The following is a 114,723-nucleotide window of genomic DNA, read 5'->3' on the forward strand; positions in this document are numbered from 1 at the left end:
AAAGTGCAGGGAGGTGGGAGTCGAGGCCCGGGCGGCCTCGATCACCCGGGTAATGACCAGACCGCAGCAGCAGCCAGACCGTGGATAACGGCCGCCCGGGCCTCGACTCCCACCTCCCTGCACCGTCGACGGTGTAAGGAATGGATAACGGCCGCCCGGGCCTTGAGTCACGCCTCTCGGCACCGACAACGGGGACCGGGCAAAGGGGACCGGGCAACGGGAACCGGGGCACCCCTCAACAGGTCAGGCCGACAGCAACCCCGCCAGCGACACCAACGTCCGCACACCCGCACCCGTCCCGCCCTTCGGCACGTAGCCGTACGCCGCGTCCGGGTTCTCGGCCGGGCCTGCGATGTCCAGGTGGGCCCACGCCACGCCGTCGGGCACGAAGCGCTCGAGGAACGCCGCCGCGACCAGCGCGCCGCCCCAGCGGTGCCCGGCGCCCGACTTCATGTCCGCGACCGTGGACTTCAGCTGCTCCCGCGTGTGCTCCGTGATGGGCAGCTCCCAGAAATCCTCGCCGGCGGCCTCCGCCGCGTCCAGCAGCAGGTCCGAGGTGGCCTCCCCATTGGTGAGCAGCCCACCGGTGCGCATCCCGAGCGCGACCATGCAGGCGCCCGTGAGGGTGGCGACGTCGACGATGAGGTCGGGCTTGTCCAGGCCGGCGCGTGCGATGGCATCGGCCATCACGAGGCGGCCCTCGGCGTCGGTGTTGAAATTCTCCACCGTCTGGCCGTCGAACATGGTGAGCACGTCGCTCGAGCGGTACGCGCTGCCGGAGGGCATGTTCTCCGCCAGCGCGGCGTAGGCAGTCACCTTGATCTTGAGGCCCAGGGCGGCGATGGCGCGAGTCGCCGCGACAACCGCGCCCGCCCCGGACATGTCGAACTTCATGCCGGCCATCTGCCCGGCGGGCTTGATGTCCAGGCCGCCCGAGTCGAACGTGATGCCCTTGCCCACCAGTGCCAGGTGGGTCTCGGCGCCGCGCGGCGCGTAGCTCAACCGCACCAGCCTGGGCCCGCGCGCGGAGCCGCCGCCGACCGCCATGATGCCGCCGTAGCCGCCCCGCTCCAGGGCCTTGTCGTCGAGGATGTCGACGGTGATCCGCTCGTCGCGCACGTGGACCCGCGCGGCCTCGGCGAACGTCTCGGGGTAGAGCAGGTTGGGGGGAGTGTTGCCCCAGTCGCGTGCCTGGCAGACGGCGTCGGCGGTGGTCTTGGCGCGCGTGACGGCGTCCTTCTGTTCGGCGCCGAGCAGCGACGACACCAGCGACACCGAGCCCACCGCCGCGACCTTTGACGTGGCCGTGATCGGCTGGAACGCGTAGGCCCCCAGCAGCGCGCCTTCGCCGGCGGCGCGCAGCAGCTCGGGGTCGGTCAGCTCCAGCGACACCGCCACGTCCAGCCCCTGAGCCTCGGGGAGCTCGGCGATCTTCCGCAGGGCGGTGCCCACCGCCAGCCGCACCCCGGCGGGGGTGACGTCCGCGTCGCCGAGGCCGACCACCGCGAGGCGGGAGCCGTCGACGACGGGGAGGAAGGTGACCTCTTCACGCTTGGCGGAGGCGCCGAGCGCCGCGGCCAGATCGGCCACGCCGCGACCGTAGGTCTTCGAGCAGGTCTTGTCGAGGTCTCCGACGAGGCCGACGAGGGCCTGGCCGGCCTGGTTGATGGTCACCAGGCCGAGCACGACGACGTCGACGCCCTTCGGGAGGGACTTGGTCAGGGTCAGGTTTGGGTTCCGGCTCACCCGCGCAAGCCTACCGACATGGGAGTTGGGGCGGTCCGCATCCCGCGGGTACCTTTGCGCCCATGATCAAGCGGGTGGGCCTGTGGGCGTTCGTCGTGGCGGGCCTGGCCGTGGCCGCGTGGGGTGTGGTGTCGTGGGCGGCGCCGTCGACGTCCTGCCGCGGCATCGAGATGGGGCCCGGCGACGTCTGCGAGTACTCCAGCCTCACCAACGAGCGGGGCGGCAAGGTGCAGCGCTACGAGGACCGGATTGCGGTGGCCAGGCAGCAGGCCCCGTTCGCGGTCGCGGCGGGCCTGGGCATGGTGGCCTTCGGGGTGGTGGTGGCGCGTCAGCAGCGGGTCACGGATGCAGCGACATCGGACCGTAGATGAGGCGGTCCTCCTCGTAGAGGCTGACCTCCGCGACACCCTGCTCCAGCAGCTCGCCGTAGAAGACGCCGAGCCATTCCTCGGCTGCGGCCTGATCCTCGAAGCGGTGCAGCAGCCCGACAGCCTCCAAATCCGCGAGGGAGAAGGCGCCGGTCTCCGGCTTCCAGTGGTAGCTCATCAGATGGGGTCGCCACGGTTGATGCGGGGCGACGGCTGGCGGAAGCGCCGGATCATCAGCGAGCGGTTGAACATGTAGACCAGCAGGCCCCTGGTGGGGGCGTCGGGGTGGCGCTCGGCGAGCAGCTTCTTGAAGCCGCGCCACATGATTCCGACGTTGATGATGACGAGGCCGAGCAGCACCCACAGGCTCATCGAGATCCAGCTGGACAGCACGACGTTGTTCATGGTGACCATCACGGCGGCCATCACGAGGATCATGGCGGGCAGCATGAACTCCGCGACAGTCCAGCGGGTGTCGACGTAGTCGCGCACCAGTTGGCGCTCGGGGGACTTCTCCACACGCTCCCACGCCTCGTTGCGGGCGCGGGCCTTCGAGTTGGCGTCGGCCTTGCGCTGCTGCTTCGGGGTGAGAGTGGGGTGCAGGCGCTCCATCCGGGCAGCCTCGGCGGCGCGACGCGTGGGCGTGGCGCCTTCCTTCTTACGCACCGCCTGCTTCGGCGCGGCTGCCGGAGTGCCCTGCTCGACGGCGGGCGCGGGGGCGGCGCCGGAGGAATTCTTCGCGGCCGCCTTCTCCCCCTTGGGGGTCAGCGTCGAGATGTGATCTGCTGAGCTGGTCTTCTGCGAGCGCTCGTAGGGGCGGAACAGTGCCACGGTGCTGGTGTCCTTGCGCGAGGGGCGGGTACGGCTGCCCATTCTACCCGAGGCGCCTCAGGGTTGATTCAGGGGAGCGATCCACTCCAGGCGGACCGGCGCCGCGCTACCGTGGAGGCGCACATTGCACTTCCGTGGAAGGACACCCCGTGGCCAGCATTTTTGAGCGCATCGCTCTGGTCTTCAAGTCCAAGGCCAACAAGACCCTGGACAAGTACGAAGATCCCCGTGAAACCCTCGATTACTCGTACCAGAAGCAGTTGGAGCTGCTGCAGAACGTGCGCCGCGGCGTCGCGGATGTGGCCACCAGCCGCAAGCGCGTGGAGTTGCAGGCCACGAAGATGAGCCAGGAGGTGGCGCGGCTGCAGGCGGCGGCGGCGCGCGCCCTGGAGGCCAACCGTGAGGACCTTGCCCGCGAGGCGCTGACCCGCAAGGCCGGCCTGCAGACGCAGCTCGATGACCTGCAGACCCAGCACGCCCAGCTTCAGGGCGAGGAGGAGAAGCTGGTGCGCGCCAGCTCCCGCCTGCAGGCGAAGGTGGACGCGTTCCGCACCCGCAAGGAGACCATCAAGGCCACCTACTCGGCCGCGGAGGCGCAGACCCGCATCAACGAGGCGTTCACCGGCATCTCCGAGGAGATGAGCGACGTCGGCCTCGCGATTCAGCGGGCCGAGGACAAGACCCTGCAGCTGCAGGCGCGGGCCTCCGCCGTCGACGAGCTGCTCGCCTCCGGCGCGCTCGAGGACCCCAGCGGCATGTACAAGGACGACATCACCCGCGAGCTGGACGCGCTGGCCTCTGATTCCGTCGTCGAGGACGAGCTCGCCGCCTTGAAGGCTCAGCTCACCGGCGGGCCGGCGCCCCGCGCTGAGATCTCGGCGCCGGGCAACGGTACGACGGCCTCGCCCGCGACCCCTGTGGAGGCGCAGCAGCCCGCCGCGCAGCCTGCGCCCGGCCAGGAGTCGCAGGCATGATCGTGCGGATCATGGGCCAGGGCCAGTGGGTCCTGGAGCCTGAGCATCTGATGGAGCTCAACGAGCTGGACCGCGCGCTGGAGGATCGGGTGGCGGCGGGCGACGAGCCTGGCATGCTCGAGGCCTTGAAGGGCCTCGTCGAGGGTGTGCGCGCCCGGGGCATCGAGGTCCCCGAGGACGTCCTGGCGGAGTCGGATCTGGTGCTGCCGGACGTGGACGTCACCCTCGAGGAGATGCGCGAGCTGCTGGAGGAGATCAGCGAGTACTACGGGCTGATTCCGGACGCCGACGACGAGCTGAGCGAGTCGGATCCGGAGTCGACGGAGCTTTGAGAGTCGTTGTTGCCTCGGACGCCCTGGCCGGGCTCAGCGCGGCCGGGGCGTCCGAACTCATCGCCGGGGCGTTCGTGGAGCGTGGCGCTCAGGTGGTCGTCGTCCCACTGGGCGTGGAGGGCGAGGCGCTGGCCGCGGCGGTCGCGGTGGCGGCGCCCGCAGCCACCCTGGTGTCCCCCGTGGACGCCGTCGAGCTGGGTCGGTTCCTTGCCGAGGCCGACGGCGACCTGGTGGTGGATCTCACCGGCTGCCGGGTCGACGACCTGGCCCGGGAGGCGCTGGACGCGTTCGATGCGCAGCCTGTCGCGGCGTTGAAGGTCGCGGGGGAGGCGTGGGCGGGTCGTCGGCTCGTGGCGCTCGTCCCCGAGGGCCAGCCCGAGCGGCCGCTGACCGGTCTGACGGGGATGGCGGCGACGGAGGGGCGTGAGCGCGGCGCTGACCTCGAGGCGGTGCTCGCGGCGGATTCCGTGGCCGGGCGCTGGGCCGCTCACCTGGGGCTGGTCCCCGGGCCGGGGGCCGGGGCCGCCGGGGGAGCGGGGCTGTTGATCCAGGCCATGGGCGGGGTGGTGACGGACCCGCTCACGTTCCTCGAAGAGAGCTACGGGCTGGTGGGCACCCTGGGTCAGGCCGATGTGGTGGTGACGGGGGCCGAGTCCCTGGACTTCCACGCCGTCGGCGGGCCCGTGGTGAAGCGGGTGGTGTCGCTGGCGGGGGAGGCGTTGCGGCCGGTGATCGCGGTGGTGGGCCGCAACTTCGTCTCCGCCAGAGAGCTGCGCCTGGCGGGGCTGGAGTCCGCCTACCCCCTGCTTCCGGGCGCGGGCGACGAACCGTCGACCCCGGAGCAGTTGGCCGAGGTGGCCGCGAAGGTGGCCGCCACCTGGTCGTGGTGAGGGCTTTCTACGCCCTCCGCGGTTCGCTCCCGCTGGCTGAGGTGCCGCGCAGCGGCCTCGAAGCCTCAGAAACCTACGCCCTCCGCGATACGGGGATGGGGTTTCTTGCCGACGCGGCGTAGAATCGTCACACCACACGTACTTACAACATTTGGAGTCAAGCGTGACCGATACCCAGATCCAGACCGGCGTCGTCCTCACCGACGTGGCCGTGCAGAAGGTGCGCGCCCTGCTGGACGCCGAGGGCCGCGACGACCTGTCGCTGCGCATCGCGGTGCAGCCCGGAGGCTGCTCCGGCCTGCGCTACCAGCTCTACTTCGACGACCGTCAGCTCGACGGTGACGTCGCGACCAACTACGACGGCGTGGTCGTCGTCACGGACAAGATGAGCTCCCCTTACCTTGGCGGCGCCAGCATCGATTTCGTGGACACCATCGAGAAGCAGGGCTTCACCATCGACAACCCCAACGCGGGAGGGTCATGCGCCTGTGGAGACTCCTTCCACTGAGTTTCGCCTGAAACTTCCTATGCTAGGCCACCCCTGTGGAGACATCTCCGCGGGGGTGGCTTTTTGCGTTAAGGTGGGCCCCAGCAGTGGTGTCCTGTGAATCCAGCATGGTTTTTCGCAGGGCTGTTCGGTCTACGGAAGGGCAACTTGTGAGTGGCAATCCTGCTCCATCGCGTCGGCGGATGGTTCGTGCAGCCTTGCTTGTCGGAGTCCCGTTCTCCCTGATGGGCTTGACGGCGTGCTCCGAGCAGGCGGCGCGGTTCGGCCTCCCGGTCGCGGCCACCGAACAGGCGCCCGTGATGGGCGACGTCTGGGTGGGTGCCTGGATCGCGTCCCTGGTGATCGGCCTGCTGGTCTGGGGCCTGATCGGATGGGCGGTCATCCGCTACCGCCGCCGCGACGGCGATGCCCCAGCCCCGCGGCAGACCACCTACCACCTGCCGCTCGAACTGCTGTACACCCTGGTGCCGTTCCTCATCATCGGCGTGCTGTTCTTCTACACCGTCAAGGCCTCCGACGCCGTGCTGCAGACCTCCGAGGATCCGGATGTCACCATCAACGTGATCGGTCAGAAGTGGTCGTGGACGTTCAACTATCTGGAGGCGGACAACCCGGACATCGGTACTGATGCGTTCACCGTCGGAACGCTTGAGACCATTCCGGATCTGTACCTTCCCGTCGATCAGACTGTGCGGTTCAATCTGCAGTCGGCCGATGTGATCCATTCTTTCTGGGTGCCGTCGTTCTACTTCAAGATGGACGTCATTCCCGGGACCACCAACTCCTTTGAGGTGACGCCCAACCGTCTGGGTATCTACGACGGCAAGTGCGCGGAGTTGTGCGGCGAGTATCACGCGCTGATGCTGTTCAAGCTGCATGTGGTGACTCAGGAGGAGTACGCAGAGCACGTTCGGGAGCTCGCCGCCAACGGCAACGCGGGCGAGAGGGAGTTGCAGGAGGCCCTTCAGGCCGTTCTGCCGACGGAAGCACCGGAGGAGCAGCAGTGAGCAGCGCAACCATCACAGAGCGCACGGCGATCCAGCAGGAGACCCGCACCGAGCCGCACCGGCTCGGCGAGACCGTGATGAAGTACCTGACGACGACGGACCACAAGGTCATCGGCAACATGTACTTCGTCACCGCGTTCGGCTTCTTCATGTTCGGCGGCATCCTGGCGCTGTACATCCGCGCTGAGCTGGCCGCCCCGGGCATGCAGTTCGTCAACTACGAGACGTTCAACCAGTTCTTCACCATGCACGGCACCATCATGTTGCTGATGTTCGCCACGCCGATGTTCGCGGGCTTCGCCAACGCCATCCTGCCGCTTCAGCTCGGCGCCCCGGATGTGGCGTTCCCGCGCATGAACGGGTTCTCTTTCTGGCTGTACCTGTTCGGCTCGCTCATGGCGTGCGCCGGCTTCCTCAGCCCCGACGGCGCCGCCAGCTTCGGCTGGTTCGCCTACGCGCCGCTCTCGAACGCCATCCACTCGCCCGGTATCGGGCACGACCTGTGGCTGATGGGCCTCTACCTGCTGGGCCTGTCGACCATTCTCGGCTCGGTGAACTTCATCACCACGATCATCACCATGCGCGCCCCCGGGCTCACGATGTTCCGGATGCCGATCTTCGCGTGGAACATCCTGGTCACCTCGCTGATGGTCCTCATCGCCTTCCCCGTGCTGGCGGCCGGCCTGCTGGTGCTCGAGGCGGATCGCGTCCTGGGTTCGCACGTGTTCGACCCCGCGTCGGGCGGTCCCATCCTCTGGCAGCACCTGTTCTGGTTCTTCGGTCACCCCGAGGTCTACATCATCGCGCTGCCGTTCTTCGGCATCATCACCGAAGTCCTGAGCGCGTTCAGCCGCAAGCCGGTGTTCGGCTACTACGGCCTGGTGTTCGCGACGCTGTCCATCGGGGCGCTGTCGGTGTCGGTGTGGGCGCACCACATGTTCGTCACCGGCTCGGTCAACCTGCCGTTCTTCTCATTCATGACGTTCATGATCGCGGTGCCCACCGGAGTGAAGTTCTTCAACTGGATCGGCACCATCTGGCGGGGGTCGTTGACGTTGAACACGTCGATGACGTTCGCCATCGGGTTCCTCACCACGTTCCTGTTCGGCGGCCTGACGGGCATCATCCTGGCGGCGCCGGCGCTGGACTTCCAGGTCTCCGACACCTACTTCGTGGTCGCGCACTTCCACTACGTGCTGTTCGGCACGGTGGTGTTCGCGATGTTCGCTGGCTTCTACTACTGGTGGCCGAAGTTCACCGGCAAGATGCTGAACGAGACGTGGGGCCAGGTGCATTTCTGGCTCCTGTTCGTCGGCTTCCACACCACCTTCCTCGTGCAGCACTGGCTGGGCGTTGAGGGCATGCAGCGACGCATCGCCGATTACGGCGCCTGGGAGGGCTTCACGTTCCTCAACCAGCTGTCCACGTTCGGCGCGTTCCTGCTCGGTGTGTCCATGCTGCCGTTCCTGTGGAACGTGTGGATCACCCGGAAGTCGCCCATGGTGGGCGTCAACGACCCGTGGGGATGGGGCCGCTCGCTGGAGTGGGCCACGTCCTGCCCGCCGCCGCGGCACAACTTCGATTCGCTGCCGCGCATCCGCTCCCTCAGCCCCGCGCTGGACATGCACCGGCCTGAGCTGGTCGAGGCTGCGAACCTGCACGCGGAAGACCCCGGTGAATTGCTGGACCGCGTCAACCCCATCGTCGAGCCGGAAGGTAAGAAGCTGTGAGGCCCGAGAAGTACGTCTTCTGGTTCATCTTCGTGTTCTTCGCGGTGGTGACACCCATCTACTGGTTCATGGCGCAGGAGATCGCCGGCACGTTCGTGTTGGGCTTCAGCGGCCTGCTGGGCCTGATGATCGCGGGCTACCTGACCCTGACGGCGCGGAGTTTCGACCCGCGGCCTGAGGATCGCGAGGATGCTGAGGTGATCGAGGGGGCCGGCACCATCGGCTTCTTCGCGCCGAAGAGCATCTGGCCCTTCTTCGCGGCCCTGACCGTCATGGTCATCTTCCTCGGTCCTGCGCTGTCGCAGCCGTGGATCAGCCTTGTGGGCTTCGGCATCGGCATCTGGTCGGCCAGCGGTTGGGTCCTCGAGTTCTACCGGGGCGACTACAAACATTGAGATGAAAAACCGTGGGGGCGAATCTCGGCTGGGACTAGCCCCCACGCATTTGGTGTGGGTGGGACAAACCGGCCCTTTGGGGTGCGGTGACGGCGATAATCATCTCTCTGGGACGGGCTCTCTCACCCTGGATCAGCTTCCTGGGCTTGGGCGTCTCGTCAGCCAGCGGTTGGATCCTGGAGTCCTACCGAGCGACTATAAGCACTGATTCGTACTGTCCGTCTGGTCAGGATCGCGTGAGATTGATGTGCGCAATTGGCACTCCTCCAGTCGATCAACAGGCACGTACCTGGCTCTGATGCCGCTTCCTATCTTCCCAGCACATCAGGCCATGGCGCAGTGGAGCGAGCGCGCCCCACCCTGAACAAGCGTCAGACGCGAGTCCCCAAGTGGGAGTAGCTCGGGGGTCTCGACGTGCCCGGTGAGTCGACAGTTGTCGCATTAGAGAGCAGGGCTGACCCATGGGGGTCAGCCCTGCTCTCTAATGCGGTTGGCTGAATTGAGGGTCTCAGCAGAAACCCGAGTCTTCGCAGCCGTTGTTGCTGTTGAACTGCGGCGTCTTCACGGGCTCGTCGAATTCAATAGTCGTGGTTCCACAGACGATCGTGGCCTTAACCACCAAGTACGCTGCGCTGTCGCCCGTCTCTTCACCGCAGATCACAATCGGGGTGGCGCCATCGGCCGGCGAGCCCACTGCGCTTTCCCAGAGAATTTTGGCGTTGGGGCCGCCGGTATTCTCAGAGATCTCATAGATCGTGCCTGAGCATGCCCCAGGATCGCAATTGTCCCCGCTGACCTTGAAGACGAGCTTGTAGGAACCAAACCCGGACTTCTTGCAGGACAAGTCGCCATCGATCACCAGAATCGGCTCACAATGGCTGGTGGCGAATGCGGGTGCGGCGCCGGCGACGGCGACGGCGGGCACCGACCAGGCGATGCCCTTGGTCACGGTGCGGCGATTGATAGGTGCGGCTGAGTCAAAAGCCATGGTGGGTTCCCCCTATTTAATCGGCACCTGAGCGCCGGTCTGATGGTCTAGCACACCTTAACACCTGAGAGGGGCTTGAGAGAATACAGGTCCACGAGGGACAGCACGTGTCGCCGGGAGCACAGCTGGCCGATGGTTAGGGCCCGCTGGGCTGGCGTTGCGCCCCGCGGGGTGCACTCACCAACTCTGATCGAGCGGGCGACCCTCCTCGTACCCCGACCCGGACTGGACCCCGACAACCGCCCGCTCGGCGAACTCGTCGAGGCTCCTAGCACCCGCATACGTGCACGACGACCGCACGCCGGAGGTGATCCAGTCGATCAGGTCCTCCACCCCGGGGCGCCTAGGATCAAGGTACATCCGCGACGACGAGATCCCCTCCTCGAACATCGCGGCACGCGCCCGGTCGAACGCCGACTGCTCGCGCGTGCGCTGCCGCACCGCCCGCGACGACGCCATCCCGAACGACTCCTTGTACACCCGCCCCTGGTTGTCCATCAGCTGATCGCCCGTCGACTCGTGCGTTCCCGCGAACCAGGACCCGATCATCACCGAGCCGGCACCGGCGGCGAGCGCCAGGGCGACGTCGCGGGGGTGGCGGACCCCGCCGTCGGCCCAGACCGACTTCCCGCGCTCCTTCGCCGCCTCGGCGCACTCCAGCACGGCGGAGAACTGCGGCCGCCCGACCCCAGTCTGCATCCGCGTGGTGCACATTGCGCCCGGGCCTACGCCCACCTTGAGGATGTCGGCGCCGGCGTCGATGAGGTCGTCGCAGCCGTCGGTGGTCACCACGTTGCCGGCGACAATGAGGACCCGTCGGCCGGTCTCTGCCTCGAATGCGTCGCGTGCGTCGCGGGCGAGGCTCAGCGCGGAGATCATCTTCTCCTGGTGCCCGTGGGCGGTGTCCATCACGATCACATCTGCGCGACCCTCCAACGCGGCCCGCACCTTGGCCGAGATGTCGCCGTTGATGCCCACCGCGACACCCGCCCGCAGGCGGCCCTCGTGGTCGACGGCTGGGGAGTAGATCGCGGATCGCAGGGCACCCTTGGGGGTCATCAGGCCGACGAGGCGGTCGTCGGCGTCGACGGCCAGCGCCACCTTCTGGTGCTGCTCGCTGAGCGTCGCGAAGACCCCGGCGGGGCTGGTGTCCGCAGCAACGCGCGTGACGTCGCTGGTCATCACGTCCTTGGCCTGCGCGAAGCGGTCCGAGTCCGACGCGTCCTGCGGCGTGACGAGGCCGACGATGCGACGCTCCTTGTCCACCACGACGGCGACGCCGTGGGCCCGCTTGCCGATCAGGCTGAGGGTTTCCCCGACGGTGGTGGTGGGGGAGACGGTGACGGCGGTGTCGAAGACGGGGTGCGCGGCCTTGACCTTGTCGATGGATCGGGCCACGACGTCGCTGGGGATGTCCTGCGGGAAGATCGCAAGGCCGCCGCGGCGGGCCATGGTCTCGGCCATGCGGCGGCCGGAGACGGCCGTCATGTTGGCGGCGACGAGGGGAGTGGGGGTGGCGAGGCCGTCGGTGGAGGTCAGATCCACGTCCAGCCGGGAGCTGATGCTCGATCGGCTCGGGACCATGAAGACGTCGCTGTAGGTCAGGTCGTAGCTGGGGTCACCGTGAAGGAATCGCACGTCGGGTGAGTCTACCTGAGTCCCGCTGGGTGAGCCGGTCGGGCGCGGAGCGCCGCCGACCGCGTCGAAGCCCCCCGGCAGGCGGTGCGGGAAGCACCCGACGGGTAGCGTGGAGGCATCCGCGCAAGGAGTGCCATGAGCAACACCGAGTCCTCGCCCCAGTTCGTCGACTGCGAGCACCACAACCACCCGCCTACGGAAGTCCAGCGGCTCGCGCCCAAGCTCGTGAGCCTCGGCGAGGGCCCCGACGCGATGACCGTGCGACGCACCCTCCCGCAGCTCGAGCGGTCCTTCGTCGGCGCCTGGTGCTTCGCCGACCACTACGGCCCGAACCTCGTCGAGGCCACCGGCGGAATGGACGTGGCACCGCACCCCCACACCTCGCTCCAGACGGTCAGCTGGCTGTTCGACGGCGAGATCGAACACCGCGACTCCGGCGGCGTCCACGACCTCGTCCGCCCTGGCGAGGTCAACCTCATGACATCCGGCTTCGGCATCTCGCACTCCGAGGTGACCACCGCCCAGACCGAGTACCTCCACGGCGTTCAGCTGTGGGTGGTGTTGCCCGAGCACGCCAAGGACATGCAGCGCGGCTTCCAGCATCACCGCCCCGACGTCATCGACATCCCGGGCGGCAGCGCGCGAGTGATGGTGGGGGAGCTGGCGGGCGTCTCGTCGCCGATCACCACGGAGACCGGCCTGCTGGGCGCCGAGGTGATCCTGCGGCCCGGGGCGGAGTGGGAGTTCGAGGTGAAGCCCGGCTACGAACACGGCGTGCTGGTGGACGTCGGCGCCGTCGAGGTGGACGGCGTGCTGATCGACAAGGACGCCATGGGCGTCCGCGACGCCGGCCTCAACCATCTCCGCCTCCGGAACCCCACAGACCGCGACGCCCGCCTCATGCTGCTCGGCGGTGAGCCGTTCGAAGAGGGCATCGTGATGTGGTGGAACTTCATCGGACGCATCCACGAGGAGATCGTCGAGCTGCGTGAGGCGTGGCAGGCGGGCGACGACAGGTTCGGCGGAGTCCGCGGCTACAAGGGCGCCACGCAGCGCCTCGACGCCCCACCGCTTCCGACGACGAGGCTCAAGCCGCGCTTCCGCCGCCGTCGCGCCTAACCTGCCGCCTGCCCTCCCAGGCGGTTGGGGCAGACCCGCGCGGCTGACGTTCCTCCAGATCGGCCCTCGGCCCCCTGGGGTCTCGACATGCGATCTGGAGGAACAACAGCCGCGCGGCCCCGACGTGGCCCAAGGCCGCGACCCCAAACGCGACGGAGGGCGCCGTCCTCAGACGACGCCCTCCGGCCAACTCTTCAACCCACCTAGTGGTGCAGACCCGCCTTGTCCGCCCCTGTCGCGTGGCGCGGATCGTCCAGCTCGCGACCCTCCACCGCGACACCGTCGACGGCGTGGCCATCCGGACCGACCCCATTGAGCGACCCATGGCCCCCTTGAGCCCCGTGGTGCGCCGCCGCCTCCAGTTCCTGGGCGGTCGGCTTGGCGATGTCGTGGCCGAGGTACCACCGCGACAGTCGAGCCCGCAACTTCGACACTCCACCCTTGCGGCGGACACCCGCGGCATCCGTCTCCGCCCCGGCGACGAGCACCTTGTGCTGCAGGTGCTGGGTCAGCACGAACTGCTCCCCGTGCGACACCGGCAGGTGGGACTCCGAGTATCCGCCCGACGGCGACCTCACGATCACGCCGTCCTCCGAGCCGTGCAGGGCCCGTTCGCGGTCAGCCCGCTGCAGGCTGAGGCAGATCCGCTTGGTGACGATGAACGCGATGATGGGGCCGACGAACACCGCGACCCTCGTGAACATCGTGATGGCGTTCAGGTCCAGGGCGAACCGGGTGGCGATGATGTCGTTGCCGCCGGCGATCCAGAACATGCCGTAGGACGTCATCCCCGCGACACCGAGCGCCGTGCGCACCGGCGCATTCCGCGGCCGGTCAAGCAGGTGGTGCTCGCGCTTGTCGCCGGTGATCCACGCCTCGATGAACGGCCACGCGCCGAGCGCGGTGAACAGCACGCCCATCAGGCCGACGCCGGGCAGGAACACGCTCCATGTCCAGGTGGTGCCCCAGAAGCTTGATTCGAGGGCGGGCATGATGCGGATGGCGCCTTCCACCCAGCCCATGTACCAGTCGGGCTGGGAGCCCGCGGTGACCTTTGACGGGTCGTAGGGCCCGTACAGCCACACCGGGTTGATCTGGAACAGGCCGCCCATGAGGACCAGGACGCCGAACACGATGAAGAAGAAGCCGCCCATGTGGGAGATGTAGACGGGGAACATCGGGTAGCCGACGACGTTGTTCTCGGTGCGGCCGGGGCCGGGAAACTGTCCGTGTTTGTGGTAGACCATGAGCGCCATGTGCGCGGAGATCAGGCCGAGCAGGATGCCGGGCACCAGCAGGATGTGCACCATGTAGAGCCGGGGGATGAGGATGTCGCCGGGGAATTCGCCGCCGAAGACGAAGAACTCGGCCCAGGTGCCGATGATCGGGATGGAGCGCACGAGCCCGTTGACGAACCGGAGGCCGGTGCCGGACAGCAGATCGTCAGGCAGGGAGTAACCGGCGAATCCGGCGATCAGCGACAGCGACAGCAGGCCGACGCCGATCAGCCAGTTGACCTCGCGCGGCTTGCGGAACGCGCCGGTGAAGAACACGCGCAGCATGTGCACCGTGGCCGCGGCGACGAACAGCAGCGCCGCCCAGTGGTGGATCTGGCGCACCAGCAGGCCGCCGCGCACGTCGAAGGAGATGTTGAGCGTGGAGGCGAACGCCTCGGAGACGGGCATGCCCTTGAGGAGCTGGTACGACCCGTCGTATTCGATCTCGGCCATCGAGGGCACGAACCAGATGGTGAGGAACACGCCGGTGAGGAGCAGGACGATGAACGAGAACAGCGCGATCTCGCCGAGCATGAAGGACCAGTGGTCGGGGAAGACCTTGCGCAGGAGGGGCTTGGTGAGCTTCGTGAGCCCGACCCGCTCGTCGGCCCACTTGACGAGGCCGGGTGCCTCCGGGTTGGTCACCGGCGCGACCTTCGGCTCAATCGTCGGCGACGACGGGGCGACTGTGGTGGGATCGGCCATTACTGGTCACCATCCTTGAAGTCGTTGCTCGAGTCGCGCTCGAAGAAGCTCGGGCCGACGGGGAGGGTGAAGTCTCCCTGGGCCACCAGGTAGCCGTCCGCGTTGACCTTGATGGCCAGCTGCGGCAGCGAGCGGGCCGCGGGCCCGAACACCACGACGCCGCTGTTGCCGAGGTCGAACGTCGACTGGTGGCATGGGCACAGCAGGTGGTGGGTCTGGCGTTCCCACAGCGAGATGGGGCAGCCCACGTGGGTGCAGATCTTGGAGTAGGCGAGGATGCCGGAGACGTGCCAGTCGCGGCGCGATTCCGGGATCTGGATCGAGTTGGGGTCCATCCGCACGAGGATGAGCGACGACTTGGCCTTGGCCTGGTGCGCCTCCACGCCGTGCAGGTCCCGCAGGGTCGCGGGCTGGGCGTTGACCAGCTGACCCACCTCCAGCATCTCGGGGCGGATCGGCAGCCAGTTCTCGTCGTTGAGGATGAGGACGTCCTCGGCCCAGATGGTCTGCTCGATGGTCTCGGCGCGGACGGCCTTGGTGGGATGCGGCCCCATGTCCGCCAGCAGGACCACGAGGGGAACCACCGACATGCCGACGGCGCCACCGAGGGCGCCGAGGATCAGCTTGCGACGGCGGACGCCGGACTGTTCGACGCCGTCGTCCCAGCCCTGCAGCATGGTGCGCATCTCCTCCGGGGTGGAGGAGGCGGAGTGGCGGGTCTCGACCATTTCGCGGTCGTCCATGATGACGCGCGCCCACTGGATCACCGCGACACCGATCAGCACGGCCGACAGGCCGCCGGTCAGGCCGAAGCCCACGTTCTGCGCGTTCGCCCGGAGGATGCCGAAGTCGATGACCATGTCGCGCGGGACGGCGAAGTAGATCACGATGAAGGCGATGGACAGGAGGGGGACGGCGCCGAGCATGAGGAGGATGGCGGTGTAGGCGCGGTTGCCCGCGCCCTTGTCCGCGTCGGCGTAACGCTCGACGTGTTCCTCGAGGCCGGGGTTGGCGACGCTGTGACCCAGTTCGGGGTCACGCACCGGCAGGTTGTCGTGGCTCATCGGGCCCGGGCCCCCTTCTTAGCGATCCAGGTGGCGACGATGGCGAGGCCGCCGATGCCGATCACGAAGGCCCAGAAGCCTTCGGAGACGGGCCCGGCGTCGCCCATGGTGAGGCCGCCGTAGTTGGGTTGCGAGTTGGCCTCGTCGAGGTAGCCGATGATCTCGCGGACGCTCTGGTCCGGCATGACGTCCTTGGAGAACGTGGGCATCTGCTGGGGTCCGGTGCGCATGGCCTCGTAGATGTGGACCGGTGCGGTCTCCACCAGGGAGGGGGCGTACTTGCCGTTGGGCATCGCGCCGCCGCCGCCGACGATGCCGTGGCAGGCGGAGCAGTTGGCGCGGAAGAGGGCACCGCCGCGAGCGATCTCCTCCTCGGTGAGGCCCTCGGGTGAGTACTGGTCTTCAGTCGGGATGGCGGGGCCGGCGCCGAGGGTGGCGACGTAGGCTGCCACGGCTTCGATCTGCTCCTGCGAGTAGTTGACCTGGCGGGCGGGCAGCTGGGCCTGCTCGCGGGCCGCCGGCATGCGGCCGGTGCCCATCTGGAAGTCCACGGACGCGGCGCCCACACCCACCAGGGACGGGCCCTGGGAGGTGCCTTCGCCGCCGAGGCCGTGGCAGGAGGAGCAGGTGAAGTCGAAGAGGGCCTTGCCCTCCTCGATCTGCTGGGTCATCTCGGTCTCGGCGGAGGACCGCTGGGGGCTGACGACGCTGTAGCCCAGGCCGACGACGAGGAGGGCCAAGATCAGCAGCAAGGGACGCGCCGCCGCATGCCGCCGGATGTTGGTCAGGAACTTCACGGTGTCTCCAGGTCTAGTGCGGTCAGCGGAGGAAGTAGAGGACGCCGAAGAGCAGGATCCAGATCACGTCGACGAAGTGCCAGTAGTAGGACACGACGTGGGCGCCGACGGTCTGCTCGTGGGTGTGGGTGCGCGTCATGTAGGAGCGCGCCAGGATGAACCAGAAGGCGACGATGCCGCCGATGACGTGGAGGCCGTGGAAGCCGGTGGCGAGGAAGAACACGGACCAGTACTGGTTGGTGGAGATGGTGAAGCCCTCGCCGAAGAGGGTGAAGTACTCCCACACCTGGCCGGCGACGAAGATGGAGCCCAGGGTGGCGGTGACGATGAAGCCCTGCCGCATGCCCCACTTGATGGGGTTGAGCCAGGAGCCCGACACCCGGCCGGCCTCGGCTGCGTTGGCGGCGAGCTGGCAGGTCACCGACGACAGCACCAGGATGGCGGTGTTGACGGCGGCGAAGGTGGTGTCCAGGTGCACCGTGTTGGCGTCCCACAGCGACGTCACCCCGGCGGCGGCCGCGGCGTCGTTGGTGATGCTGCGGATCCAGAAGTAGGCGGCGAACAGGGCTGCGAAGAACATCAGCTCGCTCGCGAGCCACACGATGGTGCCGACGGCGACCGTGTCCGGCCTGCCCATCGGCTTGTTCAGTCGTGCGGAGGGGACAGCGTGGAGTGCGCCCGTGGGCAGCTCCGTCGGTGCGATGAGGGTGTCATGATTGGTCGCCACGAGGTCATTATTGCGGTAAAACCCGTTGAGGTCACGCCAGCGGCCGGATTAGGGGTACCCCCCTGGTTTCGCGGCGGAGGGGCATGCGATAATCCGCGCATGTTTGTCCAGGCTTTGGCCGCTTTTCCGATGCACGCCAAGCCCGACGACGACATCATTCCGCTCGAAGGGATGCGGTACTTCACCGCCTGGGATTTTCCGCTCTACGCCGTGCTGGGCCTTCTCGTCGTGGGTGGCCTGTACCTGTGGGGCGTGTGGACGCTGCACCGTCGCGGGGACCGCTGGCCGCTGATGCGGACGGTGTCCTTCGTCGGCCTCGGCCTGGGCAGCATCGGCCTGGCGATCTTCAGCTTCGTGGGCGTCTACGACACCGTGCTGTTCTGGAGTCACATGATCCAGCACATGCTGCTCAACATGATCGCCCCGGTTTTCCTCGTGTTCGGGGCGCCGGTGACGCTGGCCCTCCGCACGCTGCCGAAGCGGCCGCGCGCCTGGCTGTTGGTGTTCCTGCACTCGACGGTGGCGAAGATCCTGCTGTTCCCCCCGCTCACCACGGGGCTTATGGTGGCCAGCCCGTTCCTGCTGTACATGTCGGGCTGGTATGAAATGACCTTGCGCAGCGACCTCTGGCACGATTCCCTGCACTTCTATCTGGTCACCCTGGGCTGCCTCTTCTTCTTCCCGCTGCTCGGCGTGGACCCGGTGCCGATCAAGATGCCCTACCCCATCCGCATCCTGCTGTTCCTGCTCACGATGCCGTTCCACGCTTTCCTGGGCGTGACGATCATGGGCTCGACGCGGCTGATCGCGGAGGAGTGGTACCTGGCCTTTGAGCGGTCGTGGGGTCTGTCGCCGATGGAGGATCAGTCCTGGGCGGGGGGACTGATGTGGGCCACGGGGGACATCACGATGTTCGCGGCCATGATCACGATCTTCATCCAATGGATCAAGGACTCCAACCGGGAGGCCAAACGGGTGGACAGGGCCCTGGACCGGGAGGAGGCCCAGCGCACCAGGCAGCCGGGTCTTGGCTACGATGACCCCCAGAAGGATCCTCGGCCGACGGTTGTCGGCGACAACGCGAAGGAAGACCCAAGATGAGCGAAGCCACCGCGAAGGTGCTGGTGTTCTCCGACGACCGAACGGTGCGCGAACAGGTCCGGCTGACCCTAGGCAGCAGCGTCGCCCGCGATCTGCCGCCGATCGAGATCTTCGAGGTCGCCACCCAGGGCGCGCTGCTGCGCACGCTGGACGCCGGCACGGACTACGCGGTGATGATCTTCGACGGCAACGCCCAGCCCTCGGGCGGGTTCGGTCTGGCGCACCAGGTGAAGGAGGAGTACGCCGACTGTCCTCCTGTGATGCTGCTCGTCTCCCGTGAGGCGGACGCCTGGCTGGCGTCCTGGGCGCGCGCCGAGGCCGTGGCCCCCTTCCCGATCGACCCGGTGACCATGCCCGTCCAGGCGGCCAACCTGATCCGCGCCCGGTTGGCGCAGGTCGGCTGATGTCGGGCTACACCTGGCCCGACATCCTGACCGGCCTGGTGCGCAGCGAGGGCCTTGAGTCCACCGCAGCCACCTGGGCTTTGAACGAGATCCTCGCGGGGCGCGCCTCAGACGTGCAGATCGCGGCGTTGCTGACGGCGCTGCGCGCGAAGGGCGAGTCCGAGGACGAGATCGCGGGGTTGGCGGACGCGATGCTCGCTAACGCGCTGCCGATCGCGCTGGACCCTGACGCGGTGGACATCGTGGGCACGGGCGGCGACCGCGCCAACACCGTCAACATCTCGACGATGGCCGCCATCGTCGCTGCGGGCGCGGGTGCGAAGGTGGTCAAGCACGGGTCGCGGGCGGCGTCGTCGATGGCGGGCACCGCTGACACGCTGGAGGCGCTGGGGGTGCGGATCGACGTCGAGCCCGCGAAACAGGCGGGGATCCTCGACGAGGTGGGCATCGTGTTCCTCTTCGCGCAGCTGTACCACCCGGCGATGAAGAACGTGGCGGGGGTGCGCAAGGCGCTGGGGATCCAGACCACCTTCAACTTCCTCGGCCCGCTGGCCAACCCGGCCCGGCCGCGCGCGATGGCGTTGGGTGTGGCCAACGACGACGTGGCCCCGGTGATCGCGCGGGTGCTCGCCGAACGCGGCACGCGGGGCATGGTGTTCCGAGGGTTCGACGGATTGGACGAGTTGACCACGACGTCGGAGTCTGACGTGTGGATGATCTCTGAGGGCCGCGTGCACCGCACGGTGCTGAACCCGGAGGACCTCGGCCTGGAGCCGGCGGCACCGCACGACCTTCACGGCGGTGACGCGCCGCACAACGCGCAGGTGGCCAGGGACATGCTGGCCGGCAAGCCGGGCCCGGTGCGCGACATCGTTGTGTTGAACGCGGCCGCGGCCTTGTTGGCGTACCGGGGGATCTCGACGGTGCTGCCGCTGGTGGACCAGATGCGCGAGCCTCTCAAGGCGGCCCAGGACGCCGTCGACTCCGGCGCCGCCGCCTCCACCCTCGACCGCTGGGTGGAAGCCACCAACCGCTGACGAGACCTTTCCCGCTGGCTGAGGTACAGCGGAGGGCCCCCTACCGCTGGCTGAGGTGCCGCGCAGCGGCCTCGAAGCCTCAGAGACGTGACCCCTCGGCCCTCGGCGACGTTTCGTTCCTGCTCTATCGGAATCCTACGGCCGACGGTGGACCTGGCCCGGCCGTCGATCACGACCGTGCAGATACAGCCGCATTCGTTTCGTCGGCGAGATCATCGGGTTGCGGGTGACCGGATCGAACGTGATGGTCCATTGGTCCGCCGCGTCGTTGAAGCGTTGTGGCTCCACGACGGCGTGGTGGTGGGCGCATAACAAGACCAGGTTTCCCATCGAGGTTGGCCCGCCGAGGTACCAGGGGATCACGTGATGGGCTTCGCAGGCTGTATCTGGTGCCGTGCAGTTGGGGAAGATGCAGCCACCGTCGCGGATGGTCAGCGCTTTGCGGAGGCCGCGGCTGACGAGGCGCTCAGTGAGGCCGAGGTCCAGCACCTCAGACCCGCCGCCGAGCACCACGGGCGTGAGGTCTGCGTCGCAGCACAGGCGACGCAGCTCCCCGGCGGAGATCCTCGTGCCCGAGGCCAGCACGCCGACGGCTTCGGCGCGACCGCGGAGGTCGGATTCCTGGATGGTGACCACGATCCGGGGCCGGTCTCCCGCGACAGTCGGGGCCCCGCGGTGCTCGCCCACCAGGGTGGTGAAAGCATCGGCGCGGCGCTGCTCCGGCGTGCGGCCCTGGTCTGCGGCCGCGTGATCGCGCAGTAGCTGCGGCCCGGGGCGCAGCGAACGGACACCGGTGAGCCGATCTCGCGCCGCTCGTCGATCCGCCTGGACGTAGGCCTCGACGGTGGCGATCAACGGTGCCGCGTCCACCGCGGGCAGCGACCCCCTGAACCACACCGAGCCGTCGCCGTCGTCCCCGTAGGAGAATGAGCGCTTCGCCTTCGCCCGCCGGGCCTGGGCCTCCATATCCGCGACCAGCTGTTCCCGGGTGGGCACCTGTTCCGGCGCAACCTCGGCCAGGACCAGCGGCGCCAGCTTCGACAACTCCCGCGGTGTGGTGGTGCCTGCCCGTCCGAGGAACGCCTCCTGCGCTCGCTCCAGCTGCTCCGCGGTCAGCGAGGCCGGAAGCTCTGCCATGCCCTTCGAGATGGCCACGGCATGCGCCGGAGACACCTCGCCGTCGAGCGCCGCCTGCTTCACATGGGAGTGGGCCGCGACATCCCGCGCCTGGAAGACCTGCGCTGCGGCTTCTTTCGTGTCACGCTGCTCCGACACCGCCAGAAACGACGTCAACGGCGTGCCGGCCGCCCGCATGGACGCCTGCGCCCGGTTGGCTTCGTCGGTCAGCACGAGGGCCAGCGTCCCCACTCGCTCCGACAGCCGCCGCGCACGCTGCATCAACCGCAGCCTCGCCGGGGCATCCAGCCCTGCGCGCTCGGCGTGATCCACCTGCGACAGCGTGGACTCCAGCGCATCGAGCGCCTGATCCGTGGTGAGCTGCCGTTGATGCATGCCCCCATTTTAATCGAACACAAGCGCCAACCCCAGCATCCGGAGCGACCGTTACCCAATCGTGATAATCGTACGCATGAACGAGCAGTGTGCCGTGTGAAGGCTCCCAGAAGCAGCGATGTCCTCGATCCTCTGGTTGGGATCCTGCTCTGGGGGCTGCCTTAAGAGCCCGCAGGTCAGCTGCGGCGTTGGCTGGCGCGACGCAGGAGTGCCCAGGCCACAGTGAAGATGCCGAGGGAGAGCAGGCCAGCGCCCGAGATCAGGGCCAGGGCGGTCGGGCTGATGAGCCATGCTCGCCAAGGTGCCAGCTCGGGCGGCGGCGCGGTCTCGGCCGGGCCCAGGTAGAGGGAGCGCCAGGTGCCGCTGGAGTCGAGCATGATGACGCTTCGCCAACCTTGGATCCCGGCGGTGGGCGTGCGGCCGAAGTCCAGCAGCGCTTCGCCGTCGGCGTCTGCCTTGACCGTCTCCCAGGCTTCGAACTCCCGCCGCATGCACACGGTGGAGCCCAGCTGCACGCCCGTGAGCAAGTATGTGGAAGTGGTCAGCGAAGCGTAGGACTGGGTCTTCGCCTGCGGGGCGCAGGGGTTGTCGCCGAGGTCGATCGGAAGTCCGGGGGGCACTATTCCGTCGGCGAGAATCGGTGGAAGGTCAGGCGGGGGGCCACTGGGCGGACCTTCGGGATCCATGGGCGTCGGGGGCTGACCGGCCATGTCCGCTGGACCGGGCGGGGGGCCGGCTGGGTCGTCCGGGATCGGTGGTGCGGGCGGCTCCTCGCCGCCAGGTGGCGGCTCGGGAACGCGTAGATCCTCCTGCAGCTGCGCGATCAGCTGTTGCGCCAGCAACGCATGGCCCGCCGGCGTCGGGTGGAAACTCCCTAGCACCACATGCATTGGATGCTGTGGAAAGGTCGGCGGCCACTGGAGGTGCCACTCGCGCAGGGCAGGCGCGGCTGTGTCGTCGCCACAGACCGCCCGCCGGGAGAACTCCTCTCCAGGGAGAACCACGGTGAACCCCTGCGTCTCTGCGGCGAGGAAGATCTCTCCGTTCAGACGATCAGTGAATCGGCGCAGGAACTGCACCTCGGAGGAAGTCAGGCCCACGCGCGGGCACTCCTGTAGCGAGGAGTCGAATGGCGTCGGGTAGCCCACTACGTAGACGATGGCAGAGGGGGCTGCTGCTCGGACCGCGGCGTACACGGAGCGGAGTCGTGGCTGCATGACCGCGGTCAGATTGTCGAACCAGTCCTGCGCCAGCGCCACGCAGGACTCGCCGATGCCCATGCAGTAGGCGATGATCTCAGCGAACAAGGCATCGTTTCCCCCAATGCTCAGCAGCACCACTCGGGCATCGGGATGCTCCTCGAGCACGCTGCGTTGAAGCGGCTCTCCGGGCCACTTGGTCGCCTCTGGGGTCTGTGGGACGTCAACTCCGAAGCCGACGTTGAACGTCTCGGCTCCCGAGCAGGCCGCGAACACCAGATTGAGGTCGAGTGCGTCGGCGACAGCCCGGGGGTAGGCCGTCGGCGCGCGCCGGCACTGATTCACTCCCGGCACATCGGTACCCACCTCGAATACCTCAGCGCCCTCACCGGAGATGTACGAGTCGCCGAGAGCCACCAGGGTGCCGCGATCACCAGTCCCCTCCTTCTCGGGCAATGGCGAGGCGCTGCCGTGGGAGATCCCAAACGCAAGGAATGCGCTGACCATGATCAGCCAGGCCAAGGCGGAGATGGCGAGGGCCTTGAGCACCGTCAGCATCTGATCGTCTCCCGTCGGTGAAGTGGGCCGTGAAGGCCGAATGGTCAGGATCGTCGCACTGTGGGGCCCGCGGGAGTGTGTATCGGGCGAAACAGCCGTAGTCACCGCCGGGCCAACAGGTGCGTGACAAGACGTATCGACGGCGACTCACGCCAGCCCCATCCACACCGCCGCGACAATCGGGCCCAACCACAACGCCGGTCCGTAAGGGAAGTACGCCGGCCGCCGCGAATCCCGCCGCGCCCACACCGCATGCCCGACGGCGTGCACGGCGCCCAGGGCGGTGCCGAAAAACAGCGACGCCGTCCACATCGACACCCCGCCCTGCCCGGCTACCGCCCCGATCAACAGCGCCAACCGCACATCCCCGAACCCCAGCCCGGGGGAGAGGTGCCACGCCAGATACAGCAACCCGAACGCCGCCAGCGCCCCGACGACGGCGCCCACCGCTGCCCAGATGTCGAGCACCGCGAGCGCGACCAGCCCGAGCACCATCGCCGCGACACCCACGTAGTGCAGTTGTCGTGGCAGGAACGTGGTCCGGAGGTCGATGTAGGCCAGGGGAGCGCCGATCCCGAGGTACGGCACCCACAGCCACCACAGCTCCGTCGGCAGCACCCACAGCACCGTCGCCGCCACGAACGCGGCCACGGAGACCCCCAGCACGCTCGACGGCGTGACCAGGAGGGCGAAGTCCGGCGCCTCGTCGTCGTCCAGGACGCGCACCCGCGGCACCGCGAACGCCATCACGACGGCGGCCACCACCGCGACCACCCCGGCAGCCACCCACACCATGCCCCGACCCTAGCCCCTGCCCAGTCCGCCCCCTGGTCAGTCCAAGCAGCCGCCCCGGCTGTCCCAGGGTCGGTGACCCAACGTCACCATCCGAGTGCGATTCCGGGGAGATGGCGCTGTATGCGGTCCATCTCCCCGGAATCTCACCGGGAATCAATGGCGGCCTCCGAACAATCCCTGCTCCGCGCCACCACTCGAAGTTTCAGCAGCATCGAAGTCGAAGTTTCAGCAGTCCGCGGGCCCTGCTTTCGAGGGCGCAAGGCATCCCGATTCAGCGGTCCAGCAGCGACCCCATCCGGTCAGAGATCAGCGCCATCGCCCGCTCCGGCGCCAACCGGGTGAACAGGTCCAGCATCTGCGCGTCCCGTCCCAGCGCGACACGGTAGCTCCCGCGCTCCATGCCCCGGATGATGAGCCGAGCCGCCTCCTCGGGGGAGGTGAGCTTCATCCGGCCCTGGCCCTCCGTTCCACCCGAGCCCCCGCCGGGCGTCGTCACCCCGCTGTTGGCCGTGATTCCCGTCCGCACCGCGCCGGGGAACACCACAGTCACCGCGACATTCGTCTCCCGCAACTCCGCATGCAACCCCTCGGTGAACATCTTCACAGCCGCTTTGCTCGCCCCGTACAGGGTCTGTCCGGGGATGGGGATGAATCCGCCCATGCTGGAGACGTTGACGACGGCGGCCTTCGGGCGCTTGAGTAGCTCGGGCAGGAACGCCTTCGTCATGGCGACGACACCCCAGAAGTTCACGTCGAGGACACGGTCGATGTCCTCGAACGAGAGGTCCACCACTTTCACGAACCGCTGGATGATCCCTGCAACGTTGAGCAGCCCGTCCACCTGCCCGTGCGCCTGGATGACGGCCCCGGGCAGCGCCGCGACGGCGGCCCGGTCGGTGACGTTGAGCGCGTGCAGCGTCAACCGGTGCCCCTCTCGCCCAGCGAGCTCGCGTGTCTCCTCCAGTTTGGCGGCGTTGAGGTCGACCGCGGCCACCTCGGCCCCCTTGCGCAGGAGTCCGAGTACCACCTGGCGCCCGATTCCCTGTCCGCCTCCCGTGACGACGAAAACCTTGCCGTTGATCTGCATGCCGGATCCTCCATCAGTTCTGCCGGATCGTCATCGACCCGGACTCTGCTCGTCGGCCCCCGGCCGAGTGTTAAAGCTTACCGGACAGAAGTGTCCGGTAGGAAGGTCGGGCCTGCAGCTCGTGAAGCCTTGGATCATCTCGCAGCAGGGCGGGACGGTGGTCAACATGCGCCCCGACGCCGAGGATCAGATATACCGTGACAAGGCCGTGAACTACGGCTGGCTGCTTGTCATCTCGGCCGACGGCAAGGTGGAGGTCAACGTCAAGGACGCGCCAAGGACTCCTCGGAGCGCCTGATCGAGCAGGTCAATTCCGGCGCCCTCAAGGGCGTCAAGGAGATTGCCGAGAAGGCCAAGGAGCTCCTGGGCGGCGCAAGGTGAAGCCGGAGACCGCTTAGCCCGGAGAGGTAACGTTTATGGCGGCGGAAAGGTAACGTTTGACACCCCGTATTGGTATCGACGCTGGTTGAGGTGCCGCGCAGCGGCCCCGCCAGCTCGGTCCCTGAGGAGGCGCGCCGCCGAAGGCGCGAGTGCCGTCTCGAAGGGTCGTAACTCGAACTTCCCTACCGCCGCGACACTAAGGTCTCCAACACCCCCACAACCACTGACAAGTGCCCGTCGATCTCACGAGCCGCGACACTCGCCGCCTCCTGCCCCCGACGGTACGGGTCGCGCACCTCGTCGCCCTCCTGCACCGTCCGGTTGCTCCACAGGTGCCCGGCCAAACCCTCCAGGGTGACATCCCCAGGAAGCTCAGCCAGCACCCGGGACGCATGCCCGATCACGTACGTCTTCCGCCCCGCCGCCGGCCACTCGTCGAGCAGGTAGCGCCTGTGCTCGCCCGCCATGGTGAGGATGAGGTCGGCGTCCTCCACGAGGTCGCGGGTGACCTGCCGCGCCCGGTGCGCCCCCGGCTCCCCGTCGACCTTCAGCTCCTGCGCCATGGGCGGGTCGATGCCCTCCCCGACGAGGGCACGCGTGCCCGCCGACGAGAATTGAACCCCGGCCGGCGCCACCGCGTTGGCCGCGACATCCGCGTACGCCGAGCGGCAGATGTTGGCCGTGCACACGAACAGCACCTTGTATGCCCGACGGCGGGGCGAGGAGGGCGCAGCGGGGGAGTCCGCCTCCTCCCGACGCGGGGCAGCGTCGGCCCACCGCCCGAAGCCGCGTTGCGCATCGCCCGACCCACTCGACCCGCCAGACCGACCGGACCCGCCAGACCCAAACGACCCGTCCGCGTCCCCGCCGTCGCCCACAGGACCAGGATCCGTCCCTCGAGCGCCCCGCTGAGCGTCGACGGCCGGCTGCTCCCTCCGGCCTGCCACGCGGAAGGGCACGGCGTCCGCGAGCATCGGGTTGGCGGCGTCGTCGGGGGAGACGGTGGCCCGGCGCTCGGGGATGGGCCAGGGGATGTCCAGGGCGGGGTCGAACAGATTGACGGTGGAGTACCGGGCCCGAGCCTCGGGGGTCCAGTGCTGGTCGAGGAGGGTGGTGAGGGTGGTGTCGTCCTCGAGGATCTGCACCGAGTTCGCCACGCCCCTGGGGACGAAGACGGCGGTGTCGGCGTCGAGCTCGGCCGTGACCACGGCGCCGTACGACTCCCCGGGGCGCAGGTCCACCCATGCGCCGAACGCCCGCCCCCGCACCACGGTGATCAGCCGGTCCCAGGGCTCGGCGTAGAGCCCGCGCGTGATGCCGCTGCGGTGGAAGTGGCGAACGTTGTGCTGCACAGGCCGGAAGTGACGCAGCCCGAGCACGCTCATCCTGGCCTCGTTCCAGGCCTCCGCGAACCAGCCGTCCTCGTCGCGTTGCACGGTCAGCGGCACGAAGGTCAGCCCCGGGATCTCCATCCCCTGACCCTACCCTTACTCGCTGGTTGGGCCTGGCGCGCGCGGAGCGCCGCGACCCGCGTCGAAACCGCCTGGCGCCCGGTGCAGCGACCCAACCACCAATACGCTGTCCCAATGCCGCGACACCTGAGTCTCCCCGAAGCCAGACGCGTCGCCATCACCGCCCAGGGCCTCGCCGCCCCGCGCCCAGCAACCCCCACCACAGCAGCCATCACCAGAGTGATCGCCAAAATGGGCGTCCTCCAGCTCGACACCGTCAACGTCTTCGAGCGCTCCCACTACCTCCCCCTCCTGGCGCGCCTGGGCCCGTACCCCAAGGCCACGCTCGACGCCCTCCTCCACCACGACACCCCGAAGCCCCGCCTCGGCCGCTACACCGAGTACCTGGCCCACGAGGCCACCATCATCCCCGTCACCGACTGGCCCCTGTGGCACTGGCACCGCACCGCCCCGAAGCGCCCCGGCTTCGAGAACTGGGCCACCGAACACCAGTCCCTGATCGCCGACGTCCTGGCCGAGTTCGCCGACCGCGGCCCGCTGCGCATCCGCGATCTGGACCATCCGGAGAACGTGTCGCTCGGCGGCGGCTGGTGGAACAAGAACGACGTCCACTGGGCCGCGCAGTACCTGTTCCACACCGGCGAGCTGGTCACCGTCGGCCGCCAACGCTTCGAGCGCTTCCTCGCCCCTGCGGCCACCACACTCCCACCCCAGGCCCTCGCCCCAATCCCGAAGCCAGACGCCGTCCGCGAGCTCATCCGCCGCGCCGCCGTCGCTCACGGGGTGGCCACCCTGGAGGATCTGGCCGACTACCCGCGGCTCAAGACCGCAACCGCCCGCCAGGCCGTCGACGACCTCACAGCCGTCGGCATCCTCGAGCCCGTCACCGTCGACGGCTGGGCGAAGCCCGCCTGGATGCCCGCCGGCCAGCGCGTCCCCCGGCGAGTGGAGGCGGCGGCGCTGCTCAGCCCGTTCGACCCGCTGGTCTGGTTCCGCCCCCGCGCGGAGCGGCTGTTCGACTTCCACTACCGCATCTCCATCTACACGCCCAAGGAGCAGCGCGAGCACGGCTACTACGTCCTACCGGTGCTGCTCGACGACCAGATCGTGGCCCGCGTGGACCTCAAGAGCGACCGCAAGGCGGGCGTCCTGCGCGTCCAGCACGCCCACATCGAGCCCGCCCAGCAGGGGAGGATCGACGAGGTGGCCAGCCGGGTCGCGCCCCTCCTGTCCGAGGCCGCCCAGTGGCAGGGGCTGTCGGACGTCGCGGTCACGGGCCCCGGCACCCTAGCCCCCGCCCTGGCAAGACTTACAGTTGGCTGAGGCGCCGCGCAGCGGCCTCGAAGCCTCGGAAACTCAGACGGACACGGTCACCCGTCCGAGGTTTCGAGGCCCGGGCCCGGCCTCCTGTCCGCGCCGAGGCGCGCGAGAACCTACGGGCGTCGCGGATCCCGGCCAGGTCGTCGGCCGTTGCCGCTCAAGTAGAGCTGCATCCGTTTCGTCGGTGCGATGACTGGTTTCCGCGTGACCGGGTCGAAGGTGATGGTCCATTGGTCCGCGGTGTCGTTGAAGCGCTGCGGTTCGACCACCGCGTGGTGGTGTGCGCAGAGGAGGACCATGTTCCCCAGCGACGTGGGCCCGCCGAGATACCAGGGGACCACGTGATGGGCTTCGCAGGCGACGGCCGGGGTGGTGCAGTTGGGGAAGATGCAGCCGCCGTCGCGAATGGTCAACGCCTTGCGGAGGCCGGGGGTGACGAGCCGCTCGGTGAGCCCGAGGTCCAGCACCTCGGACCTGCCGCCGAGCACCACGGGGGTGAGGTCTGCGTCGCAGCACAGCCTGCGCAGGTCCCCGGGCGCGACCACCGCGTCGGAGGCCAACACGCCGACGGCCTCGGCGCGCTCGCGTAGGTCTGACTCCTGGATGGTGACGACGATCCGGGGCCGGTCTCCGGCCACCGTCGGCGCCCCGCGATGCTGGGAGACCATCACCGTGAACGCGTCCGCCCGGCGCTGCTCGGGGGTGCGGCCCTGATCCGCCGCCGCGTGATCGCGCAGCACCTGCGGGCCGGGGCGCAGCGAACGGACACCAGTGAGCCGATCCCGCGCCGCCCGTCGATCGGCCTGCACGTAGGCCTCGACGGTGGCGATCAGCGGCGCCGCGTCCACGGCCGGCAGCGACCCGCGGAACCAGACAGAGCCGTCGCCGTCGTCGCCGTAGCTGAACGACCGCTTCGCCTTCGCTCGCCGCGCCTGCGCCTCCACGTCTGCCACGCGCTGCTCCGCTGTGGGCAGCTGCTCCGGCGCGACCTCCGCCAGCACCACCGGTGCCAGCTTCGACAACTCCCGCGGCGTGGTGCTCCCGGCCCTGCCGAGGAACACCTCCTCCGCCCGCTGCAGTTGCTCTGGGCTCAAGGTGGCCGGCAGCTGCGCCATGCCCTTCGTGATGGCCATGGCGTGGGCGGGGGAGACGTCGCCGTCGAGCGCGGCCTGCTTGACCTGGGGGTGGGCCGCCACATCGCTCGCCCGGAACACCTGCGCGGCCGCTTCTCTGGTATCGCGCTGCTCACTCACCGCGAGGAAGGACGTCAAGGGGGTGCCTGCCGCCCTCATGGACGCCTGCGCCCGGTTGGCCTCGTCTGTCAGCACGTGGGCCAGCGACTCAAGCCGCTCCGACAGCCTCCGTGCCCGCTGCATCAGCTGGAGCCTGGCTGGCGCATCAAGCGCCGCCCGCTCGGCGTGATCAACCAGCGACAGCGTGGATTCAAGCGCGGTGAGCGCCTGTTCCGTGGTGAGCCGCCGTTGGTGCATGGCCCCATTTTAATCGAACAAACGTGCCCGTCCAAGCCGCACGGGACGACTGTTACCCGATCGTGATAATCGCACAAGTGGGCTGCTGTTGGTCTGGACTCACCCGAGACAATCGGAGTGACAAGGACCTCTCTCCTTCCCGCACCCCTGCCCACGGTGTAACTCCTGCGTCCTGCACTCTGCAGACTGTCAACGATAAGTACTGCAAAGTGTCAACGTTGAGTTCTGCAAAGTGTAAACTCTCGTCATGCAACCCAGATCGGAGGCATTGTGGATTACCTCCCCCGAATCCTCGATGACCTTCTGAAGAAGCGGCTTCAATCCGCCGGCGCGGTCCTCATCGAGGGGCCGAAGGCCTGCGGCAAGACGCGCAGCGCCGAGCGGGCAGCCGCCAGTGCCGTCTACCTGGACCGCGATGAAGCAGCTATCCGTGCGCTGGACGTTGACCCGGGACTCGTACTGGGCGGACCTTCGCCGCGATTGGTCGACGAATGGCAGCTGGACGGCACCCGCTTGTGGAATCACGTGCGGGCTGAGGTGGACCGGCGAGGGAAGCCCGGGCAGTTCATCCTCACCGGGTCGGCTGTGCCGAATGACGACGTGCGCCGCCACTCCGGCGCGGGGCGTTTCGCGCGTCTCGTGATGCGTCCGCTCACCCTCTTCGAGTCGTCCGATTCCACGGGCGCCATGTCCCTCCGCGCGCTGCTGGCCGGCGAGCGACGCACGTCGCCTGCCGACACTGTCACCCCTGAGCACGCCGCAGAGCTCATCGTCCGGGGTGGGTGGCCCATCAACCTCGGCTTGTCGGTCCAGGATGCGTCTGCGGCCAACCGCGACTATCTGCGCACCGTCGCCGAAGTGGACCTTCGACGGATCGCGGGACCTCGGCGAGACCCGGCTCGAGTACTGCGGTTCATCCAGGCGCTCGCCCGGAACACTGCGATGGAACACGTGGTGACCAGGTTGTCGGCGGAGGCTGATGGCCCAGACATCTCGCTCTCGCGTCCCTCGGCGCACGAGTACCAGGATGCACTGGCCAGGCTCATGCTCCTGGAGGTCCAACCGGCCTGGTCCACGCACCTGCGATCGCGGGCGAGGCTGCGTGAAAGGGCACGCACGCATCTCGTCGACCCGTCTCTGGCTGCCGCCGCACTCGACGCCAGCCCCGCGAAGCTCCTCCGCGATCTCAACACTCTGGGCTTGCTGTTCGAGTCACTCGCGGTCCGCGATGTCCGCGTATACGCCGAGGCGGCGGACGCGTCCGTGTACCACTACAGAGACTCTGACGGGCTTGAGGTCGACATCATCGTCGAGTCCAGTGATGGGACCTGGGGCGCGTTCGAGGTGAAACTGGGTGCGGGGCAGGTGGACCGGGCGGCTGCATCGCTGTTGAGCTTCGCTGCGAAGGTCGACACGGTGAAGGTGGGGGAGCCGGCCGCGCTAGGGGTGATCACCGCTGGCGGCTACGGCTACACCAGGCCCGACGGGGTGGTCGCCATCCCGATCGGCGCGCTGGGGCCCTGATCGACCAGCAGCCAGCCCTCGCCACGCGGCATCCCCGCTCCCACCTCCTCTGACGGCGAACGTCTATTCCCTCTCCCACCCCGTCTGGGTTAGGGTGCTCGATGAGTCAAGAAGCTGGCTCACTGCCCCGCGGTTGGGGTGGCCGCTTCTGCGACCCTTCCTCCCCGCGACATGTCAGGGGAGCCGACGAGTGTCTCCCCTCCTGCTGGAAGGTGAGACCTGTGCGCATTCTTGGTTCAGACCGACGACAACCCGCGCCACACCCGGCGCCATGAGCGGCCTCGCGGGGGCCGTGACCCTCGGGCGCGGGGTTCGGCCGGACGTCGACACGGTCAGCCGGATGCTGGAGGCCCTGGAGGGCCGACGGTGGGGGCCGCGGCGGATCTGGGGCGACGGGCACGCGGTGCTCGCCTACCGCTACGCCGGAACCCCGGACTGCAGCGATCTGCAGCCCGTCGTCGACGTCGACTCCGGAATCGCGATCGTCGCGGACGCGCACCTCGGCAACCGCGACAGGCTCCGTCGGCAGCTGGGCGCCACCCGCGACGGCGACGCCCACCTGATCCTGGCCGCCTACGCCCGCTGGGGTGAGGCCTTCGTCGAGCACCTGGACGGCGAGTTCGCGGTGGTGCTGGTGGACCGGGCCAAGCGGAAGGTGCTGCTGGCCAGGGACGCCCTGGGGGTGAAGCCGCTGTATGTGGCCGACACCCCCGCCGGCCTGCTGTTCGCCTCCACCCTCCCGGCGGTGCTGGCGGCTGGGGGAGTGGACACCTCGATCGATCCGGAGGCGCTGCATCACTACCTGAGCCGGAGTTCGGTGGTGCCGGCGCCGCGGACCATCGTGAAGGGGGTCCGCAAGCTCCCTCCCGCGACGCTGCGGGTCATCGACGTCGACGGCACCCGCGACCGCGTCTACTGGCGGCCGGACTCCCAGGACGACGGCGACCTCGAGCGATGGTCGCAACACGAGTGGCATGAGGCCGCCCATGAGGCCCTGCTCTCGGCGGTCCGGAGCCGGCTGCCGGGGTCCGGGCCGGTGTCAGTGCTGCTGTCGGGAGGGCTGGACTCGAGCCTGCTGGTGGCCCTGCTCGCCGACTGCCATCGGGGCGAGGTCAACACGTTCAGCATCGGCTTCGACAGCTCGGAGGACGTTCCCGGCGACGAGTTCGAGTACTCCAGCGTGGTGGCCAGACGCTTCGGCACCACCCACCACTGCCTGCACATCCCCACCGCCGAGCTGGTGCCGGCGGTGGCCGCCGCGGTGGAGGACATGGCCGAGCCGATGGCCGCCCACGAGGCGCCCGCGTTCCACCTGCTGGCCCGTCACGCCTCGGAGCACACCGACACCGTGATGTCCGGGCAGGGCGCCGACGAGGTCCTCGGCGGCACCGTGGACCACCGCAATGGTTTCGGGCGGAGCTCGAGCCGCTCGGGGACGCTGTGCGGATGACCAGGGTGTGGGGGGTGGAGGCGACGATGCCGTTCCTTGACCGGCACCTGCTGGAGCTGGCGGCCCACCATCCCCAGGGGGAGCGGGGCGGGTCCGACGTGTTGGCGACTCTGGGCCGTCGCCTGCTGCCCGACGGCGTGGTGCACCGCCCGAAGGGGCACCTGCTGCTGCCGGCGTTGATGAACCTGGACGGCCCGGTGCTGGGCCTGGTGCGCGACACGCTCTCCTCGCAGGCGGCCCGGGGCCGGGAGATCCTGCAGCCTCAGGTGATGGAGACGCTGCTGGCGGCGCAGCGGGGGAGTTCGCTCCCGGCCGGCGTCAACGGCTTGTGGCAGCTGACCGTGTTGGAGATGTGGTTGCAGCGCCACCGCGTCTGACGCGGGCCATCGGCAGTTCGCCGGTGGTGATGATCTCGTCGGCGATGACGGACATCTTCAGGAAGGATGCACACCCACTCTCGGGCTACTCGAATCTACTCTAAACCGCTTAGAGTAGATTCGAGTGGCCTTGGCCTCCCGGGGCGCCTCAGGCGTCGCTGCGAGGGATTCCCCGCCGTCGGGTGGCTGCCGTCCTGGAGAGCCGCGAATTCGTCGTAGGCGGGGCGTAGCACCTCGGCCAGCGGGCGGCCGCGCACCGTGACCGGCACGCGGGGGAGCTGATCCAGCAGGTTCGGCCCGGTCACGGTAGGCGACCGGAGCGACGGCGCCGCGGCAACGTAGAACACCTCGAGCAGCTCCGTCAGCGGCGTTACCGCATCCGAACCCTCCGAGCCCTCCGAGCCCTCCGAGTCGTCGGAGACGACGGCGTCGAGGCGGGAGAGCAGATCCTCCCTGTCGCGGCCACGCCAGGCGAGGATCTCGAAGGGATCGGCATCGAATCGTTCGGCAAGCAGGTAGAACACCGCGGCCAGATGCTTGCAGGGCACGCTCCAGTCAGGGCACGAGCAATCCAGCGACAGGTCGTCGGCGCTCTGCGGGAACAGCGCCAGGCCGAGACACTCGAAGACCCCCTCAATGTCGGGCGGCATCTCACCTGCCAGGAGCTGTGCGACGAACCAGGCATCGGCGGCCAGCGCCTCCTCAACCCTTGCCCACTGGTCCTTCCCGTACGCCGTGACCCCGATGCGCACCCGGTACGGGCGGGCGCGTGAACCCTGGACGGCGGCGCTCACCTGCCCGGGGCTCAGCTCGAGTGAGATCACCTGGCCCCGACGGGCGTAGTTGCGGCCCCTGGACAGCCGACCCCCTATCCCGGTGTCCTCAAGCACCTGGATGAAGCGGGTGGACCACCAGGTGTTGGCGATCTTCCCCCGAGCACTCCTCGCCCGCAAGCCACCCTCGACGGCGCGAGGCGTCGACGGCGGGAAGAACCGTGGATCGAAGCCGCTACTCACCGACGGCGTCCTTCGACAGGGCGAACAGGTCGCGCAGCTGGGCGGAGGACAGCTCGGTCAGCCACGCTTCGCCGTCGCCGACGACCATGTTCGCCAGTTCCTTCTTCTCGTCGATCATCTGATCGATGCGCTCCTCCAGTGTGCCGGTGCCGATGAACTTGCGCACCTGGACGTTGCGTTTCTGACCGATCCGGAACGCCCGGTCCGTGGCCTGGTCCTCCACGGCGGGGTTCCACCACCGGTCGAGGTGGATGACGTGGTTCGCGGCCGTCAGGTTCAGCCCGGTTCCGCCGGCCTTCAGCGACAACACGAACAGGGGTGAACCCTCGCCTGATTGGAACCGCTCGACGAGTTCACTGCGCCGCTCGCGCGAGGTGCTGCCCGACAGGTAGGCGGGGTCGGTGTCGAAGCGCGCCGCGAGGTGCGGCACGAGCAGCTCGGCGAACTCGGTGTACTGCGTGAAACACAGGACGCGGTCGCCCTCGGCGAGGATCTCGTCGAGGATGTCCTCCAAGCGGATGATCTTGCCGGAGCGTCGGCCGATCGGGGAGCGGTCATGCAGCAGCTGCGCCGGGTGATTGCAGACCTGCTTGAGCTTGGTCATCGCCGCGAGCACGTTGCCGCGCCGCTCGATGCCCTCGGATCCCTCGATCCGCTGCATCATCTCGTCGACCACCGCCTGGTACAGGGAGGCCTGCTCGACCGTGAGTCTGTAGTGCTGTTTGATCTCGATCTTCTCGGGCAGGTCGTCGATGACGGCCGGATCGGTTTTGACCCTGCGCAGGATGTAGGGGCGGGTCACGCGTCGCAGCAGCTTGGCGGCGTCGTCGTCGCGGTGGCGCTCGATCGGGGTCGAGAAGCGGGCGCGGAACAGCTCGGGCGAGCCGAGGACGCCGGGGTTGAGGAAGTCCATGATGGACCACAGCTCGGTGAGCCGGTTCTCCACCGGTGTCCCGGTGAGGGCGATGCGCTGGCCGGCCTGCAGGCGGCGCACGGCCTTGGCGGTACGCGACAGCCGGTTCTTGATGGCCTGAGCCTCGTCGAGCACCACCCGCTCCCACTCGACCTCCGCGAGCTGGTCCATGTCGTTCAGGGCGGTGGCGTAGGTGGTCACGACGATGTCGGTGCCGGCCAGGGCGGCGGTGAGGTCCTCGTCCCGCAGCCGCTCCGGGCCGTGGTGCGCGTGCACCCTCAGCGCCGGCGCGAACCTGGCCGCCTCGGCCTCCCAGTTGCCGATGAGCGACATCGGGCACAGGAGCAGGGTGGGGGCCGTCGGGCTGTCTGCGCTGTCTGCGGCACGGTGGCGGGCCGTCGACTCGAGGGCGAGGAGCTGAATGGTCTTGCCGAGTCCCATGTCGTCGGCGAGGCAAGCGCCCAGCCCTAAACGGCCGAGGAAGGAGAGCCAGTCCAAGCCGCGGTGCTGGTACGGCCTCAGCGTGGCGGTGAAGCTGTCTGGCGGCTCGATGCCGGTCACTGTGTCGGGCACGGTGCCGACGAGCACGTCGCCCAGCCAACCTTCGGCAGCCACGTCCGTCAGAGGAAGGGGTAGCTCGAGGTCGTCGGGATGGCTGAGCGCGAGGGTGAGCAGTTCGGCGGCGGACCGGCGGCCGGTGCCTTCGCTGCGCAGGAACTCCAGGCCACGCGCCAGCTGGGCGGGATCGATGGCCACCCATTGGCCGCGGAGTTGCACGAGCGGGGACTTCGCGGCGGAGAGCACCGCGATCTCATCGTCACTCAGCCCGTGTTCCCCGACGGCAAGGTCCCAGCGGAACTCGCACAACTGATCGCGCCCGAACCCGAAGCCAGTCTCACCGTGGTCCGACGGTGTGGCGCTGAGGCGCAGCCCCACGCGGGCGGGCCGACGCCACCAGGCGGGGAGCAGAACTTCGAAGCCGGCTTCGTCGAGGGCGGTGGCGCCCTGGGTGAGGAAGTCGTAGGTGGCCTCGGCGTCGAGGCTGAGGCCGGATGGCTGGGCCTGTCGGAGCCCGGCCTCCAAGCGGGGGAACGCGCGCTGGGCACGGGCGAGCTCGGTCAGCAGTACCTCGCGTGGTCGTTCCAGCCAGCGGGCCAGGGAGCCGTCGCCGCCCCAGATGCGCGGGGCGTCGACCAGCAGGCTCGGATCAGTGCGCGAGCGCAGCAGGAACTCCAGTTCCCAGGTGGGTGCCGCTGCCGCGTCCGGGCCTGCGTCGGCCGCGGGCGGGGCGGTCGCCGGTTGAGCGTCGAGAAATGCGTCCTCCGGCGAAGCGTGCACGTTCGGGTCTCGCAGCCGCAGGACGAGCTGCGCCGGGCCGGGGGTTTCCACGCGGGCGTCGGCCCACGGTTGCAGTCGCTCGTCGAGCTCTCGTAGCTCGTCGGGGTCGGCGTCGAACCGTGCATCCGGCCCGGTGAGGGCCTCCACCCATGCCTCCGCGGCGGGCAGCCGAGCGGGGCGCCGGCCTCGTCGTGGCGGAAGGATCGATCCCACCAGCTGTGTGCGGGCGAGCGCGTCGGCGATGGTGTCCAGCGCCTCTGAGACGAGCGTGGCGGCACTGGAGGTTGGGCTCGCGGCGCGGACGGACGGGGGAGCGGCGGCGATGAGCGCTACCGCTGCCGCGGCGTCCTGCCCCGTCAGCACGGCTCTCCAGCGCGCCTCGGGACATGCCTGGGCGTTCGCGAGAGCGGGCAGCACCCGCCCACGTTCGACGAGCTCGGCGGCGTAGCGGGCCACGTCGAACAGGTGTCGCAGCGACGGGGCGGGGCGCACGTCGACGTCCTGCCACTGTCCGGGTGGGGTGTCAGCTGCGGCGGGGTCGACGAGGGGGGCGAGGCTGGTTTCGACCTTCGCCGGGTCCAGCATGAGCACCGGGACCCTCCACTCAAGCGCCGAGGGCCGGGTGGCGGGCTGCCGTCGCGGCGTGATGCGGAACAGGACAGGCGAATCCAAGGGCGCCTTCCGCAGTGATGGCAGGAGAACCGTCGCCGTCGAGGGAGTTCCGGGAACCAGGGCCTCGAGCGCCGCCGTGGTGGCGGCGAAGGGGTGCGGGCGGGCTTGCCGCAGGGCCTGGCTCGGGCTGGTGATCATCGCCTCCGAGTCTTCGGCCCACACTGCGGCGCTCCGTTTTCCGGGAATCCAGAGGGCGTGGAGAACGAGCACGCTGGTGGGCCTCCCTGATCGCGTCGGCAGTTGCGCGCCCCAGTTTAGGGCGCCCGCGTTCCATCTCCTGCAGCCTCAGGTGATGGAGGCGCTGCTGGCGGCGCAGCGGGGGAGCCTGCTTCCGGCCGGGGTCAATGGGTTGTGGCAGTTGACCGTGTTGGAGATGTGGTTGCAGCGCCACCGCGTCTGACGCGGGCCATCGGCAGTTCGCCGGTGGTGATGATCTCGTCGGCGATGACGGACATCTTCAGGTTGGAGTGTTGGCTCGCCAGCCGCATGAGGTTGAGGGCGGCGTCGCGGCTGATGGAGTGGCGGCCCATGAGGACGCCCATCGCCATGGCGATCTCCCGGTTGGTGCGCAGCGCGCTCTCCAACTGCTCGGCCTTGGACTGGCTCAGCGCGATCGAGGTGCCCATGGCGGCGAACGTCGACACCACCGCCGCCTCGCCCGAGTTCGCCCTGTCGCGGAAGGCGTCTTCGGTGTCCGCGTACAGGTTCAGGCTCGCGATGGTGCGGTCCTGATCCATGAGGTGGAGGGGTTGGGCGAAGATGCTGCGCACGCCCATCTTTCGGGCGCTTGCGGTGTATTCCGGCCAGCGGTTCTCGTGACGGAGGTCGGGCACCATGAAGGGGGTGTCGTGTTTGATGGCGTCCAGGCAGGGCCCTGAGCCGAAGGCGTACTGCAGGAGGTCCAGTTGGAGTGAGAAGTCGTCGCTGACCACCAGAGAACGGAACTCGTCTCCGTCCTGAAGCGTGATGGTGCCCCATTGCGCGCCCGCCATCTCGATTGCGGCCTCCACCAACGCGTTGGCCAGGGGCTTCTCCGTCGCCCGGAGGCGGTCCGACAACTGGTCGAACTGCGCCGCCACCTCGGCGAAGGTCAGGAACCCGTCGAACTCCGATCCGTCCAGGCCAGAGTGATCCGTCACCTGCTCAGCCATCCGATCACCACCCTCAGGGTGAAGTCCAGAGCCACGGCGGCCCGGGGGATCCCTCACTCTACCCCCGCGTCCGCCGGGACCCCCGCTACCGGGTTTCGGCCGATACCGACACGCCTGCCAGCACGCGCGCGGAGGCCGCCGCAGTTGCCCTCTCCGTCGCTCGACGAAGCGCCGCAGGTCTGCTCATGGCCTCGACGACATACGCCTGGTAGAACTCCAGCCCCATCGTGGCGGCGAAGGCGTCCCCGGCGCCCACCGAGGTGGACTCGTCGGTGACCGGCCGCGTCGGGATGGGGATCGCCCTGCCCTGGAAGCACAGGGTGGCGCCCCGCCGGCCTTGGGTCACCACGAAGCCGGTGCCGCCCGCCCCGCCATGGGCCGACCAGCGGATCGCCTTGGCGAGCGCGTCACTCTGGTCCTCGTCGGAGAAGACGACGATGTCGAAGCATGACCAGGTGGCTGCCTCGGCGTCGGTGATGTCGCGGCGCTCCACCCGCCTGTAGTGTTTGCCGCTCGGCTCGCCGCTGACCCGCATGAGGCCTTGCGCCACGAGGACGTGAACGGCATGGCCGTCCTGGCGCGCGGCGCGGAACTCCTTGATGTCCGCTGCCCGATCCTGATCCGGGACGAGGGGGCAGAAGTAGACGAGGTCGAAGGTGGCCCAGTTGGTGTGGGGGCTGATCGGCTGCAGTGGGCGGTCCGCGGGGCGCCAGTGCTGGACCCTGCCTGGGACCGCTGCCCCCTCCTCGCCCGACGGTGCGGGCTCGGCGACGTTCTTGTACGACAAGGAGCGCTGGCCCGAGGGCCAACGATCGCACGCGATTCCGCCAAGGAATGGCAGCAGGTCCTCGCCGTAGGGGCCGCTGACCAGGGCACGGAGACCGTATTCCTGCTGCAGCTGTCTGGCGATGAACAGCGCGGGCGACCCCCACGACGGCTCGAGCACGCGCCCGGCCACCTCGTTGTGGTCGAGGCAGAGATCGCCGATCACGATGACTGAAGGGCGTGCGCCGTTCAACGACACAGGTCCTCCTCATTGCTGGCCTGTCTTGGTTACTGGCATCGGATCATACGCGCCCGGCTCCTGGCGCGCCTCGCCGTACCCCAAGGCCGAGCCCCGACGCGCGTGGCCCGCTCCTCACGGCCGGAACCCCGCTGGTTGAGCCACACGCCCGCGAAGCGGCGCGAGTGCGTCGAAACCCCTGGAACCCGGTGCTGAAACCCTGCTGAGACCCGACCACACCGCGACACACCGTTTGAGTCCCCCCAAATGTGGGTATGAGATAGGTGACCATCTACCCCACAGGAGGAATCATGGGAGCCGACGACAAGATCCGCAACGCCGCTGAGGAAGCGGGAGGCAAGGTCAAGGAAGGCCTCGGCAAGGCCACCGACAACGAGCGCCTCGAAGCCGAGGGCAAGGCCGACCAGACCTCGGCCGACATCAAGCAGGCCGGCGAGAAGGTCAAGGACATCTTCAAGTAGCCGGTCCAGCAACGACGGCAGCGGCCGGTCACCATACGGTGGCCGGCCGCTGCACCGTTCGCTGAAACCTCACCCCGACGCATCCTCGGCGGTGTCTACTCGGTAATCCCCACAGTCACGAGCAACGCCCGATGGGCCTGCCCCGACACCGACTCCGTCCACGCCGACGACGCCACCAACCCCGGCGACACCATCACGTGGTCCAGCGCAACCACCGGCGGAACCATACCGTCTCCTGGAAACGTAGGCATCCACCCCAGCCCCGACCCGACGACGGCGTCACGCAACCCAGTCTCAGCCGTGAGGCGTCGCATCGGCTCGTGCTCAAGCACGGCGTTGAAGTCCCCGACGGCCACCACCGGACGGTCCGTCAAGCCGGCCACGTCCTCGATGAACTCGTCGAAGGACCCCACCCATGGCGTGATCCCGTCGGTGGGGGTGGGGATGTCGACGGCGACGAGCGCGAACTCGAAACCCGGCGCCCGCATGAGCGCTGTCGGCTGCTGCTGAGTGGCCACCCACCCGTCGAACGGCAGGTCGGTGAACACGACCGTGCCGCACACGGGGTTGCCCGGCATGGGGGAGAACGCGGCGGTGGTGTACTGGTCGGCAAGCGCCTCGATCAGCATGCTCCGCGACCTTCGCCCCAGCCCGTTGACCACGGCCACATCCGGGTTGGACTCGCGCAGGAGCCGCGCCAGCTCCTCATCGCCGGGGGTGTTGCACCGCATGTTCATCGTCATCACCGTGATGAGATCCGACGGTGGCGCGGGGACGTCTCCACGCCAGTACGGTCGAGCGATGAGCAGGTGCATCAGGAGTACCACACAGGCCAGCGCGAGTGCCGGCCGCCGGGAACCGACCAGGGCGAGCAGCGCGAGGGCGGCGGCGGCGAGAGGCAGACCGTAGGGGATCAACGACGCCGTGATGAGGACCGTCTCACCCAGGAGCTGCCATGGAGGTAGCAGATAGAGCACGCCCAGCCCGGCTGCGGCAAGGAGCGCGAGCCACGAGATCAGGCGCACAGCATGCCGCATGGTCACCCCCTCCCGCGTCCGCAAGAATAGAGCCATGGAGACCCCCGACGCGCCCCTCTACCGAGTGCCCGACGATATCGCCTGGATCGACGGCACGGAGATCGGGCTGGGGGAGGAGCTCTACCTCACACGGCTCCCGTCAGGGGAGACGATCCAGCTGAAGGGCCCCGGGCGCATGATCTGGCTGAGCGCAACTCACGACATCGACCCGATCGGGGCAGTGGCGGCGCTGGTGGGGAGGCCTCGGCAGGAACTGGTCCCACTCATTCGAGGCTTCATGTCGTCCCTAAAGCAGGACGCCTGGTTGGCGAATCGCTGAGCCGCAGCGCACATTCCGCCTGTGGCTACTGAGGATTGATCTCGAGGGGCACATTAGTCGAACCCGCCGCGATTCCTGTGTAAGCCTGCACGGTGAAGTTTCGGGTGGCCGTCTGGGGCGTCGGATTGCCGGGGACGGTGTAGGTGATCGCCGCCGAGATTGTGAACTCGAGGATATCGACCGCGTTGGAGGTGCTGCTCCTCGTAGGGCTTGTGAAGGTGACGATCGGGTTGGCGTGCGTGCCCCCGACCGCAGCTGCGGAAAAGGTGCTTCCGGTCCCGCTCGCCGACACAGAGATAGCAGTGATCGTTGCGTTCACCGCGCTGGTCGATGGCCTCCAGGTAAACGTGAGAGTGTCGCGCGTCTGGGGGGTTCCCCCTCGCGAAGCAGTGAGAGTCCCGGCGGAGATGCTGACGCTGCCAGAGGCAGCAAACGCAGGGGTCACGCCCACGGCCGCGAAGACCGGAACGCTCCACGCTGCGCTCTTTACAACGACGCGGCGGGGCATGCCCTTGGCTGCCACGTTGTCCTCGGTGTGCTCGACGCTCATCCATCCCCCTTGGGTAACCGCCGATGGTCACCATCGGACGCTGTCAGACCTAACTTTCGGTCAAGACCAGACAGTAGTGGAAGATGCGGCCGAAAGTGAACTCCGGTCCGCCGTGACGGCGCGTCGCGGCAGCTGACCTATACTCCGGGCAATGGACGCGCCTCACAACCGTTCCTCTCCAAGCTCTGGGCGTGCGGCTGAACCTCCAGATCGACAATCGGGTTCATCCCGGCTTCACCGAAGCAGTCACGAAGTCGTGGCACCGCTGCCTCGCGCCTCGAGCCGAATCGTCGCTTCGCGCATACCCGTTGCCGCTCGCGCCTCCGGCCATCGACGATCCAGAACTCATCCGGGCCGCGCTGAATCGACTCAGCCGCCGCGTCACCATCCGCCTGACCGTCGCACACACATAACGACGCGAGACCGCCGAGATCATGAGATCGACGTTTTCATCCGTGACCGTGAGCCTCTCGCGCTCCTCCCACCTGACGAGGTGGTGCTGCTCTCGCAATTTCCCACCTCCCCGGCAGAGCGGGCGGCCAGCGGCGCTTCCCTCGACGAACTCATGGACGCGGCCATGGTCCGGTTCGGCGCTCCCCGGCGTCAGGTGGCGGGGCAGCCCATGGCCGGAGCGCGGCTTCGCTGGGCCGTGCTGGAGTCCTCCTCGAGGTGTTGTGATGGGTGAGCCCCCCCTGATTCCTGTCGCGCTCAGGGTCCACCTGGCACACGCCGTCGTTCAGGCCGTCGCTGATGAAGCAGGCGTCGACATTCTGCATATCAAGGGTCCAGCTGCCACGTTCGACGTGCGCGGATACGAGCGGCACAGCAATGATGCCGACGTGATCGTTCGTCCAGACCAGGTCAAGGTGTTCCTGAGCGCCTTGGCTGGGAACGGCTGGACAGAGGTCATCGGCCTCATGAGTGGGGGTTTGTTGGAACACTCGGCCAACTGGTATCACGCGCAGCTCGGTCAGCTGGACGTTCACGTCCGCTTCCCCGGGATCCGAATCTCGTCCTCAGACGCGTTTGAGAGGCTGTGGCGAGAGAGGACGTCGGAGCAAGTCGCTCATGCGGCGTGCACGGTGCCTGCGCCCACTGCTCATCGGCTTCTCCTCCTCCTGCACGCCGCCAGGAACCCTAGGACCTACGATTCCGAGGCACAGCGGATCTGGGCGCTGGCCACCGCTGCCGATCGGGAGAACATCCGGGCCCTTGCGCACCAGCTTGATGCGGAAGTGGCCCTCGCGGTCTCGGTCGGGGGGATTCAGCAGTTCCAGGATCGTCCTGAATACACGTTCTGGGCCACGTCAGCAGGCCTGATGGACGCTCCCCGTGGGCCCTTGAGGCTTCTGGCGAGAGTTCGAGCAGCCCCACGGGGAAGCCGACGGCGCCTACTTGGAGTGTTTGGCTACGCGGGTCACGTCTTGAGGGCCAACTCCTCTGCAGAGGGCCAGCTCGGACTCGGCAAGAGAATTCGCCGACTGACGAGTTGGCTACGAAGGTGGCTGAAACCGCAGAGGCGCTCGGAGTGATGATGCCTCACCTCCACGTTCGGCTGAGATCTGTGGTAAACGGTCCGTGCTAGAGTCCAGGAAGCTTCAGGGCTTGATGACCGTGAGTGGGGGAGAGAGCAAGTGGGTTTGGCGCATTACTGGGCATTGATCCGACGAGGCTGGCCCATCATGGCCATGATCTTCGGCGGCGGAGTGCTGACCGGACTCCTGGTTTCCCTGCTGCAGCCCGTCCTCTACTCGGCCACCTCCACCGGCTACGTGGTAGCAGGCAACTCCGCCACGGTCGGCGATGCGTTCGCCGGCAGCAGCCTGGCTGCAGAGAAGGCGGAGACCTATCTTCCCCTGGTGAGGAGCCGCTCCGTTGCCGAGAGGGTAACCGCCGAACTGGAGCTCGCTACGTCGGAGCCGGTAGTCGGCAATCTCGAGGGCACCACAGAAGGCGTCATCTTCACCATCACGGCCACGGCAGACTCCCCGGATCTCGCGGCCTCCATGGCCGACGCGGCCATCCGGGCCACCTCCATCGAGGCGAACGCTCTTGAGACTCTGACCGTCTCCGGCGAGAGCTCGGGAGACACCGTGGTGCGGATCGTACCTGTGGAGCAGGCTGAGAAGCCCGTCAACCCGGTGTCACCCAACTACAAGGTCAACCTCGCCCTCGGCGCACTTCTTGGCCTGATGGCAGGCCTGGGGACCCTGATCGTTAGGGAGGGCCTCGACCACCGGATCCGCCACGCCAGCGACGCGGAGGAGATCGCCGAGTCCAGCGCGCTGGGCATCGTGCCCTCCAGCTCCGATTTCAGTGGGAAGACCGGACTGGTCTCTGGAACCGGAGCCGCCGCTGAGGCCATCCGCCAGATCCGAACCAACCTGCGCTTCGTGAGCGTCGACAACCCCCCGAAGAGCATCGTGATCACCTCCTCGACAGAGGGGGAGGGCAAGTCCACTCTCGCCGCGAACATCGCCGGAATGCTCGCCGACGCGGGGGAACCGACCATCCTCATCGACGCTGACCTGCGCCGCCCAGTGCAGGCTGAGCGCATGGGCCTCGACGGCGCAGTCGGTCTGAGCCAGGTGCTGGCCGGCACCGCGAAGCTCACCGACGCCATCCTGCCCACCCGCCACCACAACCTGACCGTGCTCCCGGCCGGACGAATCCCACCGAACCCGGCTGAGATGGTGGGGTCCAGCCGGATGAAGAGCCTGATCGCGCATCTCAGCAAGGCGCACACCGTGATCATCGACGCCCCGCCGCTCCTCCCGGTCACCGACGCGGCGCTCCTCACATCGTCCGCGGACGGTGCCGTGGTGGTGGTCCAGTCGGGGAAGACCAAGGCCGAGCAGCTCGGCGTCGCCGCCCGGAAGATCCGGCAGGTGGACGGCAGCCTCCTGGGCGTGGTGCTCAACAAAGTCGGCAAGAAGGATCTGGGTGAGGCCACCTTCGGATACGGCTACGGCAGCTACACCTCGAAGTACTACCGCGCTGAGCCGGATGTTCACACGAAGGGCCGCAGCGATCGGCCGAAGCGCGTCACTGATCCAGGCAGTGAGCAGTGGGCCGCGGAGCCAGCCGCAGCGGGGCCCCGCCGCCCTGTCTCGTAGTCGAACAGCCCAAAGACGGAGTGCCCTCAGCAGAATTGGTAGACGATCTCAGCCTGAGCCATGGAGAGCGTCTCACCGTCGCCTGTTGCGGGCTGGCCGACGCCTATGAACGGGCTCATCACAGATGAGGGTGTAGGAGACCGTTCAGCGCGTCGGGCCGGGTAGGGGTCGAGGTCTCCTGATGATGGAAGTTCTCACACTGCCCATCTGGAAGACCTCGACGTGTCTGATGCTACCCCTGGGGCGGGGGTTCGCCTGCCCTGACCTGACCTCGTTCTGTCGCCTCGACGAGCTCGGCCTGGAGGTCACCGGCCAACAGTTGGAGCCTGGCCGTGCTGTGCTCGCCTGCCGGGTCGTGGAGCCGGATCAGTGGTGCCGACGCTGCGGCTGCGAAGGCGTGGCGCGTGACACCGTGACGCGGCCGTTGGCGCACGAGCCGTTCGGCTGGCGGCCGACCACGTCGCTGGTCGCGATCCGTCGCTACCGCTGCACCGGCTGCGGGCATGTGTGGCGGCAAGACACCAGCCTCGCCGCGGAACCGCGGGCGAAGCTGTCACGCCGCGGGCTGCGGTGGGCGTTGGAGGGCCTGGTCGTTAGCACCTCACCGTCGCCCGGGTCGCCGAAGGGCTCGGGGTGTCGTGGAACACCGCCAACGCGGCGGTCCTGGCCGAGGGCAGGCGGGTCCTGATCGACGACCCGACCAGGTTCGACGGCGTGAAAGCCATCGGCGTAGATGAGCACGTGCAGCGCGGCGGCGAGGAACTCGCCCGTGTTGTCGCACCACACACCGATCGGGTGATACCCGAGAGTTCGTTTGAACGTCGGCGACGCGAGCTCTTTCTCCGAGTGGGTGACCACGATCGTGGCATCGACATCCAACACCACCGTGCTGCCAAGATCGGTCCCGGCGACCCGAGAGGCCGGAACCCCACCTGCGGCTGTCAGTTGGGCCCAGACGTGGCGCCGGACACGGGCCCGGGCCGTCTGGATCTTTCCACGCCTGGCGTCGGTGACCTCGTCGATGTCGGAGATCGCCTCGCCGCCGTCGGCGAGCAGTACCGCGACATCGGTGAGGACCTCGCCGCGATCATGCACAGAGGGGACGAACGAACGCCGGACCATCGCCGTCGACAGGGCCCCGGTCAGGCCGGTGTTCTCGGCCAGCATCCTGAGCCCGATGCTGCCGGCGCGGCCGATGATCGCGCCACCATCGCCGGTCACGGACATACCGGTGGACCACGACGTACGCTTCACCTACGGAGTGCCTTCCGCTTCAGGGGTCTTGAACAGTCGCAAGTCCAAGTATCCCGTAGTCAGAAGGCACTCCGGCCAATCTACCGCACGCGTCGCTCACTCCGCCATGAACGATCGAGGCTAGGTGCCGCAACGCCTTCATGGACCCTCTTCCGCCGATTTAGTCTGAGCCGCAAGTCATATTATTGTATGACTCAGCGTTGGGGGGAGACGCTTGTCTTCTCCTAGCCTGAGCACCCAGCAGTCCACCGCTTCTGATGGTGAGGTCAATCGAGGATGTCCATGGAGTTTGAGCAGTTCCTTCGGATTCTAAGGCGTTATTGGACAAGCACGTTGGCTGCCCTTCTTGTCTGCGTGATAGTAGCGGCCCTAGTTACCCTCTTGCAGAAACCCACGTACACGCCCATCTCTTCGGTGTTCATTTCTGTCGACAGCGGGGGCACTGCGGGTGAACTATCGCAAGGTGCTACCTATGCGGAGCGTCAGGTCAAGTCCTACGTTGAGGTGGCCACTTCTGCGATTGTCCTGGAACCAGTAATCGGCGAACTCAATCTCGCCACCTCGGCCGCGGCGCTCAAAGAAGCGCTGACCGTTAGTTCACCAACGGCCACATCTATCATCAGGATCGAGGCCCGAGACACAGATCCTAGTGTTGCCAACACGGGATCACGGGCGCTCTACACACACTTTTGGAGCAATGACCTCTTCGATCCTCTGCACCCCGATACTATTTCAGCGGTGGTCTAGCGTGAAACCGAACATGGATCCAATAAAAGCACTCGCCTTGGCCTCTGACGAACGGCTCCCGTGATCGTCGACGACCCGTCATCATCTTCCCAGGCACGCGAGACAACTTCCCCTGAAGCGGAGACGAGTGCTGGCGATAGGCCCGAGGAGCCTGGAATGGACAGAAGAATAGACCAATGCGCAAGACGTGAGGAGTATGGCGAGATCGGGCGATTCTCCGTTATTATCGTCGCGTACTACGGCGCTGACTTAGTGCAGGCCTGCATCGAATCGGTTCTTCAATACAGTCCGGCCCGCGACTTGCTGGAGATCGTGGTTGTCGACAACAGCCCGCGCGATGAGGTCATAACGGCACTCGGTGTGAAGTTCTTGGACACAAAGCCCGTGGTACGGTTCGTCTCCAATGAGAATCGTGGATTCGGGCATGGGAACAACGTGGGAGCAAGCGTTAGTGCGAGTGAATATCTTCTCTTTCTAAATCCCGATACAGAGCTCGTTGAGCCGGTCCTTGATTTCGCGTCGCACGCCTTTGATCAGGATCCCCGACTCGGGTGCTTCGGCATGCAGCTGGTCGACCGCGATGGGGGCAAGTTGATGTCATTTTTCTGGATTGACGCTAACGGATTCGCTGCAAACCTGCTGATTCGAATTGCTAACCGCTATGGCCTCTTCGCGGCGAATCGAATGTTCACCTCGGGAGCAAACCTATTCGTCCGTCGGTGCGTTTTTATGGAGGTAGGCGGCTTTGACGAGAACATTTTCATGTATAACGAGGAGCCGGATCTCTTTCGTCGGATTTCTGGACGCGGGCTTGCGACGAAATTCTTTCATGAACGTCGAATCGTGCATCTGGAAGGCGGCGGTGAGTCCGGTGAGTCCCTCACAAGACTCATCTGGAGACTTGAATCCAGGAAGTACTATTCGCTCAAACATAACGCCAGTTACAGTAGGTATCTTGTGTCAGAGCTGCGAAGGCATCAGCTTCGCCGGCTTGTGAACCGTTTGAGGGGGGTCAGTCGACCTACGGAGGAGGAGCCTAGAATAACTAGGTTGAAGCTAGAGGTGCAAATTGCTAAACTGCATCGGGGGAGATCTACGCAATGATTGCCACAGGGGTGTACTTCGGCATTGTAATTGGGTCATCAGTGCTAAGCTTGATAACGGTCATGTCCGGCCGTAAGGATCGGCTGCTATCCGCGATAGTCTTTCTCGTGATCGTGGTCGTGTTCGTTGGGAATAGTAGCAACCCGGACTACGACGCATATCTCCGGCGATATACGCTAGCGAAGAACTCCGCATCAGATGACAGGGTTTCAGTGTTCGAGTCCGGCTTCCAATTGATGTTCGAGCAATCGTCCAGCGCAGGGTTGAGCTATCAAGATTTCGTCGCATCAGTGGGTCTGATTGGCCTGCTTCTCATCAACCGAACAGTTCGGATGTTCCCTGGGGCGGGCAACTTCGTCTATCCTCTATATCTCCTCTACCCCCTCGTCTTTGATGCGGTACAATTGCGCAACTTCCTTGCCTTAGCCGTCGTAATTCATGCCAGTCGATACTTACTCCTTGGCGGCGTCAGAAATCGACTCTTCTTCTTCATTTCAGTAATTGTAGCCACAACCTTTCACCAGACCGCGATCGTGTATGCGCTCTTGGGCCTGGTCCCAATGGTTCGAATGAAGTCAAACTGGCCCATTTACGTGGGTTCTATTGCTCTCGCCTTTCTCCTGGCCTTCCCTGGGCTGTCTCTCAACGCGAGCCAGTTCGTGAGTATGCTGACGGGTAGTGACAGGTTCGATGCCTACCTTGAAACACGGGCTAGAACGGGCTTCCTCGTACTGGTTGCTGCCCAAGTATGGAGTTACTTTCTCCTGCGTCGCGCGTGGACTGTACTTCATGAAGATCACGAACGATTCGATCCTTCTGAGGCTCCCAGTCTAGAGTACCGGCTGTCTACAATGGCTCTGAATGCCAGCAAACTGGCTTTCCTAGCCATGCCGCTCTATGTCTTATCGTCGAACTTCTGGCGATTTCCGAGAAACATGCACATCCTCTATTACCTCGCATTCTTTGTTGCTCTTTCCGCGATGAGGTCCAGAGGGTCCCGTTATGCCGCCTTCGTGATCGCAATAATGGGCTATGTATCAGCGTTCTTCGCCGTTCAAGTCCTGTTTCCTCTGCAGGAGAGTCTTGCTGTTGAATTCTTTACTAACAATGTAGTCTTGAACGCGATGATAGTCGGAATATGGCCATAGAACGGAGCCCAATATGAATCAGGTCAAGGGGGCGGCATTCGTTGCTATCGTGCCCCGTCGCTGGAGCGTCTATACTAAGATTCGTGCCCAGGCGCGAGCATTCACGAGCTTGAAAGATAACGGAGAGCTGAGGGACTTGCTCGTGCTCGAGAGTCAATCCGAAGGTCTAGTGGATACGTACCTGTTCGGGGATTCACAGGTTAGGTTGAGATATGGTGGACGGGCAAATGCTCTTGCGAATCTCCTGTGGCGCTATCCGAGTCTCTACTGGATGATCTATCGAGAGCTCTCTCGGAAAGATATCGATGTGCTATATCTACGAAAGCCGCCCATTCTTGACCTCTTCACCATCCTGTGGCTCCTAGTATTGCGTTGGCGGGGCATCCGAGTGCTCTTCGAGGTGCCCACCTATCCGTATGATTCCGAGATGCGCTCGCGTGCGCTCGCGCTAATGGACCGAGTCAGCAGGGTATTCCTAAGGTTCGCGGTATACGCCATAGTGACTTCGTCAGGCGAAAGCATCATCTTTGGAGTTCGCTGCATTCCGATGTCGAACGGGGTGGATTTCGCCGAAATTCCCATGACAAGTCGCCGCACTGGCCCTTCCAAGATCGTGATCACGTGCGTGTCCTCTTTGGAGAGTTGGCATCAAGTCGAGCGCCTGCTCCTAGCCTTCAGCGACTATTTGTGCAATGGGGGCGATCGAATCTCCGCGGTTCATATTGTTGGAGATGGACCTGAGTTGGAGCACCTTCGGCGCCTTTCCTCGGGATCCGATCTTGTCAAGGCCTTGGTCGTTTTCCATGGAGCGCTGTATGGCGAAGAACTGACTGACGTGTTCGCGAATACGACACTAGCTGTCGGTAATCTCGAGGAATCAAGCACACGCGGGCTTTCTCAAGTTCAGCCCCTCAAGCATCGAGAGTATGCGGCGCGCGGAATCCCGTTCTTCTACGGGCTTCGTGACACTGACTTCACCGATGCTGTGTATGCGCTTCAGGTACCCGAAGGTCCGCTTGATCTTGGCGAGATTGTACAGTGGGCTGACGAGCTCGACATCGCGTCTGAGAGTATTCGTGGGAGTGTCGAGCACCTCGCATGGGAGGCGCAGCTTCGTTTCGTGCTTAATGCGTGAACTGGCAGGGTCTTCTTCCGGCAAGTGCGCAGCTAGCGCCTTCCCTTTCTGGGTTAATGGGTTCTTGGCTTTACGCAGATCGTGGGTTGGCACGGTTCAAATGCGAGATGAGGATTCGGCTCGCACTCCGAATGTCTGCTCGTCGAGTGCCTCGAAGCACGTGGTGTGGGGACGACTCGGCCGAGGGTAGCGCTTTCGGCTGGGTGGTCATGACATCGGCGGCCGGCTGGCCTTCCATACTGAGTGATTAAAGGAGGTATTCCGTCGTGAGAAGGGGTGTATTCGGAAATCTCGGTGCGCGCTACGTATCTCTCATGTTGACACTCGGGAGCACTATGCTTTTGGCTCGGCTTCTGTCGCCCGGTGACTTTGGCGTCGTCGCGTTGATACAGGCAGTCTCTGGGCTTTTCGCGATTATCGGAACAGCCGGGCTGAGCGCGGCTGTTGTCCAAAATAGGGCTCTAGGAGAGCGAGATATCGCAGCTCTATTCGGGCTTTCTGCAGTCATGGCCGGTGTCGTTTTTGTAGTTTTCTTGAGCGTAGCAGTGGTTGTGGCGATCGTGCTAAATGACTGGATCTACGCGTGCTTGGGCCTCATCTCCTCAACCACACTTGCGCTCACGGTACTGAATGCGGTCCCGAGCGGCGTACTTCTATCCGAAGGAAGGCTCGGTGCTGTTGGACTTCGCCAGCTCATCGGAACGGTCTTGGGGGTATCTGGGGCAATACTCGCAGCGTTTGTCGGACTGGGGCCAGCCTCTCTATTGCTGGTATCCTTTTGGGTTGCGCTATCCATGTTTGTTGGGAACTGGGCCGAGACTCGACTGCCGCTCAAGTTCCGCATTCCGCGCTCTGTGGTGGCGAAGATCGCCGGTTTCTCGATGTATGATTACGCTTCCAGCCTCACTCGCTATCTGGCTCGGAATGTCGACGGACTTCTTGTTGGGATGATCATGGGCCCGGCTTCGTTGGGTGTATATAGCCAAGCGCTTGTGCTAACGAACTATCCTGTGAGTAACGTGACTTTTGTAATCAACCCACTCCTGCTCCCGATTCTCTCGCGGAATCAGAGTCTGCCGAACGTTGTTTTTGCGCAGTATGTGCGCGTGTTTCGACTGCTCTCGCTGATAGGGATCGTCGTCGGTGCGATTGCGTTCGGAGCTGCCCATGACATTATCATTGTCGTGCTCGGAAGTCGCTGGATTGACGCTGTTGTGCCATTCCAGATTCTGTCTCTAGGGATTTGGTTTCAGATGTGTGTGGTCAGTGCCGGACCAGTTTTTCAGAGCATGGGTGCTACGAGGGCGATGTTCCGCAGCGGTCTCAGTGTGTCGCTCGTCGCGATATCGCTAGCGGTGCTAGGGGCGGTATCGGGCAGTTTGGCGGTGCTGTCGTCGGGGGTCCTGCTCGGGGTCATCGTGAAGTTCCTGATCGAGTATCGGTATCTGATGCGGGCATGTTTCTCCCGATCGATCGGGTCGATGCTAAGTCAAGTGCGGGCACACTCGATTGTGGCTGTCATGACGTTCGGTGTCTCTATACTCCTGCAGACAGGCGTAGACGTCCCAGAGGGCGTACCCGCCCTCACAGTCAAGCTCCTAGGCGTCGTCGTCGTCTTTGCCGTATGCGTCAAAGCGACCGGCGAATGGACCAGAGTTCGGAGAGACTTCGCGGCAGGAGCTGAATGAAGTGGATATTGCGCTCAGGTAGGGCCGGTGTTCCGCTGTGTGGTGAGCCAGTGTTCCGGGCGGCGGTGAGCCACTGCGGCGGGCAGGGGTGGACCGTGGGGCGTTGGGGGCCGACGGCTGGTCGGCCCCCAACGTTTGGTCACTCGAGCTGGGTGAAGTGTTTGCGCATGGAGTCGTCGCAGTTGAGGACGGTGGCGTGCGCGTTGGTGGTGATCCGGTCGACGATGGCGTCGGCGAGGATCTTCTCTTCCATCCGGTCGTGCCATTGACCGGGCGGCAGCTGGGTGCAGTAGATCGTTGAGGTGGTCTTGTGGCGCCGGTCGATCAGGGTGTGGAGTTGCTGGACCTGGGGCCGGCTCGGGGGTGTGAGGAACCAGTCGTCGATGATCAGCAGCTCGATCTTGACCAGGGTGTCGAGGCATCGTTTCTTGTCGCCGGTGCGCTCAGCGATGGTGATCCGGTCGAACAGTTCATCGGCGGACAGGTAGAGCACTCTGCGGTACTGCTGGCAGGCCTTGTTCCCCAGGGCGCAGGCGACGTAGGTTTTCCCGGCTCCGGTGGGTCCTTGCAGGATGACGTCTTGGTGTTTGACCAGGTAGGAGCCGATCGCCAGCCGGCTGATCAACTCGGCGTCGACGCTGCGTCCGGGCATGGCTTTGAGGTCGGCGATGTCGGCTCCGGGTTGCGCGAGGCCGGCTTGCCTGCGGAGTCGGTGCAGCTTGCTGTCACGGCGCCGTTCGTATTCCCAGTCGACGGCCTGTTTGACCAGCTCTGGGCCGTTCAGCGGGGCCGCGGTGGTGGTGTCGGCGAGGTTCTCGAAGTACTCGGCCATCCCCGAGAGCCGCATGGTCTTGAGCCGGGTGAGGGTTTCGATGTCGATCATGCCCGGCTCCCGTAGTAGTCAGCGCCGCGGACGAACCCTGCATCACCCAAGGATGGCGGCGGCGGTGTCGGGACCGGTGTCCATCCGGCCCACAGCTTCTTGATCAGCGTGTAGGACGGCGCCGGGGTGGCCGCCAAGGCCCTGCCGCAGGTGTCCTCGAGCCTCGCCATGCCGCCGGCTCTCTTGGCCAGGGACATCACGGCTCTTCTTACTTGAGCGTGGGGTGAGCGTGGATCCGATGGTGGGCGTGTCGGCGGGGTGAAGGGGGTCGAGGCCCTCAAGAATCGGGGTTACCACACCACCTGATCTTCAAGGACCTCGACGATGCCTGATTCTACTTCCTGCTGCCGTGCCTCCGGCGGCTACTGCCAGCGCTGCGACCTTCTGCTGGGCCTGCCCGGGCTCCACGTGATCGGCGTCCAGCGCGACGACGCTGGGCTCAGGGTTGAGGTCGAATCCGTCCGACCGGAGGTGATGGGCTGCCCCGCCTGCGGCGTGATCGCGCATGCCCATGGCAGGCAGAAGGTGAAGCTGATCGACGCGCCGTGCTTCACGGCACCGGTGCGGTTGTGGTGGCGGAAACGACGCTGGCTCTGTCCCGATCCGATGTGTCCGGTGAACTCATTCACGGAACAGAACCCCGACATCGCGCGACCCAGAGCGCTGCTCACCAGCCGCGCCACGTCGTGGGCGATCGGGCAGCTGCGACGGGAGAACGCCTCGGTCCAGGGGATGGCCCGGCAGCTCGGCTGCACCTGGAGGACGCTGTGGCGAGCCGTCAAGCCGATCCTTGAAGCCGCCGCCGACGACGAGGCCCGCTTCGCCGGCGTCACCTCGCTGGGCGTCGACGAACACATTTGGCATCACGTCTCCACCAAGCCCGTCGACCAGGGCGGGCGCGGGCCGAAGGAGTTCACCGGCATGGTCGATCTCACCCGCGACAAGGAGGGACGCGTCCGGGCCCGGCTCCTCGATCTGGTCCCGGGCCGCTCGGGTGAGGCCTACAAGACCGGCTCTTCTTACTTGAGCGTGGGGTGAGCGTGGATCCGATGGTGGGCGTGTCGGCGGGGTGAAGGGGGTCGAGGCCCTCAAGAATCGGGGTTACCACACCACCTGATCTTCAAGGACCTCGACGATGCCTGATTCTACTTCCTGCTGCCGTGCCTCCGGCGGCTACTGCCAGCGCTGCGACCTTCTGCTGGGCCTGCCCGGGCTCCACGTGATCGGCGTCCAGCGCGACGACGCTGGGCTCAGGGTTGAGGTCGAATCCGTCCGACCGGAGGTGATGGGCTGCCCCGCCTGCGGCGTGATCGCGCATGCCCATGGCAGGCAGAAGGTGAAGCTGATCGACGCGCCGTGCTTCACGGCACCGGTGCGGTTGTGGTGGCGGAAACGACGCTGGCTCTGTCCCGATCCGATGTGTCCGGTGAACTCATTCACGGAACAGAACCCCGACATCGCGCGACCCAGAGCGCTGCTCACCAGCCGCGCCACGTCGTGGGCGATCGGGCAGCTGCGACGGGAGAACGCCTCGGTCCAGGGGATGGCCCGGCAGCTCGGCTGCACCTGGAGGACGCTGTGGCGAGCCGTCAAGCCGATCCTTGAAGCCGCCGCCGACGACGAGGCCCGCTTCGCCGGCGTCACCTCGCTGGGCGTCGACGAACACATTTGGCATCACGTCTCCACCAAGCCCGTCGACCAGGGCGGGCGCGGGCCGAAGGAGTTCACCGGCATGGTCGATCTCACCCGCGACAAGGAGGGACGCGTCCGGGCCCGGCTCCTCGATCTGGTCCCGGGCCGCTCGGGTGAGGCCTACAAGACCTGGCTGCGTGACCGCGGGGACACGTTCCGGAAAGGGATCGCGATCGCCACCCTGGACCCGTTCCACGGCTACAAGAACGCCATCGACGACCAGTTGGAGGACGCCGTTGCGGTGCTCGATGCGTTCCACGTAGTCAAGCTCGGGACGGCCGCGGTCGATGAGGTCCGTCGCCGGGTCCAGCAGGACATCCACGGCCACCGCGGTCGCCGAGACGATCCGCTGTATCGGATCCGCAACCTGCTGCGCGCCGGGCAGGAACACCTCACCGACCGACAGAAGACCCGCCTCGAGACCGCGTTCACAGCCGACGACCGCCACGTCGAAGTCGAGGTCGCCTGGCACTGCGCCCAACAGCTCCGCTCGGTCTATCACCAGTCCTGTCACGCCGACGGGCGCAGGGTCGCGGAGAAGATCCTCGCCACGTTCCCGTCGTGTCCGATCCCGGAGATCGCCCGCCTCGGCCGGACGCTGAACCAGTGGCGCGACGCGTTCCTGGGCTACTTCACCACCGGCGGTGCCAACAATGGCGGAACCGAGAGCATCAACGGGTTGATCGAACTCGCCCGCCGCGTCGCCAGAGGGTTCCGCGACCCCGACAACTACCGCCTCAGAATGCTCCTCATCGGCGGCGGTCTAAGCATCTGACCCCACGCTCAGGTACGAAGAGCCACAAGACCTGGCTGCGTGACCGCGGGGACACGTTCCGGAAAGGGATCGCGATCGCCACCCTGGACCCGTTCCACGGCTACAAGAACGCCATCGACGACCAGTTGGAGGACGCCGTTGCGGTGCTCGATGCGTTCCACGTAGTCAAGCTCGGGACGGCCGCGGTCGATGAGGTCCGTCGCCGGGTCCAGCAGGACATCCACGGCCACCGCGGTCGCCGAGACGATCCGCTGTATCGGATCCGCAACCTGCTGCGCGCCGGGCAGGAACACCTCACCGACCGACAGAAGACCCGCCTCGAGACCGCGTTCACAGCCGACGACCGCCACGTCGAAGTCGAGGTCGCCTGGCACTGCGCCCAACAGCTCCGCTCGGTCTATCACCAGTCCTGTCACGCCGACGGGCGCAGGGTCGCGGAGAAGATCCTCGCCACGTTCCCGTCGTGTCCGATCCCGGAGATCGCCCGCCTCGGCCGGACGCTGAACCAGTGGCGCGACGCGTTCCTGGGCTACTTCACCACCGGCGGTGCCAACAATGGCGGAACCGAGAGCATCAACGGGTTGATCGAACTCGCCCGCCGCGTCGCCAGAGGGTTCCGCGACCCCGACAACTACCGCCTCAGAATGCTCCTCATCGGCGGCGGTCTAAGCATCTGACCCCACGCTCAGGTACGAAGAGCCGACATCACCCCCAGGCATGACCGGTAGGACTGCTCGACGATCTTGCGTGAGCCGAGGATCGCGCGGATCGCGGCCTGCGTGTTCGGTCCGACGGTCGCGGCCCACTGCTCGAAGCGTTCCGGTGACCAGTCCACCAGCCGGCTCGCGTGCGAGGCCGGCATGTGTGCGGGCAGGGTCGAGTAGCGGCCCCTGACCCCCTTGAACCGCGGATGGGACGCGACGCGTTCGACACCGTCGAAGGCCTCCACGATGCTGGAGGTGACCCGGACATCCAGCGATTCACCGATCAGCCTCGCGGGGACCGAGTAGAAGTTCCGGTCAACCTGGACGTGATAGTTCGGCCCCACTTTCGCCTTGCGGAGATCGGCCAGCTCGAATCCGATCGGCGGCAGCGGCATCAGGAGCGGCTTCTCGTCGCGTTCGAACACCACCACCCGGGAGTCCTCCCGTTTCTGGAACGGGCGGGCGTTGATCGCGGCGACCTGGTCGAAGATGGCCTCGTTCAGCTCCGCCAACCCGACGAACTGACGGTTGCGCAGTATCGCGGCGACCTGTCCTGCGACGAACCGGACGCTGCCTTCGACCACTGGCTTGTCGCGGGGACGTTTCACGCGGGCCGGGATGATCGCGGTGCCGTAATGCTCCGCCAACTGGGCGTAGGCCGGGTTCAACGCCGGCTCGTACCGGTCCGCCCGCGAGACCCCCGTGCGGAGGTTGTCAGGCACCAGCAGACGACCCGCGCCCCCGAACTGCTCGAACGCATGCACGTGGCCCTCGATCCACGACGACAGCGTCATGTCGGTGAATGCCTCCACATAGGTGTAGGCGCTGAACGACAACGCCGCCACGAACACCCACGCCTGGGTCGGGGTCCCGCTCAGCGGGTCCGCGAACCACATCGGGTCCCCGGCCCAGTCGACCTCGACCGACTCCCCGGGGCTGCGCTGGATCCGCATCGACGCCCCCGTCGACTTAATCCAGCGGCGGTACTGTTCGTTGAAGAACGAATACTGGTACGGCACCTCGCCCGTCGAGCGGCACTTCGCCACGTACTCGTTCCACAACACCAGCAATGTCACCGACGGCCGACCCAGCTCCCGGTGCACATACTCGAAATCTGGTGCAGCCCGCCCAGAGTCCGGCCTCACCGGCTCCGGCAGCAACAGGTGGCGGACCTCCTCAGCCCCGAGGTCCGCCACCTGCCCGAACCCGACACCAGCCGAGTCCGCCGCCGTGAACACCCCCGCCACCGTGTTACGTGAACACCCCAACGCGTCAGCGATCCCGCGCTGGCTCACCCCCTCAGCACGAAGCTGAAGAATCCTCTTGTAGTCGACCATCGAAGGCGACCCCTCTCGTCACGACCGTGCCCCAACGGCACGGACCCGACGAACGTCCCACACGCGAAACCGCGGCCGACCGCGGCGTCACCATGGCTCAGCCGTCAACGGAACACTGGCTCACCCCACAACGGAACACCGGCTCTCACCCAGCGCAATATGCAATGAAGCGACCGATGCGCGCCACCCGACTCGGGTCCACTTTCCTCTATGATCGCGGTTGATGACGTCGTCCCGCCGTGCCAGTTCGATCGGACGTTCATCGCAGGTGGCGTGCAGAGTCACTCGACAGCAGGGTAGCCTGGTTCCAACCTCAGGTCCTACCGGTTTCGGAGCTGGTCGCAATTGCGATTTCACACACGCGTTTCCAGCTTCCCTGACCTCCGGAGATCCTTTCGCTTGAGGCGACATAGCTGGTCGCGCCAGTTGCTATCGCGAACATGTGATCCGCTAGAACCACAGGATCACCCACGTCAAAGAAGCGTGCGTTCGGATACCCGCACAACACTTCGTTGGCGAAAGGGGTGTCTGCGGCAACGATGAAGGAGGAAGTGGAGGCAGCCTCAACCAACGGCAGACCGACCGTCTCGACGAACGACGGAAATACCAATACAGAGGTCGCATAGAGTCTGTGTAGTGCATCTCGGCTGACTCGGCCCAAGGGAATGACGTTCTTTATGGGGAGATCGCTCTCGAGTCTTCGCAGCTCTTCGCGAGTTAGGGTCAGCAGGACTTCAAAGTCACTGAATCCACGATTCAGAAGGATTGAACAGGCTTCGAGAAGTGTCTTATGGTCTTTATAGACTTCGGGGCTCGCGGGATACAGGAACCGCTTCCTGTTAGCGGCGGTGGGAACGTAGGGTGGAGTCTGGATGCTCCAGTCACTAGGGGGCGCTGCCACGCGAATCGTGGTATCCCCGTTGGTGATCCGCTGTAGGGCGGTACGCATCCACACTGTCTGAACAATCACAGTGTCTGCGCGCATCGCGCTCCGACGAATGAGCCAGCCGATCAGGTTCTGGTATGCCCATAGCCTCGGCGTCTCCAGGAGTCTGAATCTATGCTCGCTGAAGGGGATGGCCTGGTGGACGTAGACTGCGGAACTGCAATTGATCCTAGGCGGCAGGGTATTCTGAAGGGACAGGATCGCGTCGAAACCCCCATGTCGCAAGCGGCTGGGGGCGTCGACCCACTCAAACCACAGGCGGTGGAGCCAACTGCGCTTGACCCATGCTAGTCGTACAACGGTCACAGGCGGCGCTGTCGGTAGGCAGGGTTTACCTGTGAAGAAGGTCCACTCATGTTCAGGAAAAGCAGCAGCCGCTTGATGGATGCCCTCCAGAACGGTGAGGGCCCCCCCGACCTCCGCAGCAACAGCGATCACGGCTATCTTCATCGTACGCATCCTCGGTGCAGCAACTGTCGCAGTTCATGAACCGTCGCGTGAGCGAGAGGCTTAGCAGTCGAGCTGCATCGCCGCAGATTGTACTGAGAAGCGCTTGTGGTCATCGGCGAGCGGCACATAGGCGTCTCCCGGTATCGCTGCAGTGTGCCGGGTCGTTGACGGGGGCACGACCGGTCGCCTTCGGTCTTAGAATGGGCAAGCTGCGCAAGATGTCCCCGATGCAAAGGTGAGGAAGAAGGACCTCCACTTGCCGTAGTCGACCTGTGTTCCCCGGGATGGATCCCAAGCCCTCGGTCAAAGACGGTTGGCGATCGAGCCGGTGGCGATACCACGGGTGTCGAAGAATGCCTGAGAGGCGTCCACCAGTGCATCGACATCATAACCACGGTGCGCCTGTAATAGGCAAACCAATTCTGCCTCTTGGCAGGCGTCACTCAAGTCCCCAACCCTCTCAATCGGGCCGGATGGGAGCATCCACTGGGCCACTGCAGGGTCATGAAAAGTCACAATCGCACCTTTGTCCTGCAAGAGCAGCGCTATCGGAAGGGCAGGTGATTCGCGTTGATCCGCGATGTTCGCCTTGTAGGTAACTCCGAGCAGTAGAATCTGCGACCCCCTGAGTGCTTTCCCTCTCTCATTCAGGAGGTCGGCAATGCGCGAGACGACATAGGACGGCATAGAGTTGTTGATCTCTTGTGCCAACTCCACGAACCTGAAAGGATATCCGAGCTTGCGGCGGACCTCATAGCTCAGGTAATTGGGGTCGATTGGAATACAATGCCCACCAACTCCAGGGCCCGGATTGAATCGCATGAATCCAAAAGGCTTCGTGCTCGCGCCTTCAATGACGTTCCAAATATCCACACCGAGCTCATGACAGAATTTTGCCATTTCGTTGACCAGGGCAATGTTGACGTGACGGAAGGTGTTCTCTAGCAGCTTCGCCATCTCCGCTTCCTTCGAGCCCTTCATTTGAACGACCTCATCAACAAAGGTTGAGTAGAAGGCGATTGCCGCTCGAGTGCTGCGCTCATCCACCCCCCCCACCAATTTGGGAGTGTTCTGGATCCCGAACTCGGGGAATCCTGGGTTGACTCGTTCGGGCGAAAAGGCGAGGAGAAAATCGTCTCCGCATGTCAATCCACTCTCGTGCTCCAGTAGGGGTCGCAGTAGCTCCTCGGTGGTACCTGGGTACGTCGTAGACTCGAGGATCACTAGGCATCCGGGCGACATATTCGCGGCCACTATCCCGGCCGCCGACTCAACCATCCGCAGGTCAGGGCCTCCGTCGCCCATCGGCGTAGGAACACAGATGACATATATGTCTGCAGCATCCAGAGGCGCCTCGTCCGAAGTCGGAGTGTATCCTTTTGCCAGCATGAGACCGATGGCCTCGTCGTTGACGTCGTCTACGAGTGAGCGCGATCCCGCAAGTGCTCGGACTACCTCCGCATTGGTGTCGAAGCCAATCACTTCCCATCCGCTCCTGGTCGCTTCGAACGCGAGAGGCAACCCGACGTATCCTTGCCCTAGGATTGCGACCTTGCGTCGCTCTGGATACGTGTGAACTTCTTGCGTGCTCATTCTTCTGAATTCTCCTTGGAGCTGGCTTGCGTCAGCGATTGCGTCTGGATCGATGTGTCTGTGGTCTTGAGAGAAATGGGTCTACCGGTGAGTCGCGCCTGGAGTGTGCGCTTGCGAGATCAACGATCTTCGAGTGCAGCCGTGTGGGAGGGCAGGAAAGGACGCTTCAAGAGCGGAGTCCGGCCCATTGAGGATGAAGGCCGACAGTTGACGAGATGAATCGAACCACGCGCATGGAGGTATCGGTGACCTGGTACTCGGGCGGTATGGAATGCGACGGCCCGTCAGCCATGGCGATGTTGACGCCTCTGATTACACTCGCGGCAGTTAGGCCTGTCATGATGATGGATCCGGTGTCGAGGGCCTCCGGTCGTTCAATGGAGTCTCGAAGAGTAATGGCTGGAAAGCCAAGAATTGCGGACTCCTCGGCGATCGTCCCCGAATCCGACAGCACGCACCGCGCCATCAGCTGCAGCTTATTGTAGTCATGGAAGCCTAATGGCTTGTGGAACGTAACGCCATTGATGCTGCGGCCAGAGGCCTCCAGCCGCTTCCTCGTGCGCGGGTGGGTGGACATCAGCACTGGGAGCTGACACCCCGCGACAACGGCCTCGAGGCAGTCCAGTAGAGCCGAGAGTCGAGCGGGACTGTCGACGTTCTCCTCGCGGTGGGCGCTAACGAGGAAGTAGCCGTCCTCCACGAGGCCGAGACGCTCAAGGACGTCGGAGGCGTCGATCGTTGCGCGCTGAGCGTTGAGCACCTCGTTCATCGGCGATCCTGTCAGGAGGATGCGTCGCGGGTGCAGGCCCTCAGCGAGGAGGTTCCGTCGGGCGTGCTCCGTATAAACGAGATTGAAGTCGGCGACATGGTCGATCATGCGCCGGTTCGTCTCCTCCGGTACGTTCTCGTCGAAGCAACGGTTGCCGGCCTCCATGTGGTACACGGGAATGCGCATTCGCTTAGCCATCACGGCCGAAATGCAGCTGTTGGTGTCACCGAGCACTAGGAAGGCGTCCGGCCTCTCGGCCAACAGCACCTGCTCCATCTTGATCAGCACCTCGCCGAGAACGCGTCCGAGGCTGGACGTGTCAACTTCTAGGAAGTGGTCGGGCCTGCGCAGCCCCAGTTCCTCGAAGAAGATCTCGTTGAGCTCGTAGTCGTAGTTCTGGCCTGTGTGGACGAGCACGTGTTCGACCGTGGCGTCAAGGCGTTTGATGACCTCCGACAGGCGGATAATCTCGGGTCGGGTTCCGACCACAGTCAGCACCTTCATTTGTTATCAGATCTCCAGGATTGAGACGGGCTCCTGAATTGTGTCAGGTGCGTTCGGGTTGAACAGATCGTTGGTCCAGAAGGCCGTGTATAGCGGTTCCACGCCTGTGTTCGTGATCATGTGTGTCCACATGGTCGGCATGTCGACTGCTACGGGGTGGTCGCCGTCGACGTCGAGATCGAATACCTCGCTCGTGAAGACCCGCCGCAGGGAGATCCGCGCCTGGCCAGCAAGCACGGTGAACCGTTCGACCTTGCGGCGGTGGTAGTGATCACCACGAACGATGCCAGGTGCCGTGGTGGAGAAGGAAGACTGACCGGGCCCGCCGTGACTGCGGATCACTTCGAAGAAGGACCCTCGTTGGTCCGCATGCCTCGACAGGTGGATGGGGGCGTGTGGGTCGATCGCATAGGAGCGATACGTGTTGAACAAGTCGCGGTCAAAGGGGTCAGAGATGTCCGGTATCTCGCCCCGCTTGTAGACGCTTTCGTAGGAGAGCAACCGCCCTAGTAGGCCAGCGACCGTCTCGAACCGCTGCAGCGAGTCCTGCCGCGCCGCATCGGTTGTTCCCGTGAGCAGATCCGCTGCGTTCTGCACGTGCAGAAGGGTCAACTCCCTGTCCTGCTCGACTGTCGGCTCATTTCCCTGACTGATCAGGTGACAGAAGGTGGCGGTGACGGCGTTGTAGAAGGGTCTGCCGTGCTCACCGAAGAGGTTAGGGAGCTTGAGGTCGACGAACTCGGAGCCGGCTTCCAGCGCGGCCGCCGCCAGGACGCCTGCAGCACGTGCCTTTCCTTCTCCGTAGGCAGAGCCGTTGTCCGCCTGCGTCGAGTTGGCGAAGACGATCACTGGGGGCGGTGCCTCGGTACGACGCAGCGCAGCCGCCATCTGTTCCGCGAAACTGACGTTGCCCGCGAGGATCTCGTCTTCCGAGGCTCTATTGACCCCAGCGATATGGATGAGGCGTGGCGCCCCGTCGATGGCCTTGGTGGCCTTCGCTAGATCAAAGCCATCTCCAACGCGGACGGGAGCGACCTTGGTGCCCGTCTCAAGCAGGGCTGCGCGGGTGTGCCAACCAAGAAAGCCCCCGGCACCTGTCATCGCGACAGCTCCACCTGCTATCGGAGAGGGCGAGGTGCCGAGAACACTCACTGGTCCACCCCCAGGAGCGCCTTCATCTCGGGGAGTTGTAGTAGGAGTTCCTTCGTGTCTTCGACGGTCAGCTGTCTCGTGTTCGCGGACGTGTAATCATCGATGCGCGATGTCTCGGTCTCGCCTTCGTCGAAGTAGAGCTCGTACTGAAGAGTCCGGGCGTCCAAAGGCACACGGAAGTACGCGCCCTCGTCGGAAGCATTGACGATTTCCTCGCTGCTCAGCAGCGTCTCGTGCATCTTCTCGCCGTGACGGATGCCGATCACCCGTAGGTCCGGGTCATCATCACCGAGCAGGCTCGCAACAGCGCGGGCGAGGACCTCAACGGTAGACGCGGGCGCCTTCTTGATGAAGAGGTCGCCGGGCTGCGCTTGCGTGAAGGCGTGATCGACGAGATCCACGGAGTCTGCGAGGGACATGAGGAAGCGCGTCATCCTGGGTTCGGTGAGTGTGAGTGGCTGGCCGTCTCGGATCTGCTTGACGAACATCGGGATGACGGAGCCCCTGGAGTACATCACGTTGCCGTAGCGGGTGATGGAGACGGTCATCTCCGCCTCGGGATAGTTCCTGGCGAAGGCCTGTGCGGTCTTCTCCATGAGCGCCTTTGACATACCCATGGCATTGACGGGGTACACCGCCTTGTCGGTGCTCAGGCAAACCAGCGAGCGGACTCCCGCACGGGCTGCCTCCCTGATGACGTTGTCGCTGCCCGTGATGTTGGTCAGGACGGCCTGCTGGGGGAAGAACTCGCACGAGGGAACCTGCTTCAGCGCGGCCGCGTGGAAGACGTAGTCTGCACCGCGGACAGCCGGTGAGATGCTGCCCGCGTCACGAACGTCCCCCAGGAAGAAGCGCAGGCGCTCATCGGCAAAGCGGCGACGCATGTCGTCCTGCTTCGCCTCGTCGCGGCTGAAGATATTCACCTGACCCGCACCGCGGTCGAGCAGCTGTGAGGCCATGGTGGAGCCGAAGGAACCCGTTCCCCCAGTGATCGTGATGATCGACCCCTCGATTGAAGCCACTTACCCATCTCCTGTCTGTCTGGATGTGCTCGGCCGCGACGCGCATGCCAAGATGCGCTCAATGCTCCGGACGCCTGCAGAACGGGAGAACTGCGTCGCGTAGGCCTCCTGAGCGCGCTGGCCCATCAACACGCGGGTTGCGGAATCAGTTCTCGCGGCGTGCCGCATGGCTTGTTCCAAGGAATCCGCACTCTCCGCGTCGGCCACAACCCCGGCCTGCGACTCATGCACAATCCGGCGGACGTCCCCCTGCACAGTGGTGATGACCGGTACTCCGTGGGACAGGGCGGCCTGCAACTTGGAGGGGACGGTCCCGCGAAAGAGGGGGAGATCCTTGAGGGTGATGAGCGCGAAGTCCGCGGATTCGTAGAAGTTGGGCATGGCCTCCGCCGGTACCCTGCCCACGAACTCAACGTTGCTGCAGCCCAGTTCCTCTGCGAGCGCGCGGACCCTCGGCAGCGCCACCCCATCACCGACGACGGTCAGGTGCACATCACAGTCACGAACGCGGTGCACCGCCTCAATGACCGTCTCCAAGTCCTGCATGTCGCCGACGTTACCCGCGTACAGCAGCCTGGTTGTGCCAGTGGCCACGCTCCGCGGGGCAATCCCTGAGGCCTCGTCTGCCCAGTTGTAGACGATGTGAGTTCTGCTCGGCTGCGACCCGCGCTCCACCAGGGTCTCGACCATCGTGGGGGCGATTCCGACGACCCCAGCGGCGCGTTTGTACACGCTTCGCAGCCACGGGTTCAACACCGCGCTGGCCAATCGCGACACGAAACCTCCACCGGCGATGGACGAACCCCTGATGGAGTCCGGCCAGAGGTCCTGGACGTGGACCACATAAGGCTGGCTGCTCGGGGCGAAGCTCCACAGCCATGGGCCGAATGCCGCGGACATCTGAGTCGCGTAGACGTAGATGACGTCCGCCCCCTGTGCGAAGGAACGCGCGGATGCTGATGAGAACGCAAACGACGCGTAATTGAGCATCCTCCTGCCCGCGTTGACCGAGTGATCCGCAACCAGAGGCACGCGCAAGACCTGGACGAGGCCGTCGCGCTCCGACTTTCGCCACCGCTGCTCAAACCCGTCGTAGATCTCACCGGCAGGGTAATTCGGGAATCCAGTGAGGACCCGCACGTCGTGCCCGGCGGCGGCCAGATCCTGCGCAACAGCGCGTGGGATTGGGACGGGCTCAGGCGCGTAGTACTGAGTCAGCACAAGTACTTTCATGCGTAAAGCCCTCTCCCGGCGGCATCCTGCGGGCACGCGACGATGCTTCGGAGTTCAGTTCCAAGCACCGGGGACCCCCTTGACGATGACCGACGAGGGCACGTTCTTGGTCACCAGCGCCCCCGCGCCGATCAGCGCCCCCTCCGCGACGGTCAGCTGCTGCAAGACCGTTGCCGCTGCGCCGACCAGAACTCCTGAGGCGAGATGGACATCGCCTGAGACCACCGCGCCGGGATTCACCGAGACGAAGTCGTCGAGCTGCGAGTCGTGACCCACGGTCACGTTGGGGTTGAGGTGGACGTGCCGACCCATCCGCACGTTGGTAGAGATCACGGTGCCCGAGCAGACGACAGCGCCCTCACCGATGACGACCCGTGATCCGATGGACGCTGTCGGGTGGATCGCGGTGAACGGAGTCGCGCCGTCGTGTTCCAGTTTCTGGACCAGTATCCGCCTCACCTTCGGGCTGCCGATGCCCAGCACGAATACTTCCCCCGGCCCCCGCTGGCGAAGCCATTCGTCGACGGTTCCCAGGTACTCCACGGCCCTGTCTCGGAGACGTTGGAGGTTGATCTCCGACGGGGCGTCGTCGATCACACCGGCGATCTCGATGCAGGCTCCACCCGCCTTCATGGCCTCGAGCACGTCGAGGGACTCACGCCCGAACCCGGACGCCCCAACCACAACCACTCGCTCAGTCACTGATATCCACCACGCTTCCAATGAACTCGGGCATGGTGGCGTGACCCTCCTGGTTGATCCCTGACCTCCGGAAGACCGCCTGCACCGTCTTCAGCAGAATGCTGAGGTCCAGTGCCAGGCTCCGGTTGTCCACATACTCCACGTCGAGGCGGAACTTCTCCTCCCAGGTGAGCGCGTTTCTACCGCTGACCTGGGCCAGACCCGTGACGCCCGGGCGCACCTCGTGCCTCCGAGCTTGCCGTGGCGAATACAGCGGGAGATATCGAATGAGCAAGGGGCGTGGCCCCACCAGGCTCATGTCTCCTCTGAGAACGTTCCAGAGTGTTGGTAGCTCATCAAGGCTGGAGGCCCTCAGCACCCGACCTAGCTTGGTCAGCCGCTGTTCGTCTGTGACGTGCTCGGCGTCCTCGTGCCGCATCGTCCTGAACTTGACCAGCTCGAAGGTGACCCCATCGAGCCCGGGCCGGGTTTGTCGGAACAGCACCGGTTTGCCGTGCTTCCTCCTGACGAGGGCCGCTACCGCAAGCTGAATTGGCGACGTCAGCACCAGTGCGGCGGCGCTGAGAAGGATGTCGATGCCGCGCTTGAGAACATCATAGAAAGAGCGGTCACGAGGCAAGGCGGTCACCCGACAGGAACTTATTGACCGCGTCCGCGATACGGTCGATCTGCTCATGCCGAAGAGCAGAACCGCTGGGGAGCGAGAGGCCGGTTCGGAACATCGCCCCACTGGTCCCGTTACAAAAGGCCCGCGACACTGCGTAGACGGGTTGCAGGTGCATGGGCTTCCAAAGTGGGCGTGCCTCGATGTCCGCAACCGAGAGCGCGGCCCGGAGCTGATCGGACGTGAACCCGGCCGCATCGGGGTCGACGATCACCGACGTTAGCCAGAAGTTGTCTCGGGTGCTGCCACCATCAGCACCCGACGGTTCTCCGAACACGGTTACGCCGGGGACGTCAGCGAAAAGGTTGCGATAGCGAACGCGATGCTCTCGGCGACGATCGATCATGCCATCCAGCCTAGAGAGCTGGGCCCTGCCCAGAGCGGCGAGGATGTTCGAGAGTCGGTAGTTGTAGCCGACGTCGGTGTGCTCGTAGTGGACAAACGGCTGTCTCGCCTGGGTTGCCAGATACCGGATGTGCTTGGCCATCTCCTCGTCGTCGGTGAGCAGCGCTCCACCACCTGAGGTGGTCATGATCTTGTTGCCGTTGAAAGAAACTGCGGCAGCAACACCGAAGGATACGGACGAGCGGCCGCTCCGGGTTGCTCCGAGCGACTCGGCCGCGTCCGATAGGACTAACGCCCCGTGTCTGGCCGCGATCTCGTCGATGCGCTCGTGCTTGACGACCTTGCCGAGGAGGTCGACAGGAACGACGACCTTGACCCGTAGTCCTTCACGCTCCAGCGTGGCGAAGGCCTCTTCGAGCAGATCGGGATCCATGTTGCCCGTCTCGTCCGCGTCGACGAACACGGGCTCGGCACCCGTGTAGACGATCGCATTGGCCGTGGCCGCGAACGTGAGGCTCGAGGTTAGAACCAAGTCCCCGGGCCCGACGTCTAGCGTCAGCAGGGCGAGATGAAGCGCGGCCGTTCCAGATGACAGCGCGACAGCATGGGCCCGTCCGGTGTAGGCAGCGAGCTCATCCTCGAAGGCGTCCACTTCGGGGCCCAGGGGAGCGATCCAGCCGGAGCGCATCGCGCGCACAACGGCGTCTTCCTCCAACTGGGTCACGTCTGGGGAGGAAAGGTAGATGCGGCCTGTCATACGGACATCCTCTCGCTAGCCCCGGCTTGCGCTCTTTCGGTGTCCCGCTGTTGCCACGGACCACGACGGTCCGCGACTCCATCGTGCGGGGGTCGGGCCGTGGGGGCCTCCACGGGGCTCACCGGCTCCACCCTCACATGGCTGATGATTGGATGGGCGCTCTGGGCGCGGGCCTCTCGGTCGCTGAAGAGCACCTCGTGCATTTTCTCACCCTGGCGCAGGCCGGTGAAGTGGATCTCGATACCCTGGCCCGACACAGCAATGAGGCGCTCGGCCACATCCACGATCGTGATCGGTTGCCTGGCGCGCCGCCACACCGGCGGAAGTTTGAAGATCTGGTTCGTGAGTACCTGCGTGACGGCTAGTCGTGCAGGAATACCCCCCAGTTGTTCCCTGCTCACACCGGACAAACTACTAAACGTAGTCGCGAATCACCTATTCGGGATGGTGTGCTGAGACGCCGGTGGCGAGTTGATGAAACGGGAGGGGAGGGGAGACCGGGGCGGTTTCAGGGCTTGTCACGAATGGTTCGCGCCTTTCTGTCGATGGAGAGGTGGAGCCGCTAGAGGCTGTCAGCCGGTACGGACTCGTGCGGTTTCATGTATGACCGAAAGTTAAGGGTGGCGCCCCCCGAAATGGGAGCGCCACCCTTGTCAGCTGCGGTTATGGACTACCGCTGGGCCCTCGTGAAGCCCGCGGCCTTGGCCGCGTCCTCGGAGTTGAACCACACCTCGGCGATGGTGCGGTCGTAGCCACCGCTGCCTTCCATGTGGTACTTCTTCGAGCGCTCGTTGCCCTTGATGGTGAAGCCCTCCGGCGGCTCGGTGCCCACGTAGGCGCCCTCACCGTAGGCGGACTCGCTGGCCGCGACACCCGGCTCGTCGACCGTCACCTCGGTGGTGCCGTCGTTCGGCTGCTCCTCGGCCGCGACCTCGGAGATGCTCGCCTCGGCGGCTTCCGTCTCGGCCGGGGCCTCGGTCTCGGGCTCCTCCGCGGGCTCCACCACCTCGTCGGCCTCAGGCTCGGGGGTGGTGTCGGCGGCGAACTTCGCGGCAGTGGAGAAGGTGTCGTTGTTGTTGACGTACGCCTTCGACGGCTCGTGCGCCGTCCACCCGTCGTCCTTCGGGGCCAGGAAGTGCCGCACCGCGGCAACCGCGCCGGCGACGATGGCGCCGATGGCGAGGAACTGGAAGAACGCCTTGGTCTTCGACTTCTTCGGCTTCACCTCCAGCTCACCCTTCAGCGCCGCGACGGCAGCGCCACCACGCTTCGAGGCCTCCGCGATGGCGGGGTGCTCGGCGGCGGCGTGCAGGGCATCCTGGAGCTTCGGCAGGAGATCGTCCTCCAGCAGCTCGCGGGCAGCCTCGACGGCCGGGTTCACCTTGTCCAGCGCGTCCTTGAGGACGGGCTCCAGGTCATCCAGCCGACGTGACGCGAAGTCCGCGGAACGCACCTTGGCGTCGTGCAGGAGCGGGCCGGCCTGGTGGCGGGCCTCGTCCAACAGATCCTGGGCACGCTCAAGGCCTTCCTTGAGTGCGTGCTGTCCGTATTCGGCGGCGGCGGAAGCGGATTCCGCGGCGGCCTTCTTCAGCTCTTGTGACTTCTTCACAAGTTCCTCCCTTGTTGTGGCTCGTAATCGAGCAGTTTCTACGCTACCCGTTTGTGGGGTTCGTGCAAGGGGGTTGGGGGATTGCGTGGTCGGGTCAGCGGGAGAGGTCGCGTTTCTGAGGCTTCGAGGCCGCTTCGCGGCACCTCAGCCAGCGGGTAAGCGGCGCTTCGCGCCCGACCGGCTCAACCAGCGGACATGGGGCGCACGGCCGTGAGCCGCGAAGCGGCGCGCGCCGGCGCCACTGTACGGGCACCGCGGTGGGCTGGGCAGCGGGCCGCGGCTGTTGGCAAGGCATAATCGCCGCTGTGAGTTATCTGGTGCTGGGGAACCTGACGTGTGCCGTCCTGCTGGCGATCTCCGGGATGGCGAAGCTGGCAGCCAGGAGCGAGACCCGAGACGCCTTCCAGGCGCTCCGGCTGCCCGGGTGGCTGCGCCGCTCGCCCGCGCCGGCCCTGCTGCCCTGGGGGGAACTTCTGCTGGCCTTGGTGCTGGTGGTTGGGTCCGGCTGGGTGCTCGTCGGGGGAGCGGTGGCGTCGGTGGCGCTGTTCGCCACCTACACCGTCATCATTGCGCGGGCGCTCCGGTTCGACGAGCCGGTGCGCTGCAACTGCTTCGGCGCCCTGGGCTCGCACGACGTGTCCCCCCGGACCCTGGCCCGCAACGTCCTCTTCCTGCTGCTGGCCCTGCTCGGCTTCATGGCCGTGATCGCCGGAGAAGACGTCTACGGACTGGACGCAGACGGCTGGGGATGGCTCGCGATGTCGGCCCTCAGCGCCCTCGTCGTCACCCTGTCGCTGCTGCCCGGACCGCAGTCCGAGCAGGCAGGGGGTTCGGAGACGGGCGCGCTCGGCTTCGCGCCGAACCTCGCCCTCACCGACGTCGGGAGCGGCGACCGGGTGCGGCTCCGGGCCTTGGCCCGTGGGCACGGCGGGGTGGTGCTGCTGTTCGTGGTGTCCGGCTGCGGGGGGTGCGAGCGGGTGCTCGACCAGCTGCCCCAGTGGCTGGAGCAGGTGCCCGGGCGCGTGGTGATCCCGGTGCGGCCGTCGGGCTCCGAGCTGGACGACCCGAGGAAGGGCCTCGCCCATCTCCACGAGGACTGGGGCTCCAACGTGGCCCAGGCGCTGGGAGGCGCGTTCACCCCGTCGGCGGTGGAGCTCGACGCCACGGGCGCCGTCGTGGGTGCCCCTGTGACGGGCGAGCAGCGGGTGCGGGACCTGATCCTCCGCCCGGTGCTGGAGGCCGCTGCTGCGGCCGTGGTGGCCGAGCGGGGGCCCGCGGAGCCTGAGGCGGTGGTGCCCGAGCCCGCCGTCGTCGAGGAGGAGGACGACGGCCTCGAGGACTACGAGCGCCTTCCCATCCCCGACGGCGTGCTGCTGCGGCCCGACGGCGAGCCCATCACGCTGAGGGCGCTGGCCGGGCAGCAGGCGCAGCTGCTGGTCACCATCAACTGCCTGTGCTCGCCGGCGCGGGCCGGGATCGCCGGGATCGAGGAGTGGCAGAGCCGGCTGCCGGTGCTGCAGGTGCGGCTGGTGCCGTCCATCCGGCCCCGCGCGACGGGCACCATCCCGGCGGAGGTGGAGAAGGTGTCGCTGTACGACCACGAGGGCCTCGCGGCGAAGGCGCTGGGCGCCACCGGGCAGGTGGCGGCGGTGCTGCTGGGCGCCGACGGGATGATCGCCGGGGGACCGGTGACAGGGATCGACGAGGTGGAGCAGTTCGTGGCCGACATCGAGGCCCAGCTCCCTCCGGCGGAGTGACCCGCTTGCCCGGCTCTGACACACTGGACCCGACCAAGAAGGCAACGAAAGGACACGCGTGAGCACCGCTACGCTCCACACGAACCACGGTGACATCGTCATCGAGCTCTTCCCCGACCACGCCCCCAAGACCGTCGAGAACTTCGTCGGCCTCGCCACCGGCACCAAGGAATACGCTGACCCCGCCACGGGGAAGAAGACCACCGGCAACTTCTACGACGGTCTCACCTTCCACCGCGTCATCGATGGATTCATGATCCAGGGCGGCTGCCCGAACGGTGACGGTCGCGGCGGACCGGGCTACCAGTTCGGCGACGAGTTCCACCCCGAGTTGACGTTCAACAAGCCGTACCTGCTGGCCATGGCCAACGCCGGCCCCGGCACTAACGGCTCCCAGTTCTTCATCACCGTGGGCCCCACCCCGCACCTCAACCGTCGCCACACCATCTTCGGTGAGGTGAAGGACGCGGCCAGCCAGAAGGTTGTTGACTCGATCGCCGCCACGAAGGTTGGTCGTGGTGACAACCCGGTCGAGCCGGTTGTGATCAACTCGGTCACGGTCGCCTGACCTGATCGTCTGGAACGCCCGCCGGCTGACGCCGGCGGGCGTTTCTCATCCTCGATGGATGAGGGCCGCGAAGGGCCCCATATCGCTGGCTGAGGTGCCGCGGAGCGGCTCCCTACCGCTGGCTGAGGTGGCGCGGAGCGCCCTCGAAGCCTAAGGTGAGTGACCTTGTCAGCTCACGTTTCAGAGGCTTCGAGGCCGCTTCGCGGCACCTCAGCCAGCGAAGTGGGCCGCGGCTGCCGCGTCGAGCACCTCAGCCACGAAGTGGCGCGTCGAGCACCTCAGCCACCAAGGGGGCGCGTCGAGACTCATCAGCCCGCGGGAGGGTTTGGTCAGCTGGAGATGCCGACCCAGAGGCCGTCCCGGGCCCTCGTCATGGCGACATACAGCTCACGGCGGGTGAGGTCCCAACGTTCGCGGGCCGTGTCGTCGGCCGGTGGCTCCGTGATGGTGTGCTCGTTGCGGATGTCTGGAATGAGGACCTGCTTGAACTCCAGGCCCTTCGCGCGCTTGATGGTGCCCACCTTCACCGCGTCGACAGGGACGCCGTTGTACTTCTCCAGGTCCACGACAGGGAAGCCGGCCTGCTCGAGGGCGCGGGTCGCGTCGCGGGCCGCCCACCGCGAGATGCACAGCACCGCCACGTCGCCGATGCCGGTGCCGATGTCCGTGGTGACGGTGCGGACCCGGGCGATGAGGGCATCGTTGAGTTCGCGACGGCTGCCGCAGTGTGCGATGACGGGTTCTGCCCCCTTCCGCGGGATGCTCGAGGGCACGTCGCCGCGGGCGAGGACGCCCTCGATGTCGGCGTACTCGTCGCCGGCCACGAGGCGCTGGGCGAAGTTCACGATCTGGGCGGTGTTGCGGTAGTTGATGTCGAGCACCACGCCGCGGCCCGCGACCGAGATCCCGGCCTCGCCCAGGGTGTATCCGCCGGGGTAGATCGACTGCTGGCCGTCCCCGATCAGCGTGAACCCATCCGGCTCGTCGCCGACCAGCAGGTGCAGCATGCGGATCATGGCGCAGGACAGGTCCTGCGCCTCGTCCACGATGACCGCGGAGTACGCGCCGGTCATGGGCTCCCGGCGGAGCTCGGCCTCGGCCAGGAGGATCAGGTCCGCGTAGTCGATGATCCCGCGGCTGCGCAGCTCGGCATCGTAGGCCTCGTGGAGCCGCCACACGGCCTCACGCCCCGAGAGCTGCAGGGTGCGGCGCCGCCCGGTGCGCGCGAGATCGGCATAGTCCTCGAACCTGGTGATGCCTCGGCCCTTGAGCACGTGCTCGATCTCGTCCTCCCAGTAGCGCCGGTCCTGCGAGCTGCCGAGGACTGACGGGGCGCCGACGCGGTGCCACGCGGCGTCGAAGGCCTCCCGGGATTGGGCGGGTTCGATGCGGTGAGGGACCCCGCGCTCCCGCAGGATCCGGCGCGCGAAGGCGTGCGCACCGACGAACTCGACACGGTCCACCACCTCCGGCGCCAACCGTCGGAGCAGCTCGTGCAGAACGTCGGGCAGCGTGCGGACATACGTGGTGACCAGGATGCGCCCGGGCCGGTTGCGGGCCAGGTGCGCGGCGCGGTGCAGGCCGACGACCGTCTTGCCGGTGCCCGCCGGGCCGCGGATGCGCGACGGGCCCGGGAAGGAGCGTCGGACCAGCTTCGCCTGCTGTGGATGGAGGAAGGACATCCACTCCTCGATTGGCTGGGCGAGGATGCCCTCGAGGAGGGCATCGTTGACCTCCTCAGGGGTGAGGAGCGCGTCCTGCTGGGCCTCGTGTGGCGGGGGTGGGGTGACGGGGCTGGGGGCCGCTGGGACGACAGGCGCCGGGATGGTCACGGACACAGGCGCGGGGGCGGAGGCCTGAGGGAAGAAGCTGAGCGCGCGGCCCATCACGGTGTCGACCTGCGTGGGCGTCAGCCGATTGCCGTGGCGGGCGATCGCGCTGAGAGCGTCCCGCTCGCCGACGATGCGGATCCCGCTGACGGTGGCGTCGAGGCCGCTACGTCCAGCCATGACGACGAGGGAGCGGACCTCCCCGGGTGCGAGGCCAACCTCGGCAAGATCGGCCTGGGTGACGTCGACCAGGTCGTTGAGCATGAGGAGCTCGTCGGTGACGTCGTCGTCGCCGCGCAGGACCCGGCCGTTGTCGATGCCGACCTCCTTCCAGGCCTTCGTGTCGACGATGAAGACGCCGCCGGGGCCCACGACGACGAGATCGACCTGGGCGCGTCGGGTGCCGGGCCAGCGGCGGTCGGGCAGGAGAAAGTAGCCGAGCCCGGAGAGGGGAGCGAGGGTGCGCGCGGTCTGACGCTCCGTGGTCTCCGCGATCCCGAAGCGGCCCGCTGCGGCGCGGGCCTCGGCGGCGGCCTTGGCGTGGGCGTCGGCGAGGGCGAGTTGGCGTCGGGACTCGGCGCCGGCGGAGTCACCGGCGACCATGCGGGCACCCTCCGGTGTCGCGGCGCTGGATCACGTGAGGCCTTCGGTGCTGGGTGGGGCGGGTTGAGCGCCCTCAGTATTGCAGTGGGCGCGTGCAGCGGGTCAGTCAGGCAGCGGGAGTCAGAACTCGCGGTGCAGGTGCGCCACTTGGCTTCTCGCGCCTCAGTACAGGCAAAGGCCTCCCTACCGCTGGCTGAGGCGGCGCGGAGCGCCCTCGAAGCCTAAGAAAAGTGACCTTGTCAGCTCGCGCTTTATAGGCTTCGAGGCCGCTACGCGGCACCTCAGCCAACGAGGGGGGCTCGCCGCTGCGCGTCGAGCACCTCAACCGGCGAAGGGGGCGGGCCACCCACCGCGGCCGCAGCCGCCACCGCTGACTCCGCCGCTGAGCGGCCATGGCACCGTCACCGGGGTACCCTGAAGTGACTCGCGAGATATGGAACGGATATGGGTGTGCGACTCGCCGACTTGGCAGACGCTCTGACGATGGGCGATGACTGCCACATCTACTACGACCGGCAGGCGGACGAACTGGTCTGGGTCTTGGGCGACGAACTCTCCACCGCGGAGGACCTTCCCGAAGCCGCCGACTTGGCCGAAGCGGCCACCTACACGAACAGCGGCGACGTGGACTCCCTCAAGCTCGCCCTCCTGATACTCGAGGACGCCACCGACCGGTTCGTGCCCCTGCCGACGAAGTTCGACGTCGACGAGCACTCCATCATGGTCGACTTCACCGCGACTCTCCCAGAGTCGGAGCTGAGGCGACGGTTGTGGGACGGGTTGCACCGCGCCGGGGCGTTCCGACGGTTCAAGGATCTCGTCCACCGCCACGACCTCGCCGATGCTTGGTACCGCTACCGCGACGAGCAGTTCACCAGGATCGCCCGCAAGTGGGCAGACGCCAACAACATCACCCTCGTCGAGCAGTCCCGGTAGCGTCCGCAGCGGGCCCGCCCCCGCTGGCTGAGGTGCCGCGCAGCGGCCTCGAAGCCTACGAAGGGTGACCTTGTCAGCTCGCGTTTCATAGGCTTCGAGGCTCGTCGCTTCGCTCCTCGCACCTCAGCCAGCGGAGGGGCTCAGCCAACGAGGAAAGGGTCAGAGCTCGCGACGCTCGAAGACCTTCACCGCCGCCCACACCAGCGCCACAATGAGGAATGCCGTCGTGAGGGCGGGCCACAGAATGTCGACCGCGACGTCCGCCCCGAGCGCGACCGGGGCGTTGATCATCCCCGCGGGCGTCCAGCGCAGCATTGGGCCCCAGATCCCCGAGAGCATCAGCAGGAAGAAGAAGCCCAGACCGATGCCCGCCGCGCCGGCGCCCGAGTCCACGGCGGCCGAGCCCAGCAGCACCACCGCCACCAGCAACAGGGCGAACAGCAGCCACGCCGCCGTCGCCGCCAGCAGCGGGCCGAACGGCGCGTCGGGGAACCAGATCAGCGTCACGCCCCAGGTCGCCAGCATCCCGACCAGGGTGGCGCCGATGAGGAGGATCGCCGTCGAGACGAACTTCGAGAGCACGAAGCCCGCGCGCGACACCGGCTTGGTCAGCACCATGATGGCGGTGCCCGCCCGCTTCTCGCCGGAGATGGCGCTACCCAGCATGATGATGAGGGCGAAGCCGACGATCTGGCTGAGGTTCTTGGTCCACTGGGCGTAGGAGTCCACCCAGGTGGGGTCCGGCATCACGCCCGCGAAGATGTCGCCGCCCAGGGTGGCGAGCAGCTCAGCGGTGTAGGCGGCCGTCGGGGGTCCGGTGACGGCCGAGAACAGCAGGATCCCCGGCAGCACGAAGATCCGCCACGTGCGGAGGATCTCGCGCAGGTCCTTGGACAGGAAGGCTCGGAAGCTCATCGGTTCACCCCCACGAGGCCCACGAACACGTCCTCCAGTGAGACCTCGAGCTCGTCGAACCGGCGCAGCCCCAGCCCCAGCCCGGCGACGATGCCCGGCGCTGCCTGCCGCGCGGCCGCGAGATCGCTGACGATGACGTCGATGGCCTGATCGTCGCCAGACACGGGGGTGTGGCGGACGCACCACGGCTCGGCCGCGACCGCCGCTGTGAGCGCCTCGATGCCGTCGGTGACGGCGATGCGGACCGTCGTCGAACCGCCGTGCGAGCGACGGAGGTCGGCGACGGTGCCCTGGACGACGAGCCGGCCACGGTCGAGGACCGCCACCTGGTCGCAGATCCGCTCCACGTCTCCGAGGAGGTGGCTGGAGAACAGGACGGTGGTGCGGCCGCGGAGCGAGGCGATCATCTGCAGCACCTCCGCGCGGCCGAGGGGGTCCAGGGCCGAGGTGGGCTCGTCGAGGATCAGCAGGTCGGGTGCGTTGATGAGGGCCTGCGCGATCCCGAGGCGCTGCTTCATGCCGCGCGAGTAGCCGCCCACCGGGTTCTTGTTGCCGGCCAGGCCGGCCATCTCGAGGAGGGCGTCGGCGCGCTCGGTGAGGACCGGCGCTGCGATCCCGAAGAGGGAGCCGGCGAACCGCATGAACTCCGCGCCCGTCATCCACGGGTAGAACCCCGGCACGTCAGGCAGGAACCCGACGCGGGCATGGATGGCGTCTCGGCCGGACTCGGTGTCGTGGCCGAAGATCGTGGCGCCACCCGAGGTGGGGCGCGCCAGGCCCAGCAGGATGCGCAGCATGGTGGTCTTGCCCGCCCCGTTGGGGCCGAGGAAGCCGAACACCGACCCCTCCGGCACCGTCAGGGAGACTCCGTCGAGAGCGCGGACTTCGCCGTACTGCTTGGTGAGGCCGTCGGTCTCAACCACGTTCACCTGGGGTCCTTGTCCTCGCGTCGGCCGTAGAGGAGGTCGGCGGTGTCGGCAGCGGTGCGACTCGCCGCGTGGCGGGCACCGGGGAGCGCCTCCGGCTGGGCGGCAGCGGAGGCGTACTTGGCCTCGCTGCGCCGGACCAGGAGGAAGGTGATCGGGCCGAGGATCTGCACGAACAGGATGAGCACGAGCCAGACCCACTTGTTGGGCCTGGGCATCTGCGCGTCGGGCGTGCGGGCCCAGGCGACGACGCCCACGATGAGGAGCGCCAGCTCGATGACGATGACGACGCCGAGCAGGACGAGGACGCCGGTGGGGAGGTTGAGGAGTTGGTCGAAAGTCATGACTGGATCCTTTTGTGTTGGGAGGCGGGTGGACCCGCGGTCCATCTGGCGCCTTCGCTACTAGTCAACCGTAGTCCCAGACTTCCTCATGGATGTAGCATTGTCTCAATTGACGATGGATGCAAGGGAGTCAATGTGGCTGGTTCGCTGAGAAGTCCCCGGAGGAAGGTGCTCCGGACGAGGATGGCCGCGAAGCGGGAGCGCGGGATCGCCAGGGTGGAGGAAGTCACCGATGCGGAGCTCGTCCCCGTCACGCTCTTGCTGGAGAAATCGCATTCGGGCAAGCAGGACCGGCTGCTTCTGGTTGAGGAGGGGCAGAGTGGTCACGGCAAGGAGGTGGGGGGCGTCCTGCGCGTCACCATCGACAAGGCCGGCTCCTTCGTCCGCCTCGCCCAGGTTGACGAGACGCCCACGCCCGGGCGTGTCCGGCCGGAAGCGGTGCTTCATCGTCTCCACGATGTGCTCGTTGAGCGGGTCGGGGACGGCACCCTGACCGAAAGCGAGGCGGAAGCTGCGGTCGAAGCGTTCGCCAACCGTCTCCCCGACGACGATGACCCCACCGAGGCCCTGGGGCCCTACTTCGACACGCAAGGGCTCAGGCGGCGCTTGGGCGTCACGCGTCAGGCGCTCACAGGTCGGGTCCAGCGGAACACACTGCTCGCCGTCCCGGCTGATGACGGCGCCCTTCTCTACCCCACGTGGCAGTTCACGCCCGACCTCGAGCCGCTGGCTGGTCTGTCAGAGGTTCTGGGCGAGTTGCACCGGGTGGCGAAGGATGGCCTGTCCAAGGCCCTCTGGTTGACCACACCACAAGAGGCATTGGGGCACGTCTCCGCGGCGAACTGGCTAGACAAGGGTGGGGATCCGGCCACCGTCCTCGCGCTCGCGCATGCCGACGTCGAGAGGATGCTCCGGTGAGCCGTGAGGACATCAGCCTCGGAGACCCGCATCCCTCGACGGAACTCGCCGCGGACTTCCCCAGGTGCACGGGCGTGGATCTGAGCCGCTGGTACCGGGCCCACTCGGACGGGTACCCGGCGGAGCCAGATCGTGGTTGTTGGTGGTTCGCGTCCATTCCGCCAGGAGACGGGCGCTTCGACCTGGCGCAGCCGGAAGGGACCTGCTACTTCGCGGACAACATCGAGGCCGCTGTGCGAGAGCGGCTGGGGGAGGTGTGGGGGACGCATCCGATTCTCCCACCCGTCGCACTCGACGGCACCACCGTCTCCAGCGTCGACCTCAGGCCCTTCTGCGAGCCTGAGGACATCGCAGATACTCAAAGTGTCGAAGCCGCCGGCTACGTCACACGCGAGATCTCGGCGGGGGCTGGCTATGGGCTTACCCAACGGCATGCAGCGGCGTTCCTGGCCGCCGGGTTCAGCGCCATTGCCTACGCTCCCCGGTTCACGCCCGGCGCCGTCAATGCGCTAGCGCTCTTTGGGTCCGAGGGGCGTCCCCGCCCAAGCCGGGGGGCCGCTGAGGTGTCGGGTTGGACGGCGGAGCTGCGCACGAAAGTGCGAAGGACAGTGACCAGGGCGAGGGCCAAAGTCATCCCCTGACTGCTCGATCGGGATCGAGTCAGCAAGCGGGCATATGTTGTCGGCATCGACATGTCCGCAGGACATGTACGAATTGAGGCCAAGAATGTACATGTTTGAGTGACATGATGATCACGTCCATCAGGACGCGAGGAGGGCCGCGACCGTTCGCACCAGCGGATCGTCGACCGGCAGGGGTGGGGCCGGGCCGAGGAGTTCCTCGGCGAGGGCGCCGTCGGGCAGGCCGGCGTGGAGGGGCCAGGCCCACTCGCCGTCGGTCTCGATGAGCCGGACCCCGGGCAGCTCCAGCCACGCCGCGATCCGCTCCGCCTCCTCCACGCTGCCCGCCGGCAGTCCGCCGCGGGGCGCGAGGACCGTCTCCGCCGTTGCCATGGCCCCTTCGGCGGCGGCGCGGGCGCGGGCTGAGGGCGCCGTCGTGGCGGCGGCGAGCTTGCCGTAGCGGATGACGTGGATGTCCCAACCCGCCGCCGACGGGATGGCCGCCACCAGCTGCCGGCACAGCGCCAGGGAACGGAGGCGGTGGAAGCGGATGGACGTGCGGTAGTAGGCCGTCAGGCGGTCCGAGATGGTGCCCGCTTCCTCGAAGCGCTCCTGCGCCACCAGCTTGCGCATCCGCACCCGGACGCTCCGCAGCACCGGGCGGACGTCGCCCAGCCAGCTGCTGGACACGGCCTGGGCGATGGCCGGGTACTGGGCGGCGCCGTCGCCCAGCTCGCAGGGCGCCACGCAGCGGCCCATCTCCGCCAGCGCGCAGGAGGCGGAGGCCCTCTTGGCGGAGAGGCGCGTGGTGCAGCGGCGGAGGCGGAAGGCGTCGTAGAGGGTGAGGGCCGCCTCGTCCGCGGCGTCGCGGGATCGGAAGGGGCCGAAGTAGGTGCCCTCCTGCTTGACCTGCGTGACGATCGACAGCCGCGGGAACGCCTCGTCGGTGAGTTTGAGCCAGCTCACCTTCCGCTGGTTCTTGGAGCGACGGTTGTAGCGCGGGGCCAGCGACTCGATCATCCGCAGCTCCCGCACCTCCGCCTCCAGGTCCGTGGCGCATTTCACGAACTCCACCCCGGAGGCCACCCGCACCATCTCGTGGATGCGGCCGCGCTTCTCCGCCGCGGAGAAGTAGGAGCGGACTCGACGGCGCAGGTTGGTGGACTTGCCGACGTAGAGGATCTCGCGCTTCTTCTCGCCGTCGGGGGTGACGGAATCTGTGTAGAAGAAGTAGACGCCGGCGCACTCGGGGGCACCTGTCGCCCAGGTGCGCTTGGCGCGCCTGTCCGGGGAGACCTGGAGCGCGAACTCGGTGAGGTCCTCCAGGGTGTGGACGCCGAGGTTGCCCACGCGCTCCAGCAGGCCGTGGAGGACGTCGACGGTGGCGCGGGCGTCGCTGAGGGCCCTGTGGTTGGGCTCGGTGCCGGCGCGGAAGAAGCGGGCGAGGGTGGCGAGCTTGCAGTTGGGCACCTCGTCGCGGAGGAGGGCGGTGCGGGCCAGGGCGACGGTGTCGACGACGGTGGGGCGCGGCCAGGCGAGACCGAGCTGCTCGTAGCCGCGCTTGAGGAAGCCGGTGTCGAAGCGGGCGTTGTGCGCCACGATCACCGCGCCCGCGGCGAACTCCGCGAAGGCGGGCAGCACCTGCGACGGTGGGGGAGCGGTGGCCACCATCTGGTTGGTGATGCCCGTGAGCACCTGGATCATGGCGGGGATAGGGGTGGAGGGGCGGACGAGGGTCTGGAACTCGCCGATCACCTGGCCTCCGCGCACCTTCACCGCGCCCACCTCGGTGATCTCGGAGTCCGCCGCGCCGCCGGTCGTCTCGAGGTCCACCACGACGAACGTGACCTGCGAGAGGTGGACTCCGAGGTCCTCGAACGAGGGTTGGGCGGCGGAGATCTCGGGCATGGGGATCACGGTAGAGGTGGGGTCTGACAGTTCTGGGGTGGGGGAGTCTCTCCGCTGGCCGAGGTGTGAGGAGCGCAGCGACGAGCCTCGAGGCCTATGGAAAGTGAGCTTGTCAGCTTGCGTTTCTTAGGCTTCGAGGCCGCTTCGCGGCACCTCAGCCAGCGGGGAGTGAGCGTCGCGGCTTGGCCCGGCTCAACCGGCGGGAACCCTCAGGCGAGGGAGATCAGGCGACCCATCGAGGCGGTCGGCTCGTCGACGGCCGCCGAGCGCTCGTGGGACGGGAGCTCACGGGGATCCAAGGCGGGGACGGGGACCTGGCTGATCAGCGGGTGGGTGCTGGGGGCGCGGTCCTCGGCGTCGCTGAGGAGCACCTCGTGCAGCTTCTCGCCCTGGCGGAGGCCGGTGAAGTGGATGTCGATGTCCTGCCCGGACTCGGCGATGAGGCGTTCGGCGACGTCGACGATCCTGACGGGCTGGCCCATGTCCAGGACCAGGACCTCGCCGGGGCGGCCGATGGCGCCGGCCTGGAGGACGAGCTCGCAGGCCTCGGGGATGGTCATGAAATAACGGGTCACGTCGGGGTGGGTGACGGTGACGGGGCCGCCGCGCTCGATCTGTGCCCTGAACGAGTGGAGCACGGAGCCGCGGGAGCCCAGCACGTTGCCGAAGCGCACCGACAGGTAGCGCAGGTGGTGACGCTCGGCGAACCAGGCGGTGAGGCGCTCGGCGAGGCGCTTGGTGCGTCCCAGCACGCTGGAGGCGTCGGCGGCCTTGTCGGTGGAGATGTTGACCAGGTGCTTGACGCCGGCGTCGTGGGCGCAACGCAGCACGTTGAGGGTGCCGAGCACGTTGGTCTTCCAACCCTCGTCGGGGTAGCGCTCGAGCATCGGGAGATGCTTCAGTGCAGCGGCGTGAAAGACCACGTCCGGGCGCTGGTGCTGGAACACGGCGCAGAGGGCCCCGTCGTCCCTGATGTCGCAGAGCACCATGTCGTCGGTGTCGAGGAGGCCGTTGCCGTAGAGGTCGAGCTGGACGCCGTGGAGGGCCGACTCGTCGCGGTCCAGCAGGATCAGCTTCGCGGGGCCAAGCTTCTGCAGCTGGCGGGCGATCTCCGAGCCGATAGAGCCGCCGGCGCCGGTGACCAGGACGCGTTGACCGGTGACGTAGTGGGCGATGGCGCTGAGGTCCGTCTTGACCGGGCGTCGGCCGAGGAGGTCCTCAACCTTGAACTCGCGCAGCGACGACAGCGAGATCTGGCCGCCGATCATCTCCCGCACGGGGGGCAGGATCACCAGCTGCAGGCCGGCGGCCTCGCAGCGCTGGGACACGTCCTGGATGAGCTCGGGGGAGGCGGCAGAGATGGCGAGGATCACCATGTCCGCGCCGCGCTCCCGTGCCACGTCCACCAGGTCCTTGCCGGTGCCGTTGACCCGGTAGGCGCGGACGCGGAGGAAACGCTTGGCGGGGTCGTCGTCGACGAACCCCACGATCCGGTACGGGGGCTGCTCGGCCTTGTCCACCAGCATGGCCACCTGGTGGCCGGCCTCGCCCGCGCCGTAGACGAGCGCGGGGACCGCGTCGGTGGCGACGGTGCGGGGGAGCCGGGAGGCCAGCAGGATGCGGAACAGCCAGCGGCCGGCGGCCATGAACGTGAGAGCCAGCGGGGGCGCCATCAGCGCCACGCCGCGGGGGAAGTCTGGGGTGAGGACGCTGAGCGTCAACCCGAGCGGGATTCCGGTCAGCAGCACCAGCGCACCCACCCAGGTGGCCTCGGAGAAGGAGCCAACCCGGCTGCGGCCCAGATAGACATGCGTGAGAAGCCCGAGCGCTGCCTGCAGCGTCATCGCCACACCCGTGTAGAGAATTGCCCACGACCACTGCGAGGCGGTGAGCCGAAGGTCGTACCGGATCACCACAAACACCAGCAGCGCAATCACCCAGGACAGAAGGTCCCAGCCCATCAACATCGTCCGCCGCCAGAACGACGGCAACCCCACTACACGGTTCGTCAGTGCCTGACTGACGGTTGGCCGCGCAGAGGGGACCCCCAAGTTTTCCCTGCCCATGCCGGTCAAATTACTTAGTTTCGCGACCAAACGCCATTCGTCGTTGGCGGGTGAGACGGGGCAGGGTGGGGCCGATTCGAGCCTCCGGCGAGGCTCTGACAGGCCCTCTACAGGCCTGCCATAAGCACGTGCGCCGGTTCGTGCGCCGTCGCCTGGCCGGCTTCCGCGTCGCCCACAGCGGGCGATCTTCATGTGCAGCTCATACGGCCTCGTACGCGGCATTGGCCGAAAGTTAAGGGTGCGGGAGGGGGCTCAGGGGGGGCGACGGGGGGTCTGTGGCGGGTGGTGGCCGGATGTCGCGACTCGGCGTGTCGGGGCTGCCGAAAGTGTCGGAGGGGTGGGGAAGGGTGAGGCCATGGCTACCTTGCATGTTGACTGCACCACCTGCACCGTGCGCGGAGACGCGTGCGCGGACTGCGTGATCTCCGTCCTCCTCGGCCCGCCCGGCGTGGGCCTCGAGGACTCCGAACAACGGGCGCTCACCGTCCTGGCGGATGCCGGGCTGGTCCCGCCGCTGCGGCTGAGCCACCCGGACGACGGCATACGCCATCAGGCAATGTGAGTCTGACAAGGCCTCCAGGCGGGCACGTCCGACGGGTGACACTAACTTCCGTGGGCATTTTGAGAAAAGCCTGAGGGCGCTTAAGATTCTCTCAGACTTGCCCAACGCTTGGAGTACACGTGAACCGAGTCCGACTCGCCCTGACCGGGATCGTCGCTGCCGCCCTCGTCGCCACCATGGGCGTCGCCGCCCAGGCCGACCCCGCCGCTGTGGAGAAGGCCCGCGAAGAGCTGGCCCGCATCCAGCAGGAGTCGTCGGCCATCGATCAGGAGCTGATCGAGGCCAGCGAGCGCGCCCAGCAGGCCGAGGCCAAGCTCAAGACCATCGCCGCTGACCTGCAGACGCAGGAAGCGAAGGTGTCCACGCTCGCAGACGAGATGGGCGACGTCGCCACCCTCCAGATGCGCCACGACTCCTTCAGCGTCACCGCGCAGCTGCTCACCAGCGGTTCCTCGGACAACTTCCTCAGCGGGCTCGCCGCCTACCAGAGCGAGCTAGACCGCTCCAACGCCGGCGTGCAGCAGCTCCAGCTGGACCAGGCCAAGCTCACCACCCTCCGCGAAGACGCGGCCGCCACCGAGGCCACCGTCAAGAAGGAACTCGCGACCAAGACTGTGCTCGCCGAGGAGTTCGAAGCCAAGGAGGCCGAGGCCCAGCGCGTCTACGACCGCCTCTCGGAGGAAGAGCGCCAGCGCCTCGCCGCCATCGAGGCCGAGCGTCAGGCCCGCGCCGCAGCCGAGCAGGCCGCAGCCGAGGCACGCGCCGCGGAAGCAGCCACCACCAGCCGTTCGCGTGAGACCACCGCGTCGTCGGCGCCGAAGGCAGAGACCCAGACGGCTCCCGTGACCGCCGCGTCGTCGTCGCGCGTCCAGGGCGCCATCAACGCGGCCCTCGCCAAGGTGGGAAGCGCCTACGTGTGGGGCACCTCCGGCCCCAACACCTTCGACTGCTCCGGCCTCACCAGCTACGCCTACCGCCAGGTCGGCATCACGCTGAGCCGCTCGTCGAGGACGCAGTATTCGAGCGAGGGGCGCAAGGTGTCGCTGTCGGAGATCCAGCCCGGAGACCTCGTCTTCTACTACAGCCCAGTCAGCCACGTTGCGCTGTACATCGGCAACGGCAAGATCGTCCACGCGGCCAACCCGCGCAGCGGCGTCAACGTCACGAGCCTGCACTCGATGCCCATCACGGGCGTGCGCCGCGTCGTCGGCTGAGCATTGCTTCTGTGAGAAGGCCGCCGGATTCGGCGGCCTTCTTCCACTCCCGCGTCAGTGGACGCTGGTGATGAACCGCCGCGACTCCGCGACAATCAGGTCCGCGTCGTAATCCATGGTCGCCACGTGGAAGCTCCGCTGCAACGACGCGAACCGAACGTCGCGCACCTCGCGCTTGATGATCTCCGAGCTCAGATCGTCGACGACGTGGTCCTGTGGGGACCGCATCAACAGCACCGGCGCGTCAATGCGCCGCAGCCCCGAGCGGGCCTCCCTCCACAGGTCCATCATCGTGCCCAGGCTGGCGACGGCGAACTTCGGGTAGGCCGGCTCCACGACACCCGGCTGCGCGATGTCCGAAGCGATCCCCTTCTGGGGCGGCAGCACGTGCCGCAGCCGCGATGCCACCGGGTAACGCGGATCCCGCGACGCGATCGCCGGATTGACCAGCAGCACCCCCGCGACGGTGTGCCGCGCGGCCAGATGCAGCGCCAGCGCCCCGCCCATCGACAAACCTGCCACGAACACCCGCTTCTGCTCGCCCGCAAGCTCCAGATAGGCGTCCTCGACGGCGCCGAACCAGTCCCACCAGCGCATCCGCGCCATGTCCTGCCACGACGTGCCGTGGCCGGGCAGTCTCGGCGCGACCACGCGCACGCCCGGGTACTCCTCGGCGGGGGTGGCGAGGGCCTCCGCCCACGGGCGGATGGACGCCACCGAGCCGGTGAAGCCGTGGCACATCACCACGCCGATGTCGCCGTCGCCGAGATGGAGGGGCCGGGCCTCGGGCCAGACGGGCGTCGCGGCGGGGCGGGAGAACGGCGTCGAGAAGAACATGGGTCGAGGATAGGCCCGATGCGGATCGCCCGGGGTTGGGTCGCGGGTGGCGGGTGGCTGGGTGGCGGACGCATGCCTAACCGACGGACGCCAGCCTTACAGATGGACGCCAGCGTTACAGCCGGACGCCAGCGTTACAGCCGGACGCCAGCGTTTGTGAGGGCGTGGTGAGCGCCTGCCCTACCGACGGACGCCTGCCTAGGTGACGGACGCCTGCGTTAGTGAGGCGTGGTAAGCGTGACGCCTGCGCAAATTCTTGGCGCCTGTTCTGTAGCCCAGGCGGCCGGAGTTACCGCTGGCGTCGTCGCCCGCAAGGCTGGCGTCCGTCACCTAGGCAGGCGTCCGTGCCCAGGGCAGGCGTCGGTAAGTAAGGCTGGCGTCGATCTGTAGGGCAGGCGCGATGGGGTGGCGAGCGTGACGCCAGCGCTAGTTTCTGGCGCCTGTTCTGTAGCGCTGGCGGCCAGAGTTACCGCTGGCGTCGTCGCCCACAAGGCAGGCGTTCGTCAGTAGGGCAGGCGTCGGTCCCCAAGGCAGGCGTCCGTCACCAAGACAGGCGTCGGTCCCCAAGGCAGGCGCGGACAGCGGCAGGCAGCCAACCGCGGTGCGGCGCCGGGCCCGTCAGGGACCGGATCAGCGGACGAGCGCTGCCATAGACTGCCGCCCATGTGGTACCGCTTCTTCAAGACCCTCCTCGCCCGCCCCCTCGTCAAGTACGGCTACGGGGCCAAGGTCATCGGGGCCGAGAACTTCCCGCGCACCGGCGGTGCCATCCTCGCCAGCAACCACATCGGCGCCTTGGACTCCCTCGTCGTCCCCGCCATGATGCCGCGACCTCTCACGTTCCCCGCCAAAGCCGAACTCTTCGTCGGCCAGGGCGGGCTCGGAGCCAAGGCCATGGCCTGGTTCCTCACCGTGGTGGGCATGGTGCCGATGGACCGCAGCGGCGGCCGGGCCAGCGCCGACGCCCTCGGTGCCATCTCCGACGTGCTGGCCCAGGGCCGCGTCGTCGCCATCTACCCCGAGGGCACCCGCTCGCCCGACGGCCGCCTCTACAAGGGCAAGACCGGCATGGCGCGGATCGCGCTCCAGAACGACGTGCCCGTCATCCCCGTCGGCGTCATCGGCACCAAGTCCCACAAGGGCCCCCTCGGCATCCCGTGGGCGAAACGCCCCGTCGTCATCATCGGCAAGCCGCTCGACTTCTCCGAGTTCCGGCAAACGCCCGGCAACACGAAGGTCCTCCGCTGGGTCACCGACGAGGTCCTGGCCGCCATCCAGCAGCTCACCGGGCAGGAGTACGCAGACGTCTACGCCGCGCGGGTCAAGCATGGCGACCTGGAAGTCCCCGGCTCCGACGCCTTCCTCCTCCCGCGCCCCGGCGGCGGGCCCAAGCCCCAGGTGGAGGCCAGGCCGGGTGAGTGACCGGCCCCGGCCGCCGTCGACCCTGCGCCGGCCGCCCGTGGGGACCCTCGGATTCCGCGACCCCTCAGACCTCCTCGGCCGCGTCTACGGTGTCGCGGTGGTGGCCAGATCCCTCCTCGGACTGCATGCCGTCTTCGTCAACCTCTTCTATGTGGTGCACTACACGGACCGGCCGGTGGGCGTCGTCGCCGCCACCGTCGCGCTGATCGCCTGGCACTGCTTCATCTCGTGGCGGATGCGCACCCCCGCGCACCGAACCTGGCAGGCGCATGTGGCGGACCTCGGCGTGACGGTCGCGCTCATCCTCACCACCCTGCTCACGGTGCCGCCCGGCGGGGCGCCGCTGTCGCTGGCCGGCTACTGGATCAGCGGCTGCGCGGCTTACGCCGCCATCTTCCTCGGCACCCGGTGGGGCGTCGGGTTCGCGCTGGTGACCTCCGCGGCGCTGCTCGGCCCGCCGTCGCACTTCGTGCTCGAACGCCTCGGCGCCGCGTTCGTCACCGTCATCCTCATCGCCTGCCTCGGCGTGCTCATCGAGCAGTTCCGCGCCACCCTCGTCGAACAGGAACAGGAACGCGCCCGCTCCGCCGCGCTCGCCGAAAGGCAGCGACTCTCACGCATCGTCCACGACGGCGCCCTCCAGGTGCTGGCGCTCGTGGAGCGGGAGGGGCCGTCGCTCGGGGGTCGCGGGGTGCGGCTGGCGGCCCTGGCCCGCGAGTCCGAGGCCCAGCTGCGGGTGCTCCTCCAGGACCGCGAATACGCCCCCGTCCAGCACACCGAACGCGTGGACCTCGCCGCCGCCCTTGACCGCTACCACTCGGGCAACGTCACCGTCTCGACGATGGCCAGCGGCGTCACCGTGCCGCGCGGCCTCGCCGAGGAGGTGGAGGCGGCCCTCACGGAGATCCTCACCAACGTCGCCTCCCACGCCGGCGCGGATGCCCAGGCCTGGATCCTGCTGGATCAGGAACGAGACGACGAAGTGATCCTCTGGGTCCGCGACAATGGAGTCGGCATGACCCCGGAGCAGGTGGTTCAGGCCGCCGAGTCCGGCCGGATGGGCATCAAGGATTCGATCGTGGGACGGATGGCGGCCCTCGGCGGGTCCGCGATGCTCAAGACCTCACCGGGCGCCGGGACGGAATGGGAGCTGCGGTTCCCCATCGATGGCAAGGCAGGGAGCAGCAGTGACGCACACGTCTGAGGTCCACGAGCGTCGACGCGTGATGCTCGTCGACGACCACCCCATGTGGATCGACGCCCTCAGCGAAGATCTCACCGAGGTGGGATTCGAGATTGTCGCGGTGGCCAAGAGCGGCGTCGAATGCGTTGCCCGGGCACGGGCCGCGAAGCCGGAGATCGTCGTGATGGACCTCAAGATCCCCGAGCCCGACGGCGCCACCTGCATCGAGCTGCTGCTGCGCGAATTCCCGGACCTGCAGGTGCTGGTGATCTCCGCGTCCGGCGAGCGCGACGACGTGCTCCGGGCCATGAAGGCCGGCGCGAAGGGCTACCTGGTGAAGTCGGCGTCGAAGGAGGAACTGATCGACGGCGTGCGCCGGACCGCGGCCGGCGACGCGGTGTTCACGCCCGGGCTGGCCGGACTGGTGCTGGGGGAGTTCCGCCGCATGGTCAACGTGGCGCGGGCGCTCAACGAGGAGAGCCCGGGGCTGACGTCGCGGGAGATCGAGGTGCTTCGGCGGGTGGCGAAGGGGATGGCGTACCGGGAGATCGCCGACGAGCTGTTCGTGTCGCACCGGACTGTGCAGAACCACGTGCACAACGTGTTGCGGAAGTTGCAGCTGCACAACCGGGTGGAGTTGACGCTGTACGCGATCGACCAGGGGTGGCACGACCCCTCGGCCTAGCCGCTGATGCACGCTGACAAGGTCACTCTTCTTAGGCTTCGAGGCCGCTTCGCGGCTCCTCAGCCAGCAGGGGGGTCCACCGTCGGTTCCCGGGGCGGGGGGTCTGCGGGCGGTGCAGTAACCTACGCACCATGTCGAGCATCATCTCCCGGGAAGAACTACGCGCGCTGCCGATGGTCCAGCAGCCGTCGTACCCGGACCAGGCCGCCCTGGACAAGACCATCGACGCGCTCGAGTCGCTGCCCCCACTGGTGTTCGCCGGCGAGTGCGACGACCTGCGCGCCAAGTTGGCCGACGTCGCCGACGGGCGCGCGTTCCTCCTGCAGGGCGGCGACTGCGCCGAAACCTTCGCCGCCGTCACCGCGCAGAACATCAAGTCCAAGCTGCTGGTCCAGCTCTCGATGGCCGTGGTCATGACCTACGCCGCGCAGGTCCCCGTCATCAAGGTGGGCCGCATCGCCGGGCAGTACGCCAAGCCGCGCTCCAACAACCTGGAGACCCGCGGAGACGTGTCGCTGCCCGCCTACCGTGGCGACGCCATCAACGGCTTCGACTTCACCCCCGAGGACCGCGCCCACGACCCGGGCCGCCTCCTGCAGGTCTACAACTCCTCGGCCGCCACCCTCAACCTCGTGCGCGCCTTCGTCAAGGGCGGCTTCGCAGACCTCCGCGGCGTGCACACCTGGAACGGGCAGTTCGTCCGCGACTCCGCCGTCGAGGCCGAATACGAGGAGCTCGCCTCCGAGATCGACCGCGCCCTGGCGTTCATGGTGGCCTGCGGCGTCCACGACTCCGCCCTCAACACCGTCGACTTCTACGCCTCCCACGAGGCGCTGCTGCTCGAGTACGAGCGCGCGCTGACCCGCGTCGACTCCCGCTCGCAGGAGCTCTACACCTGCTCCGGCCACATGCTGTGGATCGGGGAACGCACCCGGCAGCTCGACGGCGCCCACGTGGAGCTGCTGCGCCGCGTGCAGAACCCGCTCGGCATCAAGCTCGGCCCCACCACCACCGCCGAACAGGCCATCGCGCTCGCGGACCGGCTGGACCCGCACCGCGTCCCCGGACGCATCACCTTCATCACCCGGATTGGCGCCAAGTTGGTCCGCGACGTCCTGCCCGGCGTCATCAAGGGCGTCGAGGCCACGGGCCGCAAGGTGGCCTGGGTGTGCGACCCGATGCACGGCAACACCTTCGAGGCCGCCAACGGCTACAAGACGCGCTCCTTCACCGACGTCGTCGACGAGGTCAACGGATTCTTCGACGTCCACGAGGAGCTCGGCACCTGGCCCGGCGGCCTGCACGTGGAGCTCACCGGCGACGACGTCACCGAGTGCGTCGGCGGCGTGATGAACCTCATGGAGGAGGACCTCGCCAACCGCTACGAGACGGTGTGCGACCCTCGCCTCAACCGCAACCAGTCGCTGGAGCTGGCGTTCACCGTCGCCCAACGGCTGCGCTCCGGCCGGCTGAAGCGGGTGAACCCGGTCCAGGAATACATGGCGAGGGAGCTGTGATCGATCTCCGCTCGGACACCGTAACCCGGCCCAGCGCCGGCATGCTCGCAGCGATGGTCGAGGCCCCCGTCGGCGACGACGTGTACGGCGAGGACCCGACTGTCGCGGCGCTCGAACAGCGCGTGGCCGGGTTGTTCGGCAAGGAGGCGGGGCTGTTCTGCGCCACCGGTTCGCTGTCCAACCTGCTCGGCATCTGGCTCCACACCGAGCCCGGCCGGGAGGTGCTGTGCGACGCGTACGCGCACATCGCGCGCGCCGAGATGGGCGCGCACGGCGCCCTGCACGGGGTGACGATGCGGACGTGGGTCTCGACGTCGGGGCGGTTGGTGGCAGACGACGCCCTCGCCCTGGTGGCCGTGAAGTGCCGTCCGTACCTGGTGGAGACCGCCTGTGTCGCGGTGGAGGACACCCACAACTTCGGCGGCGGCACGGTGCAGTCCTTCACCGAGCTGAGCGCCCTCAGCGAGGGCGCGCGGGAGTTGGGCGTGGCCACACACCTCGATGGGGCCCGGTTGGGCAACGCGGTCGCGGTGACGGGCCGGGCGATGAGCGACTACGGCTCCCTGTTCGACACCGTCTCGTTCTGCCTGTCCAAGGGACTCGGTGCCCCCGTCGGGAGCGTTCTCGTGGGGACGGCCGACGAGATGGCGCGGGCCCGCGTGCAGCGCAAGCGGCTGGGCGCCGGATGGCGTCAGGCGGGGCTGCTGGCGGCCGCGGGGCTGTATGCCGTCGAGCACAACATGGACCGGATCGTCGATGATCACCGGGCCGCCTCGATGCTGGCCAGGGCCATCAACGAGGCGTGCCCGGGTGCGGTCGACGAGTCGTCGGTGGAGACCAACATCGTGCTGATCCCGGTGGCCGGGGCTCCTGCGGTGGCTGCCGGGCTGGCCGAGCAGGGGGTGAAGGTCAGCGTGCTCGGGCCGTCGTCGCTGCGCGCCGTGACGCACTTGGATGTCACCGAGGAGGAGTGTCGCGGGGCGGGCGCCCTCATCGGCGCCGCGCTCGCGTCGCGCCCCGCCTGACCCTCTTCCTCCGGAGTTTCGGGTGTGGGTTTCGATCGGGCTGGGTATGGGTTTGAGCCGATGGATGGGTTCGTGGAGACTCTCCCGCGTGAGCTGAGCGTGGCCTGCTCCGCGAACCCATCCATCGGCTCAAACCCCACCCCCCAGCAGGGCCCCCCAAGGGCCGCGCTCGCTCAGGCGTCGTAGGTCAGCTCCGCGATGGGGCGCGGCCAGGCGCCCAGCTGCTGCCACACGAAGTCGGGGACGCGGGCGAAGAAGCCGTGCAGGAACCTGGACGCGGCGTCGATGTCCTCGGGCTCCCAACTCCCGCCGCCACCCACCAGGATCCGGCCTCCGGAGATCGCGAACTTTGGTGCCTTGCCCGCCATCAGGTACTCCATCTGGCGCTGATGCATCACGTCCGAGGCGAACCGCGGCGCGGGGGTGCGCACCTTGTAGCGCCGGTTGAACTCCTCCCACTCGAACTTCTGCGACGGCCCCAGCAACTCCCAGTTCACCGACAGGTCCTGGAACGGGAACGTGGTGCGGAACTCGCACAGCTCCTCGCTGTGGTGGCGGGTCTCGGTGTGGGTGCGGCCCTGCGCGTCGGTGCGGGTGTGCGTGGTGTCCCAGTCGTGACGGAGCCGCATGAACGGGAGGCCTCCGTTGTCGGAGAAGATGATGTCGCTCGCCCGGTGGTTGTGACCGCCGCCGGTGTGATCGAGTAGCTGGAGGTAGGAGTCGTCGCGGGGGACGTAGGTCCACTCCGGGCGGCCGTAGAAGCTGAGCGACGGCGGGGGCGGCGGGGCGTGGAATGTCGCGGCTGGGGAGGCGAGGATCCGGGCGCGTGTCGCGGCGAGCTGCTCCACGGCCGCGGCCAGCACGTCGGCCTCCTTTGGCGCGTCGATGAGGACCAGGTGCTCGCCGTCGACGGTGACCCGGTACGGCCCGGTCAGCGTCGGGGCGGCGGCCGCAACGAGGGCCTGTGCGTAGGCCGGGTCGCCCGCGGCTGCGGTGAGCTCGCCGAGCAGCATCGTCTGGCCGGGGAGGCTCAGCTTCGGCGCGGGACCGCGGAAGACCTCGGCGGGAAGGAGGGAGCGGCCCAGCGGCATGGTCACGACGTAGCCGCCGGACTTCCATTGGGAGCACTTGTAGCGGAACGCGGAGAACTCGGTGCCGTCGGAGGCGCGGCCGATGATCTGGTCGTCGACGTCGCGCTTGAAACCCAGGCCGAACGGCGGCACGTTGAGCCCGTAGGCGATGGAGATCGACGGCGACGTGACGAAGGTCCAGCCGCGCTCGGTGAGCTCCTTGACGTACAGGTGCCGCCGAATGCCCCAGACGGCACCCACGGCGGCGGCGAGCGCGACGACGGCGAACAGGATCCAGACGATCTCGGACATGGGGTGATTGTTCCTTTCTCGCTCCATGAGGAAGGTCCGCCCGCGGAGCGGCGTGGACCTGTCACTTCTCGCTCCCTGAGGAAGGTCCGCCCGCGGAGCGGCGTGGACCTGTCTCGAAGGGTCGTGGCCCGAACCTACACACACTCGGGGGCCATCAGGCCGGGGGTGGGCCTGCAACTTGCTATCCATAGAGCGGCATCTGCATATATCCACAGAAGCCGCTCTATGGATAGCAAGTTGCAGAGGGGCAACGGTCAGCGGATGGACGCGACCTCAGGAATCGTCGAGGGGCGACGGGGGAGGACCGCGAGCAGCAGCGCGGCCATGACGAGTGACCCGCCCACCGCCATCGTCACCGTGAACGGCTCGAACCCGAAGCCCACCGCGAACACCGCCGCCCACAGAGGCTCGGTACACATGATCACCGCCGCGGGGGTGGCCGCGACCTGGCTCTGCCCCCAACTCTGCAGCAGCAACGCCACCGCCCCGCAGACGATCCCCAGGTACAGCAACTGGGCCCACGTCACCGCATCCGTCGGCAGCGGCTCGCGCAGCAACGCCCAGATCACCAGGCTCGCCACCGCGCCGGACCCTGCCTGGGCGAGGGTTAGCTGGATGACGTTGCGCCTGGTCACGTGCCGGCCGAGCAGCACGATGTGGACGGCATAGATGGCGGCGCTCAGCAGGGTGAGCGCGGCGCCGACGGCGAAGTTGCTCGACCCGCCGTCGTGCCCCACCGCGAGCACCGAGATCCCCGCGACAGTCAAGCCCACCGCCACCCAGGTGGCCGCCGGCTGCCGTTGGCGGAGGAACACTGCCGTGATCAGTGCGGTGAACACCACGTAGGTGGCCGTGAGGAATCCGGTGGTCGACGGCGCGATCAGCTGCAGGCCCAGCGTCTGCGTGGCCAACCCGGCCAGAAGCAGCAACCCGAGCCCCGCCCCGGTGGCCGCCTCCCGCAGCGGCATCCGCAACCGGTGCGGGAACATCAGCGCGAGCGTGATCCCGGTGAGGATCAGCCGCAGGGAGACGACGCCGAGTGGGGAGAGTGTGGCGAACGCGCTCTTGGTGACCACGACGGTGGACCCCCACGCGACGGCGGCCACCAGCAGCGCGGCGACGGGCAGCCAGGCGCCGCGGGGGTAGGTCACCGGGACACGCTAGCGCGTGCCTGTCGTTCGACGGGCTCCGAGCGTGGTCGACGGGTGCCTTGGCGGCGCCTGCGGTTGTGTGAAATCGCTGTCCCGCCTTCGCGCCTGCGCTAAGTCTCGCGGCCCGCGCTGTAGCACGGGCGGTGTGACTTAACGCAGGCGACTGCGAGGCGCCTGCGATAAAGGGCAGGCGTGGGGAGTTAACGCAGGCGTCGGGACTTATCGCAGGCGAGGGGACTGAACGCAGGCGTCAGGCGATGAAGAGGACCACCGTGGTGCCGACCGGGACCGACGTCCCCTCGGCGGGATCAGTGCCGGAGGCGATATTCAACGCGATCGGGAAGTCCGACGACAACCGCACCTCCACCTTCAGATCCAGGTCCTCGAGCAGTTTCGTCGCCTCTTCGGTGCTCTTCAACCGCACCTCAGGGATGGTCACCATCACCGGCCCTAGCGACTTCGTGATGGTGATCGTGTCTCCGCGCTTCCCGTTGCCGGACTTCACGTCCTGCTGGATCACGCGGCCGGCCTCGACGGTGGGGGAGTTCTCCTCCTGCACCTTGACCTTGAACCCGAGCTCTTCCAGCCGCTTGACGGCGTCGTCGGCCACCTCTCCGGTGGTGTCGGGGATGGCGATCGGCTCCGGCCCCTTCGAGACCGTCAGGTTGATCTCAGTGCCCGGCTTCAGCTGCGCCCCCACCTCCTGAGACGCCGTCAGCACCTGCCCCACCGGCGCCGTCTCGGAGAACGCCTCCGTGACCGTGCCCACCGTCATCCTGCCCTCGACGATGGCCCGCTCAGCATCCGGCAGCGCGGCACCCACCACCTCCGGCATCGGGTACCGCTCCGGGCCCTTCGAGATCACGATGCTGACCGTGGAGCCGCGCAGCAGCCGGTCACCCGCCGTCGGATCCGTGCTGATCACCAGCCCGGCGGGCACCGTCTCGGAGTACGCCTCGCTGGAGGACACCTCCAGTGCATTGGCGGTGGCGGCCTCCCCGGCCTTAGCGGCGTTAAGGTTGGTCATCGCGGGGACCGTGGTGAACCGGCCCGCCATCCACCACCACGAGCCGAATCCGGCCCCCGCGGTGAGCATCACGACCAGCAGCACCGCGATCACCCCGCGTCGCCGTCGATGCACAGGGTCGTGCGAGATATGGAGCTGCGGGAACACGGGCGTGCGGTGGCTGCGGGGAGCCGAGCTCGGCTGAGGTCTCGGCGACACCGGGGACTGCCCCGTGCGCGACCCGGCCGCCCCCGACCCCGCCCGCGACCCAGCCCCGGCCCCCGTCCGCGGCCCAGCCGTCGATCCCGGCATCGACACCCCGGCGGCGAACCCGGCCCCCGCGACACCAGCCCCCGCGACACCAGCCCCCGCGACACCACCGCCCTGCGGACGCCACTGTTCACCCTCGCGCCGCACGACGACGGTCTCGGGCGAGTTCGGCGACACCGGCCTGGGGCGCTCCGAGGTCCGCGGGTACCCCGCGACCGTCTCGTCCTCCGCCGGGCTCGCCGGCAGGATCGCGGCCGCCAGCGCAGGGTTGTCCGACCCGCCGGTGCGCGCCAGCTCGTGCCGCACGCGCCGCACGGCGGTGAGCAGCTCGCGGCCGTCGGCGATTCGCGCCCGCGGGTCGCGCGCCACGCAGGCCAGCACGATCGTGTCGATGTAGTCCGGGATCTGCCAGTCCGCCGCGTGCCCGATCTCCGCCAGCCGATCCGACGGCCGCTCGATGTCGACGTTCACGTGCCGGTAGGCGATCTGATAGTTGTTCTCGCCGGTGTGGGGCTTGCGGCCGGTGAGCATCTCGAAGAGCACGACGCCGGCGGAGTAGATGTCGCTGCGGGAATCCGGCCGCGAGTGCGTCACGAGCTCCGGCGGCAGGTAGCTGGCGGTGCCGACGAGCACGCCGGTGGCCGTCATCTGCGGCGAACCCACCTGGCGCGCCAACCCGAAGTCGGCCACCTTCACCTGCCCGCGCGTGGTGATCATCACGTTCTCGGGCTTGATGTCGCGGTGCACCACCCCGGCCTCGTGCGCGGCCGCCAGAGCCGCGGCCACCTGCTCGAAGATCTCCAGCGCGCGCTCGGGGGGAAGCGGGGCCTCCCGGCTGATCACCCGGCGCAACGTCTCGCCGTCGATGAACTCCATCACGATGTAGGGCTGCCCCTGCGAGGTGCCCTGGTCGAAGACGCTGACGACGGCGGGGTGGCTGAGCACGGCGGCGGAGCGGGCCTCGCGGTCGAACTTGGCCGCGAACTCGTCGTCCTCGCCGAGGTCGCTGCGCATCACCTTGACTGCCACCGCGCGCGACAGGCGTAGGTCGCGCGCGCGATAGACCGTGGCCATGCCGCCGCGCGCAACTTTCGCCACAATCTCGTAGCGGTCGTCGAGCACGTGACCGACCAACGGGTCGAAAGTGCTGTTCATACCACTCCATGCACGGTCGGGGAAGAGGCCGTACGAGCCCGTCTGGACCCCGAGTGTAGTGCCGTCGCGGGGTCCAGCCCACGCCGGAGGCGCGGCGAGTCGGCCAAGAAGGGGGTCGCGCCGCCCCGCCTGCGGCTAAATTGGGCTTTCATGACAGCCCTCGTCGGACTCAAGACCCGCCTGCGCCTGGCGCGCCTCGCCGTCGTCATCCCGCCGGACAAGGCTGAGCCGGAGGCCGCGGACTTCGCGGCCCACGGCGCCGACCTGCTCCTCTTCACGCGCGGTGAACGCAGCGTGGAGGAGGCCGCGGAGGTGATCGACGTGGCCCGCAGGCGGCTCTTCGGGCTGCAGACCATCGTGGCCACGGATTCGGCGGACGTCGGCGAGGCGTCCAAGGCCGACGTCGTGTACTACCGACGGCCCGGCTGGCGCCCGTTCGGGTTCCGGAGGCCGCACGATTACTCCCTGCTGGGCCGCTCCATCGACGGCGCGGACCAGGGGGACGCGGTGGACGGCGATCCGTTCAACTTCGCGTTCGTCGGGCCCGCCGTCGACGACGACCGGGTCACGGACGCGCTGGAGGAGATGGCTCGGCGCTACCCGCCGATGGCGCTCCCGGCCGGGCCGGTGTGGTTCGCGGCGGGAGGCATCGATCCGGGCAACGTGGCCGCCGTGATCGCGGCGGGCGCGAGGAGGGTGACGGTGTCGAGCTCGGTGTTCCGCTCGGACGAGCCGTTCGCCGTCACGCAGGCGCTGGCCGACGCGCTCAAGGCTGCGTGGGTCGCGGAGCCGGGCGCCGAGGCCTACGGCCAGGACGCCTTCACGGCCTGACGGGCGGAGCCCACAGGCGGGTCGAATCGCCGCGGATGACCGCCGTGATCCACCACGCCGCCTCCACCGCGACCATGCCCGTCGCGCCCGCGACGAGGCCCACCGTCAGCGCCGCCGCATTCGTCGTGTCGAGCTGCAGCGCGTCGTGCCACACGGGGATGTAGAACATGAGGAAGTAGAACCCGTACGCGAACGCCACCAGCCCCACCCTCCACCAGTAGTAGGGCCGCGCGACGGTGGCCAGCACCCACGTGGCGGTCATGATCAGCGCGATGAGGGTGGCCGTCGACGCCTGCTGCTGCACCGTGTCGGACACCTCGCCGAAGCCGCGGGTCATCACGTAGGTGACCGTGGCCACCGCGGTCACCGTGAGGCCACCGGGCACCGCGACCGTCAACGTCCTGCGCACGAAGCCCGGCCGCGCCCGCTCCCGGTTGGGGGCGAGGCTGAGCAGGAACGCCGGGATGCCGATGGTGAACCACCCCACCACCGTCATCTGCAGCGGCAGGAACGGGTTCGGCAGCCCCATCAGCCCGATCACCAGCGCCAGACCCACCGCGTAGATCGTCTTGGTGAGGAACAGCTTGGCCACCCGCTCGATGTTGCCGATCACCCGCCGCCCCTCCGCGACGACGTAGGGGAGCGTGGCGAACCTGTCGTCGAGCAGCACGATCTGCGACACCGCCCGCGTGGCCGGCGCCCCGGATCCCATCGCCACCCCCAGATCGGCGTCCTTGAGCGCCAGCACGTCGTTGACGCCGTCGCCGGTCATCGCCACCACCTGCCCGCGGTGCTGCAACGCCCGGACCATCTGCCGCTTCTGCTCCGGGACCACCCGGCCGAACACGTCGTTGGCCTCGACGGCGTCCGCCAGCTCCTCGGAGCCGCCGGCGGGAAGGGAGCGGGCGTCGATCGGGTCGCCGATGTCGACGCCCAGCGAGCGGGTGACGGCCCCGACGGAGGCCGCGTTGTCGCCCGAGATCACCTTCACCCGCACGCCCTGCTCCTGGAAGTAAGCCAGCGTGTCCGCCGCGTCCGGGCGGGTCAGCTGGTCCAGCACCACCAGCGCCAGGGGGGTGAGGTGCCCGGGGGCGTCATCGTCGTCCACCCGCGCGGCGCAGCTGCCCAGCATCAGCACGCGGCGCCCGGACGCGGCGATGGCGTCGGCGTGCGCGGCGACGGCGGGCTCGGCCAGCACGTCCGGCGCGCCCAGCACCCATGTCTCACCAGTGCCGAAGCTCGCCCCGGACCATTTCTTGGCCGAGGTGAACGGCGCCCGGGCGGTCACCGGCCACGGCTCCGCTGCCGGCCCGATGGCCGCGGCCACGGCCTGCATCGACGCGTTGGGCGCGGGATCCGCCGCAACGAGCTGCGCGAGCACCTCGCGGGCGCGGGCGTCGTCGCCGGCGAGGCACACGATCTCGCCGAGCGTCATCGCGTTCTGGGTGAGGGTGCCGGTCTTGTCCGCGCACACCACGCTCACCCGCGCCAGGCCCTCGATCGCGGGCAGCTCCTGCACCAGGCACTGCCGCCGGCCCAACCGGATGACACCCAGCGCGAATGCCATGGAGGTCAGCAGTACCAACCCCTCCGGCACCATCGGCACCAGCGCCCCCACCATCCGCAGCGCCGACTCCTGCCATGTCGTGTCCGGCTGGTTGAACTGCACGTAGATGGTCAGCGCGCCCACCGGAACCAGCAGGAACGAGACGTACTTGAGGATCTGGTTGATGCCCTGACGCAGCTCCGAGTGCACCAGCGTGAACTTCGCGGCCTGCGCCGTGATCTGCGCGGCGTAGGCCTCGGCGCCGATCTTCTCCGCGGTGTAGGCGCCGGACCCGGACACGACGAAGGCGCCAGAGAGCACCTCGTCGCCTGGGCCCTTGGCCACCGGGTCCGCCTCGCCCGTCAGCAGCGACTCGTCCACCTCCAGGTAGTCCGCCGCCACCACGGTCCCGTCGACGACGATCTGATCCCCCGGATGGACGACGATGAGGTCGTCGATCACCACGTCGTCGCGGGCGATCTGGCGGCGCTCGCCGTCGCGCACGACGACGGGGTGCGCCTCGCCGACCACCGCCAGATTGTCCAGGGTGCGCTTGGCCCGCAGCTCCTGAATGATGCCGATGATGGAGTTGAAGACGATGAGCGTTGAGAACAACCCCTGGCTCGGGCTGCCTGTGCTGAGCACGATGACGAAGAGCACGAACAGGATGCCGTTGACGCGGGTCACCACGTTGGCCCGCACGATGCCCCACGTGGTCCGGCCGGAGCGCGACGGCAGGGTGTTGACCTGCCCGGCGGCCACCCGCCGCGTGACCTCGGCAGAGCTCAGCCCCCTCAGCTCAGGGTCAGTGGTCACTCTGCACGCTCAGCTCCGGGTCAGTGTGCACGCTGCACGCTCCGCGCGGCGAGCTCGCCCAGCGCGGTGCGGCCGTCGGGGGTGAGGTTCGCCCTGTCCAGCACGGCGAGCGCGCGGGTGAGGCTGTCGTCGATGATGCCCTCCACGTGGGCGCGGGCGCCGGACTCGTCGATGAGCCGGCCGGCGTGGGAGACGTCGGCGTCGGTCAGGCCCGGCGTGCCGAGGATGCCCTCCAGCTCGGCCGCGGCCTCCGGGGCCGAGTCGGCGAGCGCGCGCAGCACCAGGACGGTGCGCTTGCCCTCGCGGATGTCGCCGCCGTAGGGCTTGCCGGTGACGGCCTCGTCGCCGTAGACGCCCAGCACGTCGTCGCGGAGCTGGAAGGCGCGCCCGATGATGGAGCCGAACTCGCCGAGCGCGTCGATGAGGGCGTCGTCGGCGCCCGCGAGCGCGGCCCCGATCTGGGCGGGCCGACGGATGGAGTAGCTGGCAGACTTGTACTCCAGCACGCGCTGCGCCACGTCCAGCTCATCGGCGACGGTGACCGCGCCGGTCACGCCGTACTGGGCGGCGACGTCGAGGTACTGCCCGGCGGTGACTTCGGCCCGCATGAGGCTGAGCAGCGGGCGCGCCCGGTCCAGGTGCGCGGCGCCGGAGGAGTCCACCAGGTCCACGCTCCACATCAGCAGCAGGTCCCCGAGCAGGATGGCCGACGAGGCGCCGAACTCGGCGGCGGCGCCGCGACCCTCCTGCCCGACGTGGAGCTGCTCGAAGCGCTTGTGGGCGGCGGGGAGGCCGCGGCGGGTGTCGGCGTCGTCGATGAGGTCGTCGTGGACCAGGGCGCTGACGTGCAGCAGGTCCAGGGAGGAGGCCACCTTGAGGAGGGGCGCGTCGTCGTGCGCGTGTCCGGCCGCCGCCACGTAGGACCAGTAGCAGTAGGCGGGCCGCAGCCGCTTCCCGCCGGAGGTGCCTTCGCGGGCCACCTCCAGCAGCGCGGTGGCGCCGATGGCCGTGAGCATGGGCTCCTGAGCGGCCAGGTAGGCGTCGATCGTTTCGCTGACCGCGGACAGCAGCGGCGCACCGAGCGGGGAGGAGGGGTCCAGGGAGCGGCTCACGGTTCGAGCTTAGTAGCCCGGCTCGTATTGTTGGCCCATGCCTGTCACCGAGACGAGCCTGCGGAGCGTGGGCGAGCTGATCCGCTCAGCCCACGGCCCCCTGTACTCGTTCGAGTTCTTCCCTCCCCGCTCCGAGGAGGAGGAGCCCGTCCTGTGGGCCGCCGTCGGGGCGCTGGCCCCGCTGGAGCCGTCGTTCGTGTCGGTGACCTACGGGGCGAACGGGTCGCGGCGGGACCGCACCATCCGCGCCACCCGTCGGATCGCGGCCTCCGGAGGCCCGCTGACGGTGGGGCACCTGACGTGCGTGGCGCAGTCGAAGGCGGAGCTGGCCGAGGCGCTGGCCGAGTACCGCGAGGCGGGCGTGACCAACATCCTGGCCATCCGCGGAGACATGCCCGGCGGCGGACCGTGGACTGCGCACCCCGACGGGTTGGCCAACGCCACCGAGCTGGTGAAGTTCGTCAAGGCGGAGGGCGACTTCTGCGTGGGTGTCGCGGCGTTCGCGAACCCGCACGAGACCAGCAACGACCCGGACCTCGACGCGCAGATCCTCCTGGACAAGGTGGAGGCGGGCGCCGAGTTCGCCATCACGCAGCTGTTCTTCGAGGGGGAGCGCTACGGCGAACTGGTGGAGCGGATGCGCGGGCTGGGCTGCGAGGTGCCGATCATTCCGGGGATCATGCCGTTGACGGTGTTGTCGCAGATCGAGCGGTTCGCGGACCTGTCCGGGCGGGAGTTGCCGGCGTCGTTGGTCGCGGAGTTGCGGGCCTGCTCGTCGAAGGAGGAGGTGCGGGAGGCGGGGTTGGCGGCCGCGGTGCGGTTGTGTCGCGGGCTGCTGGACGCCGGCGCCCCCGGGTTGCAGTTCTTCACCCAGAACCGCTCGAAGGCCACCCGTGAGGTGCTCGCCGAGCTGAAGGCCACCGCCCCCGCCCCCTGAGGAGCCGCCTCGCCGGCTGAGGTGCCGCGCAGCGGCCCGCCCCCGCTGGCTGAGGTGCCGCGCAGCGGCCTCGAAGCCTAATGAACCCGCGCTGACAAGCTCACGTTCTCCAGGCTTCGAGGTTCGTCGCTTCGCTCCTCACTCCTCAGCCAACAGAGGTCAGGCGAGGAGGGAGCGCCAAGCGGAGGTGTCGACGTCGACCGTCACCATCCGCTGCGTCGCCCTCGTCAACGCCACGTACAGCACCCGCTCCGCGCCCGGGGCCTCCGCGACAATCCCGTCCGGCGACACCACAACCACGCCGTCGTACTCCAACCCCTTCGCCTGCAGGGCCGTCACCACGATGAGCCGGTTCTCGAACTCGCGCAGCCGCACGTCCTGCATCACGAACCGCTGCACGTCCTGGATCAGCGACGGCGGGCAGATCACGCCGATGGTGCCGTTCACCTGCCCGGCCAGCTCGATGAGCTCGTCGCGCAGCACGCCGTGCAGCGCGTCGGAGGTGGCGTGCACCAGCCTGGGCTCGACTCCCGTCGAGCGCACCGCCTTCGGCAGCTCCGCGCCCGGGAACACCTTGGTGATCACCTTCGCCGCCATCGCGTACACCTCGCTGGGGGAGCGGTAGTTGGTGCTCAGCGTGAACGTCCGGCTGGGCCCGCGACCCACGAGGTCCGCCAACGCCCGCGACGTCTCCTCCTGGTTCGGGTAGGAACTCTGAGCAGGGTCCCCGACGATGGTCCACGACGACTGGGGGCCCCGTCGGCGAAGCATCCTCCACTGCATGGGTGTCACGTCCTGGCCCTCGTCGACGAGGATGTGCGCGTAGGTGGTCTGCGGATCCTCGTCCGGGTCCACCACCCGCTCGAAGCGCAGCACATCCGTGGTGCTGAGCACCTCCGGCACGTCCCCGCCCTCGATGAACACGTCCATCTCGGGCTCCGGATCCTCCGGGGCGGCGCCCAGCACGTCGATCAGCTCGTCCAGCAGCGCGATATCCGCCACGGACCAGCCGCGCACGATCTCCGGCCCCTCGTCCCCGCCCGCGACCCACGCGTAGGAGCGCACCAGGGCTGACTGCTCGTCGGCCGACAGCTCCGGGGCCACCGCGGCCACGACGGCGGGGTCCGCCAATCTGGCGAGCACCCGGGTGGCGGTGAGCGTGGGCCACCAGGCGTGCATGAACATCGCCAGGCTTGGATGCTCGCGGACCCTGTCCTCCAGCTCGGCGGGCTCGATGGGCACGTCGTCGGGGAACTTCCGGATGAGGGCGTGCACCACCTGATCCGTGGCCTGCTTGCGGCCGCGATTGAGCTTGGTGTTGGACAGCACCTGATCCCGGATGCGGCTCAGCTCGGACTCGCCGAGCCCGAGCACCTCACCCTTGACGGTGACCCGCACCCGCAGCGCCTCCGGGTGGGCGATCATCGGGGTGCGGACCAGGCGGCGCAGGACCTTCAGCATGCCGAGGCTGCCCTTGAGGGTGGCTGCGGCCGACCCGTCGACCCGCTCGCTGGTCAGGCCCAGCACGTCGCCCGCGATCCCGCCGATGGCCTTCAGCGTCACGGTGTCCTCGCCGAGGCTGGGCAGCACCCGCTCGATGTAGTTCATGAACACGTTCGACGGGCCCACCACCAGCACGCCGCCCTTCTCCAGGCGGGCGCGGTTGGTGTAGAGGAGGTAGGCGGCGCGGTGCAGCGCCACCACCGTCTTGCCGGTGCCGGGTCCGCCCGCGATCACGGTGACTCCCTGGTAAGGGGCGCGGATGGCCTCGTCCTGCTCGGCCTGGATGGTGGCGACGATGTCTCGCATGGTGCGCCCGCGGGCGCGGCTGAGCGCGGCCATGAGGGCGCCCTCGCCGAAGATGGGCAGCTCGGACTCGGCGGAGCCGTCGAGGAGGTCGTCCTCGAGTCCGATCACCCGGTCGTCGCGGCAGCGGAGGACGCGACGGCGGATCACGTCCATCGGTTCGGCCTGCGTGGCGCGGTAGAACGGTTCGGCGGCGGGGGCGCGCCAGTCGATCACCAGCGGCTCGTACTCCTCGTCGCGCACCCCGATGCGGCCGATGTAGCGGGTCTCCTCCGTGGTGAGGTCGATGCGGCCGAAGACCAGGCCGTCGTGCTCGGCGTCCAGGATGGCGAGTCGGCGGGCGGCCTGGTAGGCGAACGCGTCGCGCTCGAACAGGGCGGTGCCGTCCTCCTCGCGGAGGAAGTTGGTGCGGTCGGTGAGGAAGATCTCCCGTCCCGCCTGGGCCATCGACTTGGCGCTGGCAGTGGCGGTGGACAGGTTGGCGTAGACCTTGTCGACGTGACCCTGTTCCAGGGCGATCTCTTGTTCGAGTCCCGCGCGCGATGTAGTCAACTTCTTTGCATCCTCCGGTTGAGACAGACAGTCAAGCCTACTCGGTTCATGGGCCGGGGTTCACCGGCGTTCGTGGTGTGGGAGGTGTGCCGACGCTGGGCGCTCCCCGGGTGCCCACCGTGCATGCCGACGACAGGCGATCCCGCTCGACGCCAGCGGTAGGTCCAGACGCCTGCGGTAGGTCCAGACGCCAGCGATCCCGCTCGACGCCAGCGATAGGTCCAGACGCCTGCGGTAGGTCCAGACGCCTGCGATCTAGCGCTGGCGCCTCCTACACGCCTGCCTTGCGTCTCGCCGCCAGCGCTAGAGGGCAGGCGGTGAGAAGTAGCGCAGGCGCCGTCCGGTCCCGAGCGCAGGAGGGCAGGCGGCAAGAAGTAGCGCAGGCGGCAAGAAGTAACGCCGGCGCCTCCCCGCCCGCCCAGCCCAGTAGGTCCCGGAATTGTGCACGCAAATGCGCCCAAGACCAATGTCGGGGCTGCTCTACTCCCCAGAAGTTAGTCATGTCAAACTTGTCGCGTGGACCCTTCTCGCCAACGCCTGTTCCCCGGCCTCTTCTTCATCGACGCCGTGTTGGAGGCCGCCGACACCAAGGCGGAAATGTCCAGCCGGATCACGCTGCAGTACCTCCAGCGGGCCGCCATGGCGGGCATCCTCATCGGCCTGTTCTACCTGGCCTACTTCACGGTGCTGTCCGTCTTCGACTCCATCGAGTCCCTCGGCGAGGGCGGCTACGGGCTCGGCAAGGCCGTCGGCGCCTTCGTGTTCGGCTGGGCGCTGGTGTTCATCTACTACACCAAGTCCGAACTCCTCACCTCCAACATGATGGTCACCTCCATCGCCGTCTACCACCGACGCCTGGGGCAGCTGCGCGGGCTCATGCTGCTGGTGCTGTGCTTCCTGGGCAACGCGATCGGCGGGTTGCTGCTGGCCACCATGGCGCGGTTCTCCACGCTGACCGCCGGGCACGTCGGGGAGAAGATGCTGGGAGCGGTGGAGGTCAAGCTGGGCTACATGACCACCGCGTCGGGGATGGGCGACCTGTTCGTCCGCGCCATCCTCTGCAACCTCATGATCAACGTGGCGATGCTGCTGGTCTACAACGGTTTCCTCAAGGACTCCATCACCATGGCGCTGACCATGGTGATGTCGGTGTTCATCTTCGCGTTCCTGGGGCTCGAGCACTCGGTGGCCAACACCGTCCTGTTCACCATCGTGGGCTTCACCCAGGGGATCGACGTGCTTCCCGCCATGGGCAACGTGGCGATAGCCCTGCTGGGCAACTTCATCGGCGGCGGCGTGCTGATCGGCATCTACTACGCCTACGTCAACGACGACCGCCGGATCGGTCGACGCGCGGGCTGAGCTACCGCCGCGCCCTGTTCGTCGGGCGCGCGTCCTCGCCGGTGAGGCGCTCATGCACCTCGTAGACGGCCAGCGCGGCGCTGGCCAGCTCCGCCCAGGGCTCCGGGCCGGCGGGTGAGCACGACGACGCGGCCGGCCTCCCCGATGCCACCGGCGCCCGCCGCAGCACCGCCCGTGCCGACCGCGGCTCCACCCCCCACTCGACATCAGGCAAGGCTCGGCCGAAGTCCCACGTCAGCTCGCGCCCGGGAATCCGCCAGCGCAGCACCGGCGCCTGCCCGGTGTGGTCCACCGTCTCGGCCGCCCCCTCGCCCGCGACATCCGCCCCCTTGCCCGCGACATCCACCTCCGCCTGCCCGACGGCGGGGGCCAGCGCTGCCCGCCCCCACCGGGGCCGACGGGGGAGGCAGTCGACGGCGGGCTCACCGACCACGCGGTCCACGGCCACCCCGTCACCGGCCACCCCGTCGACGATCTCCACCCGGCGCGTGGCCAGGCGGCCCTCGAGCAGCTTGATCAGGCACCCGCCCGGCTGCGCGCGACCGGCGTCGTCGACCACCTGCCACCGCCCGAACGTGCGCTCCACCACCAGCCGGGTGGCCAGCAGCCCGGGCGCCCGCCGCGACCGCGTGCCGGCCACCGGCGCCAGGTCCAGCACGATCCGCGCCAGGTGCGGATGCCCCGCCCGGTCCGCGACATCGGCGAGCGGGCGGTCCAGCAGCAGCGCCCGCCGGTCCTCCGCGGTCCGGGGCGCGTCCGGCCGCTCCACACCGAACCGCCGCGCGGCCAGCCAGGCCGCGTCGAGGGAGTCGAGGAGGTCGCGCCACCGCTCCGCGACGGGTTGCCCGTACCGCCCGCTCAGCACCGCGAACTGCCGCCCGCGCTCGGTGGGCAGCGCCAGTTCGGCGCCGTCGTCGAAGCGGTGCACGGCGGGTGGCGCCTCCACCATCGCCAGGCCGGCCCGTGCCAGCTCGGCCTCGAGCGGGCGGCCGGATTTCTTGAACAGGTCGCGCCAGGTGGCGGGCAGGGTGACGGCGGGGGGCAGCTGCCCGCGCTCCGCCGCCCAGCGCCCCCCGAGCGGTCCGCCGGCCAGGTCCAGGCGCACCGGATGGCCCAGTTTTGCCAGCCGCGCGGCGCAGGCCATGCCGGCCAGCGTGCCGCCTCGGATCGTGAGCATGCGGCCCAGGATAGGGCTTGACGTTCTGTCGGAGGGGGGGCATATAGTAGGAACTACCGCACGCCTGTTCGATTAGTTCGGGGAAGCTCTGGTTGGGCACGGCGCCGCGGTATGGGCCGCTCCGGCCCGGCGCAGCCTCGACCCCTGCGTCGGGCCGGGGCTCCCGGGTCGAATCGCACAGTCCATCAGACGATCCCCGGGAGGCACCCATGCGCACATATCAGGAACCCATCCACGTGCTGTTCCGCGACGAGCCGCGGCAGTTCATCTGGCGTGACCGGCTGCTGCTGGTCAAGGAGGTCCAGGGCCGCTGGAGCCAGGCCACCCCGTGGTGGTCGGGCCGGCAGGTGCGTGCCGCCCGCGGGGAGGAGGTCGCCCCCGCCCCCGCCCCCGCCCGGGACGGGGAGGAGCCCCCCAGAGCCGAAGTCCCGCCAGCCCGCGGCGACCTGCTCAGCGAGCGGGAGGTGTGGCGGGTGGAGGCCGGAAACGGGAGCCATCGGGGCGTCTACGAGCTGGCGCGCACCGTCGATGCCGACAACTGGGTGCTGCAGGCGGTGCTCGACTGATGATCGATTTCAGCCAGGCCCGGCGTCTCGCCGCCGAGGCCGAACACGCGGACCTGCCGACGGAGCGCTACCTGGCCGCCTACCGTTCGGCGGAGCAGGTGGCCATCGCCGCCATCTCGGCAGCCCCCGTGGGCACGCGGCCACGCCAGGACGTGTGGTCGCTGCTCTACCGGGTTGCGCCGGAGTTCGGGGAGTGGGCCGGGTTCTTCGCCGCGGTGGCGCCCAAGGCGCGTGCCGTACAGGCGGGCGCCAGGGCGCTGGTCACCGAGCGCGATGCCGCGGACCTGGTCCGCGACTCGCAGCAGTACCTCGCCGAGACGGCGCGCTGGCTGCGCCGCCGGGAGCAGGCGGGACGGCAGCAGGCAGGCCATCAACAGGCAGACCATCAACAGGCAGGCCATCAACAGGCAGGCCGGGAGCAGGTGGGTCGTCAGCAGGCGGGCCGGCAGCAGGCGGCCGCGAAGGCGTCGTGATGGACAGCTTCGTGCACCTGCGTGTGGCCTCGGGCTACTCCTTCCAGTACGGCGCCTCCCACCCCGGCGAGCTGGTGGCCGAGGCGGTGCGCCACGGCATGGACGCGCTCGCCCTCACGGACCGCGGCGGCCTCTACGGCGCCGTCCGGTTCGCGAAGGCCTGCCTCAAGGCGGGGATCTCGCCCATCGTCGGGGTGGACCTGGCGGTCCGGCCGGACGGCTGGCGCCCCAACAGGCGTCCCACGGCGGCCCGCGGCGGGCAACTGCGCGACGAGCGGCTCCCGCGGCTCGTGGTGCTGGCCACTTCCCGGGCCGGGTGGGGCACGCTGTGCGAGCTCATCACCGCCGCCCAGCTCACCGGCGAGCGCGGGGACCCGGCGGTCACCCTGGAGATGATCGCGCGGCACTGCGCGGGGCGCGACGCGGTGGTGCTGCTCGGGGCGGACTCGGAGGTGGGCGAGGCGCTGGCCGCCGACCGCCCGGACCTCGCGGAGGAGGCCGCCACGCGGTGGCGCTCCGAGTTGGGGCACGGGCTGGTCCTGGCCGCCACCAACCATCAGACGGGCGGTCGCGGGGCCGCGTCGGCGCACCAGGCGGCCGGCATGATCCGGCTGGCGCGCCGGCTCGCGGTCCCCGTCGTGCTCACCAACGCGGCGCGGATGGCGCGGCGGGAGCAGGCCGCCACCGCGGACGTGCTGGACGCCGCCCGCCGGCTGGCCCCGCTGGACGTGCGCACCATCGACAGGCGCAACGCGGAGGGCTACCTGAAGCCTGGGGAGGCGATGGCGGCCGCGGCGGAGGAGGCGGCCCGCCTGGCGGGGGAGCCGGACGGGACGGCGCTGCTGCGCGCCACCCGGCACCTGGCCGAGCGCTGCCGGCTGGACCCCGTCGGCGACGTCGGGCTGGGGGAGATCCGGCTGCCCGAGTTCGAGACCCTCGGCACCACGCTGGTCGAGGCGCCCGGGGTGCTGCGCGCGCGCTGCGAGGCGGGCCTGGCGCAGCGCTACGCCACCCTCACCCCCGAGGTGACCGGACGTCTCGACGACGAGCTGTCCGTGATCGGCAGGCTCGGGTTCGAGTCCTACTTCCTCACGGTGGCAGACGTGGTGGGCCTCATCCGGGAGCTCGGCATCCGCTGCGCGGCCCGCGGCTCGGGCGCCGGCAGCCTGGTCAACTACGCGCTCGGGATCTCCGGGGTGGACCCCATCCGGCACGGCCTGATCATGGAGCGGTTCCTCTCCCCGCTGCGGGTGGCGCTGCCGGACATCGACCTGGACGTGGAATCGGCCCGCCGCACCGAGGTCTACGACAAGATCCTGGCCACGTTCGGCGGCCAGCGGGTGGCCTGCGTGGCCATGATCGAGACCTACCGGGTGCGCCACGCCGTCCGGGATGTGGGCGCCGCGCTCAGCCTGCCGCCGGTGGAGGTGGACGCCATGGCCAAGGCGTTCCCGCACATCCGCGCCCGGGATGCCCGGGCCGCACTGCGGGACCTGCCCGAGCTGCGCGCCGCAGGCCTGGGGGAGGAACGGCTGGACGTGCTGTTCTCGCTGGTCGAATCGCTCGACGGGCTGCCCCGGCACATCGCCCTGCACCCCTGCGGCGTGATCCTCAGCGACTCGTCGCTCGGGCAGCGCACCCCGCTGGAGGCCAGCTTCGGCGGCTACCCGATGAGCCAGTTCGACAAGGACGACGTGGAGGACCTGGGCCTGCTCAAGCTGGATGTCCTCGGCATCCGGATGCAGTCGGCCATGTCGCACGCGCTGACGGAGATCGCGCGCACCTCGCCCGCCGGCCCGCCGCCGCTCATCGACGATCTGGACCCCTTCGACGACCCGGCCGTCTACGACATGATCGCCCACCGCGCCACGCTCGGCTGCTTCCAGATCGAGTCGCCCGGCCAGCGGGAGCTGGTGGGCAAGTTCGGCCCCGAGACCTTCCACGACCTCATCGTCGACATCTCCCTCTTCCGTCCCGGCCCGGTGAAGTCGGACATGATCACCCCGTTCCTGGAGGCGCGGCAGGGCTGGGCGCAGCCCGAATACCTGCACCCCAGCCTCATCCCGGCCCTCGAGCAGACCCAGGGCGTGGTGGTGTTCCACGAGCAGATCATCCAGATCATCTCGGTGGCCACCGGCTGCACCCTGGCCCAGGGCGACGAGGTGCGCCGGGCGCTCGGAGACAAGGAGGGCCAGGCGCAGGTCAAGGAGTGGTTCTGGCCCAAGGCCCGCGCCCGCGGCTACGACGAGCACATCGTCGAACAGATCTGGGAGATCCTCGTCTCGTTCGCCTCCTTCGGGTTCTGCAAGGCGCACGCCGCCGCGTTCGCGCTGCCCACCTACCAGTCGGCGTGGCTGAAGCGCTACTACCCGGCGCACTTCCTCGCCGGCATCCTCACGCATGATCCGGGCATGTACCCCAAGCGGCTGCTGCTGGAGGAGGCCCGCCGCATGAACATCGCGGTGCTGGGCCTGGACGTCAACCGCAGCACCGCCCAGTACCGCGCCGAGGCGCTGGCCGACGGCGAGGCCGCGGAGGAGCCGATGGCGCTGCCGGAGCACCTCGCCATCGGCGCCCCCCCCACCACGGACGGGCTGCCGCAGGTCGACGGCTGGGGCATCCGGCTCTCGCTGGCAGACGTCAAGGGCATCGCCGAGGCGGAGATGGAGCGCATCGTCGCCGGGCAGCCCTACGCCTCCCTCACGGACTTCTGGGGGCGGGCCCGGGTGGCCGAGCCCGTCGTCGAACGGCTCATCCTGGCCGGCGCCTTCGACGCCCTCTACCGCATCGGCCGCCACGCCCCGGTGCAGCGGCGCGGCCAGATCACCCGCCGGGATCTGCTGCTGGCGCTGGCGGACCTGCACCGGCAGCGGCGGGCAGACGAGCGGGTGGTGTCGCGGGCGAAGGGGCGGCGCAGGAGTGTCGCGGGGACGGACCCCGGGGAGCTCGCCTGGGCGCAGCGGCAGCGGGCGGGCCACCCGCCGCAGGCGGTGCAGGGCGCGCTGGACTTCGGGGTCGGCGAGACGGAGCCGACGGCGGACGTGCCCGTCACCGGCCTGCCGGAGATGGACGACGAGCAGCGGCTGAAGGCGGAGCTGGAGATCCTCGGCCTGGACGTCAGCCACCACATCATGGAGCGCTACCTGCCGCTGCTGCGGGCGCTCGGCGCCACCAGCTCGCGCACCCTGCTGCAGCAGCGCAACCAGGCCGAGATCCTCGTCGCGGGCGTGAAGGTGGCCACCCAGACGCCCCCGGTGCGCTCCGGGCGGCGCGTGATCTTCCTCACCCTGGACGACTCCACCGGCCCGGTGGACGCCACCTTCTTCGAGGACGCGCAGGGCCCGTACGCGGCCACGGTGTTCGCCTCCTGGATGGTGCTGGTGCGCGGCAAGGTCCGCCGCACCGGCCCGCGGGGGGTGTCCATCCGCGCCACCGGCTGCTGGGACCTGGGCCGGCTCGACGAGGCGTGGCGGGCGGCGCTGGCCGAGGGGGCCACGGAGGCCGAGGCTGTCGCGGCGGTGGTGGCCATCATCGACGAGGTGCCCGTGGGCTACTCCCTGGTGGGCCAGTGGCACCCCGCGCCGGCCGAGCGGCACGCCCCGGCCGCGCAGCCCGCACCGGGCGTCGACGAGGAGCCGCCCCCGGACCCGCAGGAACACACCCGCGCGGGCGGCATGGGGCGCCGCCGGGTGCTGGTGCACGCCAGCGGGTTCACGCAGTCGCCCTACGCGGACATCAAGCCGGCGGGCACCGGCGCCGCCGAGGCGCCACGCAAGCTGTGGCACTCCAGCCCGGGAAGCTCAGGGAGATGAGATGCCAGTCATCGCGCATGTGGACATGGACGCCTTCTACGCGTCGGTGGAGATGGCCCGGCACCCAGAGCTGCGGGAGGTGCCGATGTTCGTCGGCGGCTCCACCCGCGGGGTGGTGCTCTCGGCCAACTACCCGGCGCGCCGGTTCGGGATCGGCGCGGGCATGCCGTCGAGCCGGGCCAGGCGCCTGTGCCCGCAGGTGGCCGTGATCCACCCGGACTTCGACCACTACACGGCGGTCTCCGACGGCATCCGCGAGATCTTCGACACGGTGACGGACCGGGTGGAGATGGCCTCCATCGACGAGGCGTTCATCGACCTCACCACGGCGCTGCGCCGCCTCGGCGGGGACCCGGTTGCCATCGGGGAGACGCTCCGCGCCCAGGTGATGGACGAGCAGGGGGTGCCCTGCTCCATGGGCATCGGCCCCAGCAAGTTCATCGCCAAGCTGGCGTCGAAGGCCGCCAAGCCGGACGGCCTGGTGCGGGTCCGCCCCGAGGAGGTCATCGCGTTCCTGCACCCGCTGCCGGTGGAGGCCATCTGGGGGGTGGGGGAGGCGACGGCGGCGCGGCTGCACCGGCTGGGCCTCAGCACCGTCCGCGACATCGCCAACACCCCCCGTTCCACCCTGCAGCGGGCGCTCGGCGACGGGCAGGGCGCGCTCCTGCTGGACCTTGCCTGGGGCCGCGACGACCGCTCCGTCCTGGCCCGAGAGCCCGCCGAGCACAGCGTCGGCTCGCAGGAGACGTTCCCGCAGGACACCGACGACGCGGGCGTGGTGGCCACGGAGATCCTGCGGATGGCGGACCGCACCGCGTCGCGGATGCGGGCGCAGTCCATGGTGGGGCGCACGGTGACGCTGTCGGTGCGGTTCGCGGACTTCACCACCATCACGCGCACCGGCACGATCTCCGCCCCCACGGACCGCACCAACGACATCTACGCCGAGGCGATGCGGCTGTTCACCAAGCTCAACCTGCAGCGCGCCCGGATCCGCAGGGTGGGGGTGCGGATGGAGAAGCTGGTGCCGAAGGCCGGCACCTACGAGCAGCCCGCGCTGGACGAGCCGGCCCGCGGATGGACGGAGGCGGAGCAGGCCATCGACAAGGCGGTGCTGCGGTTCGGCCCGCACGCCGTGCGGCGGGCCACCCTCACCCGCCGAAGGGATGAGCGAACTGATCCACACCTGATCCATGCCTGATACACATTCGCAACGGTCCCCCAGCAGCATGGGGGAGATGAAACTCCTTGTCATCGCGCCCGCCTCCCGCTATCAGCCCGGCCACTTCGGTGAGCTCCTGGTGGCGCTGGCGGACCGGACTGTGGCCCTCGCCCGCGAGGCCGGCTGGACCACCACCCTCATCGGCATGCAGGACTGCGGGGATCACGTGTGGCACGCGGCGCTCGCTGCCGCGGACGCGGTGGTGCTGCTCGGCGGGCACGATGTGGACCCGCGCGTCTACAAGGGCAGGAACGAGTATCCCGGGTCCGGGGACCACCTGGGCACCGCGGACCGCCGCTCGATCGCCGTGGTGCAGGCCTGCCGCGCGGACCGCCGTCCGCTGCTGGGGATCTGCCGCGGGATGCAGTTGATCAACGTGGCCTACGGGGGGAACCTGTCACCGGACCTGTTCACCGCCCAGACCCACCGGCTCCCCGACGGCCAGCGCGGCATGTTGGACCACCTCGTCGACGTGGAGGCCGGGTCGCGGTTGGCGGACGCGCTCCCAGCTGAGCGGTTGACGGTGCGCAGCTCGCACCATCAGGGCGTCGAACGACTGGGCGAGGGCCTGAGGCCCACGGCGTGGGCCACGCACGACGGCGTGATCGAGGGGATCGAGGACCCGGACCGCCCCGTCCTGGCGGTGCAATGGCACCCGGAGGACGAGGGGGCGGAGCCGGATCAGCTCACCGGTCTGCTGGGCTGGCTGGCCGCGCACATCCGCAGCACCGAGGCACCCCGCGCCAGCGCCTGAGGAGGATCAGAGGTCGCCCTGTTGGCGACGGCGCCACCGCTCCTCAAGCTTGTCCATGAAGTCCTGCGATGGGTTGGTCGACGGCGAGGGCCGCGGCGCGCTGGGCCCGCGCCTGCTGGGCTGGGCGCCCTCGTCACCCACCCTGCGCCACGAGTTGATGCCGATCAGCGCCGCGCCGAGCATGAGCAGGAAGCCGAGCACGCTCACCGCGGGGTGCACCTGGACCCCCACCAACAACACCACGACGCCGGCGATGAACCCCACGCCGGCGATGGCCGCCCTGCGGCGGTGAATGCGGATGGTCGACGACCCGCTCAGCGTGTCAGCGAGCTTGGGGTCCTCGGCCATGAGGGACGCTTCAAGCTGCTCCAGCAGCTTTCGTTCCTGCTCAGAAAGCGCCATTGGTTCTCCCTCGTCGACCTTTCGTTCCAGTCTATGCGCCGGGTCAACCGGCGGGAAGTCGACGCCAGAGAGAGGCCGGCAGGAGGATCGCCCTGGCCCGCACCATGGCCGAGGAGTCCGCCCAGAGCGAGGCCCGCACCGCGCGCACCTGGGCGGGCAGCCGCCCAGGATCCGCCGCGTCACGCGAGAACTTACTCACCTCGACGGTGTGCGCGAGCTCCCGCAGCGCCGCCGCGCCGTTGGGGGGAAGGTCCACGGACTCCGACACCGGCCCGGGGGAGCCGTCCGGCCAGGGTCGGCGGAAGTCCCGGAACAGGGCCTCCACCTCCGTCCACGCCGAACCGGCCGCGACCCTCGCCTCCTGGCCGCCGCGCAGCCTCCACCACCGCTGCCCCCGCCGGACCGCGGCGGGCACGCTCAGCGCGACCAGCGCGATCCCGGCGAGCAGCCAGCCCAGCCATCCCACGTCGCCGTCGCCGCCCGGGGCGCTGGGCTGGAACGTGGGCATCGGCTCCTCGGAGGGGAGCGCAGACGGCAGGGTCGTGGGCGTCGACGGGCTGGGTGACGGCGAATCCGACGGTGCGCCTGAGGGCTGCGTGGCCGGATCGGTGTACTCGGGAGGGCCGTCGAACGCGGGGGTGGGCTCGAACGGCACCCAGCCGAGCCCGTCGAGGAAGAGCTCCGGCCAGGCGTGGGCGTCGTGCGCGGTGACCTCGAAGGTGCCGTCCTCGAGGCGCTCGCCGGGGGCGAACCCGACGGCCATCCGCGCGGGGATCCCCTCGAGGCGGGCCATGGTGATCATGGCCGCGGCGAAGTGGATGCAGTAGCCTGCCCGCTCCTCGAGGAGGAAGGCGCTGATGGCGTCGGAGCCGGTCGACGGCGGGGCCTCGAGCGAGTAGGTGAAGGCGTCCGAGCGGAGGAACTCCTGGATGGCCAGCGCCTTCTGGCCGGCGGTGGCGGCCTCGGAGACCACGTCGGCGGTCAGGTCCGTGACCACGGGGGCGAGCCCCTCAGGCACCGCGACAGTGACGGCGTTGACGCCGCCGCCTGCCTCGGCCGCCTCGATGTCCTCCCGCGACGGGGACGGCAGGGTGGAGACCACGGAGTAGTTGAGGTCGATCGTCTGTTCCAGGCGGTCCGGGCCGGAGGCCACGATGCTCATCGTGTCCGGGTCGAAGCTCCAGCTGCCGTCGGCGTCGATGGACTCGGCCGCGAACGGGGCGGGCAGGTACTCCGACGGCACGCCGGCCATGGCCACGTCGATCTCCACGCGTTCGCCGGGGAACGTGTGGGCGCCCGCCAGCCCGATCCGCGAGAGGCGCATGGGGAGCAGGCGCGCCCCTGCGGTGGTGAGCTCCGGCAGCGCGACGGTGCGCATGTAGACGCTCTCGTCGTTGGAGGTGCGATACGTGAGGATGCGGGTGTCCGCGGGCCGCTTGAGGTCCTGCTCCAGGCGGACGGTGGGGTCGCTGAGCTGGATGGGGCCGTCCGGGCCGTCGCTGTTCCAGGGCTGCTTCTGCCCGAGCGGCACCAGCGGGGCGAGCACGAGCGCCAGGGCCACCGCGACCGCCCCGAACGCCACCGCCACCTGCGCCCGCGACAGAAGGTAGGCGCCGACGCGCGACGCCTTGCCGGTGACCTCGTCGGCCAGCCCCGTGGCGCTCACGAGCAGCGCCAGGTAGCCCACCACCACGGGCAGCACGAACACGAACGACAGCTCGTCGATGACCGCGATGGACGCGATGCCGTACACCAGCGCCACCGGCGCGATGGACCACGCCGGCTGCTCCAGGACGTTGACCAGCAGCTCCACCACCAGGATCAGTAGCCCGGTGAGCGCCACGATGAGCCACATCAGACCAGGGGAGGGCTCCACGGGCGCCGCCCCGGTGCGGATGGTCACCACGCCCTCGGCGACCAGCGCCTGCATCGAGCCCAGCGGA

The 114,723-nt window shown here is 68.0% G+C and carries 100 protein-coding genes and 3 pseudogenes (1 of these 103 only partly in view); 52 read left to right on the forward strand and 51 right to left on the reverse strand.

Features of this window, described 5'->3' with window-relative positions; genetic code table 11:
- Positions 1–243: 243 nt before the first annotated feature.
- The gene (locus ACX1D1_RS07090; RefSeq protein WP_459056442.1) at positions 244–1,746 is read right to left on the reverse strand and encodes a leucyl aminopeptidase; all 1,503 of its coding nucleotides are present in this window, start codon (positions 1,744–1,746) and stop codon (positions 244–246) included.
- 62 nt (positions 1,747–1,808) lie between these two features.
- On the opposite strand from ACX1D1_RS07090, the gene ACX1D1_RS07095 reads away from it, so the two are divergent.
- On the forward strand, positions 1,809–2,117 hold the full coding sequence (locus ACX1D1_RS07095; RefSeq protein ID WP_182782520.1) for a hypothetical protein: 309 nt from the start codon (positions 1,809–1,811) through the stop codon (positions 2,115–2,117).
- Here the strand turns inward: ACX1D1_RS07095 and ACX1D1_RS07100 are convergent.
- Positions 2,086–2,292, reverse strand: a complete 207-nt coding sequence (locus tag ACX1D1_RS07100) for a hypothetical protein (protein ID WP_459056443.1) — start codon at positions 2,290–2,292, stop codon at positions 2,086–2,088. The two genes, ACX1D1_RS07095 and ACX1D1_RS07100, sit on opposite strands and share 32 nt — an antisense overlap.
- On the reverse strand, positions 2,292–2,945 hold the full coding sequence (locus ACX1D1_RS07105; protein WP_182782522.1) for a DUF3043 domain-containing protein: 654 nt from the start codon (positions 2,943–2,945) through the stop codon (positions 2,292–2,294). The genes ACX1D1_RS07100 and ACX1D1_RS07105 overlap by 1 nt, the downstream gene beginning before the upstream one ends.
- A gap of 149 nt (positions 2,946–3,094) precedes the next feature.
- Between ACX1D1_RS07105 and ACX1D1_RS07110 the strand changes: the two genes are divergently transcribed.
- From ACX1D1_RS07110 to ctaF, 7 genes are all read left to right on the forward strand, one after another.
- Entirely contained in the window at positions 3,095–3,919 is an 825-nt protein-coding gene (locus ACX1D1_RS07110) for a PspA/IM30 family protein (RefSeq protein ID WP_459056444.1), read from the forward strand.
- The gene (gene pspAA / locus ACX1D1_RS07115; RefSeq protein WP_182782524.1) at positions 3,916–4,251 is read left to right on the forward strand and encodes a PspA-associated protein PspAA; all 336 of its coding nucleotides are present in this window, start codon (positions 3,916–3,918) and stop codon (positions 4,249–4,251) included. The genes ACX1D1_RS07110 and pspAA overlap by 4 nt, the downstream gene beginning before the upstream one ends.
- Entirely contained in the window at positions 4,248–5,141 is an 894-nt protein-coding gene (locus tag ACX1D1_RS07120; protein ID WP_459056446.1) for a glycerate kinase, read from the forward strand. The genes pspAA and ACX1D1_RS07120 overlap by 4 nt, the downstream gene beginning before the upstream one ends.
- A 163-nt stretch (positions 5,142–5,304) precedes the next feature.
- Complete coding sequence (locus ACX1D1_RS07125) at positions 5,305–5,649, forward strand: HesB/IscA family protein (protein WP_459056447.1); 345 nt, start codon at positions 5,305–5,307, stop codon at positions 5,647–5,649.
- A gap of 182 nt (positions 5,650–5,831) precedes the next feature.
- Positions 5,832–6,656, forward strand: a complete 825-nt coding sequence (ctaC, locus tag ACX1D1_RS07130; protein WP_459056448.1) for an aa3-type cytochrome oxidase subunit II — start codon at positions 5,832–5,834, stop codon at positions 6,654–6,656.
- Positions 6,653–8,386 carry an aa3-type cytochrome oxidase subunit I gene (gene ctaD, locus ACX1D1_RS07135; RefSeq protein WP_459056449.1) on the forward strand — a complete coding sequence of 578 codons (1,734 nt, stop codon included), beginning with the start codon at positions 6,653–6,655 and terminating at the stop codon, positions 8,384–8,386. The genes ctaC and ctaD overlap by 4 nt, the downstream gene beginning before the upstream one ends.
- A complete protein-coding gene (gene ctaF / locus ACX1D1_RS07140) occupies positions 8,383–8,781 on the forward strand; it encodes a cytochrome c oxidase subunit 4 (protein WP_459056450.1) in 399 nt (132 codons plus the stop codon). The genes ctaD and ctaF overlap by 4 nt, the downstream gene beginning before the upstream one ends.
- A gap of 508 nt (positions 8,782–9,289) precedes the next feature.
- Here ctaF and ACX1D1_RS07145 read toward each other — a convergent pair.
- Entirely contained in the window at positions 9,290–9,769 is a 480-nt protein-coding gene (locus ACX1D1_RS07145; protein ID WP_459056451.1) for a hypothetical protein, read from the reverse strand.
- A gap of 177 nt (positions 9,770–9,946) precedes the next feature.
- Positions 9,947–11,407 (reverse strand): GuaB1 family IMP dehydrogenase-related protein, encoded by a 1,461-nt coding sequence (locus ACX1D1_RS07150; protein WP_459056452.1) that lies wholly within the window; start codon positions 11,405–11,407, stop codon positions 9,947–9,949.
- A 135-nt stretch (positions 11,408–11,542) separates the two neighbouring features.
- On the opposite strand from ACX1D1_RS07150, the gene ACX1D1_RS07155 reads away from it, so the two are divergent.
- The gene (locus tag ACX1D1_RS07155; protein ID WP_459056454.1) at positions 11,543–12,526 is read left to right on the forward strand and encodes a pirin family protein; all 984 of its coding nucleotides are present in this window, start codon (positions 11,543–11,545) and stop codon (positions 12,524–12,526) included.
- 203 nt (positions 12,527–12,729) lie between these two features.
- Here ACX1D1_RS07155 and qcrB read toward each other — a convergent pair whose 3' ends face one another.
- From qcrB to ctaE, 4 genes are read right to left on the reverse strand one after another with little or no spacing between them, the layout of a single operon-like run.
- The gene (qcrB, locus tag ACX1D1_RS07160) at positions 12,730–14,508 is read right to left on the reverse strand and encodes a cytochrome bc1 complex cytochrome b subunit (protein WP_459056455.1); all 1,779 of its coding nucleotides are present in this window, start codon (positions 14,506–14,508) and stop codon (positions 12,730–12,732) included.
- The gene (gene qcrA / locus ACX1D1_RS07165) at positions 14,508–15,572 is read right to left on the reverse strand and encodes a cytochrome bc1 complex Rieske iron-sulfur subunit (protein ID WP_459056456.1); all 1,065 of its coding nucleotides are present in this window, start codon (positions 15,570–15,572) and stop codon (positions 14,508–14,510) included. The genes qcrB and qcrA overlap by 1 nt, the downstream gene beginning before the upstream one ends.
- Positions 15,569–16,369 (reverse strand): cytochrome bc1 complex diheme cytochrome c subunit, encoded by an 801-nt coding sequence (gene qcrC, locus ACX1D1_RS07170; protein ID WP_459056458.1) that lies wholly within the window; start codon positions 16,367–16,369, stop codon positions 15,569–15,571. Before qcrC ends, qcrA begins: the two co-directional genes overlap by 4 nt.
- Before the next feature lie 22 nt (positions 16,370–16,391).
- Positions 16,392–17,096, reverse strand: coding sequence for an aa3-type cytochrome oxidase subunit III (gene ctaE, locus ACX1D1_RS07175; RefSeq protein WP_459056460.1), 705 nt, complete (start codon positions 17,094–17,096; stop codon positions 16,392–16,394).
- Positions 17,097–17,195: 99 nt separating this feature from the next.
- Here ctaE and ACX1D1_RS07180 point away from each other — a divergent pair, with 99 nt between their 5' ends.
- Genes ACX1D1_RS07180 through trpD form a run of 3 tightly spaced genes read left to right on the forward strand, consistent with a single transcriptional unit; the run spans position 17,196 to position 19,638 of the window.
- Positions 17,196–18,197, forward strand: a complete 1,002-nt coding sequence (locus ACX1D1_RS07180; protein WP_459056461.1) for a cytochrome c oxidase assembly protein — start codon at positions 17,196–17,198, stop codon at positions 18,195–18,197.
- Positions 18,194–18,601 (forward strand): response regulator, encoded by a 408-nt coding sequence (locus ACX1D1_RS07185; RefSeq protein ID WP_182782534.1) that lies wholly within the window; start codon positions 18,194–18,196, stop codon positions 18,599–18,601. Before ACX1D1_RS07180 ends, ACX1D1_RS07185 begins: the two co-directional genes overlap by 4 nt.
- Entirely contained in the window at positions 18,601–19,638 is a 1,038-nt protein-coding gene (gene trpD / locus ACX1D1_RS07190) for an anthranilate phosphoribosyltransferase (protein WP_459056462.1), read from the forward strand. Before ACX1D1_RS07185 ends, trpD begins: the two co-directional genes overlap by 1 nt.
- Positions 19,639–19,773: 135 nt before the next feature.
- On the opposite strand, the gene ACX1D1_RS07195 is transcribed toward trpD, so the two are convergent.
- The 4 genes from ACX1D1_RS07195 to ACX1D1_RS07210 form a co-directional block, all read right to left on the reverse strand.
- The gene (locus ACX1D1_RS07195) at positions 19,774–21,150 is read right to left on the reverse strand and encodes an HNH endonuclease signature motif containing protein (protein ID WP_459056463.1); all 1,377 of its coding nucleotides are present in this window, start codon (positions 21,148–21,150) and stop codon (positions 19,774–19,776) included.
- A gap of 176 nt (positions 21,151–21,326) precedes the next feature.
- Positions 21,327–22,907 (reverse strand): SGNH/GDSL hydrolase family protein, encoded by a 1,581-nt coding sequence (locus ACX1D1_RS07200; RefSeq protein ID WP_459056464.1) that lies wholly within the window; start codon positions 22,905–22,907, stop codon positions 21,327–21,329.
- Positions 22,908–23,054: 147 nt separating this feature from the next.
- Positions 23,055–23,702, reverse strand: a complete 648-nt coding sequence (locus ACX1D1_RS07205; protein ID WP_459056466.1) for a prepilin peptidase — start codon at positions 23,700–23,702, stop codon at positions 23,055–23,057.
- A 271-nt stretch (positions 23,703–23,973) separates the two neighbouring features.
- Positions 23,974–24,789: an SDR family NAD(P)-dependent oxidoreductase gene (locus ACX1D1_RS07210; RefSeq protein ID WP_459056467.1), complete on the reverse strand. Its 816-nt coding sequence runs from the start codon at positions 24,787–24,789 to the stop codon at positions 23,974–23,976.
- A 121-nt stretch (positions 24,790–24,910) separates the two neighbouring features.
- Between ACX1D1_RS07210 and ACX1D1_RS07215 the strand changes: the two genes are divergently transcribed.
- Positions 24,911–25,087: a hypothetical protein gene (locus tag ACX1D1_RS07215; protein ID WP_459056469.1), complete on the forward strand. Its 177-nt coding sequence runs from the start codon at positions 24,911–24,913 to the stop codon at positions 25,085–25,087.
- 265 nt (positions 25,088–25,352) lie between these two features.
- Here the strand turns inward: ACX1D1_RS07215 and ACX1D1_RS07220 are convergent, their stop codons facing one another.
- Positions 25,353–26,642: a dTDP-4-dehydrorhamnose 3,5-epimerase family protein gene (locus ACX1D1_RS07220; protein ID WP_459056470.1), complete on the reverse strand. Its 1,290-nt coding sequence runs from the start codon at positions 26,640–26,642 to the stop codon at positions 25,353–25,355.
- A gap of 114 nt (positions 26,643–26,756) precedes the next feature.
- Between ACX1D1_RS07220 and ACX1D1_RS07225 the strand changes: the two genes are divergently transcribed.
- Positions 26,757–27,965 carry a winged helix-turn-helix domain-containing protein gene (locus ACX1D1_RS07225; RefSeq protein ID WP_459056471.1) on the forward strand — a complete coding sequence of 403 codons (1,209 nt, stop codon included), beginning with the start codon at positions 26,757–26,759 and terminating at the stop codon, positions 27,963–27,965.
- Positions 27,966–28,075: 110 nt separating this feature from the next.
- Here the strand turns inward: ACX1D1_RS07225 and ACX1D1_RS07230 are convergent, their stop codons facing one another.
- Positions 28,076–29,452: an HNH endonuclease signature motif containing protein gene (locus tag ACX1D1_RS07230; RefSeq protein ID WP_459056472.1), complete on the reverse strand. Its 1,377-nt coding sequence runs from the start codon at positions 29,450–29,452 to the stop codon at positions 28,076–28,078.
- Positions 29,453–29,722: 270 nt separating this feature from the next.
- On the opposite strand from ACX1D1_RS07230, the gene ACX1D1_RS07235 reads away from it, so the two are divergent.
- The 3 genes from ACX1D1_RS07235 to ACX1D1_RS07245 all read left to right on the forward strand — a co-directional run bounded on the left by ACX1D1_RS07235 (position 29,723) and on the right by ACX1D1_RS07245 (position 32,803).
- A complete protein-coding gene (locus tag ACX1D1_RS07235) occupies positions 29,723–30,976 on the forward strand; it encodes an ATP-binding protein (protein WP_459056474.1) in 1,254 nt (417 codons plus the stop codon).
- A gap of 271 nt (positions 30,977–31,247) precedes the next feature.
- Positions 31,248–32,426 carry an asparagine synthetase B family protein gene (locus ACX1D1_RS07240; RefSeq protein WP_459056475.1) on the forward strand — a complete coding sequence of 393 codons (1,179 nt, stop codon included), beginning with the start codon at positions 31,248–31,250 and terminating at the stop codon, positions 32,424–32,426.
- Positions 32,423–32,803 carry an asparagine synthase-related protein gene (locus ACX1D1_RS07245; protein WP_459056476.1) on the forward strand — a complete coding sequence of 127 codons (381 nt, stop codon included), beginning with the start codon at positions 32,423–32,425 and terminating at the stop codon, positions 32,801–32,803. The genes ACX1D1_RS07240 and ACX1D1_RS07245 overlap by 4 nt, the downstream gene beginning before the upstream one ends.
- A 95-nt stretch (positions 32,804–32,898) precedes the next feature.
- On the opposite strand, the gene ACX1D1_RS07250 is transcribed toward ACX1D1_RS07245, so the two are convergent.
- The 4 genes from ACX1D1_RS07250 to ACX1D1_RS07265 all read right to left on the reverse strand — a co-directional run bounded on the left by ACX1D1_RS07250 (position 32,899) and on the right by ACX1D1_RS07265 (position 38,917).
- On the reverse strand, positions 32,899–33,819 hold the full coding sequence (locus ACX1D1_RS07250; protein WP_459056477.1) for an SWIM zinc finger family protein: 921 nt from the start codon (positions 33,817–33,819) through the stop codon (positions 32,899–32,901).
- Entirely contained in the window at positions 33,812–36,880 is a 3,069-nt protein-coding gene (locus ACX1D1_RS07255; RefSeq protein WP_459056478.1) for a DEAD/DEAH box helicase, read from the reverse strand. The genes ACX1D1_RS07250 and ACX1D1_RS07255 overlap by 8 nt, the downstream gene beginning before the upstream one ends.
- Positions 36,881–37,083: 203 nt before the next feature.
- Positions 37,084–37,893, reverse strand: a complete 810-nt coding sequence (locus ACX1D1_RS07260) for a GAF and ANTAR domain-containing protein (protein WP_459056479.1) — start codon at positions 37,891–37,893, stop codon at positions 37,084–37,086.
- 85 nt (positions 37,894–37,978) lie between these two features.
- Positions 37,979–38,917 (reverse strand): hypothetical protein, encoded by a 939-nt coding sequence (locus ACX1D1_RS07265; RefSeq protein ID WP_459056481.1) that lies wholly within the window; start codon positions 38,915–38,917, stop codon positions 37,979–37,981.
- A 290-nt stretch (positions 38,918–39,207) separates the two neighbouring features.
- On the opposite strand from ACX1D1_RS07265, the gene ACX1D1_RS07270 reads away from it, so the two are divergent.
- Positions 39,208–39,378, forward strand: coding sequence for a CsbD family protein (locus ACX1D1_RS07270; RefSeq protein WP_459056482.1), 171 nt, complete (start codon positions 39,208–39,210; stop codon positions 39,376–39,378).
- 95 nt (positions 39,379–39,473) lie between these two features.
- Here the strand turns inward: ACX1D1_RS07270 and ACX1D1_RS07275 are convergent, their stop codons facing one another.
- A complete protein-coding gene (locus tag ACX1D1_RS07275; protein ID WP_459056484.1) occupies positions 39,474–40,415 on the reverse strand; it encodes an endonuclease/exonuclease/phosphatase family protein in 942 nt (313 codons plus the stop codon).
- Positions 40,416–40,449: 34 nt separating this feature from the next.
- Between ACX1D1_RS07275 and ACX1D1_RS07280 the strand changes: the two genes are divergently transcribed.
- From ACX1D1_RS07280 to ACX1D1_RS07300, 5 genes and pseudogenes are all read left to right on the forward strand, one after another.
- A complete protein-coding gene (locus ACX1D1_RS07280) occupies positions 40,450–40,734 on the forward strand; it encodes a hypothetical protein (RefSeq protein ID WP_459056485.1) in 285 nt (94 codons plus the stop codon).
- A 143-nt stretch (positions 40,735–40,877) separates the two neighbouring features.
- The gene (locus ACX1D1_RS07285; RefSeq protein WP_459056486.1) at positions 40,878–41,420 is read left to right on the forward strand and encodes a hypothetical protein; all 543 of its coding nucleotides are present in this window, start codon (positions 40,878–40,880) and stop codon (positions 41,418–41,420) included.
- 541 nt (positions 41,421–41,961) lie between these two features.
- Positions 41,962–42,816, forward strand: coding sequence for a nucleotidyltransferase family protein (locus ACX1D1_RS07290; protein WP_459056487.1), 855 nt, complete (start codon positions 41,962–41,964; stop codon positions 42,814–42,816).
- A gap of 150 nt (positions 42,817–42,966) precedes the next feature.
- The gene (locus ACX1D1_RS07295; RefSeq protein ID WP_459056488.1) at positions 42,967–44,400 is read left to right on the forward strand and encodes a tyrosine-protein kinase domain-containing protein; all 1,434 of its coding nucleotides are present in this window, start codon (positions 42,967–42,969) and stop codon (positions 44,398–44,400) included.
- 222 nt (positions 44,401–44,622) lie between these two features.
- A pseudogene (locus tag ACX1D1_RS07300) lies at positions 44,623–45,150 on the forward strand (transposase); the annotation flags it as partial.
- Positions 45,151–45,204: 54 nt separating this feature from the next.
- On the opposite strand, the pseudogene ACX1D1_RS07305 reads toward ACX1D1_RS07300, so the two are convergent.
- A pseudogene (locus ACX1D1_RS07305) lies at positions 45,205–45,627 on the reverse strand (hypothetical protein); the annotation flags it as partial.
- Between the two features lie 309 nt (positions 45,628–45,936).
- Here ACX1D1_RS07305 and ACX1D1_RS07310 point away from each other — a divergent pair.
- The 5 genes from ACX1D1_RS07310 to ACX1D1_RS07330 all read left to right on the forward strand — a co-directional run bounded on the left by ACX1D1_RS07310 (position 45,937) and on the right by ACX1D1_RS07330 (position 51,476).
- Entirely contained in the window at positions 45,937–46,401 is a 465-nt protein-coding gene (locus ACX1D1_RS07310; protein ID WP_459056489.1) for a YveK family protein, read from the forward strand.
- A 60-nt stretch (positions 46,402–46,461) separates the two neighbouring features.
- Complete coding sequence (locus ACX1D1_RS07315) at positions 46,462–47,505, forward strand: glycosyltransferase family 2 protein (protein ID WP_459056490.1); 1,044 nt, start codon at positions 46,462–46,464, stop codon at positions 47,503–47,505.
- A gap of 107 nt (positions 47,506–47,612) precedes the next feature.
- Positions 47,613–48,653, forward strand: a complete 1,041-nt coding sequence (locus tag ACX1D1_RS07320; RefSeq protein ID WP_459056491.1) for an EpsG family protein — start codon at positions 47,613–47,615, stop codon at positions 48,651–48,653.
- A gap of 13 nt (positions 48,654–48,666) precedes the next feature.
- Positions 48,667–49,788 carry a glycosyltransferase family protein gene (locus ACX1D1_RS07325; protein ID WP_459056492.1) on the forward strand — a complete coding sequence of 374 codons (1,122 nt, stop codon included), beginning with the start codon at positions 48,667–48,669 and terminating at the stop codon, positions 49,786–49,788.
- A 266-nt stretch (positions 49,789–50,054) separates the two neighbouring features.
- A complete protein-coding gene (locus tag ACX1D1_RS07330) occupies positions 50,055–51,476 on the forward strand; it encodes an oligosaccharide flippase family protein (RefSeq protein WP_459056493.1) in 1,422 nt (473 codons plus the stop codon).
- Positions 51,477–51,615: 139 nt separating this feature from the next.
- On the opposite strand, the gene ACX1D1_RS07335 is transcribed toward ACX1D1_RS07330, so the two are convergent.
- Both ACX1D1_RS07335 and ACX1D1_RS07340 read right to left on the reverse strand, forming a co-directional pair.
- Positions 51,616–52,359 (reverse strand): ATP-binding protein, encoded by a 744-nt coding sequence (locus ACX1D1_RS07335; protein WP_459056494.1) that lies wholly within the window; start codon positions 52,357–52,359, stop codon positions 51,616–51,618.
- On the reverse strand, positions 52,356–52,556 hold the full coding sequence (locus ACX1D1_RS07340; protein ID WP_459056495.1) for a hypothetical protein: 201 nt from the start codon (positions 52,554–52,556) through the stop codon (positions 52,356–52,358). Before ACX1D1_RS07340 ends, ACX1D1_RS07335 begins: the two co-directional genes overlap by 4 nt.
- Before the next feature lie 127 nt (positions 52,557–52,683).
- On the opposite strand from ACX1D1_RS07340, the gene ACX1D1_RS07345 reads away from it, so the two are divergent.
- The 3 genes from ACX1D1_RS07345 to ACX1D1_RS07355 all read left to right on the forward strand — a co-directional run bounded on the left by ACX1D1_RS07345 (position 52,684) and on the right by ACX1D1_RS07355 (position 55,503).
- Positions 52,684–53,397: a helix-turn-helix domain-containing protein gene (locus ACX1D1_RS07345; protein WP_459056496.1), complete on the forward strand. Its 714-nt coding sequence runs from the start codon at positions 52,684–52,686 to the stop codon at positions 53,395–53,397.
- 97 nt (positions 53,398–53,494) lie between these two features.
- A complete protein-coding gene (locus tag ACX1D1_RS07350) occupies positions 53,495–54,826 on the forward strand; it encodes an ISL3 family transposase (protein WP_459054753.1) in 1,332 nt (443 codons plus the stop codon).
- Between the two features lie 35 nt (positions 54,827–54,861).
- On the forward strand, positions 54,862–55,503 hold the full coding sequence (locus ACX1D1_RS07355; RefSeq protein ID WP_459056555.1) for a transposase: 642 nt from the start codon (positions 54,862–54,864) through the stop codon (positions 55,501–55,503).
- A gap of 8 nt (positions 55,504–55,511) precedes the next feature.
- Here ACX1D1_RS07355 and istA read toward each other — a convergent pair whose 3' ends face one another.
- From istA to ACX1D1_RS07410, 11 genes are all read right to left on the reverse strand, one after another.
- On the reverse strand, positions 55,512–56,867 hold the full coding sequence (gene istA / locus ACX1D1_RS07360; RefSeq protein WP_459056497.1) for an IS21 family transposase: 1,356 nt from the start codon (positions 56,865–56,867) through the stop codon (positions 55,512–55,514).
- A 313-nt stretch (positions 56,868–57,180) separates the two neighbouring features.
- Complete coding sequence (locus ACX1D1_RS07365) at positions 57,181–58,263, reverse strand: glycosyltransferase (RefSeq protein ID WP_459056498.1); 1,083 nt, start codon at positions 58,261–58,263, stop codon at positions 57,181–57,183.
- A 303-nt stretch (positions 58,264–58,566) separates the two neighbouring features.
- On the reverse strand, positions 58,567–59,856 hold the full coding sequence (locus ACX1D1_RS07370; protein WP_459056499.1) for a nucleotide sugar dehydrogenase: 1,290 nt from the start codon (positions 59,854–59,856) through the stop codon (positions 58,567–58,569).
- 166 nt (positions 59,857–60,022) lie between these two features.
- Positions 60,023–61,123, reverse strand: a complete 1,101-nt coding sequence (gene wecB / locus ACX1D1_RS07375; RefSeq protein ID WP_459056500.1) for a non-hydrolyzing UDP-N-acetylglucosamine 2-epimerase — start codon at positions 61,121–61,123, stop codon at positions 60,023–60,025.
- 12 nt (positions 61,124–61,135) lie between these two features.
- Positions 61,136–62,230, reverse strand: a complete 1,095-nt coding sequence (locus ACX1D1_RS07380) for a polysaccharide biosynthesis C-terminal domain-containing protein (RefSeq protein WP_459056502.1) — start codon at positions 62,228–62,230, stop codon at positions 61,136–61,138.
- A gap of 47 nt (positions 62,231–62,277) precedes the next feature.
- A complete protein-coding gene (locus ACX1D1_RS07385) occupies positions 62,278–63,303 on the reverse strand; it encodes a polysaccharide biosynthesis protein (RefSeq protein ID WP_459056503.1) in 1,026 nt (341 codons plus the stop codon).
- Positions 63,304–64,536, reverse strand: a complete 1,233-nt coding sequence (locus ACX1D1_RS07390) for a glycosyltransferase family 4 protein (protein WP_459056504.1) — start codon at positions 64,534–64,536, stop codon at positions 63,304–63,306.
- Positions 64,537–64,590: 54 nt separating this feature from the next.
- The gene (locus ACX1D1_RS07395) at positions 64,591–65,238 is read right to left on the reverse strand and encodes an acetyltransferase (RefSeq protein WP_459056505.1); all 648 of its coding nucleotides are present in this window, start codon (positions 65,236–65,238) and stop codon (positions 64,591–64,593) included.
- Positions 65,231–65,866 (reverse strand): sugar transferase, encoded by a 636-nt coding sequence (locus ACX1D1_RS07400; protein ID WP_459056506.1) that lies wholly within the window; start codon positions 65,864–65,866, stop codon positions 65,231–65,233. Before ACX1D1_RS07400 ends, ACX1D1_RS07395 begins: the two co-directional genes overlap by 8 nt.
- Positions 65,847–67,004: a DegT/DnrJ/EryC1/StrS family aminotransferase gene (locus ACX1D1_RS07405; RefSeq protein WP_459056507.1), complete on the reverse strand. Its 1,158-nt coding sequence runs from the start codon at positions 67,002–67,004 to the stop codon at positions 65,847–65,849. The genes ACX1D1_RS07400 and ACX1D1_RS07405 overlap by 20 nt, the downstream gene beginning before the upstream one ends.
- Entirely contained in the window at positions 67,001–67,246 is a 246-nt protein-coding gene (locus ACX1D1_RS07410; protein ID WP_459056556.1) for a polysaccharide biosynthesis protein, read from the reverse strand. Before ACX1D1_RS07410 ends, ACX1D1_RS07405 begins: the two co-directional genes overlap by 4 nt.
- On the opposite strand from ACX1D1_RS07410, the gene ACX1D1_RS07415 reads away from it, so the two are divergent.
- Positions 67,142–67,369, forward strand: coding sequence for a hypothetical protein (locus ACX1D1_RS07415; protein ID WP_459056616.1), 228 nt, complete (start codon positions 67,142–67,144; stop codon positions 67,367–67,369). The genes ACX1D1_RS07410 and ACX1D1_RS07415 overlap by 105 nt on opposite strands.
- A gap of 305 nt (positions 67,370–67,674) precedes the next feature.
- Here ACX1D1_RS07415 and ACX1D1_RS07420 read toward each other — a convergent pair whose 3' ends face one another.
- A complete protein-coding gene (locus tag ACX1D1_RS07420) occupies positions 67,675–68,613 on the reverse strand; it encodes a sunset domain-containing protein (RefSeq protein ID WP_459056508.1) in 939 nt (312 codons plus the stop codon).
- A 305-nt stretch (positions 68,614–68,918) separates the two neighbouring features.
- Here ACX1D1_RS07420 and ACX1D1_RS07425 point away from each other — a divergent pair, with 305 nt between their 5' ends.
- Together ACX1D1_RS07425 and ACX1D1_RS07430 are read left to right on the forward strand one after the other, a co-directional pair.
- Entirely contained in the window at positions 68,919–70,370 is a 1,452-nt protein-coding gene (locus ACX1D1_RS07425; protein ID WP_459056509.1) for a MauE/DoxX family redox-associated membrane protein, read from the forward strand.
- 58 nt (positions 70,371–70,428) lie between these two features.
- Positions 70,429–70,938, forward strand: coding sequence for a peptidylprolyl isomerase (locus ACX1D1_RS07430; protein WP_459056510.1), 510 nt, complete (start codon positions 70,429–70,431; stop codon positions 70,936–70,938).
- Between the two features lie 329 nt (positions 70,939–71,267).
- Here ACX1D1_RS07430 and ACX1D1_RS07435 read toward each other — a convergent pair whose 3' ends face one another.
- Positions 71,268–73,370, reverse strand: coding sequence for a nuclease-related domain-containing DEAD/DEAH box helicase (locus ACX1D1_RS07435; protein WP_459056511.1), 2,103 nt, complete (start codon positions 73,368–73,370; stop codon positions 71,268–71,270).
- Between the two features lie 450 nt (positions 73,371–73,820).
- Here ACX1D1_RS07435 and ACX1D1_RS07440 point away from each other — a divergent pair, with 450 nt between their 5' ends.
- On the forward strand, positions 73,821–74,306 hold the full coding sequence (locus tag ACX1D1_RS07440; RefSeq protein ID WP_459056512.1) for a UPF0158 family protein: 486 nt from the start codon (positions 73,821–73,823) through the stop codon (positions 74,304–74,306).
- Positions 74,307–74,465: 159 nt separating this feature from the next.
- Here the strand turns inward: ACX1D1_RS07440 and ACX1D1_RS07445 are convergent, their stop codons facing one another.
- Genes ACX1D1_RS07445 through ACX1D1_RS07455 form a run of 3 tightly spaced genes read right to left on the reverse strand, consistent with a single transcriptional unit; the run spans position 74,466 to position 76,491 of the window.
- Positions 74,466–75,221, reverse strand: coding sequence for an ABC transporter permease (locus ACX1D1_RS07445; protein ID WP_459056513.1), 756 nt, complete (start codon positions 75,219–75,221; stop codon positions 74,466–74,468).
- Positions 75,218–76,150 carry an ABC transporter ATP-binding protein gene (locus ACX1D1_RS07450; RefSeq protein WP_459056515.1) on the reverse strand — a complete coding sequence of 311 codons (933 nt, stop codon included), beginning with the start codon at positions 76,148–76,150 and terminating at the stop codon, positions 75,218–75,220. Before ACX1D1_RS07450 ends, ACX1D1_RS07445 begins: the two co-directional genes overlap by 4 nt.
- The gene (locus tag ACX1D1_RS07455) at positions 76,147–76,491 is read right to left on the reverse strand and encodes a PLD nuclease N-terminal domain-containing protein (protein ID WP_459056516.1); all 345 of its coding nucleotides are present in this window, start codon (positions 76,489–76,491) and stop codon (positions 76,147–76,149) included. Before ACX1D1_RS07455 ends, ACX1D1_RS07450 begins: the two co-directional genes overlap by 4 nt.
- Before the next feature lie 183 nt (positions 76,492–76,674).
- Here ACX1D1_RS07455 and ACX1D1_RS07460 point away from each other — a divergent pair, with 183 nt between their 5' ends.
- Both ACX1D1_RS07460 and ACX1D1_RS07465 read left to right on the forward strand, forming a co-directional pair.
- Positions 76,675–77,409, forward strand: a complete 735-nt coding sequence (locus ACX1D1_RS07460; protein ID WP_459056517.1) for a hypothetical protein — start codon at positions 76,675–76,677, stop codon at positions 77,407–77,409.
- Entirely contained in the window at positions 77,406–78,050 is a 645-nt protein-coding gene (locus ACX1D1_RS07465) for an RES family NAD+ phosphorylase (protein WP_459056518.1), read from the forward strand. Before ACX1D1_RS07460 ends, ACX1D1_RS07465 begins: the two co-directional genes overlap by 4 nt.
- 120 nt (positions 78,051–78,170) lie before the next feature.
- Here ACX1D1_RS07465 and ACX1D1_RS07470 read toward each other — a convergent pair whose 3' ends face one another.
- A complete protein-coding gene (locus tag ACX1D1_RS07470; RefSeq protein WP_459056519.1) occupies positions 78,171–79,937 on the reverse strand; it encodes a DEDD exonuclease domain-containing protein in 1,767 nt (588 codons plus the stop codon).
- 209 nt (positions 79,938–80,146) lie between these two features.
- On the reverse strand, positions 80,147–81,898 hold the full coding sequence (locus tag ACX1D1_RS07475; protein ID WP_459056520.1) for a polysaccharide biosynthesis protein: 1,752 nt from the start codon (positions 81,896–81,898) through the stop codon (positions 80,147–80,149).
- 460 nt (positions 81,899–82,358) lie between these two features.
- On the opposite strand from ACX1D1_RS07475, the gene ACX1D1_RS07480 reads away from it, so the two are divergent.
- Together ACX1D1_RS07480 and ACX1D1_RS07485 are read left to right on the forward strand one after the other, a co-directional pair.
- Positions 82,359–82,565, forward strand: coding sequence for a hypothetical protein (locus tag ACX1D1_RS07480; RefSeq protein WP_459056521.1), 207 nt, complete (start codon positions 82,359–82,361; stop codon positions 82,563–82,565).
- Positions 82,566–82,684: 119 nt separating this feature from the next.
- A complete protein-coding gene (locus ACX1D1_RS07485) occupies positions 82,685–83,779 on the forward strand; it encodes a C40 family peptidase (protein WP_182782580.1) in 1,095 nt (364 codons plus the stop codon).
- 54 nt (positions 83,780–83,833) lie between these two features.
- Here the strand turns inward: ACX1D1_RS07485 and ACX1D1_RS07490 are convergent, their stop codons facing one another.
- Entirely contained in the window at positions 83,834–84,616 is a 783-nt protein-coding gene (locus ACX1D1_RS07490) for an alpha/beta hydrolase (RefSeq protein ID WP_459056522.1), read from the reverse strand.
- 663 nt (positions 84,617–85,279) lie between these two features.
- On the opposite strand from ACX1D1_RS07490, the gene ACX1D1_RS07495 reads away from it, so the two are divergent.
- The 5 genes from ACX1D1_RS07495 to ACX1D1_RS07515 all read left to right on the forward strand — a co-directional run bounded on the left by ACX1D1_RS07495 (position 85,280) and on the right by ACX1D1_RS07515 (position 90,448).
- Positions 85,280–86,038 carry a lysophospholipid acyltransferase family protein gene (locus ACX1D1_RS07495; RefSeq protein WP_182782582.1) on the forward strand — a complete coding sequence of 253 codons (759 nt, stop codon included), beginning with the start codon at positions 85,280–85,282 and terminating at the stop codon, positions 86,036–86,038.
- Positions 86,031–87,242: a sensor histidine kinase gene (locus ACX1D1_RS07500; RefSeq protein WP_459056523.1), complete on the forward strand. Its 1,212-nt coding sequence runs from the start codon at positions 86,031–86,033 to the stop codon at positions 87,240–87,242. The genes ACX1D1_RS07495 and ACX1D1_RS07500 overlap by 8 nt, the downstream gene beginning before the upstream one ends.
- On the forward strand, positions 87,226–87,906 hold the full coding sequence (locus ACX1D1_RS07505; RefSeq protein WP_459056524.1) for a response regulator: 681 nt from the start codon (positions 87,226–87,228) through the stop codon (positions 87,904–87,906). The genes ACX1D1_RS07500 and ACX1D1_RS07505 overlap by 17 nt, the downstream gene beginning before the upstream one ends.
- A gap of 131 nt (positions 87,907–88,037) precedes the next feature.
- Complete coding sequence (locus ACX1D1_RS07510) at positions 88,038–89,423, forward strand: class II 3-deoxy-7-phosphoheptulonate synthase (protein ID WP_459056525.1); 1,386 nt, start codon at positions 88,038–88,040, stop codon at positions 89,421–89,423.
- Positions 89,420–90,448: a threonine aldolase family protein gene (locus tag ACX1D1_RS07515; protein WP_459056526.1), complete on the forward strand. Its 1,029-nt coding sequence runs from the start codon at positions 89,420–89,422 to the stop codon at positions 90,446–90,448. The genes ACX1D1_RS07510 and ACX1D1_RS07515 overlap by 4 nt, the downstream gene beginning before the upstream one ends.
- Before the next feature lie 173 nt (positions 90,449–90,621).
- On the opposite strand, the gene ACX1D1_RS07520 is transcribed toward ACX1D1_RS07515, so the two are convergent.
- The 3 genes from ACX1D1_RS07520 to ACX1D1_RS07530 all read right to left on the reverse strand — a co-directional run bounded on the left by ACX1D1_RS07520 (position 90,622) and on the right by ACX1D1_RS07530 (position 95,412).
- A complete protein-coding gene (locus ACX1D1_RS07520) occupies positions 90,622–91,830 on the reverse strand; it encodes a hypothetical protein (RefSeq protein ID WP_459056527.1) in 1,209 nt (402 codons plus the stop codon).
- A gap of 254 nt (positions 91,831–92,084) precedes the next feature.
- Positions 92,085–92,981: a DMT family transporter gene (locus ACX1D1_RS07525; protein ID WP_459056528.1), complete on the reverse strand. Its 897-nt coding sequence runs from the start codon at positions 92,979–92,981 to the stop codon at positions 92,085–92,087.
- Positions 92,982–93,231: 250 nt separating this feature from the next.
- Positions 93,232–95,412, reverse strand: coding sequence for a protein kinase domain-containing protein (locus ACX1D1_RS07530; protein ID WP_459056529.1), 2,181 nt, complete (start codon positions 95,410–95,412; stop codon positions 93,232–93,234).
- Positions 95,413–95,562: 150 nt separating this feature from the next.
- On the opposite strand from ACX1D1_RS07530, the gene ACX1D1_RS07535 reads away from it, so the two are divergent.
- Positions 95,563–96,243: a thiamine phosphate synthase gene (locus tag ACX1D1_RS07535; RefSeq protein ID WP_459056530.1), complete on the forward strand. Its 681-nt coding sequence runs from the start codon at positions 95,563–95,565 to the stop codon at positions 96,241–96,243.
- Here the strand turns inward: ACX1D1_RS07535 and ACX1D1_RS07540 are convergent.
- Together ACX1D1_RS07540 and ACX1D1_RS07545 are read right to left on the reverse strand one after the other, a co-directional pair.
- Positions 96,233–98,605 carry an HAD-IC family P-type ATPase gene (locus ACX1D1_RS07540; protein ID WP_459056531.1) on the reverse strand — a complete coding sequence of 791 codons (2,373 nt, stop codon included), beginning with the start codon at positions 98,603–98,605 and terminating at the stop codon, positions 96,233–96,235. The two genes, ACX1D1_RS07535 and ACX1D1_RS07540, sit on opposite strands and share 11 nt — an antisense overlap.
- 20 nt (positions 98,606–98,625) lie before the next feature.
- Positions 98,626–99,717 (reverse strand): polyprenyl synthetase family protein, encoded by a 1,092-nt coding sequence (locus tag ACX1D1_RS07545; RefSeq protein WP_459054187.1) that lies wholly within the window; start codon positions 99,715–99,717, stop codon positions 98,626–98,628.
- A gap of 37 nt (positions 99,718–99,754) precedes the next feature.
- Here ACX1D1_RS07545 and ACX1D1_RS07550 point away from each other — a divergent pair, with 37 nt between their 5' ends.
- Positions 99,755–100,654: a methylenetetrahydrofolate reductase gene (locus ACX1D1_RS07550; protein WP_459054188.1), complete on the forward strand. Its 900-nt coding sequence runs from the start codon at positions 99,755–99,757 to the stop codon at positions 100,652–100,654.
- Positions 100,655–100,813: 159 nt separating this feature from the next.
- Here the strand turns inward: ACX1D1_RS07550 and ACX1D1_RS07555 are convergent, their stop codons facing one another.
- Complete coding sequence (locus tag ACX1D1_RS07555) at positions 100,814–103,012, reverse strand: HelD family protein (protein WP_459054189.1); 2,199 nt, start codon at positions 103,010–103,012, stop codon at positions 100,814–100,816.
- Positions 103,013–103,528: 516 nt separating this feature from the next.
- On the opposite strand from ACX1D1_RS07555, the gene ACX1D1_RS07560 reads away from it, so the two are divergent.
- On the forward strand, positions 103,529–104,374 hold the full coding sequence (locus tag ACX1D1_RS07560; RefSeq protein ID WP_220489354.1) for a formate/nitrite transporter family protein: 846 nt from the start codon (positions 103,529–103,531) through the stop codon (positions 104,372–104,374).
- A 10-nt stretch (positions 104,375–104,384) separates the two neighbouring features.
- Here ACX1D1_RS07560 and ACX1D1_RS07565 read toward each other — a convergent pair.
- Positions 104,385–105,551 (reverse strand): annotated as a pseudogene (locus ACX1D1_RS07565) (phytoene desaturase family protein); the annotation flags it as partial.
- A 209-nt stretch (positions 105,552–105,760) separates the two neighbouring features.
- On the opposite strand from ACX1D1_RS07565, the gene ACX1D1_RS07570 reads away from it, so the two are divergent.
- The 5 genes from ACX1D1_RS07570 to ACX1D1_RS07590 are packed head-to-tail and all read left to right on the forward strand — an operon-like array spanning position 105,761 to position 112,378.
- Positions 105,761–106,117 (forward strand): DUF6504 family protein, encoded by a 357-nt coding sequence (locus ACX1D1_RS07570; RefSeq protein WP_459054190.1) that lies wholly within the window; start codon positions 105,761–105,763, stop codon positions 106,115–106,117.
- Positions 106,117–106,590 carry an SAV_6107 family HEPN domain-containing protein gene (locus ACX1D1_RS07575; RefSeq protein ID WP_459054192.1) on the forward strand — a complete coding sequence of 158 codons (474 nt, stop codon included), beginning with the start codon at positions 106,117–106,119 and terminating at the stop codon, positions 106,588–106,590. Before ACX1D1_RS07570 ends, ACX1D1_RS07575 begins: the two co-directional genes overlap by 1 nt.
- The gene (locus tag ACX1D1_RS07580; protein WP_459054193.1) at positions 106,590–110,402 is read left to right on the forward strand and encodes a DNA polymerase III subunit alpha; all 3,813 of its coding nucleotides are present in this window, start codon (positions 106,590–106,592) and stop codon (positions 110,400–110,402) included. Before ACX1D1_RS07575 ends, ACX1D1_RS07580 begins: the two co-directional genes overlap by 1 nt.
- Before the next feature lies 1 nt (position 110,403).
- Positions 110,404–111,603, forward strand: coding sequence for a DNA polymerase IV (dinB, locus tag ACX1D1_RS07585; protein WP_182782596.1), 1,200 nt, complete (start codon positions 110,404–110,406; stop codon positions 111,601–111,603).
- A gap of 37 nt (positions 111,604–111,640) precedes the next feature.
- Positions 111,641–112,378, forward strand: a complete 738-nt coding sequence (locus ACX1D1_RS07590) for a gamma-glutamyl-gamma-aminobutyrate hydrolase family protein (protein ID WP_459054195.1) — start codon at positions 111,641–111,643, stop codon at positions 112,376–112,378.
- A 6-nt stretch (positions 112,379–112,384) separates the two neighbouring features.
- Here ACX1D1_RS07590 and ACX1D1_RS07595 read toward each other — a convergent pair whose 3' ends face one another.
- Both ACX1D1_RS07595 and ACX1D1_RS07600 read right to left on the reverse strand, forming a co-directional pair.
- Positions 112,385–112,780, reverse strand: a complete 396-nt coding sequence (locus ACX1D1_RS07595) for an SCO2097 family morphological protein (protein ID WP_182782598.1) — start codon at positions 112,778–112,780, stop codon at positions 112,385–112,387.
- Positions 112,781–112,823: 43 nt separating this feature from the next.
- A protein-coding gene (locus ACX1D1_RS07600; protein ID WP_459054196.1) for a transglutaminase TgpA family protein crosses the window boundary here: on the reverse strand, positions 112,824–114,723 show its 3' portion. It continues 260 nt past the right edge of the window; only the last 1,900 of its 2,160 coding nucleotides appear in the window; its start codon lies beyond the right edge, outside the window — the gene reads right to left on this strand; it ends in the stop codon at positions 112,824–112,826.

It is taken from the genome of Tessaracoccus luoxuelianae (assembly GCF_054483915.1).

Coding starts and splice junctions, on each gene's coding strand:
- pspAA (WP_182782524.1), top strand. CDS start 3,916: ATGATCGTGCGGATCATGGGCCAGGGCCAGTGGGTCCTGGAGCCTGAG.
- ACX1D1_RS07200 (WP_459056464.1), bottom strand. CDS start 22,907: ATGCTGACGGTGCTCAAGGCCCTCGCCATCTCCGCCTTGGCCTGGCTG.
- ACX1D1_RS07520 (WP_459056527.1), bottom strand. CDS start 91,830: ATGTCCGAGATCGTCTGGATCCTGTTCGCCGTCGTCGCGCTCGCCGCC.
- ACX1D1_RS07350 (WP_459054753.1), top strand. CDS start 53,495: ATGCCTGATTCTACTTCCTGCTGCCGTGCCTCCGGCGGCTACTGCCAG.
- ACX1D1_RS07445 (WP_459056513.1), bottom strand. CDS start 75,221: ATGAGCTTCCGAGCCTTCCTGTCCAAGGACCTGCGCGAGATCCTCCGC.
- ACX1D1_RS07550 (WP_459054188.1), top strand. CDS start 99,755: ATGCCTGTCACCGAGACGAGCCTGCGGAGCGTGGGCGAGCTGATCCGC.
- ACX1D1_RS07435 (WP_459056511.1), bottom strand. CDS start 73,370: ATGGTCGCCGGTGACTCCGCCGGCGCCGAGTCCCGACGCCAACTCGCC.
- ACX1D1_RS07390 (WP_459056504.1), bottom strand. CDS start 64,536: ATGAAAGTACTTGTGCTGACTCAGTACTACGCGCCTGAGCCCGTCCCA.
- ACX1D1_RS07590 (WP_459054195.1), top strand. CDS start 111,641: ATGAAACTCCTTGTCATCGCGCCCGCCTCCCGCTATCAGCCCGGCCAC.
- ACX1D1_RS07370 (WP_459056499.1), bottom strand. CDS start 59,856: ATGAGCACGCAAGAAGTTCACACGTATCCAGAGCGACGCAAGGTCGCA.
- istA (WP_459056497.1), bottom strand. CDS start 56,867: ATGGTCGACTACAAGAGGATTCTTCAGCTTCGTGCTGAGGGGGTGAGC.
- ACX1D1_RS07225 (WP_459056471.1), top strand. CDS start 26,757: ATGCCGCGACACCTGAGTCTCCCCGAAGCCAGACGCGTCGCCATCACC.
- ACX1D1_RS07480 (WP_459056521.1), top strand. CDS start 82,359: ATGGCTACCTTGCATGTTGACTGCACCACCTGCACCGTGCGCGGAGAC.
- ACX1D1_RS07210 (WP_459056467.1), bottom strand. CDS start 24,789: ATGCAGATCAACGGCAAGGTTTTCGTCGTCACGGGAGGCGGACAGGGA.
- dinB (WP_182782596.1), top strand. CDS start 110,404: ATGCCAGTCATCGCGCATGTGGACATGGACGCCTTCTACGCGTCGGTG.
- ACX1D1_RS07415 (WP_459056616.1), top strand. CDS start 67,142: ATGGCTGATGATTGGATGGGCGCTCTGGGCGCGGGCCTCTCGGTCGCT.
- ACX1D1_RS07310 (WP_459056489.1), top strand. CDS start 45,937: ATGGAGTTTGAGCAGTTCCTTCGGATTCTAAGGCGTTATTGGACAAGC.
- ACX1D1_RS07340 (WP_459056495.1), bottom strand. CDS start 52,556: ATGTCCCTGGCCAAGAGAGCCGGCGGCATGGCGAGGCTCGAGGACACC.
- ACX1D1_RS07275 (WP_459056484.1), bottom strand. CDS start 40,415: ATGCGGCATGCTGTGCGCCTGATCTCGTGGCTCGCGCTCCTTGCCGCA.
- ACX1D1_RS07240 (WP_459056475.1), top strand. CDS start 31,248: ATGAGCGGCCTCGCGGGGGCCGTGACCCTCGGGCGCGGGGTTCGGCCG.
- ACX1D1_RS07380 (WP_459056502.1), bottom strand. CDS start 62,230: ATGACAGGTGCCGGGGGCTTTCTTGGTTGGCACACCCGCGCAGCCCTG.
- ACX1D1_RS07185 (WP_182782534.1), top strand. CDS start 18,194: ATGAGCGAAGCCACCGCGAAGGTGCTGGTGTTCTCCGACGACCGAACG.
- ACX1D1_RS07335 (WP_459056494.1), bottom strand. CDS start 52,359: ATGATCGACATCGAAACCCTCACCCGGCTCAAGACCATGCGGCTCTCG.
- ACX1D1_RS07195 (WP_459056463.1), bottom strand. CDS start 21,150: ATGCATCAACGGCAGCTCACCACGGATCAGGCGCTCGATGCGCTGGAG.
- ACX1D1_RS07270 (WP_459056482.1), top strand. CDS start 39,208: ATGGGAGCCGACGACAAGATCCGCAACGCCGCTGAGGAAGCGGGAGGC.
- ACX1D1_RS07365 (WP_459056498.1), bottom strand. CDS start 58,263: ATGAAGATAGCCGTGATCGCTGTTGCTGCGGAGGTCGGGGGGGCCCTC.
- ACX1D1_RS07470 (WP_459056519.1), bottom strand. CDS start 79,937: ATGCCCGAGATCTCCGCCGCCCAACCCTCGTTCGAGGACCTCGGAGTC.
- trpD (WP_459056462.1), top strand. CDS start 18,601: ATGTCGGGCTACACCTGGCCCGACATCCTGACCGGCCTGGTGCGCAGC.
- ACX1D1_RS07145 (WP_459056451.1), bottom strand. CDS start 9,769: ATGGCTTTTGACTCAGCCGCACCTATCAATCGCCGCACCGTGACCAAG.
- ACX1D1_RS07095 (WP_182782520.1), top strand. CDS start 1,809: ATGATCAAGCGGGTGGGCCTGTGGGCGTTCGTCGTGGCGGGCCTGGCC.
- ACX1D1_RS07455 (WP_459056516.1), bottom strand. CDS start 76,491: ATGACTTTCGACCAACTCCTCAACCTCCCCACCGGCGTCCTCGTCCTG.
- ACX1D1_RS07295 (WP_459056488.1), top strand. CDS start 42,967: ATGGCCATGATCTTCGGCGGCGGAGTGCTGACCGGACTCCTGGTTTCC.
- ACX1D1_RS07100 (WP_459056443.1), bottom strand. CDS start 2,292: ATGAGCTACCACTGGAAGCCGGAGACCGGCGCCTTCTCCCTCGCGGAT.
- ctaC (WP_459056448.1), top strand. CDS start 5,832: ATGGTTCGTGCAGCCTTGCTTGTCGGAGTCCCGTTCTCCCTGATGGGC.
- ACX1D1_RS07535 (WP_459056530.1), top strand. CDS start 95,563: ATGACAGCCCTCGTCGGACTCAAGACCCGCCTGCGCCTGGCGCGCCTC.
- ACX1D1_RS07460 (WP_459056517.1), top strand. CDS start 76,675: ATGGCCGCGAAGCGGGAGCGCGGGATCGCCAGGGTGGAGGAAGTCACC.
- ACX1D1_RS07345 (WP_459056496.1), top strand. CDS start 52,684: ATGCCTGATTCTACTTCCTGCTGCCGTGCCTCCGGCGGCTACTGCCAG.
- ACX1D1_RS07510 (WP_459056525.1), top strand. CDS start 88,038: ATGTCGAGCATCATCTCCCGGGAAGAACTACGCGCGCTGCCGATGGTC.
- ACX1D1_RS07475 (WP_459056520.1), bottom strand. CDS start 81,898: ATGGGCTGGGACCTTCTGTCCTGGGTGATTGCGCTGCTGGTGTTTGTG.
- ACX1D1_RS07220 (WP_459056470.1), bottom strand. CDS start 26,642: ATGGAGATCCCGGGGCTGACCTTCGTGCCGCTGACCGTGCAACGCGAC.
- ACX1D1_RS07255 (WP_459056478.1), bottom strand. CDS start 36,880: ATGATCACCAGCCCGAGCCAGGCCCTGCGGCAAGCCCGCCCGCACCCC.
- ACX1D1_RS07405 (WP_459056507.1), bottom strand. CDS start 67,004: ATGACAGGCCGCATCTACCTTTCCTCCCCAGACGTGACCCAGTTGGAG.
- ACX1D1_RS07205 (WP_459056466.1), bottom strand. CDS start 23,702: ATGGTGTGGGTGGCTGCCGGGGTGGTCGCGGTGGTGGCCGCCGTCGTG.
- ACX1D1_RS07575 (WP_459054192.1), top strand. CDS start 106,117: ATGATCGATTTCAGCCAGGCCCGGCGTCTCGCCGCCGAGGCCGAACAC.
- qcrA (WP_459056456.1), bottom strand. CDS start 15,572: ATGAGCCACGACAACCTGCCGGTGCGTGACCCCGAACTGGGTCACAGC.
- ACX1D1_RS07495 (WP_182782582.1), top strand. CDS start 85,280: ATGTGGTACCGCTTCTTCAAGACCCTCCTCGCCCGCCCCCTCGTCAAG.
- ACX1D1_RS07570 (WP_459054190.1), top strand. CDS start 105,761: ATGCGCACATATCAGGAACCCATCCACGTGCTGTTCCGCGACGAGCCG.
- ACX1D1_RS07260 (WP_459056479.1), bottom strand. CDS start 37,893: ATGGCTGAGCAGGTGACGGATCACTCTGGCCTGGACGGATCGGAGTTC.
- ACX1D1_RS07280 (WP_459056485.1), top strand. CDS start 40,450: ATGGAGACCCCCGACGCGCCCCTCTACCGAGTGCCCGACGATATCGCC.
- ACX1D1_RS07325 (WP_459056492.1), top strand. CDS start 48,667: ATGAATCAGGTCAAGGGGGCGGCATTCGTTGCTATCGTGCCCCGTCGC.
- ACX1D1_RS07180 (WP_459056461.1), top strand. CDS start 17,196: ATGTTTGTCCAGGCTTTGGCCGCTTTTCCGATGCACGCCAAGCCCGAC.
- ACX1D1_RS07490 (WP_459056522.1), bottom strand. CDS start 84,616: ATGTTCTTCTCGACGCCGTTCTCCCGCCCCGCCGCGACGCCCGTCTGG.
- ACX1D1_RS07155 (WP_459056454.1), top strand. CDS start 11,543: ATGAGCAACACCGAGTCCTCGCCCCAGTTCGTCGACTGCGAGCACCAC.
- ACX1D1_RS07530 (WP_459056529.1), bottom strand. CDS start 95,412: ATGAACAGCACTTTCGACCCGTTGGTCGGTCACGTGCTCGACGACCGC.
- qcrB (WP_459056455.1), bottom strand. CDS start 14,508: ATGGCCGATCCCACCACAGTCGCCCCGTCGTCGCCGACGATTGAGCCG.
- ACX1D1_RS07580 (WP_459054193.1), top strand. CDS start 106,590: ATGGACAGCTTCGTGCACCTGCGTGTGGCCTCGGGCTACTCCTTCCAG.
- ACX1D1_RS07595 (WP_182782598.1), bottom strand. CDS start 112,780: ATGGCGCTTTCTGAGCAGGAACGAAAGCTGCTGGAGCAGCTTGAAGCG.
- ACX1D1_RS07290 (WP_459056487.1), top strand. CDS start 41,962: ATGGGTGAGCCCCCCCTGATTCCTGTCGCGCTCAGGGTCCACCTGGCA.
- ACX1D1_RS07230 (WP_459056472.1), bottom strand. CDS start 29,452: ATGCACCAACGGCGGCTCACCACGGAACAGGCGCTCACCGCGCTTGAA.
- ACX1D1_RS07245 (WP_459056476.1), top strand. CDS start 32,423: ATGACCAGGGTGTGGGGGGTGGAGGCGACGATGCCGTTCCTTGACCGG.